At 71.1% G+C, this 107,798-nt stretch carries 97 protein-coding genes, 1 tRNA gene and 2 pseudogenes; 65 read left to right on the forward strand and 35 right to left on the reverse strand.

Features of this window, described 5'->3' with window-relative positions; translation table 11 throughout:
- Positions 1-1,590 (forward strand): LCP family protein (locus AB0K80_RS30145; RefSeq protein WP_365675097.1); only part of this gene is annotated, 1,590 nt, incomplete at its 5' end.
- 162 nt (positions 1,591-1,752) lie between these two features.
- On the opposite strand, the gene AB0K80_RS30150 is transcribed toward AB0K80_RS30145, so the two are convergent.
- Positions 1,753-2,490, reverse strand: coding sequence for a hypothetical protein (locus AB0K80_RS30150; RefSeq protein WP_365675099.1), 738 nt, complete (start codon positions 2,488-2,490; stop codon positions 1,753-1,755).
- A 228-nt stretch (positions 2,491-2,718) separates the two neighbouring features.
- Positions 2,719-3,261 (reverse strand): DUF1697 domain-containing protein, encoded by a 543-nt coding sequence (locus AB0K80_RS30155; protein WP_365675101.1) that lies wholly within the window; start codon positions 3,259-3,261, stop codon positions 2,719-2,721.
- Positions 3,262-3,465: 204 nt separating this feature from the next.
- On the opposite strand from AB0K80_RS30155, the gene AB0K80_RS30160 reads away from it, so the two are divergent.
- The 6 genes and pseudogenes from AB0K80_RS30160 to AB0K80_RS30185 all read left to right on the forward strand — a co-directional run.
- Positions 3,466-4,500 carry a DJ-1/PfpI family protein gene (locus AB0K80_RS30160; RefSeq protein ID WP_365675103.1) on the forward strand — a complete coding sequence of 345 codons (1,035 nt, stop codon included), beginning with the start codon at positions 3,466-3,468 and terminating at the stop codon, positions 4,498-4,500.
- Positions 4,466-5,245, forward strand: a complete 780-nt coding sequence (locus AB0K80_RS30165; RefSeq protein ID WP_365675105.1) for a DJ-1/PfpI family protein — start codon at positions 4,466-4,468, stop codon at positions 5,243-5,245. The genes AB0K80_RS30160 and AB0K80_RS30165 overlap by 35 nt, the downstream gene beginning before the upstream one ends.
- A 266-nt stretch (positions 5,246-5,511) precedes the next feature.
- A complete protein-coding gene (locus tag AB0K80_RS30170) occupies positions 5,512-5,895 on the forward strand; it encodes a DUF6083 domain-containing protein (RefSeq protein WP_365675106.1) in 384 nt (127 codons plus the stop codon).
- Positions 5,896-6,227: 332 nt separating this feature from the next.
- Positions 6,228-6,419, forward strand: a complete 192-nt coding sequence (locus AB0K80_RS30175) for a hypothetical protein (protein WP_365675108.1) — start codon at positions 6,228-6,230, stop codon at positions 6,417-6,419.
- 27 nt (positions 6,420-6,446) lie between these two features.
- Complete coding sequence (locus tag AB0K80_RS30180) at positions 6,447-6,680, forward strand: hypothetical protein (protein ID WP_365675110.1); 234 nt, start codon at positions 6,447-6,449, stop codon at positions 6,678-6,680.
- A gap of 207 nt (positions 6,681-6,887) precedes the next feature.
- Positions 6,888-7,910 (forward strand): annotated as a pseudogene (locus AB0K80_RS30185) (tyrosine-type recombinase/integrase); the annotation flags it as partial.
- A gap of 53 nt (positions 7,911-7,963) precedes the next feature.
- On the opposite strand, the gene AB0K80_RS30190 reads toward AB0K80_RS30185, so the two are convergent.
- Together AB0K80_RS30190 and AB0K80_RS30195 are read right to left on the reverse strand one after the other, a co-directional pair.
- Positions 7,964-9,316, reverse strand: coding sequence for a hypothetical protein (locus AB0K80_RS30190; protein ID WP_365675112.1), 1,353 nt, complete (start codon positions 9,314-9,316; stop codon positions 7,964-7,966).
- A gap of 268 nt (positions 9,317-9,584) precedes the next feature.
- Positions 9,585-9,656, reverse strand: a tRNA-Arg gene (locus AB0K80_RS30195).
- Between the two features lie 240 nt (positions 9,657-9,896).
- On the opposite strand from AB0K80_RS30195, the gene AB0K80_RS30200 reads away from it, so the two are divergent.
- The 26 genes from AB0K80_RS30200 to AB0K80_RS30325 all read left to right on the forward strand — a co-directional run bounded on the left by AB0K80_RS30200 (position 9,897) and on the right by AB0K80_RS30325 (position 38,035).
- Positions 9,897-10,373, forward strand: coding sequence for a response regulator (locus tag AB0K80_RS30200; protein ID WP_365675114.1), 477 nt, complete (start codon positions 9,897-9,899; stop codon positions 10,371-10,373).
- 91 nt (positions 10,374-10,464) lie between these two features.
- Entirely contained in the window at positions 10,465-11,511 is a 1,047-nt protein-coding gene (gene nrtL / locus AB0K80_RS30205; RefSeq protein WP_365675116.1) for an ArgS-related anticodon-binding protein NrtL, read from the forward strand.
- Between the two features lie 15 nt (positions 11,512-11,526).
- A complete protein-coding gene (lysA, locus tag AB0K80_RS30210) occupies positions 11,527-12,918 on the forward strand; it encodes a diaminopimelate decarboxylase (RefSeq protein ID WP_365675118.1) in 1,392 nt (463 codons plus the stop codon).
- A gap of 168 nt (positions 12,919-13,086) precedes the next feature.
- On the forward strand, positions 13,087-14,379 hold the full coding sequence (locus AB0K80_RS30215) for a homoserine dehydrogenase (protein ID WP_365675120.1): 1,293 nt from the start codon (positions 13,087-13,089) through the stop codon (positions 14,377-14,379).
- Positions 14,380-14,385: 6 nt separating this feature from the next.
- Positions 14,386-15,444: a threonine synthase gene (gene thrC / locus AB0K80_RS30220; RefSeq protein WP_365675122.1), complete on the forward strand. Its 1,059-nt coding sequence runs from the start codon at positions 14,386-14,388 to the stop codon at positions 15,442-15,444.
- A 537-nt stretch (positions 15,445-15,981) separates the two neighbouring features.
- On the forward strand, positions 15,982-16,899 hold the full coding sequence (gene thrB / locus AB0K80_RS30225) for a homoserine kinase (protein WP_365675124.1): 918 nt from the start codon (positions 15,982-15,984) through the stop codon (positions 16,897-16,899).
- A gap of 419 nt (positions 16,900-17,318) precedes the next feature.
- A complete protein-coding gene (gene rho / locus AB0K80_RS30230; protein ID WP_365675126.1) occupies positions 17,319-19,319 on the forward strand; it encodes a transcription termination factor Rho in 2,001 nt (666 codons plus the stop codon).
- Between the two features lie 175 nt (positions 19,320-19,494).
- On the forward strand, positions 19,495-21,276 hold the full coding sequence (locus tag AB0K80_RS30235) for a trypsin-like serine protease (RefSeq protein WP_365675264.1): 1,782 nt from the start codon (positions 19,495-19,497) through the stop codon (positions 21,274-21,276).
- Positions 21,277-21,498: 222 nt separating this feature from the next.
- The gene (locus AB0K80_RS30240; RefSeq protein ID WP_365675128.1) at positions 21,499-22,635 is read left to right on the forward strand and encodes an LCP family protein; all 1,137 of its coding nucleotides are present in this window, start codon (positions 21,499-21,501) and stop codon (positions 22,633-22,635) included.
- Positions 22,636-22,806: 171 nt separating this feature from the next.
- On the forward strand, positions 22,807-23,031 hold the full coding sequence (gene rpmE, locus AB0K80_RS30245; RefSeq protein ID WP_014675000.1) for a 50S ribosomal protein L31: 225 nt from the start codon (positions 22,807-22,809) through the stop codon (positions 23,029-23,031).
- A gap of 110 nt (positions 23,032-23,141) precedes the next feature.
- Positions 23,142-24,209, forward strand: coding sequence for a peptide chain release factor 1 (prfA, locus tag AB0K80_RS30250; RefSeq protein ID WP_365675130.1), 1,068 nt, complete (start codon positions 23,142-23,144; stop codon positions 24,207-24,209).
- Positions 24,210-24,298: 89 nt separating this feature from the next.
- Positions 24,299-25,138 (forward strand): peptide chain release factor N(5)-glutamine methyltransferase, encoded by an 840-nt coding sequence (gene prmC, locus AB0K80_RS30255; RefSeq protein ID WP_365675132.1) that lies wholly within the window; start codon positions 24,299-24,301, stop codon positions 25,136-25,138.
- Positions 25,139-25,191: 53 nt separating this feature from the next.
- Positions 25,192-25,839 (forward strand): L-threonylcarbamoyladenylate synthase, encoded by a 648-nt coding sequence (locus tag AB0K80_RS30260; protein ID WP_365675134.1) that lies wholly within the window; start codon positions 25,192-25,194, stop codon positions 25,837-25,839.
- Entirely contained in the window at positions 25,836-26,516 is a 681-nt protein-coding gene (locus AB0K80_RS30265) for a protein-tyrosine-phosphatase (RefSeq protein WP_365675136.1), read from the forward strand. The genes AB0K80_RS30260 and AB0K80_RS30265 overlap by 4 nt, the downstream gene beginning before the upstream one ends.
- A gap of 71 nt (positions 26,517-26,587) precedes the next feature.
- A complete protein-coding gene (locus AB0K80_RS30270) occupies positions 26,588-27,826 on the forward strand; it encodes a serine hydroxymethyltransferase (protein WP_365675138.1) in 1,239 nt (412 codons plus the stop codon).
- Between the two features lie 130 nt (positions 27,827-27,956).
- A complete protein-coding gene (locus AB0K80_RS30275) occupies positions 27,957-29,303 on the forward strand; it encodes an MraY family glycosyltransferase (protein WP_365675140.1) in 1,347 nt (448 codons plus the stop codon).
- Positions 29,304-29,615: 312 nt separating this feature from the next.
- Positions 29,616-30,053: a hypothetical protein gene (locus tag AB0K80_RS30280; protein WP_365675141.1), complete on the forward strand. Its 438-nt coding sequence runs from the start codon at positions 29,616-29,618 to the stop codon at positions 30,051-30,053.
- Between the two features lie 225 nt (positions 30,054-30,278).
- A complete protein-coding gene (gene atpB, locus AB0K80_RS30285; RefSeq protein ID WP_365675143.1) occupies positions 30,279-31,097 on the forward strand; it encodes a F0F1 ATP synthase subunit A in 819 nt (272 codons plus the stop codon).
- 75 nt (positions 31,098-31,172) lie between these two features.
- On the forward strand, positions 31,173-31,412 hold the full coding sequence (gene atpE / locus AB0K80_RS30290; RefSeq protein WP_018571456.1) for an ATP synthase F0 subunit C: 240 nt from the start codon (positions 31,173-31,175) through the stop codon (positions 31,410-31,412).
- Between the two features lie 48 nt (positions 31,413-31,460).
- On the forward strand, positions 31,461-32,018 hold the full coding sequence (locus AB0K80_RS30295) for a F0F1 ATP synthase subunit B (RefSeq protein ID WP_365675266.1): 558 nt from the start codon (positions 31,461-31,463) through the stop codon (positions 32,016-32,018).
- Complete coding sequence (locus AB0K80_RS30300; RefSeq protein WP_365675145.1) at positions 32,015-32,830, forward strand: F0F1 ATP synthase subunit delta; 816 nt, start codon at positions 32,015-32,017, stop codon at positions 32,828-32,830. Before AB0K80_RS30295 ends, AB0K80_RS30300 begins: the two co-directional genes overlap by 4 nt.
- Positions 32,831-32,995: 165 nt before the next feature.
- Positions 32,996-34,585 (forward strand): F0F1 ATP synthase subunit alpha, encoded by a 1,590-nt coding sequence (gene atpA / locus AB0K80_RS30305; protein WP_365675147.1) that lies wholly within the window; start codon positions 32,996-32,998, stop codon positions 34,583-34,585.
- A gap of 20 nt (positions 34,586-34,605) precedes the next feature.
- Complete coding sequence (locus AB0K80_RS30310) at positions 34,606-35,523, forward strand: F0F1 ATP synthase subunit gamma (RefSeq protein ID WP_365675149.1); 918 nt, start codon at positions 34,606-34,608, stop codon at positions 35,521-35,523.
- Positions 35,524-36,960: a F0F1 ATP synthase subunit beta gene (gene atpD, locus AB0K80_RS30315; protein WP_365675151.1), complete on the forward strand. Its 1,437-nt coding sequence runs from the start codon at positions 35,524-35,526 to the stop codon at positions 36,958-36,960.
- Between the two features lie 121 nt (positions 36,961-37,081).
- The gene (locus AB0K80_RS30320; protein WP_365675153.1) at positions 37,082-37,459 is read left to right on the forward strand and encodes a F0F1 ATP synthase subunit epsilon; all 378 of its coding nucleotides are present in this window, start codon (positions 37,082-37,084) and stop codon (positions 37,457-37,459) included.
- Positions 37,460-37,588: 129 nt separating this feature from the next.
- Positions 37,589-38,035: a DUF2550 domain-containing protein gene (locus AB0K80_RS30325; protein ID WP_365675154.1), complete on the forward strand. Its 447-nt coding sequence runs from the start codon at positions 37,589-37,591 to the stop codon at positions 38,033-38,035.
- A 17-nt stretch (positions 38,036-38,052) separates the two neighbouring features.
- Here AB0K80_RS30325 and AB0K80_RS30330 read toward each other — a convergent pair whose 3' ends face one another.
- The 3 genes from AB0K80_RS30330 to AB0K80_RS30340 form a co-directional block, all read right to left on the reverse strand.
- Complete coding sequence (locus tag AB0K80_RS30330) at positions 38,053-39,876, reverse strand: glycoside hydrolase family 18 chitinase (RefSeq protein WP_365675156.1); 1,824 nt, start codon at positions 39,874-39,876, stop codon at positions 38,053-38,055.
- Positions 39,877-39,996: 120 nt separating this feature from the next.
- Complete coding sequence (locus AB0K80_RS30335) at positions 39,997-40,638, reverse strand: response regulator transcription factor (protein ID WP_365675158.1); 642 nt, start codon at positions 40,636-40,638, stop codon at positions 39,997-39,999.
- A complete protein-coding gene (locus AB0K80_RS30340) occupies positions 40,635-41,819 on the reverse strand; it encodes a histidine kinase (RefSeq protein WP_365675160.1) in 1,185 nt (394 codons plus the stop codon). The genes AB0K80_RS30335 and AB0K80_RS30340 overlap by 4 nt, the downstream gene beginning before the upstream one ends.
- Positions 41,820-41,983: 164 nt before the next feature.
- Here AB0K80_RS30340 and AB0K80_RS30345 point away from each other — a divergent pair, with 164 nt between their 5' ends.
- Positions 41,984-42,562, forward strand: a complete 579-nt coding sequence (locus AB0K80_RS30345; RefSeq protein ID WP_365675161.1) for a hypothetical protein — start codon at positions 41,984-41,986, stop codon at positions 42,560-42,562.
- 36 nt (positions 42,563-42,598) lie between these two features.
- Here the strand turns inward: AB0K80_RS30345 and AB0K80_RS30350 are convergent, their stop codons facing one another.
- Genes AB0K80_RS30350 through AB0K80_RS30360 form a run of 3 tightly spaced genes read right to left on the reverse strand, consistent with a single transcriptional unit; the run spans position 42,599 to position 44,728 of the window.
- Complete coding sequence (locus AB0K80_RS30350; protein WP_365675163.1) at positions 42,599-43,171, reverse strand: cob(I)yrinic acid a,c-diamide adenosyltransferase; 573 nt, start codon at positions 43,169-43,171, stop codon at positions 42,599-42,601.
- A 13-nt stretch (positions 43,172-43,184) separates the two neighbouring features.
- Positions 43,185-43,934: an ABC transporter permease gene (locus tag AB0K80_RS30355; protein ID WP_365675165.1), complete on the reverse strand. Its 750-nt coding sequence runs from the start codon at positions 43,932-43,934 to the stop codon at positions 43,185-43,187.
- Between the two features lie 11 nt (positions 43,935-43,945).
- Positions 43,946-44,728, reverse strand: a complete 783-nt coding sequence (locus AB0K80_RS30360) for an ATP-binding cassette domain-containing protein (protein WP_365675167.1) — start codon at positions 44,726-44,728, stop codon at positions 43,946-43,948.
- Positions 44,729-44,807: 79 nt separating this feature from the next.
- On the opposite strand from AB0K80_RS30360, the gene AB0K80_RS30365 reads away from it, so the two are divergent.
- From AB0K80_RS30365 to AB0K80_RS30380, 4 genes are all read left to right on the forward strand, one after another.
- Complete coding sequence (locus AB0K80_RS30365; RefSeq protein WP_365675169.1) at positions 44,808-45,449, forward strand: TetR/AcrR family transcriptional regulator; 642 nt, start codon at positions 44,808-44,810, stop codon at positions 45,447-45,449.
- A 124-nt stretch (positions 45,450-45,573) separates the two neighbouring features.
- Entirely contained in the window at positions 45,574-46,422 is an 849-nt protein-coding gene (locus tag AB0K80_RS30370; RefSeq protein WP_365675171.1) for a 3-hydroxyacyl-CoA dehydrogenase family protein, read from the forward strand.
- Positions 46,423-46,595: 173 nt separating this feature from the next.
- Positions 46,596-46,919, forward strand: coding sequence for an STAS domain-containing protein (locus AB0K80_RS30375; RefSeq protein WP_365675173.1), 324 nt, complete (start codon positions 46,596-46,598; stop codon positions 46,917-46,919).
- 289 nt (positions 46,920-47,208) lie between these two features.
- Positions 47,209-49,752 carry an ATP-binding protein gene (locus tag AB0K80_RS30380; RefSeq protein ID WP_365675178.1) on the forward strand — a complete coding sequence of 848 codons (2,544 nt, stop codon included), beginning with the start codon at positions 47,209-47,211 and terminating at the stop codon, positions 49,750-49,752.
- 115 nt (positions 49,753-49,867) lie between these two features.
- On the opposite strand, the gene nucS is transcribed toward AB0K80_RS30380, so the two are convergent.
- Positions 49,868-50,539 carry an endonuclease NucS gene (gene nucS, locus AB0K80_RS30385; RefSeq protein WP_365675180.1) on the reverse strand — a complete coding sequence of 224 codons (672 nt, stop codon included), beginning with the start codon at positions 50,537-50,539 and terminating at the stop codon, positions 49,868-49,870.
- A 242-nt stretch (positions 50,540-50,781) separates the two neighbouring features.
- On the opposite strand from nucS, the gene AB0K80_RS30390 reads away from it, so the two are divergent.
- Positions 50,782-51,174 (forward strand): SCO5389 family protein, encoded by a 393-nt coding sequence (locus AB0K80_RS30390; RefSeq protein WP_365675182.1) that lies wholly within the window; start codon positions 50,782-50,784, stop codon positions 51,172-51,174.
- 157 nt (positions 51,175-51,331) lie between these two features.
- On the opposite strand, the gene AB0K80_RS30395 is transcribed toward AB0K80_RS30390, so the two are convergent.
- Positions 51,332-52,360, reverse strand: coding sequence for an LLM class flavin-dependent oxidoreductase (locus AB0K80_RS30395; protein ID WP_365675184.1), 1,029 nt, complete (start codon positions 52,358-52,360; stop codon positions 51,332-51,334).
- Positions 52,361-52,611: 251 nt separating this feature from the next.
- On the opposite strand from AB0K80_RS30395, the gene AB0K80_RS30400 reads away from it, so the two are divergent.
- A complete protein-coding gene (locus AB0K80_RS30400) occupies positions 52,612-52,944 on the forward strand; it encodes an ATP/GTP-binding protein (RefSeq protein ID WP_365675186.1) in 333 nt (110 codons plus the stop codon).
- Between the two features lie 6 nt (positions 52,945-52,950).
- Here the strand turns inward: AB0K80_RS30400 and AB0K80_RS30405 are convergent, their stop codons facing one another.
- The 7 genes from AB0K80_RS30405 to mce all read right to left on the reverse strand — a co-directional run bounded on the left by AB0K80_RS30405 (position 52,951) and on the right by mce (position 62,838).
- Complete coding sequence (locus AB0K80_RS30405; protein ID WP_365675188.1) at positions 52,951-53,838, reverse strand: ABC transporter permease subunit; 888 nt, start codon at positions 53,836-53,838, stop codon at positions 52,951-52,953.
- Complete coding sequence (locus tag AB0K80_RS30410) at positions 53,835-55,121, reverse strand: ABC transporter ATP-binding protein (RefSeq protein WP_365675190.1); 1,287 nt, start codon at positions 55,119-55,121, stop codon at positions 53,835-53,837. Before AB0K80_RS30410 ends, AB0K80_RS30405 begins: the two co-directional genes overlap by 4 nt.
- Before the next feature lie 123 nt (positions 55,122-55,244).
- Entirely contained in the window at positions 55,245-56,015 is a 771-nt protein-coding gene (locus tag AB0K80_RS30415; protein WP_365675192.1) for an ABC transporter permease, read from the reverse strand.
- 2 nt (positions 56,016-56,017) lie between these two features.
- Complete coding sequence (locus AB0K80_RS30420; RefSeq protein ID WP_365675193.1) at positions 56,018-56,965, reverse strand: ABC transporter ATP-binding protein; 948 nt, start codon at positions 56,963-56,965, stop codon at positions 56,018-56,020.
- A 96-nt stretch (positions 56,966-57,061) separates the two neighbouring features.
- Positions 57,062-58,000 carry a cellulose-binding protein gene (locus AB0K80_RS30425; protein ID WP_365675194.1) on the reverse strand — a complete coding sequence of 313 codons (939 nt, stop codon included), beginning with the start codon at positions 57,998-58,000 and terminating at the stop codon, positions 57,062-57,064.
- A gap of 183 nt (positions 58,001-58,183) precedes the next feature.
- Positions 58,184-62,164, reverse strand: coding sequence for a polarized growth protein Scy (gene scy, locus AB0K80_RS30430; protein WP_365675195.1), 3,981 nt, complete (start codon positions 62,162-62,164; stop codon positions 58,184-58,186).
- Between the two features lie 233 nt (positions 62,165-62,397).
- Entirely contained in the window at positions 62,398-62,838 is a 441-nt protein-coding gene (gene mce / locus AB0K80_RS30435; protein ID WP_365675196.1) for a methylmalonyl-CoA epimerase, read from the reverse strand.
- 149 nt (positions 62,839-62,987) lie between these two features.
- Between mce and AB0K80_RS30440 the strand changes: the two genes are divergently transcribed.
- Positions 62,988-64,196 carry an acetyl-CoA C-acetyltransferase gene (locus AB0K80_RS30440; protein WP_365675198.1) on the forward strand — a complete coding sequence of 403 codons (1,209 nt, stop codon included), beginning with the start codon at positions 62,988-62,990 and terminating at the stop codon, positions 64,194-64,196.
- A gap of 43 nt (positions 64,197-64,239) precedes the next feature.
- On the forward strand, positions 64,240-65,205 hold the full coding sequence (gene meaB, locus AB0K80_RS30445) for a methylmalonyl Co-A mutase-associated GTPase MeaB (protein ID WP_365675200.1): 966 nt from the start codon (positions 64,240-64,242) through the stop codon (positions 65,203-65,205).
- A gap of 248 nt (positions 65,206-65,453) precedes the next feature.
- On the opposite strand, the gene AB0K80_RS30450 is transcribed toward meaB, so the two are convergent.
- Positions 65,454-66,104, reverse strand: coding sequence for a PepSY domain-containing protein (locus AB0K80_RS30450; protein WP_365675202.1), 651 nt, complete (start codon positions 66,102-66,104; stop codon positions 65,454-65,456).
- 115 nt (positions 66,105-66,219) lie between these two features.
- Between AB0K80_RS30450 and AB0K80_RS30455 the strand changes: the two genes are divergently transcribed.
- Together AB0K80_RS30455 and AB0K80_RS30460 are read left to right on the forward strand one after the other, a co-directional pair.
- Positions 66,220-66,888, forward strand: coding sequence for a response regulator transcription factor (locus AB0K80_RS30455; protein ID WP_365675203.1), 669 nt, complete (start codon positions 66,220-66,222; stop codon positions 66,886-66,888).
- The gene (locus AB0K80_RS30460) at positions 66,885-68,324 is read left to right on the forward strand and encodes an ATP-binding protein (RefSeq protein WP_365675205.1); all 1,440 of its coding nucleotides are present in this window, start codon (positions 66,885-66,887) and stop codon (positions 68,322-68,324) included. The genes AB0K80_RS30455 and AB0K80_RS30460 overlap by 4 nt, the downstream gene beginning before the upstream one ends.
- 19 nt (positions 68,325-68,343) lie before the next feature.
- Here the strand turns inward: AB0K80_RS30460 and AB0K80_RS30465 are convergent, their stop codons facing one another.
- The 4 genes from AB0K80_RS30465 to AB0K80_RS30480 all read right to left on the reverse strand — a co-directional run bounded on the left by AB0K80_RS30465 (position 68,344) and on the right by AB0K80_RS30480 (position 71,015).
- Positions 68,344-68,820 (reverse strand): MarR family transcriptional regulator, encoded by a 477-nt coding sequence (locus AB0K80_RS30465; RefSeq protein WP_365675207.1) that lies wholly within the window; start codon positions 68,818-68,820, stop codon positions 68,344-68,346.
- A 116-nt stretch (positions 68,821-68,936) separates the two neighbouring features.
- A complete protein-coding gene (locus AB0K80_RS30470) occupies positions 68,937-69,734 on the reverse strand; it encodes an AIM24 family protein (protein ID WP_365675209.1) in 798 nt (265 codons plus the stop codon).
- Positions 69,731-70,381 (reverse strand): AIM24 family protein, encoded by a 651-nt coding sequence (locus tag AB0K80_RS30475; protein WP_365675268.1) that lies wholly within the window; start codon positions 70,379-70,381, stop codon positions 69,731-69,733. Before AB0K80_RS30475 ends, AB0K80_RS30470 begins: the two co-directional genes overlap by 4 nt.
- Before the next feature lies 1 nt (position 70,382).
- Complete coding sequence (locus AB0K80_RS30480; protein WP_365675270.1) at positions 70,383-71,015, reverse strand: AIM24 family protein; 633 nt, start codon at positions 71,013-71,015, stop codon at positions 70,383-70,385.
- Positions 71,016-71,236: 221 nt separating this feature from the next.
- On the opposite strand from AB0K80_RS30480, the gene AB0K80_RS30485 reads away from it, so the two are divergent.
- The 7 genes from AB0K80_RS30485 (at position 71,237) to AB0K80_RS30515 (ending at position 76,253) form a co-directional block, all read left to right on the forward strand.
- Positions 71,237-71,581 carry a DUF3817 domain-containing protein gene (locus AB0K80_RS30485; protein ID WP_365675210.1) on the forward strand — a complete coding sequence of 115 codons (345 nt, stop codon included), beginning with the start codon at positions 71,237-71,239 and terminating at the stop codon, positions 71,579-71,581.
- Positions 71,578-71,874, forward strand: a complete 297-nt coding sequence (locus AB0K80_RS30490) for an MTH1187 family thiamine-binding protein (RefSeq protein WP_365675212.1) — start codon at positions 71,578-71,580, stop codon at positions 71,872-71,874. Before AB0K80_RS30485 ends, AB0K80_RS30490 begins: the two co-directional genes overlap by 4 nt.
- A gap of 156 nt (positions 71,875-72,030) precedes the next feature.
- On the forward strand, positions 72,031-72,783 hold the full coding sequence (locus AB0K80_RS30495; RefSeq protein ID WP_365675214.1) for an SRPBCC family protein: 753 nt from the start codon (positions 72,031-72,033) through the stop codon (positions 72,781-72,783).
- 46 nt (positions 72,784-72,829) lie between these two features.
- Positions 72,830-73,552 (forward strand): TetR/AcrR family transcriptional regulator, encoded by a 723-nt coding sequence (locus tag AB0K80_RS30500; RefSeq protein ID WP_365675216.1) that lies wholly within the window; start codon positions 72,830-72,832, stop codon positions 73,550-73,552.
- Between the two features lie 10 nt (positions 73,553-73,562).
- Positions 73,563-74,072 (forward strand): MarR family transcriptional regulator, encoded by a 510-nt coding sequence (locus AB0K80_RS30505; protein ID WP_365675218.1) that lies wholly within the window; start codon positions 73,563-73,565, stop codon positions 74,070-74,072.
- Positions 74,073-74,138: 66 nt separating this feature from the next.
- A complete protein-coding gene (locus tag AB0K80_RS30510) occupies positions 74,139-74,477 on the forward strand; it encodes a DUF3817 domain-containing protein (protein ID WP_365675220.1) in 339 nt (112 codons plus the stop codon).
- Positions 74,478-74,552: 75 nt separating this feature from the next.
- Positions 74,553-76,253, forward strand: a complete 1,701-nt coding sequence (locus tag AB0K80_RS30515; protein ID WP_365675222.1) for a methylmalonyl-CoA mutase family protein — start codon at positions 74,553-74,555, stop codon at positions 76,251-76,253.
- A gap of 52 nt (positions 76,254-76,305) precedes the next feature.
- Here AB0K80_RS30515 and AB0K80_RS30520 read toward each other — a convergent pair whose 3' ends face one another.
- Positions 76,306-76,965 (reverse strand): TetR/AcrR family transcriptional regulator, encoded by a 660-nt coding sequence (locus AB0K80_RS30520; protein ID WP_365675224.1) that lies wholly within the window; start codon positions 76,963-76,965, stop codon positions 76,306-76,308.
- A 234-nt stretch (positions 76,966-77,199) separates the two neighbouring features.
- On the opposite strand from AB0K80_RS30520, the gene AB0K80_RS30525 reads away from it, so the two are divergent.
- The 4 genes from AB0K80_RS30525 (at position 77,200) to AB0K80_RS30540 (ending at position 81,526) form a co-directional block, all read left to right on the forward strand.
- Positions 77,200-78,177, forward strand: a complete 978-nt coding sequence (locus AB0K80_RS30525) for a tetratricopeptide repeat protein (protein ID WP_365675225.1) — start codon at positions 77,200-77,202, stop codon at positions 78,175-78,177.
- A gap of 660 nt (positions 78,178-78,837) precedes the next feature.
- Positions 78,838-79,470 (forward strand): DUF6230 family protein, encoded by a 633-nt coding sequence (locus tag AB0K80_RS30530; protein ID WP_365675227.1) that lies wholly within the window; start codon positions 78,838-78,840, stop codon positions 79,468-79,470.
- Positions 79,471-79,587: 117 nt separating this feature from the next.
- Positions 79,588-80,160 (forward strand): DUF6114 domain-containing protein, encoded by a 573-nt coding sequence (locus AB0K80_RS30535; RefSeq protein WP_365675229.1) that lies wholly within the window; start codon positions 79,588-79,590, stop codon positions 80,158-80,160.
- Positions 80,150-81,526 (forward strand): hypothetical protein, encoded by a 1,377-nt coding sequence (locus AB0K80_RS30540; RefSeq protein WP_365675230.1) that lies wholly within the window; start codon positions 80,150-80,152, stop codon positions 81,524-81,526. The genes AB0K80_RS30535 and AB0K80_RS30540 overlap by 11 nt, the downstream gene beginning before the upstream one ends.
- A gap of 107 nt (positions 81,527-81,633) precedes the next feature.
- Here AB0K80_RS30540 and pyk read toward each other — a convergent pair whose 3' ends face one another.
- From pyk to pta, 3 genes are all read right to left on the reverse strand, one after another.
- Positions 81,634-83,058, reverse strand: a complete 1,425-nt coding sequence (gene pyk / locus AB0K80_RS30545) for a pyruvate kinase (RefSeq protein WP_365675232.1) — start codon at positions 83,056-83,058, stop codon at positions 81,634-81,636.
- An 87-nt stretch (positions 83,059-83,145) separates the two neighbouring features.
- Positions 83,146-84,354: an acetate kinase gene (locus AB0K80_RS30550; RefSeq protein WP_365675234.1), complete on the reverse strand. Its 1,209-nt coding sequence runs from the start codon at positions 84,352-84,354 to the stop codon at positions 83,146-83,148.
- The gene (pta, locus tag AB0K80_RS30555; RefSeq protein WP_365675236.1) at positions 84,351-86,459 is read right to left on the reverse strand and encodes a phosphate acetyltransferase; all 2,109 of its coding nucleotides are present in this window, start codon (positions 86,457-86,459) and stop codon (positions 84,351-84,353) included. The genes AB0K80_RS30550 and pta overlap by 4 nt, the downstream gene beginning before the upstream one ends.
- Before the next feature lie 250 nt (positions 86,460-86,709).
- Here pta and AB0K80_RS30560 point away from each other — a divergent pair, with 250 nt between their 5' ends.
- Both AB0K80_RS30560 and AB0K80_RS30565 read left to right on the forward strand, forming a co-directional pair.
- Positions 86,710-87,735 (forward strand): ATP-dependent 6-phosphofructokinase, encoded by a 1,026-nt coding sequence (locus tag AB0K80_RS30560; protein WP_365675238.1) that lies wholly within the window; start codon positions 86,710-86,712, stop codon positions 87,733-87,735.
- Between the two features lie 223 nt (positions 87,736-87,958).
- Positions 87,959-88,096, forward strand: coding sequence for a hypothetical protein (locus AB0K80_RS30565; RefSeq protein WP_365675273.1), 138 nt, complete (start codon positions 87,959-87,961; stop codon positions 88,094-88,096).
- 61 nt (positions 88,097-88,157) lie between these two features.
- On the opposite strand, the pseudogene AB0K80_RS30570 reads toward AB0K80_RS30565, so the two are convergent.
- Positions 88,158-88,652, reverse strand: a pseudogene (locus AB0K80_RS30570) (Scr1 family TA system antitoxin-like transcriptional regulator); the annotation flags it as partial.
- 347 nt (positions 88,653-88,999) lie between these two features.
- Between AB0K80_RS30570 and AB0K80_RS30575 the strand changes: the two are divergent.
- Together AB0K80_RS30575 and AB0K80_RS30580 are read left to right on the forward strand one after the other, a co-directional pair.
- Positions 89,000-90,490: an alpha/beta fold hydrolase gene (locus AB0K80_RS30575; RefSeq protein ID WP_365675240.1), complete on the forward strand. Its 1,491-nt coding sequence runs from the start codon at positions 89,000-89,002 to the stop codon at positions 90,488-90,490.
- A gap of 89 nt (positions 90,491-90,579) precedes the next feature.
- On the forward strand, positions 90,580-90,723 hold the full coding sequence (locus AB0K80_RS30580) for a hypothetical protein (RefSeq protein WP_365675242.1): 144 nt from the start codon (positions 90,580-90,582) through the stop codon (positions 90,721-90,723).
- Between the two features lies 1 nt (position 90,724).
- Here AB0K80_RS30580 and AB0K80_RS30585 read toward each other — a convergent pair whose 3' ends face one another.
- Together AB0K80_RS30585 and AB0K80_RS30590 are read right to left on the reverse strand one after the other, a co-directional pair.
- A complete protein-coding gene (locus tag AB0K80_RS30585; protein WP_365675244.1) occupies positions 90,725-91,411 on the reverse strand; it encodes a response regulator in 687 nt (228 codons plus the stop codon).
- The gene (locus AB0K80_RS30590; RefSeq protein ID WP_365675245.1) at positions 91,408-93,048 is read right to left on the reverse strand and encodes a sensor histidine kinase; all 1,641 of its coding nucleotides are present in this window, start codon (positions 93,046-93,048) and stop codon (positions 91,408-91,410) included. The genes AB0K80_RS30585 and AB0K80_RS30590 overlap by 4 nt, the downstream gene beginning before the upstream one ends.
- A 176-nt stretch (positions 93,049-93,224) precedes the next feature.
- Between AB0K80_RS30590 and AB0K80_RS30595 the strand changes: the two genes are divergently transcribed.
- From AB0K80_RS30595 to AB0K80_RS30620, 6 genes are all read left to right on the forward strand, one after another.
- Positions 93,225-94,613, forward strand: a complete 1,389-nt coding sequence (locus AB0K80_RS30595; RefSeq protein WP_365675247.1) for a cation:dicarboxylase symporter family transporter — start codon at positions 93,225-93,227, stop codon at positions 94,611-94,613.
- 263 nt (positions 94,614-94,876) lie between these two features.
- Positions 94,877-95,290 carry a MerR family transcriptional regulator gene (locus tag AB0K80_RS30600; protein ID WP_365675249.1) on the forward strand — a complete coding sequence of 138 codons (414 nt, stop codon included), beginning with the start codon at positions 94,877-94,879 and terminating at the stop codon, positions 95,288-95,290.
- Between the two features lie 14 nt (positions 95,291-95,304).
- Positions 95,305-95,619, forward strand: coding sequence for a thioredoxin domain-containing protein (locus tag AB0K80_RS30605; protein WP_365675251.1), 315 nt, complete (start codon positions 95,305-95,307; stop codon positions 95,617-95,619).
- Between the two features lie 122 nt (positions 95,620-95,741).
- Entirely contained in the window at positions 95,742-98,066 is a 2,325-nt protein-coding gene (locus AB0K80_RS30610; RefSeq protein ID WP_365675272.1) for an ATP-dependent DNA helicase, read from the forward strand.
- Positions 98,067-98,119: 53 nt separating this feature from the next.
- Positions 98,120-99,529 (forward strand): cytochrome, encoded by a 1,410-nt coding sequence (locus tag AB0K80_RS30615; RefSeq protein ID WP_365675253.1) that lies wholly within the window; start codon positions 98,120-98,122, stop codon positions 99,527-99,529.
- Between the two features lie 112 nt (positions 99,530-99,641).
- Entirely contained in the window at positions 99,642-100,625 is a 984-nt protein-coding gene (locus AB0K80_RS30620; protein WP_365675255.1) for an aldo/keto reductase, read from the forward strand.
- A 16-nt stretch (positions 100,626-100,641) separates the two neighbouring features.
- Here the strand turns inward: AB0K80_RS30620 and glgB are convergent, their stop codons facing one another.
- From glgB to AB0K80_RS30640, 4 genes are all read right to left on the reverse strand, one after another.
- A complete protein-coding gene (gene glgB, locus AB0K80_RS30625; RefSeq protein ID WP_365675256.1) occupies positions 100,642-103,974 on the reverse strand; it encodes a 1,4-alpha-glucan branching enzyme in 3,333 nt (1,110 codons plus the stop codon).
- Positions 103,975-104,031: 57 nt separating this feature from the next.
- Positions 104,032-105,462: a maltokinase gene (locus AB0K80_RS30630; RefSeq protein WP_365675258.1), complete on the reverse strand. Its 1,431-nt coding sequence runs from the start codon at positions 105,460-105,462 to the stop codon at positions 104,032-104,034.
- Between the two features lie 188 nt (positions 105,463-105,650).
- Positions 105,651-107,351 (reverse strand): maltose alpha-D-glucosyltransferase, encoded by a 1,701-nt coding sequence (gene treS / locus AB0K80_RS30635; protein WP_365675260.1) that lies wholly within the window; start codon positions 107,349-107,351, stop codon positions 105,651-105,653.
- Positions 107,348-107,798, reverse strand: a 451-nt coding sequence (locus AB0K80_RS30640) for a DUF3459 domain-containing protein (RefSeq protein WP_365675262.1), incomplete at its 5' end; no start/stop codon positions are given. The genes treS and AB0K80_RS30640, both read right to left, overlap by 4 nt.

Here is a 107,798-nt window from a genome sequence, read left to right on the forward strand (position 1 = left end):
TCCCGTGCCGCGTCCCGCGCGGCGTCCCGCTCACGCGGCGGCCGGCGGGCGCGGCGCCGCGCCAGGCCGGCCCGGCGCGGCGGGCGGGTGCTGAGGATCGCCGGGCTGTGCCTGGCCGTCGTCGTCCTCGCCACGGCGGGTGCCGGCTGGTGGTTCTACGAGCACCTGAACGGCAACATCAACAGCGTCTCGCTCGACGGCAAGGGCGGCGCGGAGAAGGCCGACGCGTTCGGCCGTACCCCGATCAACATCCTGGTGATCGGCTCGGACGGCCGTACCAGCAAGGCCGACTGCAAGCTCGGCGGCGGCTGCTCGAAGACCGGCGTGCAGACCGGCAACGGGAACGCGGACGTGGAGATGGTGGTGCACATATCCGCCGACCGCTCCAACGCCACCGTCATGAGCATCCCCCGCGACACCATGACCACCGTCCCGGCCTGCAAGGACAGCGCGACCGGCACCTCCACGCCCGGCTACTACGGGCAGATCAACAGCGCGCTGGAGTACGGCCCGGCCTGCCAGGTCGCCACCGTCCACCAGCTCACCGGCATCCCCATCGACCACTTCGTCAAGCTCGACTTCTCCGGCGTGGTCAAGATGTCCGACGCCGTCGGCGGTGTCTCCGTGTGCGTCAGCGACAACGTCTACGACACCTACTCGCACCTGAAGCTCTCCAAGGGCACCCACACGCTCCAGGGCCAGGCGGCGCTGGAGTTCGTCCGCTCCCGGCACGGCTTCGGCGACGGCAGCGACCTCGGCCGTACCGTCTCCCAGCACATCTTCCTCAGCGCGATGATCCGCAAGTTCAAGAGCGCGGGCACGCTCACCGACCCCACCGCCGTCTACGCGCTCGCCGACGCCGCCACCAAGGCGCTGACCGTGGACGACGGGCTGGGCAGCGTCGGGAAGCTCATCGGCCTCGCCGCCGACCTGGACAAGGTCCCCACCCGGCGGATGACCTTCACGACCATGCAGACCGGCCCGGACCCGAACGACAGCGACCGCGTGGTACCCGCCCCGGCCGCCCGGGCCCTGTTCTCGGCCATCGCCCACGACCAGTCCCTGACCACCGGCTCGGGCAGGAAGTCCGCCGCGGCCGCCGCCCCCACGGTGCCCCCCTCCCGCATCGCCGTGACCGTCGAGAACGGCACCCCCGTCACCGGCCGCGCCTCCGCCATCGCCACCGCCCTGACCGGTGAGGGCTTCAGCTCCGGCACGACCACCGGCAACGCCCCCGGCGCCGCGGCCACCACCACGCTCACCTACGGCACCGGCCAGAAGGGGGAGGCCCGGACGGTGGCCAAGGCACTGGGGCTGCCCGGCTCGCACCTCAAGCAGGGCGACGGCACCGGCCTGACCCTGGTGATCGGCGGCGACTGGACCAGCGGCACCACCTACCCGGGCAGCACCTCCTCACCCGCGCCCGCCGACACGAAGGCCGCCGTGTCGGACGCCCACGCCTCCACCGCCGCCCAGTCCAGGTCCTGCGCCAAGGTCAGCCCCTACAAGACCGTCAGCCTCGACGGCGTGGCCATGACCCCGTCCCAGGCGTACGCGGCCGCACGCGGCATCCCCGACTCCGACGCGTGAGGCGGCCTTCCGCGGGGGAACGCCCCGAGCCGTCCTCCGTCGCCGCCGGCGCGTGAGACGAGGCCGGCGACGACGGCCACTGCGGCCCCGGGTGACCCATCGGTTCGCGCCGCTCCCCGAAGCCGGCCTCACCGCACCGCGCGGTGCGGTGAGGCCGGCCGGTCAGCCCTGCTTCCCCGCGCCGCTCTTCCCCTCAAGCGACGTCAGGACCTTTTCCGCGAGCTTCTTGGCACTCGCGGCGCCGTTGTCCCTGCCGTCCGTGGACAGCACGCTGACGACGGCCGTCCCCAGGCGAGCGGCGATCAGGGTGGTGCCGTTCTCCCAGGCACTGTTCGTCAGCGTGATGGTGTACGCCTCGTCCCCCAGCCCGGCCGTGGAGGCGCCGGTCACCTTCACCGCGCTGTGGGTGTCGGAGTCGGTGTAGGTGGGGCAGGCGGCGACGACCTTCGCCAGGCCCTTCATCACGTCCTTCGCGGTCGTGCCGCGGTAGACATCGATCTCCTGGTCGAGTTCGGCGGACGTGTCCTTGTTGACATAGGAGTTCTGCGCGAACGACACCCCTTCGATCCCGGTCAGGCTGATCCAGCTCGTGGCACCGAGGTCGGCGCAGCGCGGCTTCGCGGCGCTCTTGGTGGCCGGGGCCTGGTAGGTGTCACCGGTGTCCCGGGCGGCACTGGCATCCGCGGCGAATCCGGCCGGGAAGGCCGACGCGGGCGCCAGGGCGGCCTTGAGCTGCGTGCCCGTCAGCAGACCGGCGTTGGGGTCCTTGGTCTTGGCCGGCTCGGCGGATGCGGCCCCCTCGGCGGAGGAACTGTCGGAACCGGAGGAGCAGGCGCTCAGAACCAGCGGGAGTGCCGCGGCGGCGGCGAGCACCTTGAGGGAGCGGGAGGGAAAACGCATCGGAATCCTTGAGAGATGTCGCACAGTGCGCCGCACCGGGTGGGGGTGGGCCGTACGCCCCTGGACATGGGTACGCCGGCAAGCCGGGGCAGGCGGGGCCGGAAGATCAACAGACCCAGGGAGAACCCAAGCATCCGCAGAACACAAACAGACGTCTAATGAACCAAGCCGTGGTCAAACCGGCCTGCCGGACACTCCGCGGCCCCCGGAAGACCGACGCCGCACCGCTCAGCCGCGGCCCGCGGCCCTCACCAGACGCTCGATCGTGCCCAGCGTGCGGGTCGTGGCCGGCACCCCGGCCATGCGCTCGATCTCCGCGGTCGGACCGCCCGCGTTCGACCCCTGCTTGCGGATGATGCTCAGCGCCAGCCCCTCGCGCAGCTCGACGAGGGTGATGTCGCCCTTGGCGTTCGTCCAGGGCAGCTCCAGCGCGATGGGCCTGCCGCCGTCGAAGAACGTGAAGGTCTCGCGGTACGTGCGGCTGTCCTCGTGACCGTCGAACGGCTGGCCGGCGAGCACGTCGACCAGCAGGTCGAGGCCGCGGACCATGGCGGGCTGGGTGTAGCCGGCCGCCGCCTCCAGCGCCTTGGCCGCCTCGGCGACGACGCACACGGGGTCGTCCGCCTCCAGCAGCACCGTGCCGTTGGTCTGGAAGGACCTGACCGCGCGGGCTCCCGCGGCGGCCAGCGCGCTCTCCAGGGTCGCCCGGTCCGGGCTGCCCGGGTGGCCGAGGTTCATGCTCCGGTAGAACACCACATGGCGAGAATCCACGACGTGAGACCTTACTGGTGAATCGCCCGCAACTCGGCCTCTGACAAGCCGTGTTGGCAAGACGGAGACCGACCGGCTGCACGTACGATCAACAACCAGCCCGGCGTCCGCTCCGCCCCGCCCCTGTTCTGAGTTGTCCCGCTCGATCCGGCGGGCGACGGCCGCAGTGACGTAGGCGGACGTACCGGAAAGGGCGTGAAGGGCATGGACGATCAGCGGCGCGTACTCCTCGTCGCCTACGACGATGCCCAGATCCTCGACATCGCCTGTCCCAGCGGTGCTCTGGACATCGCCAACCGGTACGGCGCGGCGCCGCCTTACTCCATCGAGCTGGCGACCCTCGGTGCCCGGGCCGCCCGTAGCTCGGCGGGGATCGTGCTGGCCGCGGGGCAGCGGCTGGAGGCCGTCACGGGCCTGCTGGACACGCTGATCGTCGTGGGCGGCGTCGGTTGCGAGGACGCCGCGGCGGACGAGCGATTACTGGGGCAGGTGCGCCGACTGGCCGGACGCAGCCGACGTGTGGCCTCCGTCTGCACCGGTGCCTATGTGCTGGCTGCGGCCGGGCTGCTGGACCACCGGCGGGTGACGACCCACTGGGGGTGGGGAGAACGCCTGGCCGAGCGCCACCCCGCCGTGGGTGTGGACGTGGGCCCGCTGTACATCCGCGACGGCAACGTCTACACCTCGGCCGGGGTCACCAGCGCCCTCGATCTGACCCTGTCGCTGATCGAGGACGACCACGGCCCGACGCTGGCCCGCGCCGTCGCCCGGGAACTCGTCACCCACCTGCACCGCCCGGCCGACCAGGCCCAGATATCGATGTTCCTGTCCGCGCCGCCGCCGGACGACCGGTTGGTGCGGGACCTGATGGGCTATATCACGGGTCATCTGGCCGAGGACCTGACGCCGCCGGCGCTCGCCGCCCGGGCGGGCATCAGCACCCGGCACCTGACCCGTCTCTTCACCGCGCACCTCGGTACGACACCGGCACGGGCGGTCCGCGCGGCGCGCACCGAAGCGGCGGCGCACCTGGTGCGCTCCAGCGGGCTGCCGATGGCGGCGATCGCCCGGCGTTGCGGGTTCAAGTCGGCGCAGACGCTGCGCCAGGCGTTCCTGGACCACTACGGGGTCACGGGGGACAGGATGCGCAGGATGCCGGACATGCCGACGGCCCGCGTCACACCGCGGCAGCAGACTCCGGGCCATGACGCACACGACACCGCACTCGACGACTCGTAGGAACGTACTGCGCGGCACCGTCGCCACCGCCGCGCTCGCGGCGACCGCCGCAGTCCCGGCCGGAGCGGCGCACGCAGCCCCGACCGGAAGCGGCACGGGCCCTGCCATCGGCATCCTCCTGTACGACGGCTTCAGCCTGCTGGACCCCACCGGACCGGCCGAGGTGCTGTCCCGCCTGCCGGACGCGACCGTGACGATGATCGCCGAACGGCGTGGCCCGGTCCGCACGGACACCGCAGATGTGGCCCTGGTCGCCGAGCGCTCCCTCGACGAGGTCGATCGTCTGGACGTCCTGCTCGTGCCGGGCGCGGGCAACCGCGGCACCGTCGCGGCGATGAACAACCAGGCACTCCTCAGCTGGATCCGCCGGATCCACCGGCACACCCGGTGGACGACCTCGGTGTGCACCGGCAGCATCGTCCTGGCCGCCGCGGGGCTGCTGGACGGGCGGCAGGCGACGACCTACTGGGCCTCTGCCGAGTACCTGGAATCCACCTTCGACGTGACGTACCTCCCGCAGCGCTACGTACGCTCCGGAAAGCTCATCACTGCGGCCGGGGTGTCGGCGGGCATCGACATGGCCCTGTACCTCGCGTCCCTGATGGCGGGAGACGACACGGCCAAAGCCATCCAGCTCGCCGTCGAATACGACCCCCAACCCCCCTTCGACTCCGGCAACGCCACAGAAGCGGACGCCCGACTGAAGGAACGGGCCCTGCAGTTGCTTGCCGCATCGCAGGTGTAGTCGCAGCGGGAGCCGTGGGCTGGGGGCGCCGCCTCGCCTGCGCCCCACTTCACCGCGCGCGGTGGGGCTCGCCGTGCACGGTCGGCCGTCAGTCCTCCGGTCCGCCCACGGGGCGCAGGGGCCGTGTTTCGGCCGTGTGCCGTCGGCCGCTGGTTGCCGGCTGCACCTGCCGCGTCGTCTTCCGTCCCGCTGCCGGACGGTTGCCCCACCGGTTCCGTCCGGTTCGCGCTCTACGCCTGGACCGACGCGCTGGCGACCCTCACGGTATGGGGGGTTCGGAGGAGAAGCCGCGACGGCTCGGTGGTGGGCAGTCCCGCTGTCCGCACTGCGGGCTGCCACAGGATCGGGCGGCGACGCTGGAGCAGGACTGGGTGCTGCTGGAACCGGACATGCGTCCGCTGGCCCATACAGTGCCGGCACAGCATCGGTGGATCGAGCTGTCCGACGGCCGGGTGACGGTCTACGGGGTGTGCCCGCCGGACCAGTTCCAGCGCTGCCGTATCGAGCACCGGCTCGCCTGCCCGGCACAGCCTCTGCCGGATCTGTGGCCGTGGCTGACGAGCCTGCGAGGGGAGAACGCGCGGCAGTCAGAACGGCAGAACGCCCCGGAGTCGCCGCCCCCGCCTGAGGAGTGGCCGGACGCCGGCTGATGGGTGCAACGCCTGCACGAACGCGAAGACCCCGCCCTCAGCGTCTCCGCTGCTGACGGGGTCTTGTGGACACCTCACAAGGGGTGCCCCCGGCAGGCTTCGAACCTGCGCACACGGCTCCGGAGAGCGCTGCACTCCCGGATGTCTGCCCAGGTCGGAGACCCCTAGTCAACTGATTTGCGACCACTCGTCCACGGATAGTCCACGAGCCGTCAGCAGCACCGTGTCTTCCCGATCAATGCGGCTGCGGCCTCCTCTGCGATATCGATCAATAGCGATCTAGGTTGATCTGGCTTACTGTTGTTGCTGGAACGCCAAGGGCGGAGGATCCCATGGAACGCATTGACATCAGCGCAGAAGACGCTGAAAGGCTGCGGGCGCAGGCTGAAGAGGAAGCCTTGGAACGTCCAGCCTTGGCTGAGGTCATGCGTGAGATTGCCAACGGGATCGAGCTCAAGGCTTACGAGCCATATGACAAGATCCGACAGAGGCACGGGTTCCCGCCTATTGGTGACACACCGTAGCTAGGTAGCTCCGAATCGTGATAAAAGATGCTCATCGACTTCCATCCCGCAGCGGCTGAGGCGTTCGACAAACTGTCGGCCAGTGATCAGCGGGACATCGATGAAGCGATCGATCAGGTCTACCAGGACTTTCACGTTGGGGATCTCCTGAGGGGTGGTCCCCTCCGGCAGTACGACTTTCGCGAGATCCAAGTGGTGTACTACGTTCCTGAACCACCCACGCACCTCATCATCTGCTACGTCCAGGGTTCGGACTTCTAGCGATGTCCTGCGGTCGGTGCGGTCAATGGACGAGCCATCAGCGGCCTGTCTATTCAGCGGCCCCCGGCTGAGCGCGACTGAATAGGCCCACGACAGCACTGACCAGCCCGGCGGCGGTGGCCTGCGGCCGTCTGATCGATCAGCACCTTGACCTCCCGTTGCAGCTGTTTGGTCATCGTTGGACGAGGACGAGCCTGCTGTGGCCCCCTGACGGCCCAGACGCTAGAACTCCTCGACGAGCGCGCCGGACGGCCTTCCGACGAGGTGATCCGCAGAGCACTGCGCAACTGGGCCTTCGTGCTGCAAGGGCCCGATGACCGGGAAGTCCCGGAGGACGTGCGGAACGTTCTCCACTGGGTGTTCAAGGCGTCCCGACCGCTCGCCGATCTCGCTGAACCTGCCACGGCCCGCGCGGTCCTCGACTCGCTGAAGCTCAAGCTCGACGGCACGGCGGCAGCGGCGGAAACCGTGCGGCGTAAGCGCCGGACGCTCGTCAACGCCGCGAACTACGCCGTCGACCTGGGAGAGCTGTGGGAGAATCCCATTACGGCTGTCCGCTGGCAGAAGCCGAAGGTGTCCAACCAGGTCGATCCGCGGGTCGTCGCCAACCCGGAACAGGCACGGAATCTCCTGGCGGCGGTTTCCTACGTGGGCGGGTACCGGCGTGCCCGTGGTCGTCGCCTTGTGGGTCTGTTCGCCGCCATGTACTTCGGCGGCCTCCGGCCGGCGGAAGCGGTCGGCCTCGTCGAGACGGACCACCGGACCCGTCCGTCCGTCGGCAAACAGTGGCCCGACTCGGGGGAGACGCATGACGACCGCGGGCTGAAGAACCGGCCGACCGAGGACGTCAGGCGGGTGCCCATTCCACCGCACCTCGTCGCCGTGCTCCGCGAGCACCTGGCCACCTTCGGCACGGCGGACGACGGGCGGCTGTTCTTCAGTGAGCAGGGCTCGGTCGTCCCGTCCTCGACCTACTACCGGGTGTGGCAGGAGGCCCGGCTCCTCGCGCTTCCGCCGGCGGTCGCGGCCTCGCCGCTCGCGAGCCGGCCGTACGACCTCCGGCACTCGGCGCTGTCGACGTGGCTCAACGCCGGTGTCGACCCGGCCGAGGTGGCCGAACGCGCCGGCAACAGCGTGGAGGTCCTGCTGACCGGCTACGCGAAGTGTCTCGACGGACGGCAGGGCGTCGCCAACCGTCGCATCGAGGACCTGCTTCGCGAGTACGAGTGAGAACTGCGCATTGAGCGAGGCCCCCGACGATTTCGCCGGGGGCCTACATGGCGTTAGGCGCCTGGGTGCGTGAAGCGCTGAACCGTTGTTCCCTGCTCTCGACGTCGCTGCATCCGTTCGGGCTTAGACGGAGAAGGGCCGGAAACCGCCGCGAATACTACTTCGCGACTCCCGTCGAGACTTAGCTCAAGCTGCTGTTGAACTCCTCGCGATCCAAAGCCTGAGGTGCCGATCCAGCCGCCAGCAACGAGGTCGGTGAATTCTGTATTGTCGAGGTAGTGTTCTACTGTTTTGCGGCTGAAGGATTTTATATTTCCGGGAGCTTGGAACTTGCTGTGAATTCGATCAAAATGTTCACGTGCGAGATACATGCCGGGTGCAAGAGTCCTCGCGTCTAGTATTAGGGAATCTCCTTGGCATAGTTTGAACCACGAAGGCCTCGCGCTTAGGCGGTAGTCATCTGTGTCGCTCTGTAGGCGTTCGCATTCTTTATCGATCGCTCGCATGCGTTCAAGTTGTTGAATAAGATTGCTGTCGCTGTTTGGGTAATAGCGCCACTCGGATGTTCCCTTCTTCGACATCCTCTTATACTGGATAAGAACGAAGGAGTCGCGTGCTTCGTGATAGTAGATAAGGTCGACTCCAAGTGTCTTTTCTGCTGGCTTTCGATTTGCATTGTAGATCACGAGACGCTGATTGCCCTGCCTGAAGCCGGCCCATGCATAGCGCTCTAGCCATCGTTCTGGTCCAAGCCAGTCGCGAAAACGCTGTGCGTCGTGCGCGATCAAATCGTCTTCATGCGAGGGTCCATTACGCGTTTGCAGTCGGGCGATAAAGGGAACGTCGTCGGCTTCGCGAGGTGCGTTCCAACCGTCCAGCTCTCCTAAATCGAAATCCGCCATGCGAAAGGAGGTGAGACTCGCGTCGCGCTCGTCAATCAATAGTTTGGCGGCAGGGCCATCCACTGGAGTGGGCTCGTCCCTTGCGCCGAGGGCCTGGAGGTGAGGATCAATATCGTTGGCAAGTTGTCGCAGCGCTCTTAGCAGGTGCCTGCCAGCCGCCTCGGGCAGAGCTCCGTCGCGCGACAAATATCGAAGTGAGGAGGCAGGGACCGCCTCCTCAAGAGCAGACCAGGGCACTGGTGAGACAAGGCGGTAGGGTCGTGTGACCTCAACGCGCCGCTTTAGGTCATCTCCGGCACCGGGAACCTTGGACGCTCGTGCAATGTAGGCAACATGCGCCGAGCCTCGATCGGAACCAGTGACGATGAGAGTGACGTGCCTGCCTCGCCAGTACTCCTGATATTGGGTCGTAACCCATCGCGGAGCGCTGCCATCTCGTCGGGGGCGCCACAGCGTTTCGAGGTGCTTCTCTTCTTTGGAGTCCGCGCGGATGATCGCAACCATGTCCTTCATTCTTCAGCGGCCGCGACGTCTACGTAGGCAATCTGACTCTTTTGGTTCGAGAGAGTGGCGAGCTGGGGAGGGGTGTACGGACGGAGGTAGCCCAGCTGTCTTCCCTTGCTACCTGCGACGATGCCCCAAGATCCCGTCCACGCCTCGTCCACCGACCCCGTCCTAGGGCCGCTCAACGCTGCACACGCCTGCACATACGCGAAGACCCCGGCCTCAGCGTTTCCGCTGGTGACGGGGTCTTTTGGCACCTCATACAGGGTGCCCCCGGCAGGATTCGAACCTGCGCACACGGCTCCGGAGGCCGTTGCTCTATCCCCTGAGCTACGGGGGCGTGTCGTTCGCGTTGCTCGCGGCGACGGGTAGAACACTACCAGCTCCGCCGGGGTGGTCATGAACGGGTTTCCGGCAGGTCGGCTCGGTCGGGCGCGTCAGGGCGGCGGGTCCGGGTCGCTCGCACGGGGTGCGGGTCGGCTCGGTCGGGCGCGTCAGGGCGGCGGGTCCGGGTCGCTCGCACGGGGTGGAAGTGGGCAAAACCCGGACGCGGTGGCCGGGGCGGACCTACTCTCGAGTTGTGCCAGGCGCGTCGGGCCGGGTTCTTGTTGTGGACGACAACAAGGTCATCCGGCAGTTGATCAGGGTCAACCTCGAGCTGGAAGGCCTCGAGGTCGTGACCGCGGCCGATGGTGCCGAGTGTCTGGACGTCGTGCACCAGGTGCGGCCCGACGTCGTGACGCTCGACGTGGTCATGCCCCGGCTGGACGGGCTCAGAACCGCCGCGCGGCTGCGGGACGACCCGCGGACGCGCGATCTGCCCCTCGCCATCGTCAGCGCCTGCACCCAGTACGAGGTCGAGACCGGCCTCGGCGTCGGCGTGGACGCCTTCCTCCCCAAGCCCTTCGAGCCCGCCGAGCTCGTGCGCCTCGTACGCCAGTTGATCGAACGGCAGCGAGGGGGCGACGGGCGGGGGAGCGGCGCGGGGAGCGGCTCCGCGTTCGGGGGCGTCGTGGGCGTCGGGGAGGCGGAGCGGGCCGGACAGGCCGGCGCCTGACCGGCCGGCCACGCGGATGCCCGTCCACATCCCGGACCCTCACGCAAACCGGCTCGCCTACCCACCCCCCTCCTCCCCTACGCTTGTCCCCGTGACCCCCGTCGAGCTCTCGCGCACCGTGCTGCACGCCGTGCGGCGCGCTGTCGACGACGGGGAACTCAGCGTGACCGTTCCGGAGCGAGCCGTGGTCACCCCGCCCGGGCCGGGCGGCTGCGGCGACTACGCCACCACCATCGCGCTCCAGCTCTCACGCCCCGCCGGGCAGCCGCCCCACCGCGTCGCCGAGATCCTCCGGCCGCGTCTGGCCGGCCTCGACGGCATCGCCGACGTCGTCGTCACCGGACCCGGGTTCCTCAACATCAGCCTGCGGGACGCCGTACCCGTGGCCGTCGTACGGCAGATCCTGCGCGAGGGCACGCGGTACGGGCATGCCGACGGTTCCACCGGGCAGGTCGTGCAGCTGCGCTGTCCCCGCGAGGTCCGGGCCGTCGTGGTCATGGACGCCGTCGCCCGGATCCTGCGCTCCCAGGGGGCCTGCGTACGCACCAGCTGTGCGGCCCCGCCCGCGCCGGAGTGGGAGACGGTCCTCGGAGCCCGTCTCGACGCCTCCGGCCGTCCGGGCCCCACAGCCGCCGAAGTCGCCGTACGCCCCGTGCCCGCCCCCGCCGACCCGCTCCCGCTCGGCCGTGACGCCGGCCGCTGGGCCCTGCTGTACCCCGCCGCTCACGACCGTCCCCGGATCACCGAGGACCATCTGGTGCAGCGCGAGAGCAACCCCCTCTTCCGTGTGCGGTACGCGTACGCCCGGACCCGTGCGCTCTCCCGTAACGCCTCCGACCTGGGCTTCCGTGCGGAGCCGGGGGCGCCGCAGGCGGTGGTCCACGGACTGGATGCCCTCCTCGCCGACCACCCCCGCGTCCTGGCCCACGCGGCGGCGCACCGCGCCCCGGACCGGCTCGCCCGGCACCTCGTCGACGTCGCCGATGCCGTGCTGCCCCTGCTGCCCGCCGTCCTGCCCGTCGGTGAGGAGAAACCCTCGGCCGCCCACCGCGCCCGGCTCGCCCTCGCCGAAGCGGCCGGGACGGTGCTGGCCGGCGGCCTGTCCCTGCTCGGCATCGACGCACCCGACCACCTCTGAGAGAGCACGCCGAAGATGAGCCGTTCCGCACACCCCGCCGGGCCCCGCCACGCCGACGTCCTGCCCGAGGGGCACTACAGCCCGCCGCCCGCCGACCTCAACGCCCTCGACCCCAAGGTGTGGGCGCAGACCGTGACGCGGGACGACCAGGGCGTCCTCACCGTCGGCGGCATCGACGTCAACCGGCTCGCCGAGGAGTTCGGCACGCCCGCGTACATCCTCGACGAGACCGACTTCCGGGCCCGCGCGCGTGCCTGGCGTACCGCCTTCGGGCAGGACGCCGACGTCTACTACGCCGGCAAGGCGTTCCTGTCCCGGGCCGTGGTGCGGTGGCTGCACGAGGAGGGGCTCAACCTCGACGTCTGCTCCGGCGGGGAGCTCGCCACCGCGCTGTCCGCCGGCATGCCCGCCGAGCGCGTCGCCTTCCACGGCAACAACAAGTCCGCGCAGGAGATCGAGCGGGCCGTCCGAGCCGGCGTCGGGCACATCGTGCTCGACTCCTTCCAGGAGATCGTCCGGGTCGCCCACATCGCCCGGGAGCTGGGCCGGCGGCAGAAGGTGCTCATCCGGATCACCGTCGGCGTCGAGGCCCACACCCACGAGTTCATCGCCACGGCCCACGAGGACCAGAAGTTCGGCATCCCGCTCGCCGGCGGCCAGGCCGCCGAGGCCGTACGGCGCGTCCTGGAGCTCGACAGCCTGGAGCTGGCCGGCATCCACAGCCACATCGGCTCGCAGATCTTCGACATGTCCGGGTTCGAGGTCGCCGCGCACCGGGTCGTCGGGCTGCTGAAGGACATCCGCGACGAGCACGGCGTCGAACTGCCCGAGATCGACCTCGGCGGCGGCCTCGGCATCGCCTACACCAGCGACGACGACCCCCGCGAGCCGCACGAGATCGCCAAGGCGCTCTCCGAGATCGTCAGCCGCGAGTGCGAGGCAGCCCGCCTCGCCACCCCCCGTATCTCCGTGGAGCCGGGCCGGGCCATCGTCGGGCCCACCGCCTTCACGCTGTACGAGGTCGGCACCATCAAGCCGCTCGACGGCCTGCGGACGTACGTCTCCGTCGACGGCGGCATGTCGGACAACATCCGTACCGCGCTGTACGACGCCGACTACAGCGTCGCTCTCGTCTCCCGCCGCTCCGACGCACAGCCGATGCTCTGCCGGGTCGTCGGCAAGCACTGCGAGAGCGGGGACATCGTGGTGCGGGACGCGTTCCTGCCCGCCGACCTGGCCCCCGGTGACCTGATCGCCGTACCCGCGACCGGGGCGTACTGCCGGTCCATGGCCAGCAACTACAACCACGTGCTGCGCCCGCCCGTCGTCGCCGTCAGGGACGGCGAGGCGCGCCTGATCGTCCGCCGTGAGACGGAGGAGGATCTTCTGCGCCTCGACGTCGGCTAGCGCACCCGGGTGCGCCACCCACGGCAAGCCACCGGCCGGGCGGAAGATCTTCTGTCTTCCGGCCCGGTAGAAATGAAATCGATGTCTCACGATCCGGACCAGGGGCAGAAACTCCGGTCCGGTGAGTGAGACTGGTCCCACCGTGACGGTATGAGGAAACGAGGTCGGATGATGCGTACGCGTCCGCTGAAGGTGGCGCTGCTGGGCTGTGGAGTGGTCGGCTCAGAGGTGGCGCGCATCATGACGACGCACGCCGACGACCTCGCCGCCCGGATCGGCGCCCCGGTGGAGCTCGCCGGGGTCGCGGTGCGCCGGCCCGACCGGGTGCGCCAGGGCGTTCCCGCCGACCTCGTCACCACGGACGCCACCGCCCTGGTCAAACGCGGCGACATCGACGTCGTGGTCGAGGTCATCGGCGGCATCGAACCCGCCCGGACCCTCATCACCACCGCCTTCGAGCACGGCGCCTCCGTCGTCTCCGCCAACAAGGCCCTGCTCGCCCAGGACGGCGCCGCCCTGCACGCCGCCGCCGAGGAGCACGGCCGGGACCTCTACTACGAGGCCGCCGTCGCCGGCGCCATCCCGCTGATCCGCCCGCTGCGCGAGTCCCTGGCCGGCGACAAGGTCAACCGGGTGCTGGGCATCGTCAACGGCACCACCAACTTCATCCTCGACAAGATGGACTCCACGGGCGCCGGATACCAGGAGGCCCTGGACGAGGCCACCGCCCTCGGGTACGCGGAGGCCGACCCGACCGCCGACGTCGAGGGGTTCGACGCCGCCGCCAAGGCCGCCATCCTCGCCGGGATCGCGTTCCACACCCGCGTGCGGCTCGACGACGTCTACCGCGAGGGCATGACCGAGGTCACCGCCGCCGACTTCGCCTCCGCGAAGGAGATGGGCTGCACCATCAAGCTGCTGGCCATCTGCGAGCGGGCCCAGGACGGCGGCTCCGTCACCGCGCGCGTGCACCCCGCCATGATCCCGCTCAGCCACCCGCTGGCCTCCGTGCGCGGCGCCTACAACGCCGTGTTCGTCGAGTCCGACGCCTCCGGGCAGCTGATGTTCTACGGGCCCGGAGCCGGCGGCGCGCCGACCGCGTCGGCCGTGCTCGGCGACCTCGTCGCCGTCTGCCGCAACCGGCTGAGCGGCGCCACCGGACCCGGTGAGTCCGCCTACGCCGCGCTGCCCGTGTCGCCGATGGGCGACGTCGTCACGCGCTACCACATCAGCCTGGAAGTGGCCGACAAACCGGGCGTACTCGCCCATGTGGCCACCGTCTTCGCCGAGCACGGTGTCTCCATCGACACGGTGCGCCAGCAGGGCAAGGACGGAGAGGCCTCCCTCGTCGTCGTCACCCACCGGGCGACCGACGCGGCCCTCGGCGGTACCGTCGAGGCGCTGCGCAAGCTCGACACCGTGCGCGGTGTCGCCAGCATCATGCGGGTTGAAGGAGAGTAACCAGCAATGACCCACCAGTGGCGCGGAATCATCGAGGAGTACCGGGACCGGCTGCCGGTCTCCGACACCACGCCGGTCGTGACGCTCCGCGAGGGCGGCACGCCCCTCGTGCCCGCGCAGGTGCTCTCCGAGCGCACGGGCTGCGAGGTCCACCTCAAGGTCGAGGGCGCGAACCCCACCGGGTCCTTCAAGGACCGCGGCATGACGATGGCCATCTCCAGGGCCAAGGAGGAGGGCGCGCAGGCGGTCATCTGCGCCTCCACCGGCAACACCTCGGCCTCGGCCGCCGCCTACGCCGTCCGGGCGGGCATGGTGTCCGCCGTGCTCGTGCCGCAGGGCAAGATCGCGCTCGGCAAGATGGGCCAGGCCCTGGTGCACGGCGCGAAGATCCTCCAGGTGGACGGCAACTTCGACGACTGCCTCACGCTGGCGCGCGGCCTGAGCGAGAACTACCCCGTGGCACTGGTGAATTCGGTCAACCCGGTGCGTATCGAGGGCCAGAAGACCGCCGCCTTCGAGATCGTGGACATGCTCGGCGACGCGCCCGACATCCACGTCCTTCCGGTGGGCAACGCAGGGAACATCACGGCCTATTGGAAGGGGTACAAGGAGTACTCCCTCGACGGTGTGGCCACCAGGACGCCCCGGATGTGGGGCTTCCAGGCCTCCGGCAGCGCCCCCATCGTGCGCGGCGAGGTCGTCAAGGACCCCTCCACCATCGCCACCGCCATCCGCATCGGCAACCCGGCCTCCTGGCAGTTCGCCCTCGCCGCGCGGGACGAGTCCGGCGGCGTCATCGACGAGGTGACGGACCGTGAGATCCTGCGCGCCTACCGGCTGTTGGCCTCCCAGGAGGGCGTCTTCGTCGAGCCGGCCTCGGCCGCGTCCGTCGCCGGACTGCTCAAGGCCGCCGAGCAGGGCAAGGTCGACCCGGGCCAGCGGATCGTGTGCACCGTCACCGGCAACGGCCTGAAGGACCCCGACTGGGCCGTGGCCGGTGCCCCGCAGCCGGTCACCGTCCCGGTCGACGCGGCCGCCGCGGCCGAGCGCCTCGGACTGGCGTAGAGCCGGGCGCCTCGGGCGGGCGTGAGGCCAGGTGCCCGAGGTGAGGCCGAGCAGCTGAGCGCCTCGGCCGGGCCCGGGCACCCGGGGCCGGCGCGGGGCCGAGCGCCTCGTGCCGGGCGGCGCCGACGCCGGACCGGGTGACGCCGGACCGGGTGACGCCGACGCCCGGACCGGCGTAAACAGCCCGGACCGGGGCAGACGGTGCCGGTGCGGGCAGCGCCGGTGTAACGAGCGCCACGGTCCGGCGTAAGACGGCGCTTACCTGGGGAAGTTCCCTACGAGGGGTGCACAGGGGGCTTACGACACGCATCGTGCGCCTGCTGTGCGCCCTATGTCGCCACAGAACCTACCTTCGATAGGCTGTACTGAACCCGCCCGCCGCATATGCCCCGCATATGGGCCGGTGCCGCGCCGTCTCCGCGGCCCGGACAGCGGCCGGCCCCCGGCCAGGCAGCGGCCATCCGGGTTCTCGTACACCATCGAATGTCCATCGAACGTCATTCGACAGTCACGCAGCTCAAGGAGAGTCATCGAGCGATGGCCGGTCCAGCGTTCCGCGCCGCCGCCGTCCGGGTGCGCGTCCCCGCCACCAGCGCCAACCTCGGCCCGGGCTTCGACGCCCTCGGCCTCGCGCTGGGGCTCTACGACGACGTGGTCGTCCGGGTGGCCGACTCCGGGCTGCACATCGACATCGCGGGTGAGGGCAGCGAGACGCTGCCGCGCGACGAGAGCCACCTCCTGGTGCGCTCCCTGCGCACCGCCTTCGACGTGCTGGGCGGGCAGCCGCGCGGCCTGGAGATCGTGTGCGCCAACCGCATTCCGCACGGCCGGGGCCTCGGCTCGTCCTCGGCCGCCATCTGCGCCGGCATCGTCGCCGCCCGCGCCGTGACCATAGGCGCCGAGGCCAGGCTCGACGACACCGCGCTGCTGGAGCTCGCCACCGAGATCGAGGGCCACCCCGACAACGTCGCCGCCTGCCTGCTCGGCGGTTTCACCCTGTCCTGGATGGAGGGCGGTGCCGCCCGGGCGATCAGGATGGAGCCCTCGGATTCCATCGTTCCGGTGGTTTTCGTGCCCGGGAAGCCGGTCCTGACCGAAACCGCGCGCGGCCTGCTCCCGCGCACCGTGCCGCACGTCGACGCCGCCGCCAACGCGGGCCGCGCCGCCCTGCTCGTCGAGGCCCTGACCAGGCGTCCCGAGCTGCTGCTGCCCGCCACCGAGGACCGCCTCCACCAGGAGTACCGCGCCCCCGCCATGCCCGAGAGCGCGGCACTGGTGGAACGGCTGCGGGGCGACGGCATCCCCGCGGTCATCTCCGGCGCCGGACCCACCGTCATGGCGCTGGCCGACGCGGACACCGCCGACAAGGTCGAGGCGCTCGCGGGCGCGGACTGGGCCGCCAACCGGCTGAGCCTCGATCTGCAGGGCGCGAGCGTGCTGCCGCTCGCCACCTAGACACCGCCTGACACACGGTTGCCGGATTTGGAGAGGGGGAATGTTTGTTGGATCCGGTAGTGTTAATCTCAAGTCTGCACCCGACCCCACCATGGCGAGGTGCCTCGTGTCCCCGTCCGGGACAGACCTTCTTCCGGGAGCCCCCCAAGCCGCACTGTGTTCCGAGCGCCGTACGTGGACCGTACGCCGCCTCCGGACACTGAGCAGCCCGACGGGCACGCTCCGGAACCGGTGCGACCACGCCGCGTGACACAGACACTGGGTGCCACGGCTCAAGGAAGCGCCATCACCAGATATTTCCTCCGCCGCTTAGGCGGACCACCGCCCCGGCACGGTCCACACCGACCGGACCACTGCCGGACAGCACAACCGGTCGCCGAGCCAGACAGGCCGACGTCCGCTCCAGGGAAGGACCCTTCGTGAGCGACACCACCGATCTGATGGGCGCACGTGTCGAGGAGACCGCTGCCGCGCCCGCCACGGACGCCTCCGCGCCTGCATCCGGTGCCGGCTCCCGGCGGCGCCGCGGTACCGGCCTCGAGGGCATGGTGCTGGCCGAGCTGCAGCAGGTCGCATCCGGCCTCGGCATCAGGGGCACCGCGCGCATGCGCAAGAGCCAGCTGATCGAGGTCATCAAGGAGGCGCAGGCAGGAGGGGGCGCCGCCCCGGCCAAGGCCGAGGCCTCCGAGGAGACCAAGCCCAAGCGCCGCGCCACCTCCCGGGCCCGTACGGGTGACACCGCCGAGAAGGCGGAGAAGAAGACGGACGCCGGCAAGGCCGAGGCCGTCGCCGAGAAGGCCGTCGCCCAGCAGCAGATCGAGATCCCGGGCCAGCCCGCCGGCGGTGAGGACGCCCCCGTCGAGCGCCGTCGCCGCCGTGCCACCGCCGAGGCCGGAGCCCCGGCCGCCGCCGAGACGGTCGCCGCCGAGGCGAAGAACGAGCCGAAGGCCGAGACCCCGGCGCAGCCCCAGCAGCAGTCCCAGAACGACGCCAAGGGCGACGCCGCCGACGGCGGCGAGGGCCGCCGCCGCGACCGCCGCGAGCGCGGCCGGGACCGCGACCGCGACCGCCGCAAGGGCGACGACCAGCAGGGCGGCCAGCGCGGCCAGCAGCAGAACCAGCAGCAGGGCGGCGGCCGGCAGGACCGCCAGGACCGGCAGGACCGCCAGCAGGACGACGACGACTTCGAGGGCGGCCGCCGCGGCCGTCGCGGGCGCTACCGCGACCGCCGGGGCCGCCGCGGGCGCGACGAGGTCCAGGAGCCGCAGATCGCCGAGGACGACGTCCTGATCCCCGTCGCGGGCATCCTGGACATCCTCGACAACTACGCCTTCATCCGGACCTCCGGTTACCTGCCCGGCCCGAACGACGTGTACGTCTCCCTCGCCCAGGTCCGCAAGAACGGCCTGCGCAAGGGCGACCACATCACCGGTGCCGTGCGCCAGCCCAAGGAGGGCGAGCGCCGCGAGAAGTTCAACGCGCTGGTCCGCCTCGACTCCGTCAACGGCATGGCGCCCGAACACGGCCGCGGCCGCCCGGAGTTCAACAAGCTCACCCCGCTGTACCCGCAGGACCGGCTGCGCCTGGAGACCGACCCGGGCGTGCTCACCACCCGCATCATCGACCTCGTGTCGCCGATCGGTAAGGGCCAGCGCGGCCTGATCGTGGCCCCGCCGAAGACCGGCAAGACCATGATCATGCAGGCGATCGCCAACGCGATCACGCACAACAACCCCGAGTGCCACCTGATGGTCGTCCTCGTGGACGAGCGTCCGGAAGAGGTCACCGACATGCAGCGGTCGGTCAAGGGCGAGGTCATCTCCTCGACCTTCGACCGCCCCGCCGAGGACCACACCACGGTCGCCGAGCTCGCCATCGAGCGCGCCAAGCGGCTGGTGGAGCTCGGGCACGACGTGGTGGTCCTGCTGGACTCCATCACGCGTCTGGGCCGGGCCTACAACCTGGCCGCGCCCGCCTCCGGCCGCATCCTGTCCGGTGGTGTCGACTCCACCGCCCTGTACCCGCCGAAGCGCTTCTTCGGTGCGGCCCGCAACATCGAGGACGGCGGCTCGCTGACCATCCTCGCCACCGCCCTGGTGGACACCGGGTCCCGCATGGACGAGGTGATCTTCGAGGAGTTCAAGGGCACCGGCAACATGGAGCTCAAGCTCGACCGGAAGCTCGCCGACAAGCGCATCTTCCCGGCCGTCGACGTGGACGCCTCCGGTACCCGTAAGGAAGAGATCCTGCTCGGGGCCGAGGAGCTGGGCATCGTCTGGAAGCTTCGGCGGGTGCTGCACGCGCTCGACCAGCAGCAGGCCATCGAGCTGCTGCTGGACAAGATGAAGCAGACGAAGTCGAACGTCGAGTTCCTGATGCAGATCCAGAAGACGACGCCGACGCCGGGCAACGGCGACTAGTCGTTCCCCGCGCCGCTGAGGGCACAAAGGCCGCCCACCGTCACCTGAGTGACGGTGGGCGGCCTTTCGGCGCTGAGAGGGAGGGGGCGCATCACACGCCCCTGACACCTCTTGCACCTCTGGGGGGACCCCCTTGCCTACCTCCGCCTCCGGCGCCGGTCGACACAGACGCCGGATACGCCTCGCCCTGCCCTTCGGGGCCGTCGGTGCCGCCGCCGCCCTGGCCGCCGCGCTGCTGACCTCCTCCGCCGACGCGGCCACCGCCCTGCCGCGGCCCACCGTCAAGCCCGCCACCAGCGCGCCCTCGCTCACCGAGCTGGAGCAGCGCGTCGCGGGCGCCCTCGCCGGTGACGACACCGCGGGACAGACGTCAAAGGCGTCGATGAGCAGCTCCACCACCGGCTCCGGCGACGGCACGGTCGACGCGAAGATCATCGGCGGTACGACCACCAGCATCACCTCGGCGCCCTGGATGGCCCAGCTCTGGTACTACGACGACCGGGGCACCACCAGCGAGACCGACGACATCGGTTTCTTCTGCGGCGGCACCGTCGTCGCGCCGACGAAGGTCCTCACCGCCGCGCACTGCGTCAAGGGCTACGACTGGTACGCGCACGGCGCGGTCATCACCGGCACCTCCCAGCTGCCCACCACCGACGACGCCGGCAACACCGACCTGCACGGCGGCACCGTCTCCGGTGTCTGGCGGCAGTGGAACCACCCGTCGTACGACGCCACGGCCATCGACAACGACGTCGCCGTGCTGACCCTGCCGACCTCCGTCAAGGTCACCCCGATCCGGATGACGACGTCCGGCGACACCGCCTCCTACGCCGCCGGCACCAGCGCCACCGTGTACGGCTGGGGCCGCACCAGCTCCACCAGCCAGAGCACCTCCGACACGCTGAAGACGGCCACGCTGCCCGTCCAGTCGGACACCACCTGCGCGAACGCCTACGGCGACTGGTTCATCAAGGGCCACATGGTCTGCGCCGGCCAGCCCGCCACCGGCAGCGACAGCGGCACCACCGCCATCTGCAACGGCGACTCCGGCGGCCCCCTGGTGGTGAACAACCGCGTCATCGGCGTGGTCTCCTGGGGCGTGGAGGACTGCGTCGCCAAGGGCTCCTACAGCGTCTTCGCCAAGGTCAGCACCTACGTCGGCGCCACCTACCCGCGGATCGACGACACCAACGTCAACGGCGACCACAAGGCCGACCTGTGGGTGCGCAACGCCTCCACCGGGACCGGCTACTCCAAGAACTCCACCGGCACCTCCTTCGCCACCCGTGAGTCCTGGGGACGCTGGGACGGCGTCAACGTCGTCCTGCAGACCGACCTGAACCGCGACGGCTACCAGGACCTGGTCTACCGGGCCAGCAGCACCGGCGACGTCTACTGGACCCACTACGTGCCCGCCAGTGGCACCTGGGCGACCCAGCAGATCGCCGACAACTGGGCGAGTCGCACCCGCATCCTCACACCTGGCGACGTCACCGGCGACTACCTGCCCGACCTGCTGTCGGTGGACTCCGCCGGCTACCTGTGGATCTACCCCGGCAACGGCAACGGCACCTTCGCGCCCCGCGTCCAGGTCGGCTCCGGCTGGAACCAGTACAACTCGCTGCGCGGCCACGGTGACTTCACCGGCGACGGCAAGGCCGACCTGATCGCCCGCAGCAAGAGCGACGGCTCGGTGTACCTCTACAAGGGCACCGGCAAGGCGGGTACCGGCGCGTTCTCCAGCCGGATCAAGGTCCGCACCTGGAGCAGCACGACGTACAACGCCTTCGACGCCGTCGGTGACATCACCGGCGACGGCAAGGCCGACTTCCTGGCCCGCACGCCCGGCGGCACGCTCTACCTGTACAAGGGCACCGGCAAGGCGACCAGCGAGATCTTCGCCACACGGATCTCCGTGGGCACCGGTTTCCAGCAGTACGACATCTGGGGCTGAAGCCCCAGGTGAGAGCCTTGCTCCCCAGCTGAACCGTCACGCTCCGTGCCCACCGTGCCACCTGGTGAGCACGGAGCGTTGTGCAACTCTGTGGCCGGTTTTCCCGTCTGACCGGACGGGGTGACGATTGGTGCAGTACGGGTCTGATCGGTACGAGTCCGAACAGTCCAGGTCTGGCACTGAACCCAGGGGGTAACCGACCGGAGATGAGCTGAGGAGCACATGTCTGCCGAGAGCACACCGGAACCCGGCATACCGGGGGAGTCCGTCATCAGCAGCAGGAGCCGCCGCGCCGGAGGACGCCGCCGCAAGCCCCGCAGCGGCCGCCGCAAGGGCCTGGTCATCGCGGCCTGGACCGCCGCGGGCATCGTCGTGCTGGGCGGCAGCGGCGCCGGGTACCTGTACGTCAAGCTCAACGGCAACCTCAAGAGCGTCGACATCGACCAGGCCCTCGGCGCCGACCGGCCCGAGAAGGCCGACAACGGCTCCGAGAACATCCTGGTCCTCGGCTCCGACACCCGCTCCGGCCGCAACGGCAAGCTCGGCGGCGGCGCGGACGACGGCAGCGCCCGCTCCGACACCGCGATGATCGTGCACCTCTACCGGGGCCACAAGAAGGCCGACGTCGTCTCCATCCCGCGCGACACCATCATCGACCGCCCCGAGTGCACCGACCCCAAGGGCGAGGACCACCCCGCCGCCCACGGGGCGATGTTCAACTCCGCCTACTCCACCGGCGGCGCCGCCTGCGCCGTGAAGACCGTCGAGTCGATGACCGGCCTGCGTATGGACCACTACCTGGAGGTCGACTTCAGCGGCTTCCAGAAGCTCATCGACGAGCTCGGCGGCGTCGAGGTCACCACCACCAAGAACATCGAGGACCCCGACAGCCACCTCGACCTCAAGGCCGGCACCCACCGCCTGAACGGCAGGCAGGCCCTGGGCCTCGTCCGCACCCGTCACGGCGTCGGCGACGGCTCCGACCTCGGCCGCATCCAGCTCCAGCAGGCCTTCCTCAAGGCCCTGGTCGACCAGGTCAAGGACGTCGGCCTGCTCACCAGCCCCAAGAAGCTCTACGACCTGGCCGACACCGCCACCAAGACCGTCACGACCGACTCCGGCCTCGGCTCGGTCAACGCCCTGATGTCCTTCGCGGCCGGCCTGAAGAGCATCAGCGCGAACAACATGCACATGGTCACGATGCCGGTCCGGTACGACCCGGCCGACCCCAACCGGGTCATCGTCCAGAAGGCCAAGGCGCGGATGGTCTGGGACGCCCTGAAGAACGACCGGCCCATCCCGAAGTCGGCGACCCAGGGCACCGCGACCGGTGAGGCCAAGGGCGTGGTGACGTCCTGAGGCACCGTCGCACGGGCGCGGGACAGCCGCACCACCCGCGGGGAACAAACCGCGGCAACCCCCGGTTTGGGGAGAAGGCACCAGTCCTGGCAGACTGGTACGTCGGCTCCGGTTCACGCTCACGCACCCCGCGGCAGCGACCCGGCGCCCTCCCGAAACCTAGGAGACACCTTGAAGCGCGACATCCACCCCGCGTACGTCGAGACGCAGGTCAGCTGCACCTGCGGCGCGTCGTTCACCACCCGCAGCACCATCGAGTCCGGCACCATCCGGGCCGAGGTCTGCTCCGAGTGCCACCCGTTCTACACGGGCAAGCAGAAGATCCTCGACACCGGTGGCCGTGTGGCCCGCTTCGAGGCCCGCTTCGGCAAGGCTGCCGCCGGCTCCAAGAAGTAGCGAGCCCCAAACCGCCGGTCCACGGCCGCGCGCCCCGTACGAGGCGCGCGCCGGGACCGGCGTTTTTGGTCGCCCGCCCTTCCCTTCCCGCAGTCCATCAGGAGCCCAAGATGTTCGAGGCCGTCGAGGAACTCGTCGCCGAGCACGCCGACCTGGAGAAGAAGCTCGCCGACCCGTCGGTCCACTCCGACCAGGCAGGCGCGCGCAAGCTGAACAAGCGCTACGCCGAGCTCACCCCGATCGTCGCCGCGTACCGCTCCTGGAAGCAGACCGGCGACGACATCGACACCGCCCGCGAGCTGGGCGCCGACGACCCCGAGTTCGCCGCCGAGGTCAAGGAGCTGGAGAAGCAGCGCGAGGAGCTCACCGAGAAGCTGCGCCTGCTGCTGGTCCCGCGCGACCCCAGCGACGACAAGGACGTCATCCTCGAGATCAAGGCCGGCGCGGGCGGCGACGAGTCGGCGCTGTTCGCCGGTGACCTGCTGCGCATGTACCTGCGGTACGCCGAGCGGGTCGGCTGGAAGACCGAGATCATCGACGCCACCGAGTCCGAACTGGGCGGCTACAAGGACGTCCAGGTCGCCATCAAGTCCCGCGGGCAGATCGAGCCCGGGCAGGGCGTGTGGGCGCGGCTGAAGTACGAGGGCGGGGTGCACCGCGTGCAGCGTGTGCCGGCCACCGAGTCCCAGGGCCGCATCCACACCTCCGCCGCCGGTGTCCTGGTGACCCCGGAGGCCGAGGAGGTCGACGTGGAGATCAACCCCAACGACCTGCGCATCGACGTCTACCGCTCCTCGGGCCCGGGCGGCCAGTCGGTCAACACCACCGACTCCGCCGTGCGCATCACGCACCTGCCGACCGGGGTCGTGGCCTCCTGCCAGAACGAGAAGAGCCAGCTGCAGAACAAGGAGCAGGCCCTGCGTATCCTGCGCTCCAGGCTGCTGGCCATGGCGCAGGAGGAGGCGGAGCGCAACGCCGCCGACGCCCGTCGCAGCCAGGTCCGTACCGTCGACCGCTCCGAGAAGATCCGCACCTACAACTTCCCGGAGAACCGCATCTCGGACCACCGCGTGGGCTTCAAGGCGTACAACCTGGACCAGGTCCTGGACGGCGACCTCGACGCGGTGATCCAGGCGTGTGTCGACGCGGACTCGGCGGCGAAGCTGGCGGCCGCGTAGCGCACGGAGTACGGGTAGGACGCAGCACCGAGCACCGGAGGACGAGCGTGCAGCAAGAAACCGGGGGGCGCCCCCCGAGCCCCCGCAGCGTGCTGCTCGCGGAGGTGGCGCAGGCCACCCAGCGGCTGGCCGACGCCGGCGTGCCCTCACCGCGCACCGACGCCGAGGAGCTCGCCGCGTTCGTGCACGGCGTCAAGCGGGGCCAGCTGCACACCGTCAAGGACGCCGACTTCGACGCCCGCTACTGGGAGGCCGTCGCCCGCCGCGAGGCCCGCGAACCGCTCCAGCACATCACCGGGCGCGCCTACTTCCGCTACCTCGAACTCCAGGTGGGCCCCGGGGTGTTCGTGCCCCGGCCCGAGACCGAGTCGGTGGTCGGCTGGGCCATAGACGCCGTACGGGCCATGGACGTCGTCGAGCCGTGCATCGTCGACCTGTGCACCGGCTCCGGCGCCATCGCCCTCGCCATGGCCCAGGAGGTGCCGCGCTCCCGCGTCTACGCCGTGGAGCTGTCCGAGGACGCCCTGGTGTGGACCCGCAAGAACATGGAGGGGTCCAGGGTCGAGCTGCGCCAGGGCGACGCCCTGACGGCCTTCCCGGACCTCGACGGCCAGGTGGACCTGGTCATCTCCAATCCGCCGTACATCCCGCTCACCGAGTGGGAGTACGTCGCCCCCGAGGCGCGGGACTACGACCCGCAGATGGCGCTGTTCTCCGGCGAGGACGGCCTGGACCTGATCCGCGGCCTGGAACGCACCGCGCACCGGCTGCTGCGCCCCGGCGGCGTGGTCGTCGTCGAACACGCCGACACCCAGGGCGGCCAGGTGCCGTGGATCTTCGCCGAGGACCGCGGCTGGACGGATGCCGCCGACCACCCCGACCTCAACAACCGCCCCCGCTTCGCCACGGCCCGCAAGGCACTGCCGTGAGCCCGCCGCAGACTTCACCACCCCAGCAGCACGTGTACGAGGAGGCCCGCCCGATGGCTCGGCGATACGACACCAACGACGCGACCGACCGCGCGACCGGTCTGCGCGAGGCCGCGTCCGCCGTCCGCCGGAGCGAGCTCGTGGTGCTGCCGACGGACACCGTGTACGGCATCGGCGCCGACGCGTTCTCGGCGGAGGCCGTCGCCGACCTGCTCGAGGCCAAGGGCCGGGGCCGCACCATGCCCACCCCCGTCCTCATCGGCTCCCCGAACACCCTGCACGGGCTCGTCACCGACTTCTCCGAGCAGGCCTGGGAGCTCGTCGACGCGTTCTGGCCGGGCGCGCTGACCATCGTCGCCAAGCACCAGCCGTCCCTGCAGTGGGACCTGGGCGACACCCGGGGCACGGTCGCCGTGCGCATGCCGCTGCATCCCGTCGCCATCGAACTGCTCACCGAGGTCGGCCCGATGGCCGTGTCCTCCGCCAACCTCACCGGCCACCCGGCGCCGGAGGACTGCGACGCCGCCCAGGAGATGCTCGGCGACTCCGTCTCCGTCTACCTCGACGGCGGCCCGACCCCCGGCAACGTGCCGTCCTCGATCATCGACGTCACCGGCCCGGTGCCCGTGCTGCTGCGCGAGGGCGCGCTCTCGCCGGACGAGCTGCGCAAGGTCGTACCCGACCTCGAGGTGGCCAATTGACAGCCCCTGACGCGGGGCGTGGCATAGGCAACGGGGAAAGCGCGGCGGAGATCACGACGACGTTCGTGGGGCTGCCGCGCGACAGCTTCCGCATCCTCCACGTCAGTACCGGCAATGTGTGCCGCTCGCCGATCACCGAGCGGCTGACCCGCCATTTCGTGCAGGAGCGGCTCGGCGTGCTGGGCGGCGGGCTCATCGTGGAGAGCGCCGGCACCTGGGGGCACGAGGGTGCGCCCATGGAGGCCCACGCGGAGACCGTGCTCACCGAGTTCGGCGCGGACCCCTCCGGCTTCGTGGGGCGCGAGCTGCTGGACGAGCACGTGATCCGCGCCGACCTGGTGCTGACCGCCACCCGGGACCACCGCGCCCAGGTGATCTCCATGGGGCACTCGGCGGGACTGCGGACCTTCACGCTGAAGGAGTTCACCCGGCTGGTGAAGGCCATCGACCCGGCGACGCTGCCCCCGCTGGAGGAGGGCGTGGTCGTCCGCGCGCGTGCGCTGGTGCGGGCCGCCGCGGCTCTACGCGGGTGGCTCCTGGCCCCCACGGCCGAGGCGGACGAGGTGTACGACCCGTACGGGGCGCCGCTGACGTTCTTCCGGTCCATCGGGGACGAGATACACCAGGCGCTGGACCCGGTCGTCACGGCCCTCACGGGCGTCCCCGCACGGGCCTGACGACCGCGCGCGGCGGACGCCCCGGGCCTACATTGGACGTACCTCAGCGTCGACGAGGCCCGGAGTCCACCATGACGGTCAGCCCCGCCCTTGCGGCCGAGGTCCTGCGGCGCCAGGACCCCGAACTCGCCGGCGTCCTGCTCGCGGAGCGGGAGCGGCAGTCGACCACCCTGCAGCTCGTCGCCGCCGAGAACTTCTGCTCGCCGGCCGTGCTGGCCGCGCTCGGCTCGCCGCTCGCCAACAAGTACGCCGAGGGCTACCCGGGCGCCCGGCACCACGGGGGCTGCGAGATCGCCGACGTCGCCGAGCGGCTCGCCGTCGACCGGGCGAGGCGGCTGTTCGGCGCCGACCACGCCAACGTCCAGTCCCACTCGGGCTCGTCGGCCGTGCTGGCCGCGTACGCCGCCCTGCTGCGCCCCGGAGACACCGTCCTGGCCCTGGGCCTGCCGTACGGCGGCCACCTCACGCACGGCTCGCCCGCCAACTTCTCCGGCCGCTGGTTCGACTTCGTCGGGTACGGCGTGGACGCCGAGAGCGGGCTCATCGACCACGAGCAGGTGCGCACGCTGGCCCGTACCCGCCGCCCCAAGGCGATCGTGTGCGGCTCGATCGCCTACCCGCGCCACATCGACTACGCGTTCTTCCGGGAGGTCGCCGACGAGGTCGGCGCGTACCTCATCGCCGACGCCGCGCACCCGATCGGGCTGGTGGCCGGGGGAGCGGCCCCGAGCCCGGTGCCGTACGCCGACATCGTGTGCGCCACCACCCACAAGGTGCTGCGCGGCCCGCGCGGCGGCATGATCCTGTGCGTCGCGGAGCTGGCGGAGCGGGTGGACCGGGCCGTGTTCCCGTTCACGCAGAGCGGGGCCCAGATGCACACCGTCGCCGCCAAGGCCGTCGCGTTCGGCGAGGCGGCCACACCGGCGTTCGCCGCGTACGCCCATCAGGTCGTCGCCAACGCGAGGGTGCTCGCGGCCGCGCTGGCCGCCGAGGGCCTGGCCGTCATCACGGGCGGCACCGACACTCACCTGATCACCGCGGACCCGGCCCCGCTCGGTGTCGACGGCCGCACCGCGAGGGGCCGGCTGGCGGCGGCCGGGATGGTGCTGGACTGCTGCGCGCTGCCGCACGGCGACGGCCGGGGACTGCGCCTGGGCACGGCGGCCGTGACCACCCAGGGGATGGGGGAGGGGGAGATGGCGAAGATCGCCGCGCTGCTCGCGGGGGTGCTGCGGGACGAGGTGGAGCCCGCCCGGGTGCGTGAAGAAGTGCGGGAGCTGGCCGGCGGATTTCCGCCCTATCCGGGGTGAGGCGGGGTAGACGCACCCGGGTGCACAGCCGCGCGTGCAACCATCGTCGCTACCCGGAAGTCCCCACCCATATGCACGCGTCGCTAGGGTGTGGGGTTGAGGATGGCCAGCGAGACCTGTGGGGAAGCCCGTGCGTGAATACCTGCTGACGCTCTGCGTCACGGCCGCGGTGACGTATCTGCTGACGGGGCCGGTACGGAAGTTCGCGATCGTGGCCGGGGCGATGCCGCAGATCCGGGCGCGTGACGTGCACCGGGAACCCACACCGCGGCTCGGCGGTATCGCGATGTTCTTCGGCCTGTGCGCGGGCCTGCTGGTCGCCGACCACCTGGCCAACCTCAACGAGGTCTTCGAGAAGTCCAACGAGCCTCGCGCGCTGCTGTCCGGAGCGGCGCTCATCTGGCTGATCGGCGTCCTGGACGACAAGTTCGAGATCGACGCCCTGCTGAAGCTGGGCGGCCAGATGATCGCCGCCGGCGTCATGATCCTCCAGGGCCTGACCATCCTGTGGCTGCCGATCCCCGGGATCGGGACGGTGTCGGTGACGCCGTGGCAAGGCAATCTGCTCACCGTGGCGCTGGTCGTCATCACCATCAACGCGGTCAACTTCGTGGACGGGCTGGACGGCCTCGCGGCGGGCATGGTCTGCCTCGCGGCCACGGCGTTCTTCCTGTACAGCTACCGGATCTGGTACGGCTACGGAGCCGAGGCGGCGGCTCCCGCCACCCTGTTCTCCGCGGTACTGATCGGCATGTGCCTCGGATTCCTGCCGCACAACATGCACCCCGCCCGGATCTTCATGGGGGACTCGGGCTCGATGCTGATCGGTCTGGTCCTGGCGGCGAGTGCGGTGTCCGTCACCGGCCAGCTGGACGTCGAGGCGCTCAACGTGAACCTGGGCGGCAGCCGGGAGACGACCCACGCGATGCTTCCCGTCTTCATCCCGCTGCTGATGCCGCTCACCATCATCGCGGTGCCCATGGCCGACCTGATCCTGGCCATCGTGCGGCGCACCTGGCGCGGCCAGTCCCCGTTCGCCGCCGACCGGGGCCACCTGCACCACCGCCTGCTGGAGATCGGCCACTCCCACAGCCGCGCGGTGCTGATCATGTACTTCTGGTCCGCGCTGATCGCCTTCGGCGCGCTCGCCTACTCCGTCAACTCCGCGTCCATGTGGATCGTCCTCGGTGTGGTGTTCCTCAGCGCGATCGGCCTGGTGCTGCTTCTGCTGCCGCGCTTCACGCCGCGCGCGCCGCGCTGGGCCGAGCGCTTCGTGCCGCCGCGCTACCGGCGCCGCCGGGCGGTCCCGGCGGTGGCCCCGGAGGCCTCGACGCCGGCCACCGCCGTGGAACAGACGCGTACTGCTGTGGTTTCCGGTGTCTCGGGTGTCTCAGGGGTGTCCGGCGTCAACGGCGCGACCGCGGTGGGACACCGTTCGCGGTTCCCCGACCGTCGCAAGGCGGGGACGTCGCGCTGAGGCCTCAAGGTAAGAATCTGACTAGAGCATTGCCAAGTCGTAAGAGACTGATGGGGGTGCGAAGCGCCCTAATACCAGACATCTCGGCCGTGATTTCGCTCAGACGCGCAGGTTCACCCTCATGTGTGACAGCCAGCACACCATCCAGGTAAAGACTGCATCAAATAGTTTGTGATACGGTTCACGAGAACCCCGGATAGAACCGAAGGACCGTAGTGCGACGGTCCATTGGTGTGAGGTATCCACTCTCAGCCCGGGGACTACGCTCGTCCATGACGACACCCTGCCCCCTGTGAAAGCGGAGTTGCCGCCATGCCGTCCAATGACGCCCGGACCCTGGCCCAGGCCGCCGTGCCCACGGCCGCCGTCGGCGTGATCGCCGCTGTCATCAGCGGCGTGGTCGCGGGCGGCAAGGGCGCGATCGGAGCGGCGGTCGGCGCGGTGCTCGCCATCCTCTTCATGGGCATCGGCCTGTATGTGCTGCAGTGGACGGCAAAAACGCTCCCGCAGCTGTTCCAGGCCATGGGCCTCATGCTCTACGTCGCTCAGCTCCTGCTGCTCATGATCTTCCTGGCCCTCTTCAAGGGCACCTCCCTCTTCAACCCGAGGGCGTTCGCGTTCACGCTCATCGCCGCGACCCTCGTATGGATGGCCGCACAGGCCCGTGCGCACATGAAGGCCAAGATCCTTTACGTGGAGCCGGACGCGGACAAGAGCGAGAAGCCCGAGAAGACCGGGTCGTCGTCGTGAGGAGTAGGCCCGGGATAAAGGCATGGGAGATCTCCTGCTATCGTCCGGTGCCAACTGCGGCATCGCGGGCGCGGGCATCTGAGCTGACGCCTGCTCAATCGCGAGGCTCGATGCCCCCCAGCCGCCCCCACATCCGTAACACCAGTCCGGTGCCGACCCGCGGCTGCTCGCCGCGCCGACACAACGAGGTTGCCGTACCCATGCGCCACGCTGAAGGAGCCCGCGGTGAGTGCTGACCAGACCACGCTCGCCTTCGACTGGAGTTGCCGTGTCTTCGCCGACAACGGCTGCGGCTTCCCGTCCCCGGGCCTCCACTCCTTCATGTTCAAGCCGATGTTCGAGGTCGGCGGCATCGAGTTCAACAAGCCGATGCTGCTCGCCCTGGTGACCTCCTTGCTCGTGGTCGGCTTCTTCTGGGCCGCGTTCAGCAAGGCCAAGGTCGTCCCCGGCAAGCTGCAGATGATCGGCGAGGCCGGCTACGACTTCGTGCGCCGCGGGATCGTCTACGAGACGCTCGGCAAGCGGGAGGGCGAGAAGTACGTCCCGCTCATGGTCTCGCTGTTCTTCTTCATCTGGATCATGAACCTCTGGTCGATCATCCCGGTCGCCCAGTTCCCGGTGACGTCGATCATCGCCTTCCCGGCCGCCCTGGCCGCGATCGTCTACCTGACCTGGCTGATCCTGACCTTCCGCAAGCACGGCTTCGTCGGCGGCTTCAAGAACCTGACCGGCTACGACAAGTCGCTCGGCCCGGTGCTGCCGCTCGTCGTGACCATCGAGTTCTTCTCGAACGTGCTCGTCCGGCCGTTCACGCACGCGGTGCGACTGTTCGCCAACATGTTCGCCGGTCACCTGCTGCTGGTCATGTTCACCGTCGCCAGCTGGTACCTGCTGAACGGCTGGCTCGCCCCGGCCGGAGCCGTCTCGTTCGTCATGGCGATCGTCATGATCCTCTTCGAGCTCTTCGTCCAGGCCGTCCAGGCATACGTCTTCGTCCTGCTGGCCTGCTCCTACGTTCAGGGCGCTCTCGCCGAGCACCACTGAGCGATCCGATCCGCCCGTCATCAGACGTCCGGTGGCCAACCCCCACCGGTCCTTGAAAGAGAAGGAAGAATCAGCATGGCTGCCACTGAGACCCTTGCCGCCGTCACCGGCTCCATCGCCTCCGTCGGCTACGGCCTCGCCGCCATCGGCCCCGGCATCGGCATCGGCATCATCTTCGGCAACGGCACCCAGGCGCTCGCCCGCCAGCCCGAGGCCGCCGGTCTGATCCGCGCCAACCAGATCCTGGGCTTCGCCTTCTGCGAGGCGCTCGCCCTCATCGGTATCGTCATGCCCTTCGTTTACACCTACAAGTAAACCGCGGCCGACGACACCCCTTAAGGGAAAGGCACTGATGACATGCAGCTGACACAGCAGCTGGTGCAGCTGGCGGCGGAGGAGGAGCAGAACCCCCTCATCCCGCCGATGCCCGAGCTGGTCATCGGCCTCATCACCTTCGCCATCGTCTTCTTCTTCCTCAGCAAGAAGCTCCTGCCGAACATCAACAAGGTTCTGGAGGAGCGCCGCTCGGCGATCGAAGGCGGTATTGAAGAGGCCGAGGCCATGAAGACCGAGGCCCAGAGCGTTCTTGAGCAGTACAAGGCTCAGCTCGCCGAGGCCCGGCACGAGGCCGCCAGGCTGCGCCAGGAGGCGCAGGAGCAGGGTGCCGCGCTCATCGCCGAGATGCGGGCCGAGGGCCAGCGTCAGCGCGAGGAGATCGTCGCCGCCGGCCACGCCCAGATCGAGGCCGACCGCAAGGCCGCCGCGTCCGCGCTGCGCCAGGACGTCGGCAAGCTCGCCACCGAACTGGCCGGCAAGCTCGTCGGGGAGTCCCTTGAGGACCACGCCCGGCAGAGCCGTGTCATCGACCGGTTCCTGGACGAACTCGATGACAAGGCGACGAAGGCCGAGGCAGGCCGATGAACGGGGCGAGCCGCGAGGCCCTGGCAGCCGCACGTGAGCGTCTCGACGCGCTGACGGACGCCACGTCCGTGGACGCGGCGCAGCTCGCCGACGAGCTGGCCGCCGTCACCGCGCTGCTCGACCGCGAGGTGTCGCTGCGTCGGGTCCTCACCGACCCGGCGCAGGCCGGTCAGGCCAAGGCCGAGCTGGTCCAGCGCCTGCTGGGCGCCCAGGTCAGCGGGCCCGCCGCCGACCTGGTGTCCGGCATGGTGCGCTCCCGCTGGTCGCAGTCCCGCGACCTGGTGGACGCCCTGGAGCAGCTGGCCGACCTCGCCGACCTCACCGCCGCCCAGCAGTCGGGCACGCTCGACGACGTCGAGGACGAGCTGTTCCGGTTCAGCCGGATCGTCTCCTCCAGCACCGAGCTGCGTGCCGCGCTGACCGACCGCAAGGCCACCGCGTCGGCCAAGAGCGAGCTGCTGCGCAGCCTGCTCGGCGGCCGGGCCAAGCCGGCCACCGCGCGTCTGGTGACGCGTCTTGTGACCGCGCCGCGGGGACGTAGCCTGGAGTCGGGACTGGAGTCCCTGTCCAAGCTCGCCGCCGAGCGCCGGGACCGCATGGTGGCCGTGGTCACCTCGGCGGTGCCGCTGAGCGACCTGCAGAAGCAGCGCCTGGGCGCCGCCCTCGCCAAGCTCTACGGCCGCCGGATGCACCTCAACCTGGACGTGGACCCCGAGGTCCTCGGCGGCATCCGGGTGCAGGTCGGCGACGAGGTCATCAACGGCTCCATCGCGGACCGGCTGGAGGATGCCAGCCGCCGCCTGGCGAGCTAGCGGCCGGCGGCGGCCGCCCGGCAACAGCGGCAGCCGCGCCAACTGAACACGCAGTACGTACTTACGGCCCTGGTTGGGCCGTGCAGAGGATGCAGAGTCTCTTCGGGGGCGACCCCCAGACCCCCCAAGAAACTTCGGGCCCAACAAGGAGAGCAGGGAACCCAGATGGCGGAGCTCACGATCCGGCCGGAGGAGATCCGGGACGCGCTGGAGAACTTCGTCCAGTCGTACAAGCCGGACGCGGCCTCGCGCGAGGAGGTCGGCACCGTCACCTTCGCCGGTGACGGCATTGCGAAGGTCGAGGGCCTGCCCTCGACCATGGCCAACGAACTGCTGAAGTTCGAGGACGGCACCCTCGGCCTCGCCCTCAACCTCGAGGAGCGCGAGATCGGTGCCATCGTCCTCGGCGAGTTCAGCGGCGTCGAGGAGGGTCAGCCGGTGCAGCGCACCGGTGAGGTCCTCTCCGTGGCGGTCGGCGAGGGCTACCTCGGCCGTGTGGTCGACCCCCTCGGCCAGCCGATCGACGGCCTCGGCGAGATCGAGACCGAGGGCCGCCGCGCCCTCGAGCTGCAGGCCCCCACGGTCATGCAGCGCAAGTCGGTGCACGAGCCGATGGAGACGGGCTACAAGGCCGTCGACGCCATGACCCCGATCGGCCGTGGTCAGCGTCAGCTGATCATCGGCGACCGCCAGACCGGCAAGACCGCCCTGGCCGTCGACACGATCATCAACCAGCGCGACAACTGGCGCTCGGGCGACCCGAAGAAGCAGGTCCGCTGCATCTACGTCGCCATCGGCCAGAAGGGCTCCACCATCGCCGGCGTGCGCCGCGCGCTGGAGGAGAACGGCGCCCTGGAGTACACGACCATCGTCGCCGCCCCGGCGTCCGACCCGGCCGGCTTCAAGTACCTGGCGCCGTACACCGGCTCGGCCATCGGCCAGCACTGGATGTACCAGGGCAAGCACGTCCTGATCATCTTCGACGACCTGTCCAAGCAGGCCGACGCCTACCGCGCCGTGTCCCTGCTGCTGCGCCGCCCGCCGGGCCGTGAGGCCTACCCGGGTGACGTCTTCTACCTGCACTCCCGTCTGCTGGAGCGCTGCGCCAAGCTCTCCGACGACATGGGTGCCGGCTCGATGACCGGTCTGCCGATCGTCGAGACCAAGGCCAACGACGTCTCGGCGTTCATCCCGACCAACGTCATCTCCATCACCGACGGCCAGTGCTTCCTGGAGTCGGACCTGTTCAACGCCGGTCAGCGCCCCGCGCTGAACGTCGGTATCTCCGTCTCCCGAGTCGGTGGTTCCGCGCAGCACAAGGCGATGCGCCAGGTCTCCGGCCGACTGCGCGTCGACCTCGCCCAGTTCCGTGAGCTGGAGGCCTTCGCCGCCTTCGGTTCCGACCTGGACGCCGCGTCGAAGGCGCAGCTGGAGCGCGGTCAGCGCATGGTCGAGCTGCTGAAGCAGAACCAGTACGAGCCGATGGCCACCGAGGACCAGGTCGTCTCGATCTGGGCCGGCACCACCGGCCGGATGGACGACGTGCCGGTCGCCGACATCCGCCGCTTCGAGAAGGAGCTCCTGGACTACCTGCACCGCAAGGAGCAGGGTCTGATGACCTCCATCCGCGAGGGCGGCAAGATGTCCGACGACACGATCCAGGCGATCGCCGACGCCGTCGCGGAGTTCAAGAAGCAGTTCGAGACCTCCGACGGCAAGCTGCTCGGCGAGGACGCCCCGGCCGCCGCCAAGTGACGTAAGGAAGGACCTGACTCATGGGAGCCCAGCTCCGGGTCTACAAGCGTCGCATCCGATCCGTCACCGCGACCAAGAAGATCACGAAGGCGATGGAGATGATCGCCGCCTCGCGCGTCGTCAAGGCGCAGCGCAAGGTGGCGGCCTCCACGCCGTACGCGAAGGAACTGACCCGCGCGGTCACCGCGGTCGCCACCGGCTCGAACACCAAGCACCCGCTGACCACGGAGGCGGAGAACCCGACCCGTGCCGCGGTCCTGCTCCTGACGAGCGACCGCGGTCTGGCCGGCGCCTTCAACGCCAACGCGATCAAGGCGGCCGAGCAGCTCACCGAGCGGCTCGAGCGGGAGGGCAAGCAGGTCGAGACGTACATCGTCGGCCGGCGCGGTGTGGCCCACTACAAGTTCCGCGAGCGGACGATCGCGGAGTCCTTCACGGGCTTCACCGACGACCCCTCGTACGCGGACGCCAAGAAGGTCGCGGAGCCGCTGATCACAGCGATCGAGACGGAGACGGCGGACGGCGGCGTGGACGAGCTCCACATCGTCTACACCGAGTTCGTGTCGATGATGACGCAGACGGCGGTCGAGTCCCGGCTGCTGCCGCTGAGCCTCGAAGAGGTCGCGGAGGAGGCCAAGCCCCAGGGCGAGCTGCTTCCGCTGTACGACTTCGAGCCCTCGGCGGAGGACGTCCTGGACGCCCTGCTGCCGCGCTACGTGGAGAGCCGCATCTACAACGCGCTGCTCCAGTCGGCCGCTTCGAAGCACGCCGCCACGCGGCGCGCGATGAAGTCGGCCACCGACAACGCCGGCGAGCTCATCGAGACGCTCACCCGGCTTGCCAACCAGGCCCGCCAGGCCGAAATCACCCAGGAAATCAGCGAGATCGTCGGTGGCGCCAGTGCCCTGGCCGACGCGACCGCGGGGAGTGACCGATAAATGACCACCACTGTTGAGACCGCGACGGCTACGGGCCGCGTCGCCCGGGTCATCGGCCCGGTCGTCGACGTGGAGTTCCCCGTCGACGCGATCCCGGACATGTACCAGGCCCTCCACGTCGAGGTCGCCGACCCGGCGAAGGCGGGCGAGAAGAAGACGCTGACCCTGGAGGTCGCCCAGCACCTGGGTGACGGCCTGGTCCGCACCATCTCCATGCAGCCCACCGACGGTCTGGTCCGCCAGGCCACGGTGATCAACACCGGCGCCCCGATCTCCGTGCCGGTCGGCGACTTCACCAAGGGCAAGGTGTTCAACACCATCGGTGAGGTGCTCAACGTCGACGAGCAGTACGACGGCGAGCGCTGGCCGATCCACCGCAAGGCCCCGAACTTCGACCAGCTCGAGTCCAAGACCGAGATGTTCGAGACCGGCATCAAGGTCATCGACCTGCTGACCCCGTACGTCAAGGGCGGCAAGATCGGTCTGTTCGGCGGCGCCGGCGTCGGCAAGACGGTGCTCATCCAGGAGATGATCTACCGTGTCGCCAACAACCACGACGGTGTGTCGGTGTTCGCCGGTGTCGGTGAGCGCACCCGTGAGGGCAACGACCTCATCGACGAGATGAGCGAGTCGGGCGTCATCGACAAGACCGCGCTGGTCTTCGGCCAGATGGACGAGCCCCCGGGCACCCGTCTGCGCGTGGCCCTGGCCGGTCTGACGATGGCGGAGTACTTCCGCGACGTCCAGAAGCAGGACGTGCTGTTCTTCATCGACAACATCTTCCGCTTCACCCAGGCCGGTTCCGAGGTGTCGACCCTGCTCGGCCGTATGCCCTCCGCGGTGGGCTACCAGCCGAACCTGGCCGACGAGATGGGCATCCTGCAGGAGCGCATCACCTCGACCCGCGGTCACTCGATCACCTCGATGCAGGCGATCTACGTCCCCGCCGACGACCTGACCGACCCGGCCCCGGCCACCACCTTCGCCCACCTCGACGCGACGACGGTGCTCTCCCGTCCGATCTCCGAGAAGGGCATCTACCCGGCCGTGGACCCGCTGGACTCCACGTCCCGGATCCTGGACCCGCGCTACATCTCGCAGGACCACTACAACGCGGCCATGCGCGTGAAGAACATCCTGCAGAAGTACAAGGACCTCCAGGACATCATCGCGATCCTCGGTATCGACGAGCTCGGCGAGGAGGACAAGCTCGTCGTCCACCGTGCCCGTCGCGTGGAGCGCTTCCTGTCCCAGAACACCCACGTCGCCAAGCAGTTCACCGGCGTGGACGGCTCGGACGTGCCGCTGGACGAGTCGATCGCCGCGTTCAACGCGATCTGCGACGGCGAGTACGACCACTTCCCCGAGCAGGCGTTCTTCATGTGCGGTGGTCTCGAGGACCTGAAGAAGAACGCGAAGGAGCTGGGCGTCTCCTGACGCCGGTCGCTCGTGTGATGTGTGTGAGGGGGCGGGCGCGTCCCGCCCCCTCTCGCACGCCTACTAGACTTGTACCTAACACCCGGCAGGAAGAGCCGGGTGGTGACCCGAGGAGCCACTCTTGGCTGCTGAGCTGCACGTCGCGCTGGTCGCCGCCGACCGTGAGGTCTGGTCGGGCCAGGCCACTCTGGTCGTCGCGCGCACCACGTCCGGCGACATCGGCGTCATGCCCGGTCACCAGCCGCTGCTCGGTGTGCTGGAGTCGGGCCCGGTGACCATCCGTACGAGTGAGGGTGGGACGGTCGTCGCCGCGGTGCACGGCGGTTTCATCTCGTTCGCGGACAACAAGCTGTCGCTGCTGGCCGAGGTCGCCGAGCTGTCGGACGAGATCGACGTCCAGCGTGCGGAGCGCGAGCTCGAGCGCGCGAAGGCGGAGGGCGACGCCACGGCCGAGCGCCGTGCGGACGTCCGCCTGCGGGCGGCGACCGCGGGGCGGTGACCCTGTACGCCGTAGGATGACGTCACTCAGCCGCGGTCGGCACCGGAGCGATCCGGAGCCGGCCGCGGCTGCAGTGGATATGGGTGTTTTTTACGTTCCGTTACCTAGGAGACGAGGAGGTCGGTGCCGATGGTCCTCGCTCTGACTGTGTGCGGAATTGTGGTGGCCCTCGTGGTGGTGGGACTGTTCGTCTTCGGTCTGCGCCGCCGGCTGATCCAGCGCTCGGGCGGCACCTTCGACTGCTCCCTGCGCTGGGACGCCCCGCAGGACGGTGACCCCAGCGGCAAGGGCTGGGCGTACGGGGTGGCCCGGTACAACGGCGACCGCGTCGAGTGGTTCCGCGTCTTCTCCTACGCTCCCCGCCCCCGGCGGGTCCTGGAGCGGTCCGCGATCGAGGTGGCCGGCCGCCGCGTCCCCGAGGGCGAGGAGGAGCTGGCGCTGCTGTCCGACCATGTGGTCCTGGCCTGTCTGCACCGGGGCACGCGTCTGGAACTGGCGATGAGCGAGGACGCGCTGACCGGTTTCCTCGCGTGGCTGGAGGCAGCCCCGCCCGGTCAGCGCGTCAACGTCGCCTGACGTCCTGCACGCAGGGCTTACTTCAGCCCGCTGTCGATGGCGCTCACCAACTCGCCGTTGCTCGTGTCGCCGCTGAACTCCCAGAAGAAGGCGCCGCCGAGCCCCTGGCTCCTGGCCCAGGACATCTTGGTGCCGATGGTGGCGGGAGTGTCGTACGACCACCAGTTGCCGCCGCAGTGCGCGTACGCCGTGCCGCCCACGGTGCCGGTGGCCGGACAGGAGCCCTTGAGGACCTTGTAGTCCTCGATGCCCGCCTCGTAGGTGCCGGGCGCCGGGCCGGTCGCGGTACCGCCGGGGGCGGCCTGGGTCACTCCGGTCCAGCCGCGGCCGTAGAAGCCGATGCCCAGCAGCAGCTTGCCCGCCGGGACGCCCTTGGCCTTGAGCTTGGCGATGGCGGCCGCGGAGGTGAAGCCCTCCTTCGGGATGCCGGGGTAGGAGGTGAGCGGGGAGTGCGGGGCGGTCGGGCCCGTCTTGTCCCAGGCGCCGAAGTAGTCGTACGTCATCACGTTGTACCAGTCGAGGTACTGTGCGGCGCCGCCGTAGTCGGCCGCGTCGATCTTGCCGCCGCTGGAGGCGTCCGCGGTGATGGCGGCGGTGATCAGGTAGCTCGGGCCGAACTCCGCGCGCAGTGCCTGGGTGAGGGTGCGGAAGGCGGCGGGACCGGAGGTGTCGCAGGTCAGGCCGCAGGCGTTCGGGTACTCCCAGTCGATGTCGATGCCGTCGAAGACGTCGGCCCAGCGCGGGTCCTCCAGCACGGCCTTGCAGGACTTGGCGAACGCGGCCGGGTTGGCCGCGGCCTGGGCGAAGCCGCCGGAGTAGGTCCAGCCGCCGAACGAGTACAGCACCTTCAGGTGCGGGTACTTGGCCTTGAGCTGGCGGAGCTGGTTGAAGTTGCCGCGCAGCGGCTGGTCCCAGGTGTCGGCGGTGCCGCTGACGGACTGGTCGGCGGTGTACGCCTTGTCGTAGGCGGCATAGGTGTCGTCGACGGTGCACTGACCGTTCTTGACGTTACCGAACGCGTAGTTGATGTGGGTGATCTTCGCCGCCGAGCCTGAGGTCACCAGGTTCTTGACGTGGTAGTTGCGGCCGTAGACGCCCCACTCGGTGAAGTAGCCGAGCTTGACCTTGCCACCGGGCGGCGGGGGCTCCTCGGTGCCGCCGGTGGTGCGGACCCGGACCGCGCCGCTGACCGGGCCGGTCTGGTCGGCGGTGTCCCGCGCCTGGACGGAGTAGGAGTAGTCGGTGCCCTTGCTCAGGCCGGTGTCCGTGTACGAGGTCGTCGTCACGGTGGCGACCCGGGCGCCGTCGCGCAGCACGTCGTAGTTCTTCACGCCCTTGTCGTCGGTGGCGGCCGGCCAGCTGAGCTTCACCGAGGTGTCGGTGATGTCCGAGGCGGCCGGGGTGCCGGGCGCGGAGGGCGGGGCGTCGCCGGGGACCGAGGTGCCGTCGCAGCTGCCGCCGTTGAGCGTGCAGTGGGACGGGGAGCCCGAGCCGGTGCCGTTGAAGCCGAAGGTGACGGAGGCGCCGGGGGCGAGGGTGCCGTTCCAGGACTTGTTCCTGGCAGTCCAGTGGGTGCCGGAGTTGGTGACGTCGGCGTCCCAGGCGGAGGTGACCGAGGTGCCGGCGGGGAAGTCCCACTCGACGGTCCAGGAGCTGAGGGTGGTGGTGCCGGTGTTCTTCACCGTCCACTTGCCCTCGAAGCCCGAGCCCCAGTCCTGGGTCTTGGCGTAGGTGGCGGTCGCGGAGGTCGCGGCCTGGGCGGGGCTCGCGAGCCCGACCAGACCGGCGAAGGGGAGCAGCAGGGTGGCCAGCCCTGCCGCGGCTCTGTGTCTGAAGCGCATGCTGCGCCTCCTCGTCGGGGATGTCGGGGGCATGACTGAGCCTCATGCCCGCAGTGCGGCGAGGATAGGAAGGTCTGGACCACCGGTCAATAGGTCTGGACCAGTCGTGTCGGGCGGGCTTCAGACCCCCAACTCCTGCGCCAGCACGGCCGCTTGTACCCTGCTGCGCAGCCCCAGCTTCCCCAGCAGGCGGCTGACGTGCGTCTTCACGGTCGCCTCCGCCATGTCGAGCCGCTCGGCGATCACCGCGTTGCTCAGCCCCTCGCCCAGGCAGGACAGCACCTCCCGCTCCCGCCGGGTGAGCTGCTCCAGCAGCGACGGGTCGGCCGTGGGCTGCCGTACCGGCCTGGCGGCGAACTGCGCGATCAGTCTCCGGGTGACCGCGGGCGCGATCAGGCCCTCGCCCCGGGCGACCGTCCGCACGGCCTCCAGCAGCGACTGCGCCTCGGTGTTCTTCAGCAGGAACCCGGCCGCGCCCGCGCGCAGCGCCCCGAAGACGTACTCGTCGAGGTCGAAGGTGGTCAGCACCAGCACGTCCGCGAGGTTCTCCGCGACGACCTGCCGGGTCGCGGACACCCCGTCCAGGCGGGGCATCTGAACGTCCATCAGCACCAGGTCGGGCCGCAGCTCGCGGGCCAGCGCCACCGCCTGCTCGCCGTCCGCCGCCTCGCCGACCACCTCGATGTCGGGCGCGCTGCGCAGGATGAGCACCAGCCCGGCGCGGACGGCGGACTGGTCCTCGGCGACCAGGACGCGGATCATGCGGGGTCTCCTTCCGTGATGGGCAAGGTGGCGCGCACCGCCCAGATCGTGCCGTCCGGCCCGGCCTCGGGTCCGGCTTCGAAGGTGCCGCCGAGCAGGGCGGCGCGCTCCCGCATGCCGATGAGACCGGCGCCGGCCCCTGGGACACGCGGGCTTTCGTGGTCGCCGTAGGGGCTGGTCACGTGGACGTCGAGGACGTGGTCACGCTGTCCGACCGCCACCGTGACCCGGCCCTCGTGGGCGTGCTTCAGCGCGTTGGTGAGGGACTCCTGGACGATGCGGTACGCGGCGAGCTCGACCGGCGCGGGGACCTTGCCGTGCTCGGTGTGGAGGGTGACGTCGAGGCCGTTGGCACGAGCCCCCTCGACGAGCGCGCCGAGTCCGTCGAGGGTGGGCGAGGCCGCCGGCTCCCGTGCCGCGCCGCCGTCGCGCAGGATGCCGATGAGGCGGCGCATCTCGGCCAGCCCGGCGACGCTGTTCTCCCGGATGACTCCCAGAGCCTCCTTCGAGGTCGCGGGGTCGCCGATGGCCAGGGCGGCCGTGGAGTGGATGGCGATCGCCGACAGGTGATTGGCGACCATGTCGTGCAGTTCCCGGGCCACTTGCGCCCGTTCCGCCGTCACGGCCTGGACACGGTCCATCTCGGCGAGCAGGGCGGTCTGCTCGGCCCGCAGCCGTGCGGCCTCGGCCGCGTCCCGGTGGTTGCGTACGACCCAGCCGGTGGAGGCGGGGGCGAGGGCGACCACGCCCACGGCCACGCCGATCAGCAGACCCTGTGGTTCACGCCAGAGCGCGGCGGGCACCACTCCGGCGAGGACCGTGAGCAGCCCGGTGATCCAGGGGATACGGCGGGCGGAGGCGGGGCTGCCGTACAGCACGGCCGCGTACACCAGGTCCGTGTACAGCACGATCGTGACGATGCTGCCGGTGGTCACGGTGTCGGCGAACAGCGCGACCGTGCCGATCAGCAGTCCCGTGCGGGGTCGGACCCGGCGCAGCGGCTCGCAGGCGGCGGTCACGGCGAGCGGGACCAGGGCGGCCCAGCGCTGGGGCCACAGCACCAGGTCGCCGGAGGGCACGCGCGGGGAGATGCCCAGTGCCCACAGCAGCAGCCCCCCGAGCATCCCGCCCACGGCGATGAACACGTCGTCGCGGTGCGGGCGGGGGAGTGGTACGGCCATGCGCCCATCCAACACGGCCCGGTGGGCCTGCGCCTGATCCCCGGGAAGGGTCCCGGACTGCATCCTTCGATGTACCGGCGGTTCGTCGCCGGCGACGACGAAACGAGCCGATCACGGCGCGAGCCTGGAGGGGTGAACCGCATCCGCCGGGAGGAGCGCGCGCCGTGATCGTCACGCTGATCGTCGTCTGCGAGGTCGGTTTCTGGGTGCTGCTGGCGGCCGGCTTGGCCGTGCGCTATCTGCTGCGGATGCCGCGTACCGGTCTCGCCCTGCTGCTGTGCGAGCCGCTGCTGGAGGTCGTCCTGCTGGTGGTCACCGCACTGGACCTGAAGAACGGCGCCGACCCGAGCGGGAAGCACGGGCTGGCCGCGCTGTACATCGGCTACACCGTCGGCCACGGCCACCGCACGGTGCGGTGGCTCGACGGCCACGCCGCCCACCGCATCGGCGGCGGCCCGCCTCCGCCGAAGCCCCCGCGCTACGGCATGGCCCGGGCCCGGTACGAGGGCCGGGTGTGGCTGGGCACGGTGACGGCCGCGGCCGTGGCGACCGCGCTGCTGCAGATCGCCATCTGGTACGTCGACGACCCCAGCCGCACGACCTCCCTGGAGAGCTGGCGGTACGTCGCCTGGCGTGCGGCCGGCATCCACGGACTGGTCGCCCTGACGTACGCCGTCTGGCCGAAGCGGGCACCGGCGGACCCGCCCGAGGTCACACCCGAGCGGGAAGGAGCACGCCGCTGAGCCGGACCCGGGTGATGCGGTGCGCCCGACCAGCCCTCAGCGCTCCCCGCCCGGCACCCACAGCACGTCCCCGGACTCCTTGTTCGCGGTCCTGGCCAGGATGAACAGCAGGTCGGAGAGCCGGTTGAGGTAGGTGGCGGTGAGCGGGTTCATCGTCTCGCCGTGCACCTCGAGGGCCGCCCACGTCGAGCGCTCCGCCCGGCGTACGACCGTGCAGGCCTGGTGGAGCAGGGCCGCGCCCGGGGTGCCGCCCGGGAGGATGAAGGAACGGAGCTTGTCGAGCTTGTCGTTGAAGCGGTCACAGTCCGCCTCCAGCCGGTCGATGTAGAACTGCTCCACCCGCAGGGGCGGGTACTCGGGGTTCTCCACGACCGGCGTCGACAGGTCCGCACCCACGTCGAACAGGTCGTTCTGCACGCGGGTGAGGACCGTGACGATCTCCTCGTCCAGAGCGCCCAGCGCGATCGCCGTGCCGATCACCGCGTTGGCCTCGTTGGCGTCGGCGTACGCGGCGATGCGCAGGTCGGTCTTGGCGACCCGGCTCATGTCCCCGAGGGCGGTGGTGCCCTGGTCGCCGGTCCTGGTGTAGATGCGCGTCAGATTGACCATGCACCCAGCGTAGTTACGCCCCGGCCGTACGGAAGACGCGTGTGCCCACTGTCACGGCCAGCGCGGTCAGGCCGACGGCGACGAGGGCGCCGTACAGCATGTGTGCGGTCGCGTAGGCGCCGACGTACGCGTCCCGCACCGCGTCGACCAGGTAGCGGAACGGCATGAGGCGGGAGAGCACGTCCAGCCAGGCCGGGCCCAGGGACATCGGCAGCATCAGGCCCGACAGCAGCATGGACGGCATGGTCAGGGCGTTGACCGCCGGGCCGAAGGTCTGCGGGGTGCTCAGCCTCATGGCCAGTGCGTACGACAGCGAGGCCAGCGAGGCGGTGAGCAGGGCGACGAAGGCGAAGCCGATCAGGACGCCGGGCAGGGGAGCCCGCAGGCCCATCGCCACCGCCGCCAGCACGAGCAGCACCGCCTGGAAGACGAAGACCGTGACCTCCCGCAGGACCCGGCCGAGCAGCAGGGCCAGGCGGCTGACCGGCGTGACGCGCAGGCGTTCCACCACCCCGTGCCCCTGCTCGACGATGATGCCGAAACCCGCGAAGGAGGCTCCGAACAGGCCGAGTTGCAGCAGCAGGCCGGGGACCAGCACCTGCCAGGAGCTGCCGGGCGCGCCGAGCGGCAGGCCGGTGAGCAGCGGGCCGAAGAAGATCAGGTACAGCAGCGGTGTCAGGACGCCGAAGAGCAGGGCGAAGCGCGACCGCAGGGACTGGCGCAGGTAGCGGCCGTAGATGAGCGCGGTGTCGTGCACAAGCATGTCGTCGTGTCCTATACGGCTACGGGGGCGGCGTCGGCCGGCTCGGCGGTGCGGCCGGTGATGGCGAGGAACGTGTCCTGGAGCGTGGCGTCGAGCGAGCCGCCGTACCGGAGCTTGAGCGCGCTGGGCGTGCCCTCGGCCACGACCACGCCCTGGTCCACGACGACCAGCCGGTCGGAGAGCGCGTCGGCCTCGTCGAGGTAGTGGGTGGTCAGGAACACGGTCGTGCCGTGCTCGTCGCGCAGCCCGCGCACCAGGTCCCACAGGCCGGCCCGGCTGCCCGGGTCCAGGCCGGTCGTCGGCTCGTCGAGGAAGAGCACCTTGGGGCGGTGGGTGAGCGCCATCGCGATGTCCAGGCGGCGGCGCTGCCCGCCGGAGAGCGCGGCGCACGGGCGGTCGAGCAGCTCGGTGAGGTCCAGGTCGCGGGCGAGTTCCACGGCGCGCTCGGCGGCCCGGGGCTTCGGCAGGCGGTACAGGCGGCCCTGGGTGACCAGCTCCTCCCGCACGGTGACCTGCGGGTCGACGCCGCCCGACTGCGCCACGTACCCGCACACCCGCCGCACCCCGGCCGGGTCGGTCGCCAGGTCGTGGCCGGCGATGGTGGCCGCACCGCCGGTGGGCGCCAGCAGCGTGGTGAGCATGCGCAGGGTCGTCGTCTTGCCGGCGCCGTTCGGGCCGAGGAAGCCGAGGATCTCTCCCTCGCGGACGGTCAGGTCGATGCCGCGCACGGCCTCGACCGGGCCGCGCCTGCTCCGGAAGGTACGGGCCAGACCGGCCGTACTGATGATGGTCATGCGCCCAGAAAAACAGAGTCATTGAAATTTTGCAACGACCCCAAGTTTTCAGTGCACACAAAGAAGCTACGATGCGGGCATGGCCGAGGGACTCAGGGAGCGCAAGAAGCGGCAGACCAGGCAGTACATCTCGGATGTCGCCACGGCGCTGTTCGTCGAGCGCGGCTTCGACGCCGTGACCGTCGCGGAGGTGGCGGACGCCGCCAACGTCTCCGTCAACACGGTCTACAACTACTTCCCCGCCAAGGAGGACCTCTTCCTCGACCGCTCCCGTGAGGTCGTGGACCGGCTCTCACGCTGGGTGCGCGGCCGGCGGGACGGGGAGTCGGCCGCTGCCGCGGTGCTGCGCGAACTGCGCGACGAGGTGGAGGCGGTCTCGCCCCGTGTGGGGCTGATGGACGGGTACGCCCGTTTCATGACGGTGATTCATGAGTCGCCCGCACTGCGCTCCCGGCTCTGGTCGATCGGCCAGGAGGTCGTCGACAACCTGGAGCACACCCTGCGCGAGGAGACCGGCGCCGCGCCCGAGGACCCCATGCCGGGCCTGATCGCCGGTCAGGTCAACTGGCTGCACCACACCGTCATGGCCGACATCGGCCGGCGCATGATGGCCGGCGGCAGGCCCGCCGAGGTCTCGCGCCAGGTGCTCGTGCTGCTGGACGAGATGGAGGAGCTGCTGAGCGAGAAGGTGCTCAACTACGCCGTACGTGGCGCGGGGTGACCCCTGCCGGTGTGATGTCCGTCATGTGAGACGTGACGCGCGTTACTTACCGGTCACACGGGCCCTCACGAGCGCTAGTGTCCGCCGGAGAAACAACAGCAGCGCGTATCAGGGGAGTCGCACAGTGGCACGGAAGCTCGCCGTCATCGGGGCCGGACTGATGGGTTCCGGTATTGCCCAGGTCGCCGCGCAGGCGGGCTGGGACGTCGTTCTGCGCGATGTCACCGACGAGGCGCTCACCCGCGGGACCGACGGCATCAAGGCCTCGTACGACAAGTTCGTGAGCAAGGGCAGGATGGAGGCGCACGACGCCGACGCCGCCCTGGCCCGGATCACCGCGACCACCGACCTGGACGCCGCGGCCGACGCGGACGTCGTCGTCGAGGCCGTCTTCGAGAAGCTCGAGGTCAAGCACGAGATCTTCCGCGCACTCGACAAGCTCGTGAAGGACGACGCCGTCCTCGCCTCCAACACCTCCGCCATCCCGATCACCAAGATCGCGGCCGTGACGGAGCGCCCGGAGCGCGTCGTCGGCACGCACTTCTTCTCGCCGGTGCCGATGATGCAGCTGTGCGAGCTGGTGCGCGGCTACAAGACGAGCGACGAAACCCTCGCCAAGGCCCGGGAGTTCGCCGAGTCCGTCGGCAAGACCTGCATCGTCGTCAACCGGGACGTCGCCGGCTTCGTGACCACCCGCCTCATCTGCGCCCTCGTCGTCGAGGCCGCGAAGCTGTACGAGTCGGGCGTGGCCAGCGCCGAGGACATCGACCTGGCGTGCAAGCTGGGCTTCGGGCACGCCATGGGCCCGCTGGCGACGGCGGACCTGACCGGTGTCGACATCCTGCTGCACGCCACCAGCAACATCTACACCGAGTCCCAGGACGAGAAGTTCGCCGCTCCCGAGCTGATGCGCCGGATGGTTGACGCCGGTGACATCGGTCGCAAGAGCGGGCAGGGCTTCTACAAGCACTGAAACCGCACACACCGCAAGGGCCATCACACCTCCGGGTGAATTCGGTCTCGGTTCGCCCATAAACGGCAACCTCCGGGCCCGCCAGGCAGTCAGAGGTTGCATCACCGGCATCGGAAACTGCACCGGAACTGCATCAGAACGCGGAGTCACCAGACGCACGCACGGGAGCGCATATGCACATCAGGGGCGACCACGCCGAGCTGGTCGTCGGGGGCCGCCTCGACGTCCGCAGCGCGGCGGACGCCCGTGCGGTCCTGCACTCGGCCGTCGACGACGGAGTCGGCGACCTGGTGCTCGACCTGTCCGAACTGGACTCCTGGGACGCCACCGGACTCGGGGTGATCATGGGGGCCCACCGGCGGGCCGGCCGCTGCGGCCGGCGGCTCGTGCTGCGCGGGGTACCGCCGCAGATGCAGCGCCTGCTGGTGGCCACCCGGCTGCACCGGATCCTGGCGATCGAGGGAGGCATCGGGGTGGAGAGCCTGCCCCGCGTGTGACGCCTTCGCACGGCTGCGCACGTGTTACCGCGAACGGGTGTGAACCGGGCGCCCGGGGAGACCCGGGGTCGGATGCCGGCGAACCGTGCGACGCGCACAATCCTCACGAGACTGTGATGTCTCGGACGGCGCGGTACCCCGGACTGTCGTAGATACTGAGCGAAGGTTTAGGGTTCGGCTGCCCGCTGCCCTGCAACCCCTGGCGGGCCCGGACCAGAAGCGACAGCGCGGTGTGCAGCAAGGCCGGGAGGGGCTACCAGCACACGACGCTTTTGGGGGGCTTGGACCTATGGACCCGAACACCCGGGGACCCGAGGAGCACGGCCACGACGGCGCCGGCCACGCGCCGCGCCAGCGCCCGCCCAGGGAATCCCTCACCTCCGACTTCGGCCAGCACGCGCCCGCGCCGGCCCGCACGGTGCAGCTCGTCACCGGCGACTTCCTGCTCACCGTCAACCCCGTCGACGGCAGCGAGATCGAGGCCTGCCCGCCCGCCGAACGGCCCGGCCCGCCCGCCAAGCTCACCACGGCCGAGCGCGCCGAGACCGAACGCGCCGCCCGCCCGCCCGTCCCGCCGGGCCCGGCCCGGCCCGCCCTGCCGCTGCTGGCCCGCCAGGACGAGCGCGAGCAGCTCGTACGTCTGCTCGCCCGCGGCCGTTCCGTACGCCTCACCGGCCCCGCCGGCTCCGGCCGCACCCGTCTGCTCGACACCGTCGCCGAGGACTGCGCGGACCTCGCCCCCGACGGCGTGGTCCGCCTCAGCGGCCACCACCGCACCGCCGACGACGTCCTGTACGACCTGTTCTACGCGGTCCACAACGCCCCCCTGCACCGGCCCGAGCGCGACCAGCTGCTCGCCTGCCTCCGCGGGATCGGCGCGGTCGTCGTCCTGGACGACCTGGAGTTCGGCGGCGCGGCCCTGGACGAACTGCTGGAGGCCACCCCCGAGTGCGCCTTCCTGCTGGGCGCCACCCCCGACGTCCCGGCCCCCTCGGCCGGCTCGGGCGTGGAGGAGGTCGTCCTGCCCGGCCTCGACCGCGCGGCCGGGCTGGACCTGCTGGAACACGCCGTCGGCCGCCGCCTCACCGAGGAGGAGGCCAACTGGGCCGGCGACCTGTGGTTCGAGTCCGAGGGCCTGCCGCTGCGGTTCGTGCAGGCCGGTGCCCTGCTGCGGCAGCGCGACCGGCTGCGCGCCGGGACCAGCGCCGTCGACGAGTTCGGCGTCTTCGAGGACGCCCGCCCGGACGACGTGGTGGGATACGGGGCCGCCGAGGGCGACGAGGTGCCGCTGCCCTCGCTCGGCGAGGCCGCCGCCCCCGCCCCGCTGCTCGCCTCCCGGCTGAGCGCCTCCGCCCGCGACACGCTGCGCTTCGCCGTCGCCCTGGGCGGCGAGGTGCCGCACCAGGCGCATCTGCCCGCGCTGGTCGGCGACACCCACGCGGACGCCGCGCTCGGCGAGCTGGCCGGCTGCGGCCTGGTCTCCCCGGTCGGCTCCCGCTACCGGCTCGCCGCCGGGGTGCTCACGCAACTGGAGGCCGCCGGGTACGCCGACGACGCCCAGGACCGGGCCCGCAGCGCCGCCCGGCACTACGCCTGGTGGGCCGGACACCCCTCCGTCACGCCCGAGCGCGTGTGCGCCGAGGCCGACACGCTGCTCGCCGCCCTCACCGCGCTGGTCCCGGCCACCACCCCGCCCGCCGAGGACGAGGAGAGCACCGCGGTGCTGCTGGCCCGTACGGCGGCGCCCGCGTTCGCCGCGGGACTGCACTGGAGCGCCTGGGAACGGGCCCTGCGGGCCGGCGCCGAGGCCGCCCGGCTCGCCGGGGACGTCGGCGAACAGGCCTACTTCCACCACGAGCTCGGCATACTCGCGCTGTGCCGCGGACAGCTCGACCGGGCCCGCGCCGAACTGGAGGCCTCCATCGGCCTGCGCGGCGCCCTCGCCGACAAGCGCGGCACGGTCGCCGGGCGCCGCGCCCTCGCCCTGGTCGCCGACCGCTCGGGCATGCCGCTCGCCCTCGGCACGCCGGCGGAGGAGGAGCTGTTCGACACCCGGCACGAGGAGCCGGCCTCGCCGCCGCGCGGCGCGCCGACGGCGTTCCCCGAGCTCCAGCCGCCCGCCGACACCGGCCTGGTCACCCACCGCGCAGCGCCCGTCCCGCCCGGCAAGGCGCCCTCGCGCAAGGCACGGGGCGGGCTGAAGGGCATGGCCCGGCGCAACCTCGTCGGGGCCGGCGCGGGTGCGCTGCTCGTCGCCGTGCTCGGCACGGTGGTGACCCTGGGCGCCACCTCCGACAACGACGCCGGCACCCCGTCCGACCATGTCGGCCCCAACCCGTCCGCCAGCCAGGGCCTCGACGACGGCAGCCTCGGCGCCGACCGGCCCGCGAAGAACGGCGGCGGCGACACCGGCGCGGCCGCCGTCCGCCCGACGGACCCGGGCCCGGACGGCACGCCGGGCACGTCCGACGACCCGACGCCGACGGCGACGGGATCGGCGGCCCCCTCGGGCACCCCGAGCGGTTCGCAGGACCCGAGCGGTCCGGCCACGAGCAAGCCGCCTACGTCCCCGAAGCCGTCGTCGACGAGCAAGCCGCCGACCTCTGATCCGTCGACGTCCAAACCGCCCACGTCCGACCCGTCGACCTCCGCGCCGACGTCCCAGCCGCCGACCTCCGAGCCGCCGTCGTCGACCCCCTCCACCTCCAACTCGGCCAGCGGCCCGGCCTCCAGCGCTCCGGTGGCCTCCAGCGCCCCGGCGCAGACGAGCAGCTCGGCGAGCGCGCCGGTCAGCGGCGGCGGTTCGCCCGGCACCTCGGACCAGGTGATCTGAGGTCTGGGCACATCAGCGGGCCGGCGGCGAGGACACGCCCGTTCCGCCGCCCGTACACACGACCGGGCCGGGTCCGTTTCTCGGACCCGGCCCGGGGTGAACGCCGTACTCCCGCTCAGAACAACCGCAGCTTGTCGTCCTCGATGCCCCGCAGCGCGTCGTAGTCGAGGACCTGGCAGCCGATGCCGCGGTCGGTCGCCAGCACGCGGGCCTGGGGCTTGATCTCCTGGGCGGCGAAGATGCCGCGCACCGGGGCGAGATGGGGGTCGCGGTTCAACAGCTCCAGGTAGCGGGTGAGTTGCTCCACCCCGTCGATCTCACCGCGGCGCTTGATCTCCACGGCCACGGTCTGCCCGTCGGCGTCGCGGCACAGGATGTCCACCGGGCCGATGGCCGTCGGGTACTCGCGGCGGATGAGGGTGTAGCCCTCGCCGAGCGTCTCGATGCGGTCGGCGAGCAGCTCCTGGAGGTGCGCTTCCACGCCGTCCTTGATCAGGCCGGGGTCCACGCCCAGTTCGTGCGTGGAGTCGTGCAGGATCTCCTCCATCGTGATGATGAGTTTCTCGCCCGCCTTGTTGGTGACGGTCCAGACGCCCTCCTCCTCGCCGGTGCCCTCCTTCAGCGTGCAGGGCGGGGACATCCAGTTCAGAGGCTTGTAAGCCCGGTCATCAGCGTGAATGGAGACGCTGCCGTCCGCCTTGACCAGGATCAGGCGGGGTGCCGAGGGAAGGTGGGCGGTGAGCCGCCCGGCGTAGTCCACGGAGCAGCGGGCAATGACGAGACGCATGGTCGGCAACGCTACTCGACGCCCCGGGCTGCACGCGATTCGCCCTGGAAAACACGTGTTCGGCGGTGGCCGATTACCGGCCCACAGGAAGTTCCCCATCTGGGGATTTTCCTGGTGCCGCCCTCCTCGGATGCTTACCTTATGAACGGGAGGTCGCGAGATGTGTACGCAGCGTGTTGACAGCGCGAACTCCCTTATCTGTCCGGCAACCCCTGCTGGTCGGGGGTGCGAGAGGAGAACCCATGTCGCTCGACGTCTCACCGGCCCTACTCGATCAGGCCGAGCGAGGCGAGGTCGACGAAGCAGCATTCGTCGACTGCGTCCGGACCTCCCTGCCCTACGCGTGGGAGATGATCAGCTCCCTGGTGGCCCAGCTGAAGGTGGACGGCGGTGACTTCGCCGACAACCAGACGCCCCCGCCGGACGAGCAGGCGCGCGGTCAGCTGCTGCGTGCGCTCGCGAGTGACGCGATACGCGGCGCGCTGCAACGGCATTTCGGTGTGCGGCTGGCCTTCCAGAACTGCCACCGGGTGGCGGTGTTCCCGCTTGACTCCTCGGTCGACGAGACGCTGGCACGTTTCACCTCGGTCCGCAGTCAGCTGCTGAACCAGTCGCCGGAACTGCGCGACTGCTGACGCAGACCTTTGTCTCCGCCGCTCCGTACCCGGGAGGTGCAGTCGGTACCGGGGCGGCAGGCTTTCCGTGACGTCCCCCGAGAGGCGCGCGTCGCTCGGGGGACGAGGGCGTCGACCCGGGCCGTCCGGCCCGCCGGCGGGTCCGGCCCCGGCCGGGTCACCTCAGGTGGGGGAGCACCTCGGCGCCGAGCCGCCGTACGTTCTCCTCGGTGGCCGCCAGGTCTCCGGAACCCTCGACGAGCAGCGCGAAACGGGAGATGCCGGTCCGCTCGCTGGTCGCCGCGAGCCGGTCGGCGCACAGCCGGGGCGGGCCCACCGGGTGCAGCCCGCAGAGCAGTTCGGTGTAGGCCAGCGGGTCGCGCATGGAGCGGGCGCGGCCGTCCACCGTGACATGGGCCTCCAGGCCCTGTTTCAGCCAGCCCGGCATCGCCTTCGTCAGCGTCTCCACCGCGTCCGTGCGCCGGTCCGCGATCTGGCAGACACCGGCCGACACATGGTCCGCGCCGTGGATCTGCTCCGCGGGCAGCCCGCACGCGCGCGCGTGCTGCCGCCACAGGGCGACCATGTCCGCCTTCTCCTCGTCCCCGACGTGCATCCCGAGCAGCATCGGCAGCCCGCGCTCGGCGGCCAGCCGCACGCTCGCCGGGGAGGTGCAGGCGACGACGACCTCGGGCCCCTGGGCCTGGGTCAGCGCCTCCGACGGCCGTGGCACGACCGGGACTTCGCGGAAGCGGAAGCGTTTCCCGTCGGCCGCCACAGAGGGCTCGCGCAGCCAGCGCACCAGCAGATCGAGTGATTCCGGGAACCCCGTCTCGTAGGCCTCCAGGCCGGTGCCGAACACCTCCAAGTCCACCCAGGGGCCGCCCCGGCCCACCCCCAGCGTGAATCGGCCGCCGCTGGTGTGGTGCAGCAGCGCGGCCTGTTCGCCGAGGGTCACGGGGTGGGTGGTGGACAGCACGCTGACCGCCGTGCCGACCCGGATACGGCGGGTGCGGCCCAGCAGCAGGGCGGCCAGGGTGACGGCCGACGGGCACGTGCCGTACGGCACGAAGTGGTGCTCGGCCAGCCAGACCGTGTCGAGCCCGGCCTCCTCGGCCACCTCGGCCGAGCGGACCGCCCGGTGCAGGGCCTCCCCCTCGCCCTGCCCGGGGAACCGGGCCGCCAACACGAAACTTCCAACGCGCATCGCTTTCCTGCTTCCTTGGCTCCGACAGGGAGCTCCCCCACAGGCATAACCGCCCGACACGTGCCGAGGACACGGCCGGGCGGCTGATTTTGCGGATTGTCTGCCAAATGGGCCGGCGGGCCGGGGAGCGCGAGGGGCTCCGCACGCCGTCGCGGGGGGTGTGCGGTGCCGGGTGGCGTACGCCTACCCCGGTCCGCGCCGCGTAGGCTGGTCGGCGACCCGGTTCCCGTACAGCCCCCGTGAGGTGTCCCGTGTCCCCGCGTCGCAACCGACCCAAGGGCGCCGGTTCGTCCGGCCGGAGCGCCGAGGACGACCGTCCCGGCCGCTACGGCGGCTGGCAGTCCTCGGAGAGCTGGCAGGGCGAGGACTGGAGCGTGCGGCACGTGGCGGGAGCGAGCGCGCGGGGCAAGTCCTATCGCTGCCCCGGCTGCGACCAGCTGATCCCGGACGGGGTGCCGCACGTGGTGGCCTGGCCGTCGTACGCGGGCGTCGACGACCGCCGGCACTGGCACAAGGCCTGCTGGAACGCGAAGGACCGCCGCACCACGCGGGTGCAGCGGTCCCGTAACGCGCCCAGGTTCTGACCCGGTTCACACGTCCCGCTTCTCCAGCAGCGCGTAGGCGCCGGCGAACGCGGCGGCGGTCACGCCGAGCATGATCCACAGGGGGTCCCAGCCGGACGGGCCGGACTGGGTGAGGGAGTTGGCGTAGAAGACGCCGAGCTGGTTCGGGATCGAGTACTCCAGCAGGAACTGGCGTACGTCCTCCAGGGACTGCGAGAACATGAACAGTGCGATCACCAGCGGGGCGAGCACCGCGCCGATCATGACGGTGATGGCGCCCGCGGAGTGCCGGATGATCGAGCCGATGGCGAGCGAGACCGTCCCCAGCAGGGCGATGTAGAGCGAGACACCGACCGTCCCCTTCAGCCACTGCTGCCCGGAGGGCGACCTGACCTCGCCCTCCAGCATCGTCACGTGGAGGAAGGCGACGAGCGAGGCGGACACCAGTGTCACCACGAACGCGACCAGGAAGAAGACGATGGCCTTGGCGGCCAGCACCCGACCCCGGCTCGGGCACGCGGTCATCGTGGTGCGGATCATGCCGGTGCCGTACTCGGAGGCCGTGGTCAGCACGCCCAGCGTGATGATGCAGATGCTGCCGAGCAGCAGGCCGAAGAAGCCCAGGCCCAGCGTGTTCTCACCGACCTCGGCGGGGTCGGACCCGGCCACCACCAGCCCGGTGAGCACCCCGATGCCGACCACGAGCAGGAGGAAGACGCCGAGCGTCCACATCGTGGAGCGCACCGACTTGATCTTCGTCCACTCCGAGGCGATCGCGTGCCCGAGATGCGTGCGCACCACCGGGATCGGCGAGGTGTACGTGGGATACGCCGAGCCGGAGGCGGGATACGGCGCACCGGGCGTGGCCTGCCAGGTGGGAGCGGCCTGGGGCATCGGGGGCTGGGGCGTGCTCATCGGGCGTCCTCGGACTTGGTCAGGTCGGTCGGGGCGGCGGACGGAGCGGCGGCGGGCGCCTGCTCCGGAGCGGACGGCGGCTCAGGAGCGGCCTGCTGGGCCGGGGGCTGCGGGGCGGGCGACTGCGCCGGGGGCTGCGGCGCCTGAGGGGCGGGCTGGGCGTACGGGTTGGCATCACCCGGGCCGTCCGGACCCGGCGTCACCGGAGCGCCGTACGGCCCGGCCGGGGCCTGCGGCGCCGGATACGGCTGCCCGGTCTGCTGGGGCGGCGGCGGGGCGTACCAGCCGGGCTGGCCCTGCCCGGGCACCGGCATCGGCGGCTGCACACCGGGCGGCAGGGGCTGCTGGAGCCCGGCCTTCTGGTCGGTGGTGGAGCGGTAGTCGACCACGCTCTGCGTCATCCGCATGTACGCCTCCTCCAGCGAGGCCTGATGCGGTGACAGCTCCCACAGCCGTACGTCGGCCTCGTGCGCGATGTCGCTGATGCGCGGCAGCGGCAGGCCGGTGACGCGCAGCGCGCCGTCCTGCTCGGGCAGCACCTGGCCGCCGGCCTCGGTGAGCGCCGTCGACAGCTTCTCGCGCTGCTGCGGCTCGGTGTCGGGGGTGCGGACGCGAGCGAAGCCGGCGGAGTTGGCCGAAATGAAGTCCTTCACACTCATGTCGGCGAGCAGTTGCCCCCGCCCGATGACGATGAGGTGGTCGGCGGTGAGCGCCATCTCGCTCATCAGGTGGCTGGAGACGAACACCGTCCGGCCCTCCGCCGCCAGGGCCTTCATCAGGTTCCGCACCCAGAGGATGCCCTCGGGGTCGAGGCCGTTGACCGGCTCGTCGAACAGCAGCACCTGCGGATCACCGAGCAGCGCGGCGGCGATGCCGAGCCGCTGGCCCATGCCGAGGGAGAAGCCCTTGGAGCGCCTCCTGGCCACGTCCTGCAGGCCGACGACCCCGAGCACCTCGTCGACCCGGCGGGCCGGGATACCGGACAGCTGGGCGAGGGAGAGCAGGTGGTTGCGGGCGGAGCGGCCGCCGTGCACGGCCTTGGCGTCCAGCAGGGCGCCGACCTGGCGGGGGGCGTTGGGCAGCTTGCGGTACGGGAAGCCGCCGATGGTCACCTGCCCCGCGGTGGGGTTGTCCAGGCCGAGGATCATCCGCATGGTCGTCGACTTGCCCGAGCCGTTCGGCCCGAGGAAGCCGGTGACGGCTCCCGGCCGCACCTGGAAGGAAAGGTTGTACACAGCGGTCTTGTCGCCGTAGCGCTTGGTCAGGCCGACTGCTTCGATCATGCTCCGCACCCATCGCAAGGTTCAGGACAGCGGGGCACACGCCCCCGTAAGGGTTAGGAGGATATCCAGGCGCTGACGGTTCCGCCCAAGAGCAGGTAAAAGGTCACGCCGGGCCGCCCCGCCCTACGCGTCGCGCTTCTTCAGCAGGAGGAAACCGCCCGCGAGCGCGGCCAGCACCCACAGCGCCATGATCCCCAGGCCGCCCCAGGGACCGTACGGCCGGTCGTCGCCGACCGGGCTGACCACCTGCATGATCGCGCTGCCGGCCTGGTCGGGCAGGTACTGGCCGACCTTCTTCGTGGCGTCGACGTTGCCGAGGATGTTGGAGACCAGGAAGAAGAACGGCATCAGGATGCCCAGCGACAGCATGGGGGAGCGCAGCATCGCGGCGACGCCCATCGAGAACACCGCGATGAGCGTCATGTAGAGCCCGCCGCCGATGACCGCGCGCAGCACCCCGGGCTCGCCGAGCGACGTGCGGTGCTCGCCCAGCATCGCCTGGCCGAGGAAGAAGGCGGCGAAGCTGGTGGCCATGCCGACGGCCAGGGCCAGAGCGGTGGCGACCGCGATCTTGCTGAACAGGAAGGTGCCGCGCTGCGGCACGGCGGCCAGCGAGCTGCGGATCATGCCGGTGCTGTACTCGTTGGACACCACCAGCACACCGAACACGATCATCGCGAGCTGGCCGAGACTCATCCCCGCGAAGCTGATGAACGTCGGGTCGAACTCGGACCGGTCCCGCGCGCTCATGTTGTCGAACTCGTGCTTGGACAGGGCCGAGATCAGCATGCCGAGGGCGATGGTGACCACCACCGCCAGGGAGAGCGTCCACACCGTGGACGCCACGGAACGGATCTTGGTCCACTCCGACCGGATGACCTGGGTCGCCGCCATGCTCAGCCCTTCCTCCAGCCCTCGCCCCACTGCTGCGCGGGAGCCTGTGCGTGTGCGTGGTACTCCACCGACTCCGCGGTCAGGCGCATGAACGCCTCCTCCAGCGAGGCCTGTTGCGGGCTCAGCTCGTGCAGGGTGATCTGGTGCCGCGCCGCCAGCTCCCCGATGTGCTCGGCCTTGCCGCCGCTCACCTCCAGCACCCCGTCGCCCGTCTGCACGGCCGTGATCCCGGCTTCGTGCAGCGCGTCCAGCAGCCGCTCCCGCTGCGGGGTGCGGATCCGTACGTACGAGCGTGAGTTGCGCTCGATGAAGTCGGCCATGGACGTGTCCGCGAGCAGCCGCCCCTGCCCGATGACGACCAGGTGGTCGGCGGTCAGCGCCATCTCGCTCATGAGGTGGCTGGAGACGAACACCGTCCGGCCCTGCGCCGCCAGGGACTTCATCAGCGTGCGGATCCAGTGGATGCCCTCGGGGTCGAGGCCGTTGACCGGCTCGTCGAACATCAGGATCCGCGGGTCGCCGAGCAGCGCGGCGGCGATGCCCAGCCGCTGCCCCATGCCCATCGAGAAGCCCTTGGTCTTCTTGCGCGCGACCGCCGTCAGCCCGACCGTCTCCAGCACCTCGTCCACCCGCTGCCTGGGGATGCCGTTGCTCTGCGCCAGGCACAGCAGGTGGTTGTAGGCGCTGCGCCCGGGGTGCCAGGCCTTGGCCTCCAGCAGGGCGCCGATGGAGGTGAGCGGGTCCTTGAGCTGGTCGTAGTGCTTGCCGTCGATGCGGACGTCGCCGGCGGTCGGCCGGTCGAGACCGAGGATCATCCGCATGGTCGTGGACTTGCCGGCCCCGTTCGGTCCGAGGAAGCCCGTCACGATGCCCGGTCTGACGGTGAAGGTCAGGTTGTTCACCGCCACCTTCTCGCCGTACCGCTTGGTCAGCCCCTCCAGCTCGATCATGCCGCCCACGCTAGAACGCGACGAAGCCCTCTGCCACCGCAGTGGCAGAGGGCTTCGCGATGCTCAGGCGGTTTTCAGCCGCCGTATCCCGGGGTGTTACCGGGACTGCTGGGCCGGGACCCCGCGGGAGATCGGCTCGTCGTCCGTGGACGGCGTGCCGGCCGCGGCCACCGCCGCGCCGGTGAGCGTGGCGAGCATCTCGCGCACGTTCGTCAGCTGGGCGTTGATGGAGTCGCGGCGGTTGGTGAGCGCCGCCAGCTCGCGCTCGGATTCCGAACGGATCCGGTCGGCCTTGGCGTTGGCGTCGGCCACGATGTCCTCGGCCTGGCGCTGGGCGGTCTCCACCGTCTGGCGGGCACGGCGCTCGGCGTCGGTGCGCAGCTTCTCGGCCTCCAGGCGCAGCTGCTCGGCGCGGTGCTCGATCTCGGCCAGGCGCTTCTCGGCCTTGGCCTGACGGGACGCCAGGTCGCGCTCGGACTGCTCGCGGCGCTTGGCGAGGTTCGTCTCGAAGTCCGCGGCGGCCTGCGCGGCCTTGGCCCGGGTCTCCTCGAAGAGGGCGTCCGCCTCCTCGCGCTTGGACTGCGCGTCCTTCTGGGCCTCGGCCCGCAGCTGGGCCGCGTCACTCTTGGCCTTCTCGACGATCCGCAGGCCCTCGTCCTCGGCCTTGGCCTTGCGCTCGGCGGCGTAGGACTCGGCGTCGTTGCGCACCTGCTGGGCGGCCGACTCGGCGAGCTCGCGGTGCTGCTCGGCCGCGCGCCGGGCCTCCTCACGCAGGTCCTTCGCCTCTTCCTCGGCGAGGCGGAGGATCTTCTCCACACGCGCGCCGAGACCCGCGTAGGACGGCTCGGCGTCGCTGATCTGGGCCTGTGCGTTCTGCGTCTCGAGGTGGAGCTCCTCGATGCGCTTCTCCAGAGCGGTGATGCGGGCGAGAGCGCTGTCACGGTCGGAGACGAGCTTGGAGATACGTTCGTCCACCTGAGCGCGGTCGTACCCACGCCGCACAAGCTCGAAGCCGTAGGGGGAAGTGTCGCTCATGGGGTTCCTGTCGAATGAGACCGGTGAGGTGATAGGTGGAATCCTAGGGGCCGAAGCGGTGTGTCATCGAGCGGATGCGCGTTTGATCTGGAGAATGACACCCCTTTTGAGTGGCTAACCCGTGGATAGCTTGCCAAAGACTTGGTCAAAGGCCCCAGCAGACACCGGATTCACCCCTTCGCGCTAGCTTTCTGACGATTTGCCACCCGATCGGGTTGCGCCCGCCGTGGCCCCCGCCTTGACCCCGTTGTCCTTGCCGGCCGACGGCGCCTCGAAGGACTCCAGCGCCTCCAGGACGTCCTGGACCCGGGAGATCTCGGCGTTGATGTCCTCCCGGCGGCGCACCAGGATCTCCAGCTCGCGCTTGCCCTCCTCGACCGTGCGCCGGGCCTCGCGGATCGCCTCGGCCTTGAGCTCCTCGGCCTCCTTGATGAGGGTGGCCTTCTTCTGCTCGGCCTCCTTCAGCAGGCCCTCGGCCTTCTTCACCGCGGCGATCCGGACCTTGCCCGCCTCGGAGTTGGCCTCGGAGACGATCTCCTTCGCCTTCGCCTCGGCCTTGGCGAGCTGCTCCTCGGCGGCCTTGATCAGCGCGTCGCAGCGGTCGCCGGTGGACTTCATCGTCTCGGCGGCCTCCCGGCGGGCCCGCTCGTGCAGCTCCTCGATCTCGCTGGTGATGCGGTCGCGCAGCTCCTCGGCGCGCTCCCGGATCTGCGTGGCGTCCCGGCGGGCACCGACCAGCAGCTCGTCGGCGTCCGTACGGGCCTTCTCCACCAGGGAGTTGCCCTCCACGGTGGCCTCGGTGACGATCCGGTCGGCCTCCTTGCGGGCCGCGCCGACCATCGTGTCGGCCTGCGCCTCGGCGTCCGCGGTGGTCTTCAGGGCCTGCTGCTGCGCCTCGGTGAGCAGCTTGTCGGCCTCCGCGGTGGTCTGCGTGATGAGCTTGTCCACCTGCTCGGCCGCCTCGCTGCGCCGCTTGTTGGCGTCCTTGCGGGCCTCGTCCAGGGTGCGCTCGGCCTCCTCGCGGGCGGTGGCCACCAGCCGCTCCGCCTCCGCCTCGGCGTCGGCCTTGACGCGCTCGGCCTCGGTGCGGACGCGCTCGGCGTGCGCCTGCGCGGAACCGACCGTCTCGGCGGCCTCGGCGCGCAGCCGCTCCGCCTCCGCGGTGGCGTCCTCGAGCAGCTGCTCGGCCTGGGCGACGGACTCCGTGCGCAGCCGCTCGGCCTCACCGGCCGCCTCGCCGCGCACCCGCTCGGCCTCGGCGAGCGCCTCGGTGCGCACGCGCTCGGCCTCCGCGACGGTCTGCGAACGCAGCCGGTCGGTCTCGGCGATGGTCTCCGAACGCAGCCGGTCGGCCTCGGCGACGGTCTCCGTGGTGAGCCGCTCGGCCTCGTTGCGCGCCTCGGAGATGAGGGTGTCCGCCTGCTGCGCCGCCTCCGAGCGGATGCGGTTGGCGTCCTCGCGGGCGTCCGCCCGGGTGCGCGCGGCGGCCTGGTCGGCCTCGGCGAGCGCGTCGGAGGCCTCCGTACGCACCCGCTGGGCGTGCTCGGCGGCATCCGTACGGATCCGCTCGGCCTCCGCGAGGGCCTCGGACATCGTGCGCTCGGCGAGCGCCGTGGCGGCCTCCGACTCCTCCCGGGCCTGCCGGCGCACCCGGTTGGCGTCCTCGGTGGCCCGCTCCCGCTCGGCGTAGGCGTCGGTGCGGACCCGGTCCGCCTCCTCCTCGGCCTCCCGGCGGGTGCGCTCCGCGGCGTGCTCGGCGGCGGACCGCAGCCCGGCGATCTCCTCCTGGGCCTGTTCGTGCAGCCCGGCGACGGAGTCACGGACCTGCTGGGCGTGCTGCTCGGCGGCCGAGACCATCTCGGTGGCGCGCCGGTCGGCCTCCTCGACCAGGCGCACCGCCTCGGCCTCGGCCTCCTCCACGCGCTTGCGCGCCGAGGCCAGCAGCTCCTCGCTCTGCTCGCGGGCGCGTTCACGCTCCTGGTCCGCCTCCTGCCGGGCGGAACCGAGGAGTTCCTCGGCCTCGCGGCGGCGCCGGACCGCCTCCTCCTGGGCGGCGGCCAGTGTCTCGGACGCCTCGGTGGCAAGCCGCTCGGCGGCGGCCTGCGCCTCGGCGCGGACCCGGTCGGCGGTCTCCTGCGCCTCCGACTTCAGCCGCTCGGCCTCGGCCGCGGCCTCCGAGCGCAGACGTACGGCGATCGCCTCGCCCTCGGCGCGCGAGGCCGACGCGTCGGACGCCGCCTCGGTGCGCAGCCGGTCGGCCTCCTCCTCGGCCTGCCGGCGCAGCGTACGGATCCGCTCGGCGGCCTCGGCGCGCAGCCGCTCGGTCTCCTCGGCGGCCTCCCGGCGGATCCGGGACGCCTCCTCGCGGGCCTCGGTCAGCGCCTGCTCGGCGGCCGACAGCCGCTCCTCTGCCTCCTTCTGGAGCCGCGTCAGCTCCTCGGCGGCCTCCGCCTGCCGGGCCGCCATGGCCCGCTCGGTCTCCTCGCGCAGCTCGCGCGCGGCCCGCTCGGCGTCGGCCTTGAGGGCCTCGGCCTGCTCGACGACCTCCTCGCGGTGCCGCTCGGCCTCCTGGCGGGTGCGCTGGAGGGTCTCCTCGGCCTGCCGGCGCAGCGTCGTGGCGCGCTCGATGGCCTCGGTACGCACCTTCTCGCTGTCGCTCTGGGCGGTGGTGCGCAGTTCGTCCGCGTCGGCCTTGGCCTTGGCGAGCAGTTCCTCGGCGGTCTTGGCCGCCTCCTCGATCTGCGCCACGGCCTCCTTGCGGGCCTCGGCGCGGATCTTCTCGCCCTCTTCGACGGCCTCGGCGCGCAGCTGCTCGGCCTCGCCGCGCAGCCGGCGGGCCTCCTCCTGCAGCTCGACGGTCTTGGCGCGGTACTCCTTGGTGTCGTCCTTCGCCGCGCCCTTGAGCTGCTCGGCGATGTCGTGCGCCTCGGCGCGCAGCCGGTCCGCCTCGGCCTCGGCCTCCTTGCGGATCCGCTCGGCCTCCTCGGCCGCGGCCTTGGTGGTCTTCTTGGCGTCCTCGGAGGCCTTGTTGAGCACCTCCTCGGCGGTCCTGGCCGCCTTGGACAGCTGGGTCGCGGCCTCCTCGGCGGTGATGCTGCGGGCCTTCTCGGCGGCCTCGGCGAGCATCTTCTCGGCCTCGGCGCGGGCGTCGGCCACCAGCTGCTCGGCCTCCGCCTTGGTGGCCTCGGCCTCCTTGGTGGCCTCCTCGACCAGCCGGGCGACCTGCTCCTTGGCCGTACGCGTACGGGTCTCGTTGGCCGCCTCCGCGGTGGCGAGCGCCTTGGACGCGGCCTCCTTCGCCTCCGCGACCAGCTTCTCGGCCTCGGAGCGGGCCTCGCGCAGCGCCGCGTCGGCCTCGGCCATGCGCTGCTCGGCGGCCCGGCTCAGTTCCTGGGCCTGGCGGCGCGCGGCCTCCGACTCGGTGACCGTGGACGTCCGCAGCTGCTCTGCGTGGTCGGTGGCCTCCTGGGCCTGCGTGGAGGCGGCGTTCAGCAGCCGTTCGGCGTCCGCGCGGGCGCGGCGCAGCAGCTGCTCGGCCTCCGCGCGGGCCGCCTCGGCCTCGCTCTGCAGCCGCTGGCGGGCCTCCGCGGTCAGCCGCTCGGCCTCCGCGCGGGCCTGGGCCAGGGCCTGCTCGGCCTCGGCGCGGGACTCCTCCAGCAGGCGGCGGGCCTGCTGCTCGGTGCGGGCGCGCAGCTGCTCGGCCCACGCCACGTTCTCGTTGACGTGCGACTCGACGGTCTGCCGGCGCTCGGCCAGCTCCTGGTCCAGCTGCTGGCGCCGGGTCACGGCCTCCTGGTGCAGCTCGGCCTGGAGCCGGGCGGCCTGCTCGGCGTGCTCCTGGAGGATGCGCTGGGTCTGCGCCCGGGCTTGGCTCAGCTCCCGCTCTGCGTCCGCGCGGATCTGGTCGGCCTGCATCTGCGCGTTGCGCAGCAACTGCTCGGCCTGCCAGCCGATGTCGCCGCCGTCGAACGCGGGCCGGGACATGATGGTGCGCCGCGCCTCGTGCAGCTTGGCGCGCAGCACCTCGACCTGGTAGCCGAGGTCCTCGGCGTGCTGGATCGCCTTTTCCCGCTCGGTCTTCAGCCGCTTCATCTCGGCTTCGAACCGAGAGAGGTGGTCGACGTCAGCCGCCGGCTCTCGCTCCTGGCTCTCGTAGCCCCGCACTGCGCGGTCCCATCCGTCCCCTGGTCGCAAGTCTCTCCAACGAGCTCCGTCCATCCGCCGAACGGGGCCCCCGGGGAATGGTGTCAGATCAACGGCGGAGCATGGGCTGCTGCCCCCGCGCTCGTCCCCCGAAACCCGGTCCCCGGCGGTCCCGCCATCCGTGACGGCAGGACCGGGTCACCCTGGATTGAGCGGCGACCGCACCCAACCCTACCGGCCCTTATGTACGAGGGTCAGTGCTCAGTCGTCTCAACAGGCGCGGAAGTGACCAGTTCGGTGAGAACGCCGTGGCAGTCCTTGGGGTGCAGGAAGGTGATCCGTGACCCCATGGAGCCGCGCCGGGGCTCTTCGTACAGGACGCGGACGCCCTTGTCGCGGATGGCGGCGGCGTCGCCGTCCACGTCGGCGGTGCCGAAGGCGATGTGGTGGACGCCCTCCCCGTTCTTGGCGAGCCACTTGGCGACGGTGGAGTCCTCGCGAATGGGTTCGAGCAGCTGGAGGTACGAGGATCCGCCGTCCGACGTATCGTTGATCTTGAGCATGGCCTCGCGCACGCCCTGCTCCTCGTTGACCTCGGTGTGGAACACCTCGAAGCCGTACGTTTGCTTGTAGAACTCGACGGTGGCGTCGAGGTCGTGGCAGGCGATTCCGATGTGGTCGATTCGCGTCAGCATGGATTCAGTGCAGCGCCGATGCGGTGGTTACGCAACGTGCGCGCGATCACACCGACAGCCCGGTGACGGGGCGGAGTACCGGTCAGTACATTCGAAGTAAACCCTCGTTCACTCCTCGGCTGTGCAGGCCGGTAAGGGGATCGCAGCTCATGTCTTCTGGAACATCCGGTACGACCGGTTCCGTGATCGTCGCGGGCGCTCGTACGCCCATGGGACGGTTGCTCGGCTCGCTGAAGTCCTTCTCCGGAGCCGACCTCGGCGGCTTCGCGATCAAGGCCGCCCTCGACCGTGCGGGGATCGGGGGCGACCAGGTGCAGTACGTGATCATGGGCCAGGTGCTGCAGGCCGGGGCGGGGCAGATCCCGGCGCGCCAGGCCGCGGTCAAGGCCGGCATCCCGATGAACGTCCCGGCGCTCACCATCAACAAGGTGTGCCTGTCCGGCCTCGACGCCATCGCCCTGGCGGACCAGATGATCCGAGCGGGTGAATTCGACGTGATCGTCGCCGGCGGCCAGGAGTCCATGACCAACGCCCCGCACCTGCTGCCGAAGTCGCGCGACGGGTTCAAGTACGGCGCCGTCCAGATGCTGGACGCCATGGCGTACGACGGTCTGACCGACGCCTTCGAGGGCATCGCCATGGGCGAGTCGACCGAGAAGCACAACACGCGGCTCGGGATCGGGCGCCAGGAGCAGGACGAGATCGCCGCCCTGTCGCACCAGCGGGCCGCCGCCGCCCAGAAGAACGGCATCTTCGAGGCCGAGATCACGCCGGTGGAGATCCCGCAGCGCAAGGGCGACCCGGTGCTGTTCAGCAAGGACGAGGGCATCCGCGGGGACACCACGGTGGAGTCCCTGGCGAAGCTGCGGCCGGCCTTCTCCAAGGACGGCACGATCACGGCGGGCTCGTCCTCGCAGATCTCCGACGGTGCCGCGGCCGTCGTGGTGATGAGCAAGGCCAAGGCCCAAGAGCTCGGCCTGGAGTGGATCGCCGAGATCGGGGCGCACGGGAACGTGGCCGGGCCGGACAACTCGCTGCAGTCCCAGCCGTCCAACGCGATCCAGCACGCCCTGAAGAAGGAGGGGCTGGAGGTCGCGGACCTGGACCTCATCGAGATCAACGAGGCCTTCGCCGCCGTGGCGGTGCAGTCAATGAAGGACCTCGGGGTATCCCCGGAAAAGGTGAACGTCAACGGCGGCGCCATCGCGCTGGGTCACCCGATCGGGATGTCCGGTGCTCGTATCGTGCTGCACCTGGCGCTGGAGCTGAAGCGGCGCGGCGGCGGCATCGGCGCGGCGGCGCTGTGCGGTGGCGGTGGCCAGGGCGACGCGCTGATCGTGCGGGTGCCGAAGGCCTGACGCGGGCGTCTTCTCGACCGACCTTCTCGTGAACGGAGCTGTGATGCAGGACGTCTCCACGCTGGTGGCCCAGGCCAGGGAGGGGCGGCCCCGGGCCGTGGCCCGGCTGATCTCCCTGGTGGAGGGGGCGTCCCCGCAGCTGCGGGAGGTCATGGCGGCCCTCGCCCCCTTGACGGGCGGGGCGTACGTGGTCGGGCTGACGGGCTCGCCCGGCGTCGGCAAGTCCACCTCCACCTCGGCGCTGGTGACGGCGTACCGCAAGCAGGGCAAGCGGGTCGGGGTGCTGGCGGTGGACCCGTCCTCGCCGTTCTCCGGCGGCGCGCTGCTCGGTGACCGGGTCCGCATGTCGGAGCACGCCTCCGACCCCGGCGTCTACATCCGCTCCATGGCGACGCGGGGCCACCTGGGCGGCCTCGCCTGGGCCGCGCCCCAGGCGATCCGGGTGCTGGACGCGGCGGGCTGCGAGGTGATCCTCGTGGAGACGGTGGGGGTGGGCCAGTCCGAGGTGGAGATCGCCTCGCAGGCGGACACGAGCGTGGTCCTGCTGGCCCCCGGCATGGGCGACGGCATCCAGGCCGCCAAGGCGGGCATCCTCGAGATCGGTGACGTCTACGTCGTCAACAAGGCCGACCGGGACGGCGCGGACGCGACCGCGCGCGAGCTGAACCACATGCTCGGGCTGGGCGAGGCGCGCGGCCCGGGCGACTGGCGCCCGCCCATCGTCAAGACGGTGGCCGCGCGGGGCGAGGGCGTCGACGAGGTGGTGGAGGCCCTGGAGAAGCACCGCGCCTGGATGGAGGAGCGGGGCGTGCTCGCCGAGCGCCGCCTGGCCCGCGCGGCCCGCGAGGTGGAGACCATCGCGGTGACGGCCCTGCGCGAGCGGATCGGGGACCTGCACGGGGACCGGCGCCTCGGGGCGCTGGCGGAGCGGATCGTGGCGGGTCAGCTGGATCCCTACCGGGCGGCGGACGAACTGGTGGCGGGCCTGACGGGCACCTCCGGGAGCTGAGCGGCACCCGGCCCTGCCGGGGACGCCGGCAGGGCCGGGCGGCTGCGGCCGGACAGCCCGCCGTCGGCACGCTGGTCGGCGTGGCCGTAGCTGGCGCGGTCCCCGCGCCCGGCTTCACCGACGCCGGTGGACCGGCCGCCCCGCACGGCGTTCCGCCGCACGGTGTTCTCCAGGGCGTTCTCCGGGGCTGCCCCACTTCTCCCGGCGGCCGTGCGTGGAGGTGGCCGGGTGCTGTCCTGGCCGGTTGCTCAGTCGTCGTCCGGGTCGTTCGAGTCGTCCGCGCGGTCCGCCGTGACCTTTCCGGTGTGCGGGTCGACGTGCCAGTCCTGCTCCGCCCCGCCGGAGGCGCGCGTCTCCAGCTCCCAGGACGTGGTCCTGCCTTCCTCGTCCAGGTCGACCGACGTCACCGTGCCCTTGCCGGCGACGGCCTTCGCGGCCTCGGCCGCCGTCACGGACGTGCCCTTCAGCGCCGCCCGGAGCTGAGCCGTGTCGTCCTCCCGCTCGGCCTGGGCGCCGAGGACCCTGCCGCTGTGCGGGTCGACCCGGACGCTGTGCCGGGCGTCGCCGCCGGACAGGACGTCGACCTGCCAGGTCACCTCGCCGGTGTCGTCCTCGTCGTCCAGTTCGGCGGAGACCGCCGTACCGGGGGTGTGCTCCAGCGCGGCGGCGATGGCCTGCGGGGCCGTCACCTCGGTGGCGGACGGCCGCGGGTCGTCGTCGCGGCCGCTGTCGTCGTCCCGCGCCTCGTCGTCCCGCACCTCCTGGTCCGACAGCCGCGCGTCCGCGTGCCGCGCCGTGGGGCCGCCGCCGTCGCCGCCGGTGACCGCGAGGGCCGTGGCCGTACCGCCTCCGATCAGAGCGGCGGCCGTCACCGCGGCGATCACGATGTTGCGCTTCATGCGGATTCCTCCCGAGTCGCTTGGTTTTCGACGTCTTCAATCTCGCCGACGGAGGCTGAGAGGAAGCTGAAGGCCCCTGAAAGGATCTTCAGGTTCTCTTTGCGACCCTTGAGCCATGCGTCTGCTGATCGTCGAGGACGAGAAACGGCTGGCCCTGTCGCTGGCCAGGGGCCTGACGGCCGAGGGGTACGCCGTGGACGTCGTCCATGACGGCACGGAAGGGCTGCACCGGGCCACGGAAGGGTCGTACGACCTGGTGATCCTCGACATCATGCTGCCGGGCCTGAACGGCTACCGGGTCTGTGCCGCCCTGCGCGCCGCCGGGCACGACGTGCCGATCCTGATGCTGACCGCGAAGGACGGGGAGTACGACGAGGCCGAGGGGCTGGACACCGGCGCCGACGACTACCTGACCAAGCCCTTCTCGTACATCGTGCTGGTGGCCCGGATCAAGGCGCTGCTGCGGCGGCGCGGGCAGGGCGCCGGGGCCTCACCGGTCCATGTGCACGGCGATCTGAAGGTCGACACCGCCGCCCGCCGGGTCTTCCTCGGCGAGGACGAGGTGAGCCTGACCGCCAAGGAGTTCGCCGTGCTGGAGCAACTGGTGATGCGGGCCGGGGAAGTGGTGTCCAAGTCCGAGATCCTCGAACACGTGTGGGACTTCGCCTACGAGGGCGATCCGAACATCGTCGAGGTGTACGTCAGCACGCTGCGGCGGAAGTTGCGGGCGGGGCTCATCCGGACGGTGCGCGGTGCCGGGTACCGGCTGGAGACGGCGCCATGAGACGGCTGTTCGGTTCCGTACGGGCGCGGGCCACGCTCGGCGCCACGCTGGTGGTGGCCGTGGCGCTCGTCGCGGCCGGCACCGCCGTGCTGCTGTCCCTGCGGTCCAACCTGATCGGCGAGGCCGGCACCCAGGCCGAGCGCTCCGCCCGGGCGGTCGCCTCCGCGCTCGCCCTCAGGCCCGGGTACGACCACCTCCCCGGCCTGGACGGCGACCACGAGCCGGTGCAGGTCGTCGACGAGGACGGCAGGCTGGTCGCGGCCAGTGAGGACCTGGAGCGGATCAGCGGCACGGGGACCGACGCGGTGAAGCCGCGCCCGCCCGCGGCCACCGGACCCGGCGACGAGGACGACGCCTCGTCCGACCCCGGTGCCGACCCCGACGACGACGGCGACGACGCCCTCGAACCCGGCGAGATCGACAAGAGGACCACCTTCACCAACGGCTCCGCCACGATCGACGGCGAGACCGCGGACTACCGGTTCGCCGAGGTCGCGGTCGAGACCGAGGACCGGGGGCGGCTCACGGTCTACGCGGGCGCCCCCCTGGCCGCCGAACACGGCGCGGTGCGCACCGCGCTGACGGTCATGCTGATCGGGTTCCCGCTGCTGCTGGGCGTGGTGGCCGGGGTGACCTGGCTCGTCACCCGGCGCGCGCTGCGCCCGGTGGAGGGCATCCGGCGGGAGATGGCGGCGATCACCGCCTCGCAGGACCTGGCGCGCCGGGTGCCCGAGCCGGACACGCACGACGAGGTGGCGCGGCTCGCCCGGACGACGAACGAAACGCTCGCCGCGCTGGAGGCCTCCGTGGAACGGCAGCGGCGGTTCGTCGCCGACGCCTCCCACGAGCTGCGCAGCCCCATCGCCTCCCTGCGGACCCAGCTGGAGGTCGCCGCCGCCCATCCCGGGCTGCTCGACCTGGAGGGCGCGGTGGAGGACACCGTACGGCTCCAGCGGCTCGCCGCCGACCTGCTGCTGCTCGCCCGGCTGGACGCGGGGGAGCGGCCCGCACCGGACGCCCGGGTCGATCTCGCCGGGCTGGCGCGGGAGGAGGCCGCGGGGCGCGACGGGGTGACGGTGGACGCCGAGCCCGTGGACGTGGCCGGATCGCGGGGGCAACTGGGGCGGCTGCTGGCCAATCTGCTCGACAACGCGCAGCGGCACGCCCGTGCGGCGGTCACCGTGACCGTGCGTCGGGAGGGGGACCGGGCCGTGCTGGGGGTCGCCGACGACGGGGACGGGGTGCCGGAGGCCGACCGGGAGCGGATCTTCGAGCGGTTCGTCCGGCTGGACGCGGCCCGCAGCCGCGACGACGGCGGTGCCGGACTGGGCCTCGCCATCGCCCGCGACGTCGCCGTACGGCACGGCGGCACCCTCACGGCCGGTGCGGCGCCGGCGGGCGGAGCCCTGTTCGAACTCCGCCTGCCCGCGGTCTGAGGCGCGACAGACCCTCGGGTCAGGGGCGCCCGCGCTGGCCCCGCAGGTGCTCCGCGATGGGCTTGAGGGCCTTGTCGAGTTCCGTCAGGGCCTCGGGGGAGAGCAGGTCGATGAAGTGCCGCCGCACAGACGCCACGTGATGGGGCGCGACCTTCTTCATCGTCTCCATGCCGTGCTCGGTGAGGACCGCGTAGAGCCCGCGGCGGTCCGACTCGCAGTTCTCGCGCCGGACCAGGCCGGCGTTCTCCATGCGGGTGATCTGGTGGGAGAGCCGGCTCTTGGACTGCAGGGTGGCGGAGGCGAGGTCGCTCATCCGCATCCGCAGGCCCTCCGACTCCGAGAGGTTCACCAGGATCTCGTAGTCGTTCATTGTCAGGCCGAACGGCTGCAGGTCCTTCTCGAGCTGGTACGTCAACAGCCTGTTGACCTCCAGGTGGGTGCGCCAGGCGCACTGCTCCGTATCCGTCAGCCAGCGCGTGGCCGTCTCGGTCTCCATGAATGAAGTCTACCTAAGAAGTTGAAAGGCGAACTAATGAGGGTTTTGGTGTGACGAGGCACACCGGTGGAGCGATGGTGTGCAGGCGTTCGATGTCACACTCCGCAGACTACCGCTCACAGCCCGAAGCGACGCTGGAGGTCTCCCAGCTGTCCGGGAAGGCGCGGTATCCCGGGCTGCTGTCCGTGCCCCCCTGGCGCCCCCGTGCCGGGTACGCCCTCCTGCTGCACAACCGCCCCCGTCGCCTGCTCCAGCATCAGGGTCTCGGACGACTGCAGCAGCACCGTCCCGGCCCCCACGAACTCGAACTGGTGCTCCTCCCCGGAGACCCCGCCGAGCCCCGTCATCGCACGTAGACCGCCCAGCAGGCCGGTCATGTAGCCGTGGTCGTAGTGGTGGCACGGCGAGGGGCAGTCGGCCCAGCCGACGAGCGCCTGCGGGTCCACCCGGATCGGGGGTTCCATGAACACCACCGGACCGTTGGATGCGGCCACGAACCTTCCGGTTCCGATCAGGGTGAGGAAACCCGGCACGATCGACTGCTTGAGCGACAGACTTGGCTGAAAAGCGAGCAGATTGCCGGAGCGAATGGTCAGATTGCCGTCCTCCAGGTCGTACGAGTTCACGTCGAAGGCCCGGTCGGCGAGGAGCATCTTGCCCGAGCCCCGCGCCACCACCCAGTCGGCGGCGTGCAGAGGCGAATGGAACGACGTCCGCAGCAGATGGTCGAGCCGGCCGTGCCCGACGCCGTCGAACTCGATCGAACCGTAGTAGGCGATCATCTTCCCCTTCTGCAGGAACCACTGGCCGCCCTTGAGCTCCACGCAGAAGGTGTACGGGTTGACGTTGTCGTCGGCGGGCAGGGTCGCGGGGTCGAAGACCGCCGGGCCGGCCGGGGTTCCGTAGGTGCTCACAGCTTCTCCTCCGACGCCTGGACGTACACCGCACCGTTGCCGCTGAGCTCCAGCTGGAACGCCTCGCCGGAGCCGCGGCCCACCATGTCACGCCAGCCCAGGGCCGTGGACAGCTTGTTGCGGACGTCGCCGTGGTGGGCGACGTAGGCCTGCGGGTCGACGTGCACCGGGCGCTGCGGGGTGATCGGGATCTCGAAGACCCCGCCGTGCGCCATGACGGCGACCGACCCGTGGCCCTTCAGGGTGGTGGTGAACAGGCCCTGGCCGGTGACCTGGCCGCGGACCATGCCCATCACCCCGCCCTGGGAGCCCAGGAACATCGTGCCCTGCTGGAGGGTGCCCTCGAAGGCCAGCAGACGGTCCGCCTCCACGTAGAGCGTGTCGCCTGCCAGGTTGATCACGTGGACGTGGTGGCCGCCGTGCCCGAACAGCACCGTGCCGCTGCCCTCGACGGTCATCAGGGGCGTGTCCTCGTCGGCGACCCGGCGTCCGATCATCGACATGATCCCGCCCTGGCCGCCGGCCGTGTTCGGAGTGAAGGACACCTCGCCCCGGTACGCGAGCATCGCTCCGCGCTGGCTGAACAGCCGCTGCCCGGGCGCCACGGTCGCCTCGACCATCTTGGAGTTGATCTCCCGGAAGCCCATGTCAGACATCCCCCGCGATCGTGTTGCGCTCGCTCGGCTGCACGTACACCAGCCCGTCCCCCTCGAACCGCATCTGGAAGGCCTCGCCGCCGCCCTCCCCCATCAGCGTGCGGAACGTGACGCCGGACTGGAAGGACTGCCGCAGGTTCCCCTGGTGGGCGACGTACGCCCCCGGGTCCACGGTCAGCGGGTACTGCGGGCTGACCCGGAGCACCACCGCCGGGCCGTCCGACATGATCGCCGCCTGGCCGTGACCCTCCACCGTGGTGGTGAACAGCCCGTTGCCCTGCGAGGCGCCGCGCAGGCCGGTGAAGCTGGTGCCGGTGCGCAGGGCGCCGTCGGTGGCGAGCAGGTTGCTCGACTCCACGTACAGGGTGTCGCCCTGCAGCCGGACCAGGTTGATCTCGGAGGCCCGGTCCGCGAACCAGCACGTCCCGTGCCCCTTCACCTCCATCAGGGTCATCTGCTCACCGGTCAGCCGCCGGGTCACCATGCCCCGCAGACCCTCACCGCCACCGCTGAGCTTCTTGAAGGCCATCTGGCCGTCGTACGCCACCATCGCGCCGTTCTTCGCCTTCACGGCGTCTCCGGTCATGTCGACGGCGAGCACCTTGCTGCTCTGAAGTCGGAACATCGCCACGGCAGCGACGGTAGCCGCAGCCCGGTCCCGCCGACAGAGCCCCAAGGAGGAGACCGGCCCTGACACGCCCCTGGGGCGGGCGTCCGTCCCGCCAGGGCGTCACCCGGCCGGAGCGGACCCCGCCGCAGGGGGCGTGCCCCGTGTTTGCCACAATGGGCGAGCGTTTGTGCTTGCGTTCACAAGCCCGTCGACGTCTCTCCCACCGAAGGTGACCCGTGGACATCAAGACCGCCACCGCCCTGCGCCGTCTGCGCCTCGTCTCCGCGCCCGAGGCCGTGTCGTTCCTCCTGCTGCTCGTCTGCTCGGTGCTGAAGCGGACCACGGACTTCAACGCCGTACCGGTGATGGGCATGATCCACGGCGTGCTCTTCGTCCTGTACGTGGTCTTCTGGGCGGACGCCTGGAACCGCGCCAAGTGGCCGCTGAAGACCGCCGCGCTCTACCTGGTCCTCTCCGTGCTGCCCGCCGGCGGCTTCTTCGCCGACCGCAAGCTGCGCCGTGAGGCCGAGGACGCCGTCATCGCCTCGCGCGCCCGCAAGGAAGGGATCGTGAACGCGTGATCGTCGCCTTCTCCGTGACGCCGCTGGGGGTCGGCGAGGACGTGGGGTCCTACGTGGCCGAGGCGGTGCGGGTGGTGCGCGCATCCGGGCTGCCGAACCGTACCGACGCCATGTTCACCTCGATCGAGGGTGAGTGGGACGAGGTCATGGACGTCGTCAAGCGGGCCGTGGCCGCCGTCGAGGCCCGGGCTCCGCGCGTGTCCCTGGTTCTCAAGGCGGACATCCGCCCGGGTGTGACCGACGGCCTCACCTCCAAGGTCGAGACCGTGGAACGGCACCTCGCCGCCGAGTAGCCGGCCGGAGCACCGAACCGCCGAGCGGGAAAACCCCGGCCCTCAGGGCCGGGGTTTTCCCGCTCCACCTGTTTGAGCGATCGCTCAAACAGGTGTACGTTCCCGATCAGAGTGTTTGAGCAGTCGCTCAAAAACACAGTTGAACCGGGGGCGAGCATGGAGCTGTACAGAGAGGTGCGTATCCGGGCGGATCTGGACGAGCTGTGGGCACATACCCAGGACCCCGCACGGCACCAGCGGTGGGACCTGCGCTTCACCGAGATGGAGCACCTCCCGCGCGCACAGGGCGCGCCGCAGCGCTTCCGGTACGCCACGCGCGTGCTCCCCTTCCTCAAGGTCGCCGGCACCGGAGTCCTGGCCGGGGAGAAGGAGCGCCCCGACGGCACCCGCACCTCCGCCCTGCGCTTCAGCTCACCGCACCCCCTCTCCCCGCTCGCCGAGGGCAGCGGCTACTGGCGCTACGTCCCCGACGGCGACGGGGTCCGCTTCCTCACCGGCTACGACTACCGCACCCGCTGGGGCGCCTTCGGCGCGCTCGCCGACCGGGTGCTGCTGCGCCCCCTCGTGGGCTGGGCGACGGCCTGGTCCTTCGACCGCCTGCGGCTGTGGCTGGAGCACGGCGTCACTCCCGAGCGGGCCCGCCGGAACTGGCTGGCGGAGCTGGCCGTGCGCGCCCTGGTGATCGCCGCCGCCTGCGCGGGGCTCGCCGCGGAACCCGCCCTCGGCTCCTTCGGCCCGCTCGCGCCCGCGGCGGCCTACCTGTGCCCGCTGCTGCTGATCGTCGGCCTGTCCTGCGCCCTGTTCGCCGCACCCCTCGCGCACACCCCGGCCGCCCGGCGCTGTCTGCGGCAGCCGGCCACGCGCGTGTGCGCACCCCGTGTGCTGCAGACCCTGGAGAACCCGCGGTGACCTCGCGCGTGCGTGCCGGCGCCGAGGCCCGCGAGGAGGCGCGCGCATGACCCCCGGCACGCCGAAGTCCCAGGAGACCAGGACCAGGCTCCTGGAGGGCGCCCTGCGCACCCTCACCGAGCAGGGCATCGCCAAGACCTCCGCCCGGACGGTCGCGGCGGCGGCGGGGGTCAACCAGGCGCTGGTCTTCTACCACTTCGGCTCGGTGGACGAACTGCTCGCTGCGGCGTGCCGGTACGGCGCGGAACAGGCCGTGGCCCGCTACCGGCCCCGCCTGGCCGCCGTCACCTCCCTGTCGGAGCTGCTGGCCGTCGGCCGGGAGATCCACGCGCAGGAGCGCGCGGGGGGCCATGTCGCGCTGCTCGGCCAGCTCCTCGCCGGCGCCCAGACCCACGCCGGCCTCGGGCCCGCCACGGCGGCCGGGCTGGACCTGTGGATCGTGGAGATACAGCACGTCCTCACGCGGGTGCTGGCGGGCACGCCGCTCGGGGAGTACACCGACCCGGCCGGGCTCGCCCGGGCGGTGGCGGCGTCGTTCGTGGGGATCGAGCTGTACGAGGGGGTCGACGCGGCCGGCGCCACCGCGGCCCTGGACGCCCTGGAGCAGCTCGGGGCGCTGGTGGCCGCCCTGGAGGAGCTCGGCCCGGTGGCGCAGCGGGCGGTACGCCACCGGCTGCGGCGGGCCGGCCGCCGCTCCGCCCGCACCGGCGGGCAGCCGGAGCCGCCCGAAGAACGAGACGGGGCTGACCACGATATGACCGGCCGGTAAGGTCTGGAACGTGCCCAAGCCCCTCAGTCTCTCCTTCGACCCCATCGCCCGCGCCGACGAACTGTGGAAGCAGCGCTGGGGAAACGTGCCGTCCATGGCGGCGATCACGTCGATCATGCGCGCGCACCAGATCCTGCTCGCCGAGGTCGACGCGGTGGTCAAGCCGTACGGACTGACGTTCGCGCGGTACGAGGCGCTGGTGCTGCTCACCTTCTCCAAGTCCGGCGAACTGCCGATGTCCAAGATCGGCGAGCGGCTCATGGTGCACCCCACGTCCGTGACGAACACGGTGGACCGCCTGGTGAGGTCCGGCCTGGTGGCCAAGCGCCCCAACCCCAACGACGGCCGCGGCACGCTCGCCACCATCACCGACAAGGGCCGCGAGGTGGTCGAGGCCGCCACCCGTGACCTGATGGCGATGGACTTCGGTCTCGGCTGCTACGACGCGGAGGAGTGCGCGGAGATCTTCGCGATGCTGCGCCCGCTGCGGATGGCGGCGGGGGACTTCGAGGAGGACTGAACCGGGGCCGGCCGCGTGAGCGACCCGGGGCAAGGTCACTCGAAAGGGGCGGTTACGCTCGACGCCATGAAAAAGAGCGTGCTGACCCGCTACCGCGTGATGGCCTACGTCACCGGTGTGCTGCTGGTCCTGCTGACCCTCGGCGTGATCGCCAAGTACCTGCTCAAGATGGACGGCGCGGACGACTTCACGCGTGCCGTGGGCATCGCGCACGGCTGGCTGTACGTCGTGTACCTGGTCTTCGCCTTCGACCTCGGCTCCAAGGCGAAGTGGCCGGTCGGCAAGCAGCTGTGGGTCCTGCTGGCCGGGACCATCCCGACGGCCGCCTTCTTCGTCGAGCGCAAGGTCAGCCACGAACTCGAGGCGAAGATCGCGGACCAGCCGTCCGCGGTCGCCAAGGCGTGAACCCACCGCCGTACGGTCACGCGTACGGCGGTCTGCCATCGACATTTACTTGGACGTCCTAGTAAATTCGAGGGTATGGACGCTGACGCCATCCAAGAAGGCCGCCGTCGCTGGCAGGCCCGGTACGACGCCGCGCGCAAGCGCGACGCTGACTTCACCACGCTTTCCGGCGATCCCGTGGAGCCGGTGTACGGGCCCCGGCCCGGGGACAGCTACGAGGGGTTCGAGCGGATCGGCTGGCCGGGGGAGTACCCCTTCACCCGCGGGCTGTATCCCACCGGGTACCGGGGGCGTACGTGGACCATCCGGCAGTTCGCCGGGTTCGGGAACGCCGAGCAGACCAACGAGCGGTACAAGATGATCCTGGCCGCCGGCGGCGGCGGGCTGTCCGTGGCCTTCGACATGCCCACGCTGATGGGGCGGGACTCCGACGACCCGCGTTCGCTCGGGGAGGTCGGGCACTGCGGTGTGGCGATCGACTCGGCGGCCGACATGGACGTGCTGTTCCGGGACATCCCCCTCGGGGACGTCACCACGTCGATGACGATCAGCGGGCCGGCCGTGCCCGTGTTCTGCATGTACCTGGTCGCCGCCGAGCGGCAGGGCGTCGACCCGTCCGTGCTCAACGGCACGCTCCAGACGGACATCTTCAAGGAGTACATCGCGCAGAAGGAGTGGCTCTTCCAGCCCGAGCCCCATCTGCGGCTGATCGGCGACCTGATGGAGTACACCAGCGCCCACATCCCGGCGTACAAGCCGCTGTCGGTCTCCGGGTACCACATCCGCGAGGCCGGGGCGACGGCCGCGCAGGAACTGGCGTACACGCTGGCGGACGGGTTCGGGTACGTCGAGCTCGGGCTCAGCCGCGGGCTGGACGTGGACGTGTTCGCGCCCGGGCTGTCCTTCTTCTTCGACGCGCACGTGGACTTCTTCGAGGAGATAGCCAAGTTCCGCGCCGCACGCAGGATCTGGGCGCGCTGGATGCGGGACGTCTACGGGGCGAAGTCCGACAAGGCGCAGTGGCTGCGGTTCCACACGCAGACCGCGGGCGTCTCGCTGACCGCGCAGCAGCCGTACAACAACGTCGTACGGACGGCCGTGGAGGCCCTGGCCGCCGTGCTCGGCGGCACCAACTCGCTGCACACCAACGCCCTCGACGAGACCCTGGCCCTGCCGAGCGAACAGGCCGCGGAGATCGCGCTGCGCACCCAGCAGGTGCTGATGGAGGAGACCGGGGTCGCCAACGTCGCCGATCCGCTGGGCGGTTCGTGGTACGTCGAGCAGCTCACGGACCGCATCGAGGCGGACGCCGAGAAGATCTTCGACCAGATCAAGGAGCGCGGCCTGCGGGCGCACCCCGACGGGCGGCACCCGATCGGGCCCATCACCTCCGGCATCCTGCGGGGCATCGAGGACGGCTGGTTCACCGGCGAGATCGCCGAGTCGGCGTTCCGCTACCAGCAGGCGCTGGAGAAGGGCGACAAGAAGGTCGTCGGCGTCAACTGCCACACCGGCTCGGTCACGGGCGACCTGGAGATCCTGCGGGTCAGCCACGAGGTGGAGCGGGAACAGGTGCGGCTGCTGCGCGAGCGGAAGGCGGCCCGGGACGACGCCGCGGTGCGCACCGCGCTCGACGGCATGCTGGCCGCCGCCCGCAGCGGCGCCAACATGATCGAGCCGATGCTGGACGCCGTACGCGCCGAGGCCACCCTCGGCGAGATCTGCGACGCGCTGCGGGACGAGTGGGGGGTGTACACCGAGCCCGCGGGCTTCTGAGAACAGCGGAGCGGGACGCCACCCGGAACGGGGGCGTCCCGCTCGCCCTTGGCTAGGACCCGGTCGACGTCGGTGTGACCCCGGGGCCTTGGGGCGTGGTGTCCCCGGCCAGTCCTCGCAGCAGCACACGGGTGAAGCCCCGTACCCACTCCTCGTCCACCGGTTCCCCGGTCACCAGCGTGCGGTGGACCACCGCGCCCGCGACCATGTCGAAGATCAGGCCGACCGTACGGGCGGCCGCCGCCGGGTCGGGCTCCGCAGGCAGTTCGCCGCGGGCCTCGGCACGCGCCCTGCCCTCCAGGACCAGGCGCTTTTGACGGTCGACGATCGACGTACGGATACGGGCGCGCAGGGCATCGTCCCGGGCCGCCTCCGCCACCACCGCCATCAGGCCGCTCCGCGCCTCCGGGCGGGCCAGGATCGCGGCGAACTGCAGGACCACGCCCTCGATGTCGGCGGCCAGGCTGCCGCGGTCGGGCAGGCGGAGCTCGTCGAAGAGCTCCGCGACCGCGTCGACGACGAGTTCGTTCTTGCCGGCCCAGCGGCGGTACAGCGTCGTCTTCGCAACCCCGGCGCGCGTCGCCACGTCTCCCAGGGTGAGCCTGGACCAGCCCAGTTCCACCAGAGCCGCCCGTGTCGCGGCCAGGATCGCGGCGCCCGCGGCGGCGCTGCGCGGCCGCCCGGTACGGCCGGCGGGGGTGCGGCTGTGCATGCCATGACCATAACCGGCTGGTTTTCCCGTGCCCCGTGAGGGAGATCACCACGGTGGGGTGGCCCGGCGGCACGCCGTGCCATTACGCTACGACTCGTAGCGAAAGGCAGGTACGACCAGCCTGCCCGAGCGACGACCACGGGCGTGGGGTGGGGACCCGGCGCCGAACAGCACGCAGCCGCCCGGCTGTCACACCGTTTTCCACACGCGCGCGGGACGGGGGAGGATAGACGCATGCAGCCACGGAACATGTCCATGAGCGGAGTCGTCGACCTCGCCGCGGTGAAGGCGGCCCAGGAGGCCAAGGCCAAGGCGGAGCAGGCGCGCGCCCAAGCGGCCCGGCAGGGCGGCGGGCCGGGAGCCGTCTCCCCGGCCGATCTCGTCATCGACGTCAGCGAGTCCACCTTCGAGCGCGACGTCCTCCAGCGGTCCACCGAGGTTCCGGTCGTCATCGACTTCTGGGCCGAGTGGTGCCAGCCGTGCAAGCAGCTGAGCCCCGTCCTGGAGCGGCTCGCCGTCGAGTACAACGGGCGGTTCCTGCTCGCCAAGATCGACGTCGACGCCAACCAGATGCTCATGCAGCAGTTCGGGATCCAGGGGATCCCGGCCGTCTTCGCCGTCGTGGCCGGACAGGCGCTGCCGCTCTTCCAGGGCGCCGCGGGCGAGGCGCAGATCCGGCAGACCCTGGACCAGCTGGTCACGGTCGCCGAGCAGCGCTTCGGCCTGACCGGTCTCACCGTCGACCCGGAGGCCGACCCGGGCGGCGCCCAGGCGGCCCCGAGCCGGCCGGCCGGGCCGTACGACGCGCTGCTCGAGGCCGCCGTACAGGCGCTGGACTCGGGCGATCTGGGTGGTGCCATCCAGGCGTACAAGAACGTGCTGAACGAGGACCCGGCCAACGAGGAGGCCAAACTGGGCCTCGCACAGGCCGAGTTGCTCCAGCGGGTGCAGGGGCTGGACCCGCAGCAGGTGCGCAAGGACGCGGCCGAGCGGCCGGACGACGTACCGGCGCAGATCGCGGCCGCCGACCTGGACCTGGTGGGCGGTCATGTCGAGGACGCCTTCGGGCGGCTCATCGAGACGGTGCGGCGCACCGCCGGCGACGACCGGGACACGGTACGGGTGCGGCTGCTGGAGCTGTTCGAGGTCGTCGGCGCCGAGGACCCGCGGGTGATCGCGGCTCGCCGGGCCCTGGCGCGCGCCCTGTTCTGAGCGGCGGTTCCGGGCGGGTCGGCGGCCCGGTGCTGACCAGTCGCTAAACCCGCGGGCCTGTGACGCCCGGGTGAAAGATCTGCCGAGAGACGGTCACAGCGGCCGCGTTTTACCAAATCTTGGTAATCGCGGCCGCTGTTACTGCGAGTAAACCGCGGCCGTTGATCTGTCGGATTCTGTCCATCGATCAACAGCTTTGTCCCGCCCTCGGGCGCCACCGAGCGTCGCCGAGCGGCACCGGTGGGTCGTGCCGTGGTTATCCGCCCGTTACCCGCGAGTAACGAACCCCCTTGTGCGGGCGGCGAGAATGCACCACGATCGGCCACGCTCGGTCCATTCCCGTACCCCGACAGCCAATCGGGTCACGGGGCTTCCTGGGTCCCCACCGAGCAGAGCCGGCGGCAGTGGCGCCGGCTCTAGGACAGGGGGGTCTTCGCCCACCCGGCGAAGCCTGTCCAGCAGGGTTGTGCGTGATGCGTGTCAGGCGCGACCAGTGGTTGTCGCTCGGGGGTGATCGCCGGTGATTCGGGCGCGTTGTGCGCCACCGAGCGCAGGCGCTCTCCTTCCCGAGGACGTAGCACTTCTCCCATCCCTGCCCGGCTTCCGCCGCGACTGAGGGGCGAGCCAGGTCAGGAGATGTACGTCCGAGAAGGAGGAAATATGGAGTCCCAGGTGCGTGGCGGGACCAGATGGAAGCGGTTCGCTGTGGTCATGGTGCCCAGCGTCGCCGCGACGGCCGCGATAGGTGTCGCCCTCGCGCAGGGCGCTCTCGCCGCGTCGTTCAGCGTCTCCGGGCAGTCGTTCAAGGTGACGACCGACCGGCTCGACGGCAAGGGTTTCGTCCAGTACGGCGCCCTTGACTCGGGTTACACGCTCGACGGCAAGAAGACGGTCCACCCGGTGGCGGTCTCGGCGTTCAAGTCCGCGACCATCAAGGGTCTGTGTCAGTCCGTCGTCACCCCGAACATCCCGGTGCTCGGCAATGTCAGCCTCGTGCTGAAGGCGGGCGGCGGTGACACGCCGGTCCAGGCCGAGAACCTGTACATCGACGTCGAGGACCTCAGCGCCGATGCCACGTTCCACGGCATCGACATCGGTGTGGCGGCCAAGGACGCCGACAAGGGTCCGGGCATTGCGAAGGGCGACACCGCGAACCCGTACGGATTCGCGCAGCAGGCCGACTCGGTCACCCTGACCGACGTGAAGCAGACGGCGTGGGCCACCACCGCCGGAACCTTCAAGCTCAGCGGCCTGAAGATGTCGCTGTCGACGGGTGTCAAGGAGTGCTACTAAGCACTCACTGACGGGCGGGGGAGCCGACGGCGCCCCCGCCCGTCCACCTTCCGGCCGTGCCTTCACGCGCGGCACACATCACCACCACAGCAATGCCGTACCAGGGAGCTGTTTTCCATGAGCGCCGAGACCCCTGCCGCCCCCGGCCAGTTCACCCGCCGCCGGCAGCAGTTCCGCGCCTGGCGGGGCGCGCGGCCGTTCTGGGCCGGGCTGTTCGTCATGCTCGGCGGACTCCCCATCGCCTACTTCCCGTACGCGAACCTCCAACTCGGCCACCTGACGCTGGCGATGGCCACCACCGCGGGCGCCGGGTCCCTGATCATCGGCGTGCTGCTCGTCGTCCTCGGCGTCAGCCTCTGGTTCCAGAAGCACGTCCGCGTCTTCGCGGGTGTGGCCGCGATCCTGCTGGCGCTGGTGTCCATCCCCGTGTCCAACCTCGGTGGCTTCCTCATCGGCTTCCTCCTCGCGCTCGTGGGCGGGGCGATGGCGGTGGCGTGGGCGCCGGGCGTACCGCCCGCGTCACAGCCGGCGCAGCAGGACGGCCTGGGGAAGGGGGACGCCCCGCAGGGCTTCGACCCGGACACCACCCTGCTCAAGCCCGTCCAGGGTCCGGCGGGGGCCGGCGAGCCGAACGATCTGTCAGGAACGAGCCCGGCCAACGGGGCGAACGGGAGGCACAGTGCCGGCTGACGAGGTGACCCACGGGGCTGATGTGGAGGCGTCCCGTGTGAGAACCGGGCCGCGCCACGCGGCACCCAAGAAGCCGCTGTTCACCAGGTTCCACATGCCGGCCGGGAAGGCGATAGCCCTGGCGGCGATGCCGACGGCGGTCCTCATGGGCATGGGCTTCACGCCGACGCTCGCCCTGGCCGACGGCAACAACTCCTCGACGCCGTCGTCGAAGAGCCTGTCCGCCGAGGAGTACAAGGACTGCGTGGCCGCCCTGGAGAACTCCAAGGACGCCTCGCCCACCCCGTCGCCCTCGGCGAGCGAGAGCTCCTCCGACGGCAAGGAGGGCACGGCGGAGCCGACCCCGTCGGCTTCCGCGGGCGGCACGGACACCGGTACGGGCGGCGGATCGTCCTCTTCCCCGGATCCAGGTTCCGGCGACCAGGGCGACACGGGCTCCACGGGTTCCGGGTCGACGGGCTCCACCGGCGACACGTCCGAGCCCGCGCCGGCCCCGTCCGCGACGAAGGCGCCCTCGTCCGGCGGCGACACGGCCGGCACGCCGTCCCCCTCGCCCTCGCAGAGCGGCGGCGGCAACGTGCTGGAGGAGATCGGCGACACCATCACCGACATCTTCACCGGCGGCGGCAAGGCCACCGCGAGCCCGAGCCCCACGCCGTCCGCCTCGGCGACCGAGAGCCCGGACAGCGGCGGCACGGACGCCTCGGACCCGGTGAAGGACACCACCGAGAAGACCACCGGCACGGCCGGGGACACCGTCAAGGACACCGGCGGCACGGCGTCCAAGGCGGCCGAGGACCCGGCCGGGACGGCCGGGAAGACGGCCGGGAAGGCCACCGCCTCCCCGAGCCCGACTCCGAGCCCGTCCGCGAGCTCCACCACGGACCCGGAGGACTGCCCGGTCGCCACGGACGCGGAGGGCGGCGTCGACAACAAGGTGCCGCTGCCCGACGACCCCTGGTACCTCAACGCCAGCTCGCTGACGCTCAAGGGCGCCGACTACCAGGGCATCGTGGAGGTGCGCACCGCCAACGGCACCGTCAAGAAGGTCCTGAAGTACGTCATCTCCGACGGCACCGACATCGGCGACCTGCACCAGACGGTGAAGGACAAGCAGTCCGGCAAGACCTACCACGTGCAGGCGGCCAAGGGCTCGACGTCCACGATCCGCGACGGGCAGACGGTGATGTACACGGAGAAGATCTCCGGCAACCTGCTCGGCCTGATCCCGGTCACCTTCGACCCGGAGCACCCGCCGCCGCTGAACATCCCGTTCATCTACTTCACCAACGTGAAGGTCACGCAGGCCGGCCAGTTCGGCGGGACCCTGCACGTGCCGGGGCTGCACCAGTACACCACCGACTGAGCACGCCCCCACAGGCCAGTTCGGGAGCCGCACAAGGGCTGAGGGCGCCCCCTGTCACAGGGGGCGCCCTCAGCGCCGTATCAAGGTCCTGGCGGGCCGTCGCCGGATCAGGCCGTGGTTCCCAGGTGGTGGACGCGGACCATGTTGGTCGTGCCGGGGACGCCGGGCGGGGAGCCGGCCGTGATGACCACGACGTCGCCCTCGCTGAACATGCCCATCTTCAGGATCTCCTGGTCCACCAGCTCGACCATCTCGTCGGTGCTGTTCACGAACGGCACGACGTACGGCTCCACGCCCCAGCTCAGCGTCATCTGGTTGCGGGTGGACTCGTCCGTGGTGAACGCGATGATCGGCTGGGCCGCGCGGTAGCGGCACAGGCGGCGGGCGGTGTCACCGGACTGGGTGAAGGCGACCAGGCCCTTGCCGCCGAGGAAGTCGGCGATCTCGCAGGCGGCACGGGCCACCGAACCGCCCTGCGTGCGCGGCTTCTTGCCCGGCACCAGCGGCTGGAGCCCCTTGCTCAGCAGCTCCTGCTCGGCCGCCTGGACGATCTTCGACATCGTCTTGACGGTCTCGATCGGGTACGCGCCCACGCTCGACTCGGCGGACAGCATGACCGCGTCGGCGCCGTCCAGGATCGCGTTGGCCACGTCGGAGGCCTCGGCGCGGGTCGGGCGGGAGTTGGTGATCATCGACTCCATCATCTGGGTCGCAACGATCACCGGCTTGGCGTTGCGCCGGCACAACTCGATCAGGCGCTTCTGCACCATGGGGACCTTCTCGAGCGGGTACTCGACGGCGAGGTCACCGCGGGCGACCATCACACCGTCGAACGCCATCACGACGTCCTCCATGTTCTGCACCGCCTGCGGCTTCTCCACCTTGGCGATGACCGGGACCCGGCGGCCCTCCTCGTCCATCACGCGGTGCACGTCGGCGATGTCCTTGGCGTCCCGGACGAAGGACAGGGCGACCAGGTCGCAGCCCATCCGCAGGGCGAAGCGCAGGTCCTCGACGTCCTTGTCGGACAGGGCCGGGACGTTGACGGCCGCGCCGGGCAGGTTGATGCCCTTGTGGTCGGAGATGACACCGCCCTCGATGACGATCGTCCGCACCCGCGGGCCCTCGACCTCGACGACCTTCAGCTCGACGTTGCCGTCGTTGATGAGGACCTGGTCGCCCTTGGTGACGTCTCCGGGCAGGCCCTTGTAGGTCGTCCCGCAGATCGTCTTGTCGCCCGGGACGTCCTCGGTGGTGATGGTGAACTCGTCACCCCGCACCAGCTCGACCGGACCCTCGGCGAAGGTCTCCAGACGGATCTTCGGGCCCTGGAGGTCGGCGAGGACACCGACGGCCCGGCCGGTCTCCTTGGCCGCGGCACGCAGGCGGTCGTACCGCCCCTGGTGCTCGGCGTGCGTGCCGTGGCTGAAGTTGAAGCGGGCCACGTTCATGCCGGCCTCGATCAGCGCGACAAGCTGGTCATGGGAGTCGACCGCGGGGCCGAGAGTACAGACGATTTTCGAACGGCGCATGGGGCGATCCTATCGGTTTGTTTCGCTGCGGAATATTCCGTCTGGCGGAAAATACAAAAGGGCGGGATGCCGCTCAGGTGAGATCCTCTAGTTCCCCGATTCCTTTACCAGCGCGTAGGTCTGTGTCGCGATCTCCATTTCCTCGTCGGTCGGCACCACGGCGACCTTCACCCGGGCGCCCTCGGGCGAGATCAGCCGCGGCTCGTCCCCGCGTACGGCGTTCCGCTCCGGGTCCACCGCCAGGCCCAGCTCCTCCAGGCCCGCCACGGCGGCCGCGCGGACCGGCGCCGCGTTCTCGCCGACCCCGGCGGTGAAGGCGACGGCGTCCACCCGGCCGAGGACGGCGTAATAGGCGCCGATGTACTTCTTCAAGCGGTGAATGTAGATGTCGAAGGCCAGCTGCGCCCGCTCGTCACCCTCGTCGACGCGGCGGCGGATCTCCCGCATGTCGTTGTCACCGCACAGACCGATCAGCCCGCTCTTCTTGTTGAGAAGAGTGTCGATCTCGTCGGCGGACATTCCACCAACACGCATCAAATGGAAGATGACGGCCGGGTCCAGGTCTCCCGATCGCGTACCCATCACGAGCCCCTCCAAAGGCGTCAGCCCCATGGAGGTGTCGACACACTTCCCCTTCTCGACCGCCGTCGCCGAGGCCCCGTTGCCCAGGTGCAGCACGATGACGTTCACCTCCTCGGGCGCCTTGCCGAGCAGCTTCGCCGTCGCCCGGGAGACGTACGCGTGCGAGGTGCCGTGGAAGCCGTAGCGCCGGATGCGGTGGGCGTCGGCGGTCTCCACGTCGATCGCGTAGCGGGCGGCCGACTCCGGCATGGTCGTGTGGAAGGCGGTGTCGAAGACGGCGACCTGCGGCAGGTCGGGCCGCAGCGCCCGCGCCGTACGGATGCCGGTGAGGTTGGCCGGGTTGTGCAGCGGGGCCACGGGGATCAGCCGCTCGATCTCGGCGAGCACGGCGTCGTCGATGACGGTCGGCTCGGTGAAGGTCTTGCCGCCGTGCACCACCCGGTGCCCGATCGCGGCCAGCTCCGGCGAGTCCAGTCCGAGCCCGTCCGCGGCCAGCTCCTCCGCCACGGCCTTCAGGGCCGCGTCGTGGTCGGCGATCGGGCCGGTCCGCTCCCGGGTCTCCCCGCCGGCCGGGGTGTGCTTGAGCCGGGAGGTCTGCTCGCCGATCCGCTCGACCAGCCCGACGGCCAGCCGGGCGCTGTCGCGCATGTCGAGCAGCTGGTACTTCACGGAGGAGGAGCCGGAGTTCAGGACGAGGACGCGGGTCGCGGTCACTGCTGGGAAGCCTTCTCGCTCGGGGACTCGTGGGACTCTGGGGACTGGGCCTGGATCGCCGTGATGGCCACGGTGTTGACGATGTCCTGCACCAGGGCGCCCCGGGACAGGTCGTTGACCGGCTTGCGCAGACCCTGCAGCACCGGGCCGACGGCGATCGCCCCGGCCGAGCGCTGCACGGCCTTGTAGGTGTTGTTGCCGGTGTTCAGGTCCGGGAAGATCAGCACGGTCGCCTGCCCGGCGACCTCGGAGCCCGGCAGCTTGGTCGCGGCGACCGACGGCTCCACGGCGGCGTCGTACTGGATCGGCCCCTCGATCTTCAGGTCGGGCCGGCGCGTGCGCACCAGCTCGGTCGCCTCGCGCACCTTGTCGACGTCGGCGCCGGAGCCGGAGGTGCCGGTGGAGTACGACAGCATCGCGATGCGCGGCTCCACGCCGAACCGGGCCGCCGTGGTCGCCGACTGGACGGCGATGTCGGCGAGCTGCTCGGCGTTCGGGTCGGGGTTGACCGCGCAGTCGCCGTAGACGAGGACCTTGTCGGCCAGGCACATGAAGAACACCGAGGAGACGATGTCGGCGTCCGGCTTGGTCTTGATGATCTCGAAGGCCGGGCGGATGGTCGCGGCCGTGGAGTGCACCGAGCCCGACACCATGCCGTCGGCCAGGCCCTCCTGGACCATCAGCGTGCCGAAGTAGTTCACGTCGGAGACCACGTCGTACGCCAGCTCCACGGTGACGCCCTTGTGGGCGCGCAGCGCCGCGTACTGCTCGGCGAAGGCGTCGCGCAGCTCGCTGGTGGCCGGGTCGATCAGCTGGGAGTCGCCGAGGTCGATGCCGAGGTCGGCGGCCTTCTTGCGGATCTGGTCGACCGGGCCCAGCAGGGTCAGGTCGCACACGCCCCGGCGCAGCAGCACCTCGGCGGCGTGCAGCACCCGCTCCTCGGTGCCCTCCGGCAGCACGACCCGGCGCAGGTCGGAGCGGGCCTGTTCGAGCAGCTTGTGCTCGAACATCATGGGGGTCACCCGGTCGCTGCTGGGCGCGGAGACCCGCTTGTTCAGGTCGGCGGTGTCGGCGTACCGCTCGAACAGGCCGAGCGCCCGCTCCGCCTTGCGCGGGGTGGCCGCGTTCAGCTTGCCCTCCAGGGAGAACAGCTGCTCGGCGGTGGGGAAGCTGTTGCCGGGCACGGACAGCACCGGGGTGCCGGGCGCCAGGCGGGCGGCGAGCGTGAGGATGTCGTCCCCCGGGACCTCGCCCAGGGTGAGCAGCACACCGGCGATCGGCGGGGTGCCGGCGCTGTGCGCGGCGAGCGAGCCGACGACCAGGTCCGCCCGGTCGCCCGGGGTGACGACCAGGCAGCCCGGGGTGAGGGCGTTGAGGAAGTTCGGCAGCATCGCGCCGCCGAAGACGAAGTCGAGCACGTCCCGGGCCATCCCGGAGTCGTCGCCGAGCACCACCTTGGCGCCCAGCGCGTGGGATATCTGCGCGACCGTGGGCGCCGACAGGGCGGGCTCGTCGGGCAGCACGTAGCAGGGCACCGGCAGCCGGCCGGAGAGCTGCTCGGCGATCGCGTCCCGGTCCTCGCGGGCCACCCGGTTGGTGACCATGGCGAGCACGTCGCAGCCCAGGGTGTCGTAGGCGCGGTAGGCGTTGCGGGTCTCGGCCAGTACCGACTCGGTGGTCTGCCTGCGGCCGCCCACCACCGGGATCACGGAGGCGCCGAACTCGTTGGCGAGCCGGGCGTTGAGCGCGAGCTCGTCCGGGAACTGGGTGTCGGCGAAGTCGGTGCCGAGCACGAGGACGACGTCGTAGTCCCGGGCGACCCGGTGGAACCGGTCCACCAGGGCGGCCACCAGCTCGTCGCTGCCGCGCTCGGCCTGGAGCGCGGACGCCTCGTCGTACCCCATGCCGTAGACGGTCGCCGGGTCCTGCGACAGCCGGTAGCGGGCGCGCAGCAGGTCGAACAGGCGGTCCGGACCGTCGTGGACGAGGGGCCGGAAGACACCCACCCGGTCGACCTGCCGGGTCAGGAGCTCCATGACCCCCAGCTCGACGACCTGGCGGCCGTCGCCGCGGTCGATACCGGTCACGTACACGCTGCGGGTCACGCGTGCTCTCCGTTTCGTCTCGGGGTTTCGTCTCGGGGGTTCGGTGTCCCGGGGGACTGGGTTTCCGGGGGACTGGGTTTCCGGGGAATGGCGCACAAAAATCGCCCACCAAGGTGAGCAGAACCCTCTTGACAATACCTCCGTGGCTGGATAAGGCGCCCGTCAGCATGGGGTGCGGCAGGCAGCTGTGGGCCATGAAACAATCGGCAGTGGCTCACCGGTATCCACAGCGAGCAGGAGACACAGCACGATGCGCATCGGAGTTCTCACCGCAGGCGGCGACTGCCCTGGCCTGAACGCAGTGATCCGGTCGGTCGTGCACCGGGCGGTCGACAACTACGGCGACGAGGTCATCGGTTTCGAGGACGGCTACGCGGGCCTGCTGGACGGCCGCTACCGCACGCTCGACCTGAACGCGGTCAGCGGCATCCTGGCCCGCGGCGGCACCATCCTCGGCTCCTCCCGTCTGGAGCGCGACCGGCTGCGCGAGGCCTGCGTCAACGCCTCCGACATGATCCACGAGTTCGGTATCGACGCGCTGATCCCGATCGGCGGCGAGGGCACCCTGACGGCGGCCCGGATGCTGTCCGACGCGGGCCTGCCGGTGGTCGGCGTGCCGAAGACCATCGACAACGACATCTCCTCCACGGACCGCACCTTCGGCTTCGACACCGCGGTCGGCGTCGCCACCGAGGCGATGGACCGCCTGAAGACCACCGCCGAGTCCCACCAGCGGGTGATGGTCGTCGAGGTCATGGGCCGCCACGCCGGCTGGATCGCCCTGGAGTCCGGCATGGCCGCCGGCGCGCACGGCATCTGCCTGCCCGAGCGCCCCTTCGACCCGGCCGACCTGGTCAAGATGGTCGAGGAGCGCTTCGCCCGCGGCAAGAAGTTCGCCGTCATCTGCGTCGCCGAGGGCGCCCACCCCGCCGAGGGCACCATGGACTACGGCAAGGGCGAGATCGACCAGTACGGCCACGAGCGCTTCCAGGGCATCGGCACGGCCCTCGCCCACGAGCTGGAGCGGCGCCTCGGCAAGGAGGCCAAGCCGGTCATCCTCGGCCACGTCCAGCGCGGCGGCACCCCGACCGCGTACGACCGTGTCCTCGCCACCCGCTTCGGCTGGCACGCGGTGGAGGCCGCGCACCGGGGCGACTTCGGCAAGATGACCGCGCTGCGCGGGACCGACATCGTGATGGTGCCGCTGGCGGAGGCGGTGACCGAGCTGAAGACGGTCCCGAAGGACCGGATGGACGAGGCGGAGTCGGTCTTCTAGGCCTGCGGCCGGCCATCCCACTCTGGCGCCGGTGCTTCAGAGGAGGTAGTCGGCCTTTCCGGCCTTGATGTCGCGTGGGTGCGGAGGGCTTCGAGGGTGTCGGTGACGTAGTGGTCCTCCTGGCCGGCGAGGGAGCTGATCAGGTCGCGTGAGTCCTTGGGGTTTAGCGTGTGGGCGTGCCACCCGTCCATGTGGGAACGGTATTTGGCGAGTCGTCCTCGGAATGGGTGAACTCGCCGCCGTGGGCGGAGTCCAGCTGCACGGTGTCGAGCCGGGGGACCGGGCCGTGGGCATAGAGCACCGCATGCCCGGCGCCGGGGAAGGCGCCGGCCTCGACCGGAAGTACGCGCAGCGGCGGTAGTGGCGCGCCGCCCGCCGAACCGCATGTGCAACGCCCACTCGTGCACGTACTCGACGGGCTCGGGCTGCTCGCGGTCGAGTACCTGTTGCCGCCGCATGCGCTGTACGACGCGCAACTCGACCTCCGACTTGGGCAGAGGCGGCAGTGCGGCGGCGAAGATGGCGCGGGCGTACTCGCCGAGTTGCAGCAGCCCGGGGATGTGCACGGTCTGGTAGCTCCGCAGCCGGGTGGCGAACCATTCGAGTGCGGCGACGTCCAGCAGGCCTTGGGGCAGAGCGCCTCGGTACTGCTGCCACCAGCTCCGCTTGCGGACGTCGGCCATGGCGACGAGTGCCTCGACGTACGCCTCGTCCGCACACTCGTAGTTGCTGGCGAGTATCCGGATCCGCTCCGGTGAGATGGCACGGACGCCGGACTCCATGTTGGACACCTTCGTGCGGTCCAGCCCCAGCAGTCTGGCGGCGTACTCCGTGGTCCGGCCGGCTGCCAGCCGCATGCTGCGGAGCTCGGCGTCCAGGCACTTCTGACGTTCCGTCGGCGCGGGCCGTGCCGGCATCTGTGCCCTTCCTCCTCGGTTGGTCGGGCTCAGTCTGCCTTGTGTGCGTTGCACCCCGGCCCGCCTCGTCCAGGGCGATGCCGAGGTTGTTCCACGCCGTGGCCTCGCCGTGGGCCGTGAGGGCGGTGGCGCGGGCGCTCGATCCCCCGCGTAACGGGTCTACTTGAGGAAGATGTCGCGGAGCCGGTCCCGGTTGTGCGACTCAAGGACCATCTGTCCACCGGCCCCTCCGTCCACGGACGGAGAAACTCTGGCCATGCGATGGATTCGAACAACTCCTCCTCACGCCAGGGTCGGTGCGTACCGACACGCTGACCCTGAGGACCTTCCCTGTGCGAAGAAGTCGAATGGCCTCCCTCCTGGCGGCCAGTGCCGTCGCCACCCTGGTTTCCGTACTGGCCCCCACCGCGGCGCCCGCCGCGGGCGATCCCCTCGGCCAGTACCTCGGGCAGAAGCCGGCGTGGCACCGTTGCGCCAAGAGGCTGCCGGCCGCCTTCCAGTGCGCCACGATCAAGGTTCCGCTCGACTACAGCCGCCCCGGCGGCAAGAAACTCGACCTGGCCATATCGAGGGTGAAGGCGAGCGCCGAGAAGGAGCGTCGCGGTGTGCTCCTGATCAACCCGGGTGGCCCGGGCACTGAGGGCCTCGACGAGCCGGTGTCGGGCGTGCTGCCGAAGTCCGTGACGAGGAGGTACGACCTCGTGGGCTTCGACCCGCGGGGCGTCGGTAGCAGCTCCCCCGTTACCTGTGGCCTGACGTCCGAGGAGCAGAACCGGGAGCGGCCTTACAAGGCCGAGACGTTCGCCAAGGACGTCAAGTGGGCCCGGACGGTCGCCGAGAAGTGCGACGCCGAGCAGGGCGACAAGTTGCGGCACATCACCACCCGCAACACCGCCCGTGACATGGACGTGATCCGTGCCGTGCTCGGCGAGAAGAAGATCTCCTACCTCGGGTACTCGTACGGCACCTACCTCGGTGCGGTCTACACGCAGATGTTCCCCGAGCGGTCCGACCGCTTCGTGCTGGACAGCGCGGTCGACCCGGCCCGGGTCTGGCGCGGCGTCATGCAGAACTGGGCGGAGGGCGCTGAGCCCGCCTTCGACAGGTGGGCCGAGTGGACTGCCCGTCGGAACTCCACGTACAGGCTGGGTGACACTCCCGAGGCGGTCCACAAGACGTTCTACGACCTGGTCGCCCGGGCCGACCGCAAGCCGATCGGCTTCGACGGCACCTCACTGACCGGTTACGACATCCGCTCCGAAAGCCGCGTCAGGTTCTTCGGCGTGCTCGACGCCGCCAAGTGGATCGCCAACGTGAAGAAGGCCGCCGAGGGCAGGGCTCCGTCCGCCGGCCAGGACCTCAAGGCACGCACGCAGGCGCAGCCGTCGTTCGGCCGTGCCGTGCCCTTGGACAACGAGGGGGCTGCCTTCTGGTCCATCGCCTGCGCCGACACGCGCGACTGGCCGCGTGATCCGGAGCAGTACCGCAACGACGCGATCCGGGACAAGGCCACCTACCCGCTGTACGGCGACTTCGCGTCCAACATCAAGCCCTGCGCCTTCTGGAAGAAGCAGGGCAGTGAGCCCGCCACCAGGGTCGACAACAAGGTCAAGGCGCTGATCCTGCAGTACGAGTGGGATTCCCAGACGCCGCTGACCAGCGCCCAGGGCCTGCGCCGTGTCATGAAAGGGGCGAAGATGCTCACGGTCGCCGGAGGCGACGGACACGGTGTCTACGGTTCCTACACGTGCGCCGACAAGACGGCCACCGCCTACCTGACCACCGGCAAGCTGCCGGCGAAGGACGTGACCTGTAAGGGGCCTAGGGCAATCCCCTAGCGCGGCGGCGCTCGGGCGCAGGATGTCCAGTCCGCAATGAGCCGGGACACGCCTTTGAGGTACTGCCACTACGGACCGACTTCTGTGTCGTGCCGCTCGCCGGGCTCGCCGTCTACTGGACCGCCGGCGACGTCTCCCCGGGGCTGCTCGTCCTCTCCCTGGCCGAGGCGCTGACCGTGGCGGGCCTCGGGGGCCAGGTCATCGCGTACGCCCGGCCCCTGACGGGACCGTGACTCACAGCCCCGGCACCCACCGGTACTGCAGCTCCGGGCGCCCCACCGTGCCGTACTGCGGGCGCCGGGCCGCCCGGCCCGCCTCCACCAGGTGTTCCAGGTAGCGGCGGGCCGTGATGCGGGAGATGCCCACCGCCTCGGCGACGCCGGTCGCGGTCAGGCCCTCGGCGCTGTCCCGGAGGGCGACCGTGACCCGCTCCAGGGTCGGGCCGCTCAGGCCCTTGGGCAGCGCGGCCGGGCCGGGGGCCCGCAGCGTCGCCAGCGCCCGGTCGACCTCGTCCTGGCCGCTCGCCTCGCCGGCGGTGCCCCGGAACTCCGCGTAGCGCACCAGGCGGTCCCGCAGGGTCGCGAACGTGAACGGCTTCAGCACGTACTGCACGACCCCGAGCGAGACCCCCTCCCGCACCACGGTCAGGTCCCGCGCCGAGGTCACCGCTATCACGTCGGCGTGGTGCCCGGCCGCCCGCAGCGACCGCGCGAGCTGGAGCCCGTGCACGTCCGGCAGGTGCAGGTCCAGCAACAGCAGATCGACCGGCGTACGGTCCAGCCGGCGCCGCGCCTCCGCGCCGGTGTGCGCCTTGCCCACGGCCACGAACCCGGGCACCCGGCCGACGTACATCACGTGCGCGTCGGCGGCGACCGGGTCGTCCTCCACCACCAGGACACGGATGGGCTGCTCGCTCGTCATACGTCGCCTCCAGAGCTGGAAGGAACCGCAGGCCGGGCGACCGTGCCCCGCAGCGGCAGCCGCACCTCGAACCTGGCCCCGCCCCCGTCGGCGTCCGCCACCGTCAGCGAGCCGCCGTGCCGGGTGACCGCCTGCCGGACCAGCGCCAGGCCCAGCCCCCGGCCGCCCGGCCCGGACGGCTTGGTGGAGAAGCCGCGCTGGAACACCGCCTCGGCGTGCGCGGGATCCACGCCCGGGCCGGTGTCGGACACCCGCAGGACCAGTTCCGCCTCGCCCTCGGTGAGGGCCGTGACCGTCACCCGGGGGCCCACCCCGCCCTGGGCCGCGTCGACGGCGTTGTCGATCAGGTTGCCCAGGATCGTCACCAGGTCCCGGGCCGACAGGCTCTGCGGCAGGACACCGTCGTCCAGGCGGCTGTCCTCGGAGACCACCAGCTCCACGCCCCGCTCGTTGGCCTGGGCCGTCTTGCCGAGCAGCAGCGCGGCCAGGACCGGTTCGCTCACCGCAGCGACCACCTGGTCGGTCAGGGCCTGCGCGAGTTCCAGTTCGGCCGTGGCGAACTCCACGGCCTCCTCGGCCCGGCCCAGCTCGATCAGCGACACCACCGTGTGGAGGCGGTTCGCCGCCTCGTGGGCCTGGGAGCGCAGGGCCTGGGTGAAGCCGCGCTCGGAGTCGAGCTCGCCCATCAGCGCCTGCAGCTCGGTGACGTCCCGCAGCGTCACCACCGTGCCGCGCCGCTCGCCGCCCGACACCGGGGAGGTGTTCACCACCAGCACCCGGTCCGCCGTCAGGTGCACCTCGTCCACCCGGGGCTCCGAGGCGAGCAGGGCACCGGTGAGCGACGGCGGCAGCCCGAGTTCGGCCACCGACCGGCCCACCACCTCGCCGGAGACGCCCAGCAGCTCCTGCCCGCCGTCGTTGATCAGCGCCACCCTGTACTGCCCGTCCAGCATCAGCAGGCCCTCGCGCACGGCGTGCAGCGCGGCCTGGTGGTAGTCGTGCATACGGCTGAGCTCCTCGGCGTTCATGCCGTGGGTGTGGCGGCGCAGCCGGGCGTTGATGACGTAGGTGCCGACGGCACCCAGGGCCAGTGCCCCGGCCGCCACGCCGAGCAGGGCCGTGAGCTGGTTCTGCACCCGCTGGGTGATCTCCTCCACCCGGATCCCGGCGCTGACCAGGCCGACGATCCGGCCGCCGTCCCGGATCGGGGTGACCGCGCGGACCGAGGGGCCGAGCGTGCCGGTATAGGTCTCGGTGAAGGTCTCGCCCTCAAGGGCCCGGTCGATGTGGCCGCGGAAGTGCTGGCCGATTTCTTTCGGTTCGGGGTGGGTCCAGCGGATGCCCCGCGGGTCCATGATCGTGACGAAGTCGACGTCGGTGTCCCGCATCACGCGCAGCGCGTACGGCTGGAGCCGGGCCGTCGGGTCGGGGGTGCGGATCGCCGCGGCGACGGACGGGGAGTCGGCGACCGACCTGGCCACCGCCGTGGCCTGGCGGCCCGCCGCGTCCTCGGCCTGGCCGCGGTCGCTGAGGTACGTGAACAGCGCGTACCCGGCCACCACGACCGCTATGAGCACGGCCTGCATGGCGAACAGCTGGCCCGCCAGGCTGCGGGGTCTCGGGAGCCGGATCTGCATGCCGTCAGTCTGCCTCTTGGCCGATTGTGAACTAAATGAACGGAAGGGTGACCGCGCTCACAGCGCAGGACATAGTCACGGCATTCCCCAAACCGCATCGAAGGGAGCGCCGCTCCCGAGCCCCGGACGTGAGCCGCACGCCGGTGATGCCGACGACGTCGTCAAGGAGGGCCGCCGTGACCAGCGCAGCCGATACGGCACCTGCCGCACCCCAAGCCAAGCGCGACCGCACGCACTATCTCTACATCGCGGTGATCATCGCGGTCGCCCTCGGTATCGCCGTGGGTCTGATCGCCCCCGACTTCGCGGTCGAGCTGAAGCCGATCGGCACCGGGTTCGTGAACCTGATCAAGATGATGATCTCGCCGATCATCTTCTGCACGATCGTGCTCGGTATCGGTTCGGTACGGAAGGCCACCAAGGTCGGTGCCGTGGGCGGTATCGCCATCGGCTACTTCCTGGTGATGTCGCTGGTGGCGCTGGGCATCGGCCTGGTCGTCGGCAACATCCTGGAGCCCGGCACGAGCCTGGCGGTGACCGACGCGGTCAAGGAGGCCGGTCACGCCCAGGTGGACGCCGAGGCGAAGGACACCACCGAGTTCCTGCTCGGCATCATCCCGACCACCCTCGTGTCCGCCTTCACCGAGGGCGAGGTCCTGCAGACCCTGCTGGTCGCGCTGCTCGCCGGTTTCGCGCTGCAGGCCATGGGCCCGGCCGGCCAGCCGATCCTGCGCGGTGTCGAGCACATCCAGCGGCTGGTCTTCCGCGTGCTCGCCATGATCATGTGGGCCGCCCCGATCGGTGCCTTCGGCGCCATCGCCGCGGTGACCGGCTCGGCGGGCGTGGACGCGCTCAAGAGCCTCGCCGTGCTGATGCTGGGCTTCTACGTCACCTGTGTGCTGTTCGTCTTCCTCGTGCTGGGCGCGCTGCTGCGGGTCGTGGCCGGCCTGAACATCCTCACCCTGTTCAAGTACCTGGGCCGCGAGTTCCTGCTGATCCTGTCCACCTCCTCCTCCGAGTCCGCGCTGCCGCGGCTCATCGCGAAGATGGAGCACCTGGGCGTCAGCAAGCCGGTGGTCGGCATCACCGTCCCGACCGGCTACTCCTTCAACCTCGACGGCACCATGATCTACATGACCATGGCCTCGCTGTTCATCGCCGACGCCATGGGCACGCCGATGTCGGTCGGCGAGCAGATCCCGCTGCTGCTGTTCCTGCTGGTCGCCTCCAAGGGCGCCGCCGGTGTCACCGGCGCGGGCCTGGCCACGCTGGCCGGTGGCCTGCAGTCGCACAAGCCGGCCCTGGTGGACGGCATCGGCCTGATCGTCGGCATCGACCGCTTCATGAGCGAGGCCCGCGCCCTGACCAACTTCGCGGGCAACGCGGTCGCCACCGTCCTGATCGGCACCTGGACCAAGGAGATCGACAAGGACCGCGTGCGGCAGGTGCTGTCCGGGCAGGCGCCGTTCGACGAGACGACCCTGCTGGACGACGGCCACGGCGGCACCGACGCGCGCGCCGAGGTCCCCGAGCCGGGCGGCGAGAAGGAACTCGCCAAGGCCTGATCCCGGCCCCGCCCGCCCTGACCCCGGGCGGCTGAGTACTCCCCCGTCGCTCAGCCGCCCGGTCCGCAAGCCGCCGAGCGGCCCGGTCCCTCCCCGTGGGCCGGGCCGCTCGGCCTTTGCCGTCTCCTCACCGGCGCCTTCCACCCGGTGTCCCGTACGCCAGGCGCTGGGCGGAGTACCTGACGGTGGCCGCCACCGCCGCCTTCCTGAGCGCAGCGGCGGCCGTTGCCTTGACGTCGGCGTCAAGGCGTACGTTCACCGGTATGCGAATCGGCGAGCTGGCCGCACGGGCCGGGACCACCACGCGCACGCTGCGGTACTACGAGGCGCGCGGGCTGCTGCCCGCGCGGCGGGACGGCAACGGCCACCGGACCTACGACGAGTCCGACCTGCGCCTGCTGGAGCAGATCAGGACGCTCCAGGACTTCGGGTTCGAGCTGGAGGAGACCCGGCCCTTCGTGGAGTGTCTGCGGGCCGGTCACCTCCAGGGCGACACCTGCCCGGCCTCGCTCGCGGTCTACCGGCGCAAGCTGAGCGAACTCGACTCCCTGGTAGGCCAGTTGACGGCCGTACGGGAGACGGTGGCGCGGCAGCTGGCGCGGGCCGAACTGGCCGCCGAGTCGCAGGTTCCGGGCGGTCCGGAGCCGGGGTGCGAGCTGGGAGGACACACATGGTGACTGAGGGGTCCGGCGTGACGGACGTGACGGACGCGGACTTCGCGGCGCAGGTGCTCGGCGCCGGCCTGCCGGTGCTGGTGGAGTTCACCGCCGACTGGTGCCCGCCGTGCCGGCAGATGGGGCCGGTGCTCAAGGCCCTCGCGGCCGAGGAGGGGGAGCGGCTGAAGGTGGTGCAGCTGAACGTGGACCACAATCCGCGGACCACCAACGCCTACAAGGTGCTGTCCATGCCGACGTTCATGGTCTTCCGCGACGGTGAGCCGGTGAAGTCGATGGTGGGAGCCCGGCCCAAGCGGCGGCTGCTGGAGGAGCTGTCCGACGTGCTGTGACACCAGGCCCGGACACAGAGAAATCCCCCGAGCAATTGCGCTCGGGGGATTTCTCTGCGTATATTCGGGGATTCATGACTTCAACTCGCTGGAGTCACGGAGAAGTTCAGTGACCACAGTATATCCGGGCGGGAGCGGAATTGTCAAACACCGAATTTCCGGACGATGAATTGCGGCACGAGCAGGAATTCATCGACGATGTGTACGCGCGTGTGGACGCGCTGCGCGGTGACGCCGAGGCCTCCGTCACGGACGCGCTCGCGCAGGGCCACACCCCCATGCAGGCGAGGCTGGAGCGGGACATCCTGGTCGCCGAGCGGTCGGGGCTGCTCGCCGCGCTGAACGCGGTGGACGGCTCGCTCTGCTTCGGCCGGATCGACCTGACCTCGGGCGTCAGCCACCACATCGGCCGGATCGGGCTGCGCGCCGACGACGCCGAGCGCACCCCGATCCTCATCGACTGGCGGGCCGAGGTCGCCCGCCCCTTCTACCTGGCCACCGGCCACACCCCGATGGGCCTCAGGCGCCGCCGGCACATCTCCACCGACGGCCGCAGGGTCACCGCCCTGCACGACGAGATCCTCGACCTCGGCGACCAGACCAGGACCGGCCACGAGGACCCCTCCGGCGACGCCGTCCTGCTCGCCGCGCTGAACTCGGCGCGCACCGGCCGCATGAGCGACATCGTGCGGACCATCCAGGCCGACCAGGACCGCATCATCCGGGCGCCGCACCGCGGGGTGCTCGTCGTCGAGGGCGGGCCCGGCACCGGCAAGACCGCCGTCGCCCTGCACCGCGCCGCGTACCTGCTGTACGAGCACCGCGAGCTGCTGGCCAAGCGGGCCGTGCTGATCGTCGGGCCGAACCCGGCCTTCCTCGGCTACATCGGCGAGGTGCTGCCCTCCCTCGGCGAGACCGGGGTGCTGCTGGCCACCGTCGGGGAACTGTTCCCGGGCGTGAAGGCCACGGCCACCGACACCCCCGAGGCCGCCGCCGTCAAGGGCCGGGCCGAGATGGCCGAGGTGCTCGCCGAGGTCGTCCGCAGCCGGCAGGCGCTGCCCGACCCGGTGATCACCATCGAGCACGACCGGGAGGTCCTGATGCTCGACGACGGCCTGGTGCGCGTCGCCCGCGAACGCACCCGTGCCGCCAAGCTGCCGCACAACGTGGCCCGGGAGCACTTCGAGGGCCACATCCTCAACACGCTCACCGACCTGTACGCCGAGCGCATCGGCACCGACCCGTTCGACGGCTCCAGCCTGCTGGACGCCGCCGACATCACCCAGATCCGCGACGAACTCGCCGAGAACCCCGAGGTCTGGTCCGCCATCGACCGGCTGTGGCCGCGGCTCACCCCGCAGCGGCTCGTCGCGGACTTCCTCGCCGCGCCCGAGGGCTTCCTGCCCGACGCGGACGCGGCGGCGATCCGCCGCCCGGTGACCAGGCACTGGACGGTCGCCGACGTACCGCTGCTGGACGAGGCCGCCGAACTCCTCGGCGAGGACGACCGGCCGGCCCGGGAGCGCGCCGAGCGCGAGCGGGCGGCACAGATCGCCTACGCGCAGGGCGTGCTGGACGTGTCGTACGCGTCCCGGACGTACGAGTTCGAGGACAAGGAGGAGGACGACCCGGAGGCCTCCGAGGTGCTCTCCGCGCACGACATCATCGACGCCGAGCGGTTCGCCGAACGGCACGAGGAGAACGACCACCGCAGCGCCGCCGAGCGTGCGGCGGCCGACCGGACCTGGGCGTTCGGGCACATCATCGTCGACGAGGCGCAGGAGCTTTCGCCGATGGCGTGGCGGCTGCTGATGCGGCGCGTCCCGACCCGCTCGATGACCCTGGTCGGCGACCCGGCGCAGACCGCGGAGGCGGCCGGGATCGGCTCCTGGGCGAAGATCCTCGAGCCCTACGTCGAGGACCGCTGGGAGCACACCCGTCTGGGCGTCAACTACCGCACCCCGTCCGAGATCATGGACGTGGCGGCGGCCGTGGTGCGCGCCGAGCACCCCGGCTTCGAGCCGCCGAGCTCGGTCCGCTCGACGGGCGTACGGCCCTGGGCCCGCGCCACCGACGACCTCCCGGGCGCGGTGGCCGAGGCGGTGAAGGAGCTGACCCCCGACGAGGGACGGCTTGCCGTGATCGCCCCGCGCGACCTGCACCGGCGGCTGGCGGCGCGCCTGGACGGTGTGACGGCCGGGGCGGCGCCGGACCTGACCCGCACGGTCGTCCTCCTCGACCCGCGCCAGGCCAAGGGCCTGGAGTTCGACTCCGTCCTGGTCGTCGAGCCCGGCCGGTACGGCACCAGCGACCTGTACGTGGCCCTGACCCGGGCCACCCAGCGGCTCGGGGTGCTGCACACCGGGGAACTGCCCGAGCCCCTGGCCGAGGCGTTCGCGCCGGACCACGCGCGGGACCCGGTCAAGGACTTCGTACAGAACCAGTAACGGTTGGTGTTCTGTCACGTGCTGTGCACGGCCGGTGCGGTATGCGTTGCGGTATGGACACCCAGCCCCGCGCGACCGCGCCGGCGGACAGCCCGGCGCTCGAGTCGCTGCCCGTCGAGCCGCTGCTCACCTCGGAGTTCGACGCCGACCCCGGCGCGGTCTACCGGCGGCTGCGCCGCATCCACGGGCCGGTGGCGCCCGTCGGGCTGATGGGCGTCCCCGTGTGGCTGGTCCTCGACTACCGCGAGGTGCTTCAGGTGCTGCGCAACGACACCCTCTGGCGGCGGGACGTCCGCCACTGGCGGGCCCGCGCCGAGCGGCGACTGCCGCCCGGCTGGCCGCTGCTGGCCGGGTACGAGGTGCGGCAGACCATGTTCATGGACGACGAGGAGCACCGCGCGGCCCGCCAGACCCTGCACACGGCGCTGCGGCCGTTCCAGGAGGCGCGCAGCCCGCAGGGCTGGGAGCTGCGCGCCTCCGTCGCCGCCTACGCGGACGAGCTGGTCGCCCTGCTCGCCGCCGAGACCGGCTCCGCGGGCTTCGCCGACCTGGGCGCCCAGTACACCCGGCCGCTGCTGCTGATGGTCACCACCCGGCTGTTCGGCTGCCCGGTCGAGCTCGGCGACGAGCTGGTGATGGACCTGTGGCGGATGCTGGACGGCGGTCCCGACGCCGGTGCCGCCACCGCCCGGGCCCTGGCCACCATGACCCGGCTGGCCGCCCACCGCAGGGCCCGCCCCGGCGACGACCTCACCTCCTACCTGCTGCTCGCCGACCCTTCACTCAGCGACGAACAGCTCGGCCGGGAGCTGTTCATGAACGCCGTCTACCTCAACGACATCACCGGCAACATGGTCCTCAACACCCTGCTGGAGGTGCTGCGCGGCAACGCCACCGTGCGGCGCAGCCTGTCGGCGGGGCAGCTCGGCGCGACGGTCGACCGGGCCGCGCTGGTCAACGTGCCGGTGGCCAACCTCTGCTTCCGTTTCGCCGCCAGGGACACGCCCCTGGGCAACTACTGGGTGCGGGCCGGGGACATCGTCTCCCCGTCCGCCGCGGCCGCCCACCAGGACCTGCTGGACCTCGGTTCCTCCCCCATCGTCGGCCCCGCCGTCAGCACCCGCGCCCACCTCGGCTGGGGCGCGGGCCCGCACCAGTGCCCGAGCGCGGCCCGCGAGCTGGGCGGCGCGATCGTGACGACGGCCGTGGGCCGCGTCCTCGACCACTTCGCCCACGCCGAACTGACCCTGCCGCCGGATCAGTTGCCCTGGCGCTCCGGCCCGGTCGTCCGCGGCCTGCGCCTGCTCCCGGTCCGCTACGAACTCGACCGCTCCCGGCCCGCCGCAGCCCGCCACCGGCCACCCGCCCCGCACCTCTCCCACGGCGAGGGCACCCCCACGCCGGACCACCACGCCAAGGGGCTGCTGGGCGCCCTCAGGAGGCTGATGTTCCGGGCGGGCTAGGGGGCGCTTCGGGTGGGAAGTTGCCGCGGCCGGCCTTGACTTGAAGCGCACTTCACGTTGAAGACTCCCGTTCGTGCCCCAAGGCGGGGCACGCGAACGGGAGGGCGCAGCCATGAAGTACCGCACGATCGGCACCGATCCGACGACCCGGCGCGAGGTGAGCGTGCTCGCGCTCGGCGCGATGCTGTTCGGATCGGTGACGGACGAGAAGACCTCCTTCGCCCTTCTCGACCGCTATGTGGAGGCCGGCGGCACCTTCATCGACACATCCGACAACTACGCCTTCTGGGTCGACGGCAGTCAGGGCGGGCAGAGCGAGCAACTCCTCGGACGGTGGCGCCGCAGCCGCGGCATCACCGACCAGGTCGTCATCGCCACCAAGCTCGGCGCCCGCCCCCTGGCTCCGGGCACGGGCTACGTCGACAACCCGGAGGGCCTGTCGGCGAAGGTGATCCGCGAGTCCGCCGAACGCAGCCGGGATCAGCTGGGCGTGGAGAGGCTGGACCTGCTCTACGCGCACATCGAGGACCACAGCGTCCCGCTTCAGGAAACCGTCGAGGGCTTGGCAGCCCTGGTAGCCGAGGGAACGGTGGGACTGCTCGGCGTGAGCAACCACGCCGTCTGGCGTGTGGAGCGGGCCCGGGCTTCGGCGGCCGCTGCCGGACTGCCCGGCTACGAGGTTCTCCAGTACGCGCACAGCCATCTGCGGCCCCGCACCGACGTGCCCGACGAGTTGTTCCCGGACGGCAGCCTCGGTCACGCGGGCGCGGAACTGCTCAGCTACCTGCGGGCCGAGCCGGGGCTGACCCTGGTCGCCTACTCGCCCCTGCTGAAGGGCGCCTACACCCGTCCGGACCGGCTGCCTGCGGACTTCGACCACCCCGGCACACCCGTCCGGCTCGAGGCACTGCGCGAGGTGGCCCGGGAGACCGGTGCCACCGTCAACCAGGTGGTCCTGGCCTGGCAGATCGGCGGTGACCTGCCGATCGTCCCTCTGGTGGGGGCCTCGTCCGTGGCCCAGCTGGAGGAGAGCCTGGCGGCGGTGGACCTGGAGCTGACCGCCGAGCAGCGGGCACGGCTGGACGGGGTGCACTGAGGTTTGGGCCCGGCCGCTACGCCGGACGCAGCCACACCGTCGCCAGCGGGGGCAGCGTCAGGCGGATGCTGGCCGGGCGGCCGTGCCAGCCCTGCGGCTCCGGCTTGATGACCGCGGGGTTGGTCACGTCGCTGCCGCCGTAGCGGCCGACGTCGGTGTTGAGCGCCTCCTGCCAGGCGGGGACGTCCTGCGGCACGCCGAGCCGGTAGTCGTGGCGGACCACCGGCGCGAAGTTGGACACCGACAGCAGCGGCGTGCCGTCCGCGTCGAACCGCAGGAACGCGAAGACGTTGTCCTCGGCCGCGTCCCCGACCACCCACTGGAAGCCGGACGGCTCGGTGTCCCGCTCCCACAGGGCGGGCGTGTGCAGGTACACGGTGTTGAGGTCGCGGACCAGATCGCGCACGCCCCGGTGGTCGGGCTCGGCGCCGTAGTTCGGGTCGAGCAGCCACCAGTCGGGGCCGCGCTCCTCGGACCACTCCGAGCCCTGCGCGAACTCCTGCCCCATGAACAGCAGTTGCTTGCCGGGGTGGGCCCACATGAACGCCAGGTAGGCCCGCTCGTTGGCGCGCTGCTGCCACCAGTCGCCCGGCATCTTCGACACCAGCGAGCCCTTGCCGTGCACCACCTCGTCGTGCGAGATCGGCAGGACGTAGTTCTCGCTGTAGGCGTACACCATCGAGAACGTCATCTCGTGGTGGTGGTACTGGCGGTGGATCGGGTCGTGGGACATGTACCCCAGCGAGTCGTGCATCCAGCCCATGTTCCACTTCAGCCCGAACCCGAGCCCGCCGAAGCCGCTCGGGCCCTTGTGGTGCGTGGCCCGCGTGACACCGTCCCAGGCGGTCGACTCCTCCGCGACGGTCACCACGCCCGGCACCCGCCGGTACACCGTCGCGTTCATCTCCTGCAGGAACGCCACCGCGTCCAGGTTCTCCCGGCCGCCGTACTGGTTCGGCACCCACTGGCCCGGCTCACGCGAGTAGTCCAGGTACAGCATGGACGCCACCGCGTCGACGCGCAGGCCGTCGATGTGGAACTCCTCGCACCAGTACAGCGCGTTGGCCACCAGGAAGTTGCGCACCTCGTTGCGCCCGTAGTCGAACTCCAGCGTGCCCCAGTCGGGGTGCGCGGAGCGCCGCGGGTCCTCGTGCTCGTACAGGGGACGCCCGTCGAACTCGGCGAGCGCCCAGTCGTCGCGCGGGAAGTGCGCCGGCACCCAGTCCATCAGTACGCCGATGCCCGCCTGGTGCAGCGAGTCCACCAGGTACCGGAAGTCGTCCGGGGTGCCGAGCCGGGCCGTCGGCGCGTAGAAGCCGGTCACCTGGTAGCCCCAGGAGCCGCCGAAGGGGTGCTCCGCGATCGGCATCAGCTCGACGTGCGTGAAACCCAGGTCCTTGACGTACGCCGGGAGCTGCTCGGCCAGTTCGCGGTACGTCAGTCCCGGCCGCCAGGACGGCAGATGGACCTCGTAGACCGAGAACGGCGCCTTGTGCGCGGGGACCTCGGCGCGCTGCGCCAGCCACTCCTCGTCGCCCCACTCGTAGTGCGAGGACGTGATGACCGACGAGGTCGCGGGCGGGACCTCCGTACGGCGGGCCAGCGGGTCGGCGCGCAGCGTCTTCGAGCCGTCGGGCCGGGTGATCTCGAACTTGTACAGCTCGCCCTCGCCGATGTCCGGCACGAACAGCTCCCACACGCCCGACGAGCCGAGCGACCGCATGGGGAAGCCCGTGCCGTCCCAGAAGTTGAAGGTGCCCGCCACCCGCACGCCCCGGGCGTTCGGCGCCCACACGGCGAAGCGGGTGCCGGTCACGCCCTGGTGGGTCATGGGGTGCGCGCCGAGCGCCTTCCACAGCTCCTCGTGCCGGCCCTCACCGATCAGGTGCAGGTCGAGGTCGCCCAGGGTGGGCAGGAAGCGGTACGCGTCCTCGGTCTCCTGCACGCTCCCCTCGTACTCGACGAGCAGCCGGTACGGGGGCACCTCGTCGAGCGGGAGCAGCCCGGAGAAGAACCCCTTCCCGTCGTCGTGCAGCTCGGCCCGCTGCTCCCCGGCGAGGACCGTGACGGACCGGGCGTACGGCCGGAAGGCCCGGAAGGCGATCCCGCCGGGCACCGGGTGGGCGCCGAGCACGGTGTGCGGGTCGTGGTGCGTGCCGCTGAGCAGCCGCTCGCGGTCGGCGACGTCCACGGCCGGGGAGACGGCCCCGGCCTCCGGCCCGGCGACGGCAGCGGGGGCGAGCTGCTTGGCCGGGGCCTTCTTGGCGGGCCTCTTCGCGGCGGTCGTCCTCTTGCCGACCGCTTTCCTCCCGACGGCCTTCTTGGCGGCGGTGGCTTTGGTGGCGGGGATCTTCGCGGCGGTGGCCTGCGCCGCGGGGGCTTCGCTGGTGGCGGGTTCGGCAGCGGTGGCTTCGCTCGTGGTGGGCTCGGCGGTGGCGTCCGTGGCGGCGGGGGCTTCGGTGGTGGTCGGCTCAGCGGCGGCTTCGCCGGCGGCGGCGGCCCGCGCCGCGCCAGCGGTGGCCTGAGCAGCCCCGGCCTCAGCGGCGGCGGCGGTGACTTCGGGGGAGGTGACGTCCGGGGCGCTGGTCGTGGCAGCGGTGGCCTTCTTCACCGCCGCCTTCCTGGCCGTCGCCTTCTTCGCCGCAGCCTTCGTCGCGGTCGCCTTCGTGGCTGCCGCCTTCGTCGCGGTCGCCTTGGCAGCCGCGGCCTTCTGACCGCTGGTCTTCTCGGCCGTCGTCTTCGCCGCCGCAGCCTTCTGGCCGGCGGTCTTCTTCGCCGCCGTCTTCTTGGCCGTCGTCTTCTGCGCCGTCGTCTTCTGCGCTGCCGTCTTCTCCGCCGTCGCCTTCGCCGCGGCGGCCTTCGCGGTGACCGCCTTCGTCGCGGTGGCCTTCTTGGTGGTGGCCTTCTTGGCCGCGGCCTTCTTCGCGGCGGTCGTCTTCTCCGGTACCGGAGCGTCTGCGCCCGGCGCAGCCACCGCCGGCTCGGCCAGCGCCGCGGCCGACGCCTCCTCGGCCGCCGCCACGTTCCGCGCGGCGGCCTTCTTCGCGCGGGCCTGCTGCGGGACCGGTGCCTTCTTCGCGGGTGCCTTCTTCGCGGGGGTCTTCGCGGCCGGCTGCTCCGGCACCGCCGCCTTCTTCGCGGCCGTCTCCTCGGTGACCGCCTCCTTGGCGACCGCCTTCGCGGCCGCCCGCGTGGTCGTCTTCTTCGCGGCGGTCTTCTTGGCCGCCGCCTGCTGCGGTACCGCCTTCTTCGCGGCGGCCTTCTTCTGGGCGGCCGTCGGCTGCTCGACGCCGGGCGCCTCGGCCGTCTTCTTCGGATGCGATCCGCTGGACTCGGGGCGGGGGGTCACGGGCGGTGCCTCCTAGGCGAAGGTGCGGGTGGATCAGGTGCGGGGTGCAGCGGGGTCTCAGGTCGGGTCGGCCGTGGCCAGCCGGTGGACGGCGGCCATCGGCACGGGCAGCCAGTCGGGGCGGTGCCGGGCCTCGTACACCACCTCGTAGATCGCCTTGTCCGTCTCGTAGGCCCGCAGCAGGACGGGGTCGGTGCGCGGGTCGTGGCCGGCGGCCTCGGCGTAGCCGGAGCAGAACGCGGCCCGGCAGGTGCGGGCCCAGTCCGGCTGGGGCGGGTCGGCCGAGCGGGCGGCGTAGTCGAAGGACCGCAGCATGCCGGCGACGTCCTTCAGCGCCGGCTGCGGCATCCGCCGCTCGGCCAGCGGCCGGGCGGGCTCGCCCTCGAAGTCGATCAGCCACCACTGACCGGCCGGCGAGCGCAGGCACTGCCCCAGGTGCAGGTCGCCGTGGATGCGCTGCGCGGTCCAGGTGCGGCCCTCGGCGGCCAGATCGCCGAGCGCCGTGAACGCCGAGCGCAGCCCGGACGCGTACGGCCGCAGCGCGGGCACCGTCTGCACGGCGGCGTCCAGCCGCTCGATCATGCCGTCCACCGTCTGCTGGAGCTGGACGTGCCCGAGCGTCACCGTCGGCAGGGCACGGGCCAGCGCGGTGTGCACCTCGGCGGTGGCGTGCCCGAGGGCCCTCGCCTCGGCGGCGAAGTCCTCGCCCTTGGCCAGCTCGCGCAGCGCCAGGTCCCAGCCGTCGGCGGCGCCCTGCACGAACGGCTGGAGCACGCCGAGGACGTACGGCTCGTCGGCGACGTCCGGAGCGCCCAGCGGTCCCGCCGCACTCGTCACGTCCGCGAGCATCCAGGCCGTGGGCGGCGGCACCTTCGGGCAGCCCTCGCGGGCCAGCGCCAGCGGCAGCTCCAGGTCGGGGTTGATGCCGGGCACCACCCGGCGCATCAGCTTCAGGATGAACGTATCGCCGTAGACGACCGACGAGTTCGACTGCTCGGCCGTCACCAGGCGCGGCACCAGGCCGGCCCGGATGTCCTGGCGCGGGTCCCGCTCGAAGCGCAGCCCGCCGATACGGGCCTGGGTGCGCAGGGCCTCCAGGAGCAGTTCGGCGGGCCGGGGGTCGTGCAGGGCCTCGTACACCGTCCGTCCGGCCAGAGGCCCGCTGGTCACGTGTCCGATCAGCGCGGGCGCCAGCCGGGGCGGGAGCGCCTCGCGCACGCCTATCAGCAGCTGGTAGCAGTCACCGGGCTGCTCGGTGGTGCGGTGGCCGGGCACCAGCGGCTGGTGGGCGCGCACCAGCAGGTGGTACAGGCCCAGCTTGGCCGTGGCCGGCAGCAGCTCGGTGGCCTCCACCAGGGTGAACCCGGTGACCGGACGCCCCTTGCCGGCGAACCAGCGCTGCCGTGGCAGCCACTCCCTGAGCAGCGGATCCAGCGACGCAAGCAGGCCGGGAGGGGCGGTGACGGTGCGTGTGACGGCTTCCGACATGACGTCGCGTCCTTTCCCCTTGTTCCGTTCGCCTCCGGGGCGCTGCGCGCCCATCCGGCTCACGCGGGTCGGCGGGGTGTTACTGATGCGTGCCCCGGGCGGGGCGCTGGAAACGCCCCGCCCCGGGGTTTGCGGCCTGCCTGGCCGACAGGCCGCCGTAGCCTGACCGGTCGGGCGCACCACAGGCGCTACGCGGCGTCCTTGCGGAGCCGGAACCAGTAGAAGCCGTGGCCCCCCAGCGTCAGCAGGTACGGCAGTTCACCGATGGCCGGGAAGCGGACCCCGCCGAACAGCTCGACCGGATGCCGGCCCTCGAAGGCGCTCAGGTCCAGCTCGGTGGGCTGCGCGAAGCGTGAGAAGTTGTTCACACAGAGCACCAGGTCGTCCTCGTACTCCCGCAGGAAGGCGAGGACCGCCGGGTTGGACGAGGGCAGCTCGGTGTAGGAGCCGAGGCCGAAGGCGATGTTCTGCTTGCGGATCTCGATCATGCGGCGGGTCCAGTGCAGCAGGCTGGACGGCGAGGCCATGGCCGCCTCGACGTTGGTGACCTGGTAGCCGTAGACCGGGTCCATGATCGTCGGCAGGAACAGCCGTCCCGGGTCGCAGGAGGAGAAGCCCGCGTTGCGGTCCGGGGTCCACTGCATCGGGGTGCGCACCGCGTCCCGGTCGCCGAGCCAGATGTTGTCGCCCATGCCGATCTCGTCGCCGTAGTAGATGATCGGCGAGCCCGGCAGCGACAGCAGCAGGGCGGTGAACAGCTCGATCTGGTTGCGGTCGTTGTCCAGCAGGGGAGCCAGGCGCCGCCGGATGCCGATGTTGGCGCGCATCCGCGGGTCCTTGGCGTACTCGGCCCACATGTAGTCGCGCTCTTCGTCGGTGACCATCTCGAGCGTGAGCTCGTCGTGGTTGCGCAGGAAGATGCCCCACTGGCAGCCCGACGGGATGGGCGGGGTCTTCGCCAGGATCTCGGAGACCGGGTAGCGCGACTCCCGCCGGACGGCCATGAAGATCCGCGGCATGACCGGGAAGTGGAACGCCATGTGGCACTCGTCGCCGCCGGTCTGGTAGTCGCCGAAGTAGTCGACGACGTCCTCCGGCCACTGGTTGGCCTCCGCCAGCAGCACCTTGTCGGGGTACTGGGCGTCGATCTCCTTGCGGACCCGCTTGAGGAACTCGTGCGTTGCCGGAAGGTTTTCGCAGTTGGTGCCCTCCTGCTGGTACAGGTAGGGCACCGCGTCCAGCCGGAACCCGTCGATGCCCAGGTCCAGCCAGAACTTCAGCGCGGAGATCATCTCCTCCTGCACGGCCGGGTTCTCGTAGTTGAGGTCGGGCTGGTGCGAGAAGAAGCGGTGCCAGTAGTACTGCTTGCGGACCGGGTCGTACGTCCAGTTGGAGACCTCGGTGTCGACGAAGATGATCCGCGCGTCCTGGTACTGCTTGTCGTCGTCCGCCCACACGTAGTAGTCGCCGTACGGCCCGTCGGGGTCCTTCCGGGACTCCTGGAACCACGGGTGCTGGTCGCTGGTGTGGTTCATGACGAAGTCGATGATCACGCGCATGCCGCGCTGGTGGGCGGCGTCCACGAACTCCACGAAGTCCGCCAGGTCGCCGAACTCCGGCAGCACGGCGGTGTAGTCGGAGACGTCGTAGCCGCCGTCCCTGAGGGGCGACTTGAAGAACGGCGGCAGCCACAGGCAGTCGACGCCCAGCCACTGCAGGTAGTCGAGCTTCGCGGTCAGGCCCTTGAGGTCACCGACGCCGTCGCCGTTGCTGTCCTGGAAGGAGCGGACGAGGACCTCGTAGAACACGGCGCGCTTGAACCACTGCGGGTCCCGGTCTTTCGCGGGAGTGTCCTCGAAGGTGTCCGGAACGGGTTCGTTGACGATCATTTTGTGGGTGACCCTCCGATCTGCGGGGTGGACGGTCGCAGAACCGTGAAGACGTGCGCGGGCCTGTGACCCGGTTCGAGGCGCACATAGTTGGCCCTGCCCCAGTGGTAGGTCTCGCCGGTGAGCTCGTCGCGCACCGACATGGACTCGTGCCAGTCCAGGCCGAGTTGCGGCATGTCCAACGAGACCGTGGCCTCCTGGGTGTGGTGCGGGTCGAGGTTGGCGACCACCAGAACCGTGTTCGAACCCTTCCGCTTCGAGTACGCGATCACCGCGTCCTGGTCCGCGTGGTGGAAGTGCAGGTCACGCAGCTGCTGCAGGGCCGGGTTGGCGCGCCTGATCCTGTTCAGCCGGGTGATGAGGGGGGTGATGGTGCGGCCCTCGCGTTCGGCGGCCGCCCAGTCGCGGGGGCGCAGCTGGTACTTCTCCGAGTCCAGGTACTCCTCG

It is taken from the genome of Streptomyces sp. NPDC052682 (assembly GCF_040678435.1).
Taxonomy (GTDB): Bacteria; Actinomycetota; Actinomycetes; order Streptomycetales; family Streptomycetaceae; genus Streptomyces.

Excerpts from the sequence above, each read along its gene's own strand:
- AB0K80_RS30165 (WP_365675105.1), top strand. The coding sequence starts at position 4,466 with ATGACGCACACGACACCGCACTCGACGACTCGTAGGAACGTACTGCGC.
- AB0K80_RS30450 (WP_365675202.1), bottom strand. The coding sequence starts at position 66,104 with ATGAAGCGCAACATCGTGATCGCCGCGGTGACGGCCGCCGCTCTGATC.
- AB0K80_RS30525 (WP_365675225.1), top strand. The coding sequence starts at position 77,200 with ATGCAGCCACGGAACATGTCCATGAGCGGAGTCGTCGACCTCGCCGCG.
- AB0K80_RS30175 (WP_365675108.1), top strand. The coding sequence starts at position 6,228 with ATGGAACGCATTGACATCAGCGCAGAAGACGCTGAAAGGCTGCGGGCG.
- AB0K80_RS30590 (WP_365675245.1), bottom strand. The coding sequence starts at position 93,048 with ATGCAGATCCGGCTCCCGAGACCCCGCAGCCTGGCGGGCCAGCTGTTC.
- pyk (WP_365675232.1), bottom strand. The coding sequence starts at position 83,058 with ATGCGCCGTTCGAAAATCGTCTGTACTCTCGGCCCCGCGGTCGACTCC.
- AB0K80_RS30455 (WP_365675203.1), top strand. The coding sequence starts at position 66,220 with ATGCGTCTGCTGATCGTCGAGGACGAGAAACGGCTGGCCCTGTCGCTG.
- AB0K80_RS30330 (WP_365675156.1), bottom strand. The coding sequence starts at position 39,876 with ATGCGCTTCAGACACAGAGCCGCGGCAGGGCTGGCCACCCTGCTGCTC.
- AB0K80_RS30395 (WP_365675184.1), bottom strand. The coding sequence starts at position 52,360 with ATGCGCGTTGGAAGTTTCGTGTTGGCGGCCCGGTTCCCCGGGCAGGGC.
- AB0K80_RS30380 (WP_365675178.1), top strand. The coding sequence starts at position 47,209 with ATGGACCCGAACACCCGGGGACCCGAGGAGCACGGCCACGACGGCGCC.
- AB0K80_RS30300 (WP_365675145.1), top strand. The coding sequence starts at position 32,015 with ATGAACGGGGCGAGCCGCGAGGCCCTGGCAGCCGCACGTGAGCGTCTC.
- AB0K80_RS30520 (WP_365675224.1), bottom strand. The coding sequence starts at position 76,965 with ATGCACAGCCGCACCCCCGCCGGCCGTACCGGGCGGCCGCGCAGCGCC.
- AB0K80_RS30440 (WP_365675198.1), top strand. The coding sequence starts at position 62,988 with ATGTCTTCTGGAACATCCGGTACGACCGGTTCCGTGATCGTCGCGGGC.
- AB0K80_RS30630 (WP_365675258.1), bottom strand. The coding sequence starts at position 105,462 with ATGTCGGAAGCCGTCACACGCACCGTCACCGCCCCTCCCGGCCTGCTT.
- AB0K80_RS30565 (WP_365675273.1), top strand. The coding sequence starts at position 87,959 with ATGGGTGAACTCGCCGCCGTGGGCGGAGTCCAGCTGCACGGTGTCGAG.
- AB0K80_RS30405 (WP_365675188.1), bottom strand. The coding sequence starts at position 53,838 with ATGAGCACGCCCCAGCCCCCGATGCCCCAGGCCGCTCCCACCTGGCAG.
- AB0K80_RS30425 (WP_365675194.1), bottom strand. The coding sequence starts at position 58,000 with ATGAGCGACACTTCCCCCTACGGCTTCGAGCTTGTGCGGCGTGGGTAC.
- AB0K80_RS30420 (WP_365675193.1), bottom strand. The coding sequence starts at position 56,965 with ATGATCGAGCTGGAGGGGCTGACCAAGCGGTACGGCGAGAAGGTGGCG.
- AB0K80_RS30410 (WP_365675190.1), bottom strand. The coding sequence starts at position 55,121 with ATGATCGAAGCAGTCGGCCTGACCAAGCGCTACGGCGACAAGACCGCT.
- AB0K80_RS30310 (WP_365675149.1), top strand. The coding sequence starts at position 34,606 with ATGGGAGCCCAGCTCCGGGTCTACAAGCGTCGCATCCGATCCGTCACC.
- AB0K80_RS30270 (WP_365675138.1), top strand. The coding sequence starts at position 26,588 with ATGACGGTCAGCCCCGCCCTTGCGGCCGAGGTCCTGCGGCGCCAGGAC.
- AB0K80_RS30360 (WP_365675167.1), bottom strand. The coding sequence starts at position 44,728 with ATGACCATCATCAGTACGGCCGGTCTGGCCCGTACCTTCCGGAGCAGG.
- atpE (WP_018571456.1), top strand. The coding sequence starts at position 31,173 with ATGGCTGCCACTGAGACCCTTGCCGCCGTCACCGGCTCCATCGCCTCC.
- AB0K80_RS30585 (WP_365675244.1), bottom strand. The coding sequence starts at position 91,411 with ATGACGAGCGAGCAGCCCATCCGTGTCCTGGTGGTGGAGGACGACCCG.
- AB0K80_RS30260 (WP_365675134.1), top strand. The coding sequence starts at position 25,192 with ATGGCTCGGCGATACGACACCAACGACGCGACCGACCGCGCGACCGGT.
- AB0K80_RS30475 (WP_365675268.1), bottom strand. The coding sequence starts at position 70,381 with ATGGGCTTCCGGGAGATCAACTCCAAGATGGTCGAGGCGACCGTGGCG.
- AB0K80_RS30515 (WP_365675222.1), top strand. The coding sequence starts at position 74,553 with ATGGACGCTGACGCCATCCAAGAAGGCCGCCGTCGCTGGCAGGCCCGG.
- atpA (WP_365675147.1), top strand. The coding sequence starts at position 32,996 with ATGGCGGAGCTCACGATCCGGCCGGAGGAGATCCGGGACGCGCTGGAG.
- AB0K80_RS30415 (WP_365675192.1), bottom strand. The coding sequence starts at position 56,015 with ATGGCGGCGACCCAGGTCATCCGGTCGGAGTGGACCAAGATCCGTTCC.
- AB0K80_RS30190 (WP_365675112.1), bottom strand. The coding sequence starts at position 9,316 with ATGGTTGCGATCATCCGCGCGGACTCCAAAGAAGAGAAGCACCTCGAA.
- AB0K80_RS30535 (WP_365675229.1), top strand. The coding sequence starts at position 79,588 with ATGAGCGCCGAGACCCCTGCCGCCCCCGGCCAGTTCACCCGCCGCCGG.
- AB0K80_RS30350 (WP_365675163.1), bottom strand. The coding sequence starts at position 43,171 with ATGGTCAATCTGACGCGCATCTACACCAGGACCGGCGACCAGGGCACC.
- lysA (WP_365675118.1), top strand. The coding sequence starts at position 11,527 with ATGAGCCGTTCCGCACACCCCGCCGGGCCCCGCCACGCCGACGTCCTG.
- atpD (WP_365675151.1), top strand. The coding sequence starts at position 35,524 with ATGACCACCACTGTTGAGACCGCGACGGCTACGGGCCGCGTCGCCCGG.
- thrC (WP_365675122.1), top strand. The coding sequence starts at position 14,386 with ATGACCCACCAGTGGCGCGGAATCATCGAGGAGTACCGGGACCGGCTG.
- AB0K80_RS30355 (WP_365675165.1), bottom strand. The coding sequence starts at position 43,934 with ATGCTTGTGCACGACACCGCGCTCATCTACGGCCGCTACCTGCGCCAG.
- AB0K80_RS30325 (WP_365675154.1), top strand. The coding sequence starts at position 37,589 with ATGGTCCTCGCTCTGACTGTGTGCGGAATTGTGGTGGCCCTCGTGGTG.
- AB0K80_RS30365 (WP_365675169.1), top strand. The coding sequence starts at position 44,808 with ATGGCCGAGGGACTCAGGGAGCGCAAGAAGCGGCAGACCAGGCAGTAC.
- AB0K80_RS30495 (WP_365675214.1), top strand. The coding sequence starts at position 72,031 with ATGGAGCTGTACAGAGAGGTGCGTATCCGGGCGGATCTGGACGAGCTG.
- AB0K80_RS30180 (WP_365675110.1), top strand. The coding sequence starts at position 6,447 with ATGCTCATCGACTTCCATCCCGCAGCGGCTGAGGCGTTCGACAAACTG.
- meaB (WP_365675200.1), top strand. The coding sequence starts at position 64,240 with ATGCAGGACGTCTCCACGCTGGTGGCCCAGGCCAGGGAGGGGCGGCCC.
- AB0K80_RS30480 (WP_365675270.1), bottom strand. The coding sequence starts at position 71,015 with ATGTTCCGACTTCAGAGCAGCAAGGTGCTCGCCGTCGACATGACCGGA.
- AB0K80_RS30510 (WP_365675220.1), top strand. The coding sequence starts at position 74,139 with ATGAAAAAGAGCGTGCTGACCCGCTACCGCGTGATGGCCTACGTCACC.
- AB0K80_RS30170 (WP_365675106.1), top strand. The coding sequence starts at position 5,512 with ATGGGGGGTTCGGAGGAGAAGCCGCGACGGCTCGGTGGTGGGCAGTCC.
- AB0K80_RS30280 (WP_365675141.1), top strand. The coding sequence starts at position 29,616 with ATGCCGTCCAATGACGCCCGGACCCTGGCCCAGGCCGCCGTGCCCACG.
- AB0K80_RS30150 (WP_365675099.1), bottom strand. The coding sequence starts at position 2,490 with ATGCGTTTTCCCTCCCGCTCCCTCAAGGTGCTCGCCGCCGCCGCGGCA.
- AB0K80_RS30465 (WP_365675207.1), bottom strand. The coding sequence starts at position 68,820 with ATGGAGACCGAGACGGCCACGCGCTGGCTGACGGATACGGAGCAGTGC.
- AB0K80_RS30615 (WP_365675253.1), top strand. The coding sequence starts at position 98,120 with ATGGACACCCAGCCCCGCGCGACCGCGCCGGCGGACAGCCCGGCGCTC.
- AB0K80_RS30600 (WP_365675249.1), top strand. The coding sequence starts at position 94,877 with ATGCGAATCGGCGAGCTGGCCGCACGGGCCGGGACCACCACGCGCACG.
- AB0K80_RS30340 (WP_365675160.1), bottom strand. The coding sequence starts at position 41,819 with ATGGCCGTACCACTCCCCCGCCCGCACCGCGACGACGTGTTCATCGCC.
- AB0K80_RS30560 (WP_365675238.1), top strand. The coding sequence starts at position 86,710 with ATGCGCATCGGAGTTCTCACCGCAGGCGGCGACTGCCCTGGCCTGAAC.
- nucS (WP_365675180.1), bottom strand. The coding sequence starts at position 50,539 with ATGCGTCTCGTCATTGCCCGCTGCTCCGTGGACTACGCCGGGCGGCTC.
- AB0K80_RS30240 (WP_365675128.1), top strand. The coding sequence starts at position 21,499 with ATGTCTGCCGAGAGCACACCGGAACCCGGCATACCGGGGGAGTCCGTC.
- mce (WP_365675196.1), bottom strand. The coding sequence starts at position 62,838 with ATGCTGACGCGAATCGACCACATCGGAATCGCCTGCCACGACCTCGAC.
- AB0K80_RS30390 (WP_365675182.1), top strand. The coding sequence starts at position 50,782 with ATGTCGCTCGACGTCTCACCGGCCCTACTCGATCAGGCCGAGCGAGGC.
- AB0K80_RS30620 (WP_365675255.1), top strand. The coding sequence starts at position 99,642 with ATGAAGTACCGCACGATCGGCACCGATCCGACGACCCGGCGCGAGGTG.
- AB0K80_RS30575 (WP_365675240.1), top strand. The coding sequence starts at position 89,000 with ATGGCCTCCCTCCTGGCGGCCAGTGCCGTCGCCACCCTGGTTTCCGTA.
- AB0K80_RS30460 (WP_365675205.1), top strand. The coding sequence starts at position 66,885 with ATGAGACGGCTGTTCGGTTCCGTACGGGCGCGGGCCACGCTCGGCGCC.
- AB0K80_RS30530 (WP_365675227.1), top strand. The coding sequence starts at position 78,838 with ATGGAGTCCCAGGTGCGTGGCGGGACCAGATGGAAGCGGTTCGCTGTG.
- thrB (WP_365675124.1), top strand. The coding sequence starts at position 15,982 with ATGGCCGGTCCAGCGTTCCGCGCCGCCGCCGTCCGGGTGCGCGTCCCC.
- AB0K80_RS30335 (WP_365675158.1), bottom strand. The coding sequence starts at position 40,638 with ATGATCCGCGTCCTGGTCGCCGAGGACCAGTCCGCCGTCCGCGCCGGG.
- AB0K80_RS30160 (WP_365675103.1), top strand. The coding sequence starts at position 3,466 with ATGGACGATCAGCGGCGCGTACTCCTCGTCGCCTACGACGATGCCCAG.
- AB0K80_RS30215 (WP_365675120.1), top strand. The coding sequence starts at position 13,087 with ATGATGCGTACGCGTCCGCTGAAGGTGGCGCTGCTGGGCTGTGGAGTG.
- treS (WP_365675260.1), bottom strand. The coding sequence starts at position 107,351 with ATGATCGTCAACGAACCCGTTCCGGACACCTTCGAGGACACTCCCGCG.
- prfA (WP_365675130.1), top strand. The coding sequence starts at position 23,142 with ATGTTCGAGGCCGTCGAGGAACTCGTCGCCGAGCACGCCGACCTGGAG.
- AB0K80_RS30375 (WP_365675173.1), top strand. The coding sequence starts at position 46,596 with ATGCACATCAGGGGCGACCACGCCGAGCTGGTCGTCGGGGGCCGCCTC.
- AB0K80_RS30500 (WP_365675216.1), top strand. The coding sequence starts at position 72,830 with ATGACCCCCGGCACGCCGAAGTCCCAGGAGACCAGGACCAGGCTCCTG.